This is a genomic window from Magnetospirillum sp., from assembly GCA_027532905.1.
Classification (GTDB): Bacteria; Pseudomonadota; Alphaproteobacteria; order CACIAM-22H2; family CACIAM-22H2; genus Tagaea.
The window spans coordinates 1-112946 of the sequence record JAPZUA010000007.1; the positions used below are offsets into that span (position 1 = coordinate 1).

General features: G+C 65.1%; 116 protein-coding genes (1 of these 116 running past the window's edge). 28 read left to right on the forward strand and 88 right to left on the reverse strand.

The genetic code is table 11. The features are described 5' to 3' along the window. Positions 1-499, forward strand: a 499-nt coding sequence (locus tag O9320_19710) for a methyl-accepting chemotaxis protein (protein MCZ8313077.1), incomplete at its 5' end; no start/stop codon positions are given. Positions 500-513: 14 nt separating this feature from the next. Here the strand turns inward: O9320_19710 and O9320_19715 are convergent. The 15 genes from O9320_19715 to O9320_19785 form a co-directional block, all read right to left on the reverse strand. After that, positions 514-738, reverse strand: coding sequence for a hypothetical protein (locus O9320_19715; GenBank protein MCZ8313078.1), 225 nt, complete (start codon positions 736-738; stop codon positions 514-516). An 85-nt stretch (positions 739-823) separates the two neighbouring features. After that, positions 824-2479 carry a chaperonin GroEL gene (groL, locus tag O9320_19720; protein MCZ8313079.1) on the reverse strand — a complete coding sequence of 552 codons (1656 nt, stop codon included), beginning with the start codon at positions 2477-2479 and terminating at the stop codon, positions 824-826. Positions 2480-2524: 45 nt separating this feature from the next. Then, positions 2525-2812, reverse strand: coding sequence for a co-chaperone GroES (gene groES / locus O9320_19725; GenBank protein ID MCZ8313080.1), 288 nt, complete (start codon positions 2810-2812; stop codon positions 2525-2527). 152 nt (positions 2813-2964) lie between these two features. Continuing rightward, complete coding sequence (locus O9320_19730; GenBank protein ID MCZ8313081.1) at positions 2965-3909, reverse strand: succinylglutamate desuccinylase/aspartoacylase family protein; 945 nt, start codon at positions 3907-3909, stop codon at positions 2965-2967. A 23-nt stretch (positions 3910-3932) separates the two neighbouring features. Then, positions 3933-5195 carry a GTPase HflX gene (gene hflX / locus O9320_19735; protein ID MCZ8313082.1) on the reverse strand — a complete coding sequence of 421 codons (1263 nt, stop codon included), beginning with the start codon at positions 5193-5195 and terminating at the stop codon, positions 3933-3935. A gap of 118 nt (positions 5196-5313) precedes the next feature. Further along, positions 5314-5565, reverse strand: a complete 252-nt coding sequence (gene hfq / locus O9320_19740) for an RNA chaperone Hfq (protein ID MCZ8313083.1) — start codon at positions 5563-5565, stop codon at positions 5314-5316. A gap of 100 nt (positions 5566-5665) precedes the next feature. Next, positions 5666-6370: an HAD family hydrolase gene (locus tag O9320_19745; protein ID MCZ8313084.1), complete on the reverse strand. Its 705-nt coding sequence runs from the start codon at positions 6368-6370 to the stop codon at positions 5666-5668. Beyond that, positions 6367-7230, reverse strand: coding sequence for a D-amino-acid transaminase (locus tag O9320_19750; protein ID MCZ8313085.1), 864 nt, complete (start codon positions 7228-7230; stop codon positions 6367-6369). The genes O9320_19745 and O9320_19750 overlap by 4 nt, the downstream gene beginning before the upstream one ends. A gap of 34 nt (positions 7231-7264) precedes the next feature. After that, on the reverse strand, positions 7265-8686 hold the full coding sequence (locus O9320_19755) for a sigma-54 dependent transcriptional regulator (protein ID MCZ8313086.1): 1422 nt from the start codon (positions 8684-8686) through the stop codon (positions 7265-7267). Between the two features lie 43 nt (positions 8687-8729). After that, on the reverse strand, positions 8730-11009 hold the full coding sequence (locus tag O9320_19760; protein ID MCZ8313087.1) for a PAS domain-containing sensor histidine kinase: 2280 nt from the start codon (positions 11007-11009) through the stop codon (positions 8730-8732). Positions 11010-11097: 88 nt separating this feature from the next. Continuing rightward, positions 11098-12543, reverse strand: a complete 1446-nt coding sequence (gene ntrC, locus O9320_19765) for a nitrogen regulation protein NR(I) (GenBank protein ID MCZ8313088.1) — start codon at positions 12541-12543, stop codon at positions 11098-11100. Positions 12544-12552: 9 nt separating this feature from the next. Then, a complete protein-coding gene (locus O9320_19770; protein MCZ8313089.1) occupies positions 12553-13725 on the reverse strand; it encodes an ATP-binding protein in 1173 nt (390 codons plus the stop codon). Then, the gene (dusB, locus tag O9320_19775; protein MCZ8313090.1) at positions 13726-14757 is read right to left on the reverse strand and encodes a tRNA dihydrouridine synthase DusB; all 1032 of its coding nucleotides are present in this window, start codon (positions 14755-14757) and stop codon (positions 13726-13728) included. A 164-nt stretch (positions 14758-14921) separates the two neighbouring features. Next, positions 14922-15719 carry a cytochrome c biogenesis protein CcsA gene (gene ccsA / locus O9320_19780; protein MCZ8313091.1) on the reverse strand — a complete coding sequence of 266 codons (798 nt, stop codon included), beginning with the start codon at positions 15717-15719 and terminating at the stop codon, positions 14922-14924. Between the two features lie 23 nt (positions 15720-15742). After that, positions 15743-16033 (reverse strand): DUF1330 domain-containing protein, encoded by a 291-nt coding sequence (locus O9320_19785; GenBank protein ID MCZ8313092.1) that lies wholly within the window; start codon positions 16031-16033, stop codon positions 15743-15745. A 68-nt stretch (positions 16034-16101) separates the two neighbouring features. On the opposite strand from O9320_19785, the gene O9320_19790 reads away from it, so the two are divergent. From O9320_19790 to O9320_19800, 3 genes are read left to right on the forward strand one after another with little or no spacing between them, the layout of a single operon-like run. Further along, entirely contained in the window at positions 16102-17277 is a 1176-nt protein-coding gene (locus O9320_19790; protein MCZ8313093.1) for a bifunctional 2-C-methyl-D-erythritol 4-phosphate cytidylyltransferase/2-C-methyl-D-erythritol 2,4-cyclodiphosphate synthase, read from the forward strand. Next, positions 17274-17774 carry a phosphatidylglycerophosphatase A gene (locus O9320_19795; GenBank protein ID MCZ8313094.1) on the forward strand — a complete coding sequence of 167 codons (501 nt, stop codon included), beginning with the start codon at positions 17274-17276 and terminating at the stop codon, positions 17772-17774. Before O9320_19790 ends, O9320_19795 begins: the two co-directional genes overlap by 4 nt. 10 nt (positions 17775-17784) lie before the next feature. After that, entirely contained in the window at positions 17785-18261 is a 477-nt protein-coding gene (locus tag O9320_19800) for a CinA family protein (protein MCZ8313095.1), read from the forward strand. 9 nt (positions 18262-18270) lie between these two features. On the opposite strand, the gene O9320_19805 is transcribed toward O9320_19800, so the two are convergent. The 12 genes from O9320_19805 to O9320_19860 all read right to left on the reverse strand — a co-directional run bounded on the left by O9320_19805 (position 18271) and on the right by O9320_19860 (position 29243). Then, a complete protein-coding gene (locus O9320_19805; protein MCZ8313096.1) occupies positions 18271-19140 on the reverse strand; it encodes a pirin family protein in 870 nt (289 codons plus the stop codon). Further along, on the reverse strand, positions 19137-19604 hold the full coding sequence (locus tag O9320_19810; protein ID MCZ8313097.1) for a type II toxin-antitoxin system RatA family toxin: 468 nt from the start codon (positions 19602-19604) through the stop codon (positions 19137-19139). The genes O9320_19805 and O9320_19810 overlap by 4 nt, the downstream gene beginning before the upstream one ends. A 24-nt stretch (positions 19605-19628) precedes the next feature. Continuing rightward, positions 19629-20582 carry a lipoyl synthase gene (gene lipA, locus O9320_19815; protein ID MCZ8313098.1) on the reverse strand — a complete coding sequence of 318 codons (954 nt, stop codon included), beginning with the start codon at positions 20580-20582 and terminating at the stop codon, positions 19629-19631. A gap of 4 nt (positions 20583-20586) precedes the next feature. After that, positions 20587-22002, reverse strand: coding sequence for a dihydrolipoyl dehydrogenase (gene lpdA, locus O9320_19820; protein ID MCZ8313099.1), 1416 nt, complete (start codon positions 22000-22002; stop codon positions 20587-20589). An 18-nt stretch (positions 22003-22020) separates the two neighbouring features. Further along, on the reverse strand, positions 22021-22389 hold the full coding sequence (locus tag O9320_19825) for a cupin domain-containing protein (GenBank protein ID MCZ8313100.1): 369 nt from the start codon (positions 22387-22389) through the stop codon (positions 22021-22023). Positions 22390-22402: 13 nt separating this feature from the next. Beyond that, positions 22403-23713, reverse strand: coding sequence for a pyruvate dehydrogenase complex dihydrolipoamide acetyltransferase (locus tag O9320_19830; protein ID MCZ8313101.1), 1311 nt, complete (start codon positions 23711-23713; stop codon positions 22403-22405). A 25-nt stretch (positions 23714-23738) separates the two neighbouring features. Further along, a complete protein-coding gene (locus tag O9320_19835) occupies positions 23739-25100 on the reverse strand; it encodes a pyruvate dehydrogenase complex E1 component subunit beta (protein ID MCZ8313102.1) in 1362 nt (453 codons plus the stop codon). 29 nt (positions 25101-25129) lie between these two features. Next, a complete protein-coding gene (pdhA, locus tag O9320_19840; GenBank protein MCZ8313103.1) occupies positions 25130-26140 on the reverse strand; it encodes a pyruvate dehydrogenase (acetyl-transferring) E1 component subunit alpha in 1011 nt (336 codons plus the stop codon). A gap of 258 nt (positions 26141-26398) precedes the next feature. Continuing rightward, entirely contained in the window at positions 26399-27130 is a 732-nt protein-coding gene (locus O9320_19845) for a hypothetical protein (GenBank protein MCZ8313104.1), read from the reverse strand. After that, positions 27127-27702, reverse strand: coding sequence for a hypothetical protein (locus O9320_19850; GenBank protein MCZ8313105.1), 576 nt, complete (start codon positions 27700-27702; stop codon positions 27127-27129). The genes O9320_19845 and O9320_19850 overlap by 4 nt, the downstream gene beginning before the upstream one ends. Positions 27703-27705: 3 nt before the next feature. After that, complete coding sequence (locus O9320_19855; protein ID MCZ8313106.1) at positions 27706-28944, reverse strand: 2Fe-2S iron-sulfur cluster-binding protein; 1239 nt, start codon at positions 28942-28944, stop codon at positions 27706-27708. Positions 28945-28988: 44 nt separating this feature from the next. Beyond that, on the reverse strand, positions 28989-29243 hold the full coding sequence (locus tag O9320_19860; protein MCZ8313107.1) for a hypothetical protein: 255 nt from the start codon (positions 29241-29243) through the stop codon (positions 28989-28991). Between the two features lie 227 nt (positions 29244-29470). On the opposite strand from O9320_19860, the gene O9320_19865 reads away from it, so the two are divergent. Continuing rightward, positions 29471-30103, forward strand: a complete 633-nt coding sequence (locus O9320_19865) for a response regulator (GenBank protein ID MCZ8313108.1) — start codon at positions 29471-29473, stop codon at positions 30101-30103. Here the strand turns inward: O9320_19865 and O9320_19870 are convergent. From O9320_19870 to O9320_19910, 9 genes are all read right to left on the reverse strand, one after another. Continuing rightward, positions 30100-30537, reverse strand: coding sequence for a hypothetical protein (locus O9320_19870; protein MCZ8313109.1), 438 nt, complete (start codon positions 30535-30537; stop codon positions 30100-30102). The two genes, O9320_19865 and O9320_19870, sit on opposite strands and share 4 nt — an antisense overlap. Before the next feature lie 29 nt (positions 30538-30566). Next, positions 30567-30950, reverse strand: a complete 384-nt coding sequence (locus O9320_19875; protein MCZ8313110.1) for a DUF6152 family protein — start codon at positions 30948-30950, stop codon at positions 30567-30569. A 59-nt stretch (positions 30951-31009) separates the two neighbouring features. Beyond that, entirely contained in the window at positions 31010-31792 is a 783-nt protein-coding gene (locus tag O9320_19880; protein ID MCZ8313111.1) for a heme ABC transporter ATP-binding protein, read from the reverse strand. Further along, positions 31789-32799, reverse strand: a complete 1011-nt coding sequence (locus O9320_19885) for an iron ABC transporter permease (protein ID MCZ8313112.1) — start codon at positions 32797-32799, stop codon at positions 31789-31791. The genes O9320_19880 and O9320_19885 overlap by 4 nt, the downstream gene beginning before the upstream one ends. Beyond that, on the reverse strand, positions 32796-33683 hold the full coding sequence (locus O9320_19890) for an ABC transporter substrate-binding protein (GenBank protein MCZ8313113.1): 888 nt from the start codon (positions 33681-33683) through the stop codon (positions 32796-32798). Before O9320_19890 ends, O9320_19885 begins: the two co-directional genes overlap by 4 nt. Before the next feature lie 3 nt (positions 33684-33686). Continuing rightward, positions 33687-34730, reverse strand: a complete 1044-nt coding sequence (locus O9320_19895; GenBank protein ID MCZ8313114.1) for a hemin-degrading factor — start codon at positions 34728-34730, stop codon at positions 33687-33689. A gap of 20 nt (positions 34731-34750) precedes the next feature. Further along, on the reverse strand, positions 34751-35614 hold the full coding sequence (locus O9320_19900; protein ID MCZ8313115.1) for a TonB family protein: 864 nt from the start codon (positions 35612-35614) through the stop codon (positions 34751-34753). Beyond that, the gene (locus tag O9320_19905; GenBank protein MCZ8313116.1) at positions 35615-37639 is read right to left on the reverse strand and encodes a TonB-dependent hemoglobin/transferrin/lactoferrin family receptor; all 2025 of its coding nucleotides are present in this window, start codon (positions 37637-37639) and stop codon (positions 35615-35617) included. 93 nt (positions 37640-37732) lie between these two features. After that, the gene (locus O9320_19910) at positions 37733-37912 is read right to left on the reverse strand and encodes a hemin uptake protein HemP (protein ID MCZ8313117.1); all 180 of its coding nucleotides are present in this window, start codon (positions 37910-37912) and stop codon (positions 37733-37735) included. A 107-nt stretch (positions 37913-38019) separates the two neighbouring features. Between O9320_19910 and O9320_19915 the strand changes: the two genes are divergently transcribed. The 3 genes from O9320_19915 (at position 38020) to O9320_19925 (ending at position 40484) form a co-directional block, all read left to right on the forward strand. Next, complete coding sequence (locus tag O9320_19915; GenBank protein ID MCZ8313118.1) at positions 38020-38976, forward strand: LysR family transcriptional regulator; 957 nt, start codon at positions 38020-38022, stop codon at positions 38974-38976. A gap of 105 nt (positions 38977-39081) precedes the next feature. Beyond that, the gene (locus O9320_19920) at positions 39082-39516 is read left to right on the forward strand and encodes a DoxX family protein (GenBank protein ID MCZ8313119.1); all 435 of its coding nucleotides are present in this window, start codon (positions 39082-39084) and stop codon (positions 39514-39516) included. A gap of 122 nt (positions 39517-39638) precedes the next feature. Then, positions 39639-40484 carry an ureidoglycolate lyase gene (locus tag O9320_19925; protein MCZ8313120.1) on the forward strand — a complete coding sequence of 282 codons (846 nt, stop codon included), beginning with the start codon at positions 39639-39641 and terminating at the stop codon, positions 40482-40484. Between the two features lie 6 nt (positions 40485-40490). Here the strand turns inward: O9320_19925 and O9320_19930 are convergent, their stop codons facing one another. The 5 genes from O9320_19930 to O9320_19950 all read right to left on the reverse strand — a co-directional run bounded on the left by O9320_19930 (position 40491) and on the right by O9320_19950 (position 46236). Further along, positions 40491-40817, reverse strand: a complete 327-nt coding sequence (locus O9320_19930; protein ID MCZ8313121.1) for a septum formation initiator family protein — start codon at positions 40815-40817, stop codon at positions 40491-40493. A gap of 92 nt (positions 40818-40909) precedes the next feature. Continuing rightward, positions 40910-43078 carry a TRAP transporter permease gene (locus tag O9320_19935; protein MCZ8313122.1) on the reverse strand — a complete coding sequence of 723 codons (2169 nt, stop codon included), beginning with the start codon at positions 43076-43078 and terminating at the stop codon, positions 40910-40912. Between the two features lie 79 nt (positions 43079-43157). Then, positions 43158-44132 carry a TAXI family TRAP transporter solute-binding subunit gene (locus tag O9320_19940; GenBank protein ID MCZ8313123.1) on the reverse strand — a complete coding sequence of 325 codons (975 nt, stop codon included), beginning with the start codon at positions 44130-44132 and terminating at the stop codon, positions 43158-43160. 87 nt (positions 44133-44219) lie between these two features. Continuing rightward, entirely contained in the window at positions 44220-45500 is a 1281-nt protein-coding gene (gene eno / locus O9320_19945) for a phosphopyruvate hydratase (protein MCZ8313124.1), read from the reverse strand. A gap of 25 nt (positions 45501-45525) precedes the next feature. Beyond that, a complete protein-coding gene (locus tag O9320_19950) occupies positions 45526-46236 on the reverse strand; it encodes a haloacid dehalogenase type II (GenBank protein MCZ8313125.1) in 711 nt (236 codons plus the stop codon). Between the two features lie 72 nt (positions 46237-46308). On the opposite strand from O9320_19950, the gene cdd reads away from it, so the two are divergent. Together cdd and O9320_19960 are read left to right on the forward strand one after the other, a co-directional pair. Further along, the gene (gene cdd / locus O9320_19955) at positions 46309-47103 is read left to right on the forward strand and encodes a cytidine deaminase (protein MCZ8313126.1); all 795 of its coding nucleotides are present in this window, start codon (positions 46309-46311) and stop codon (positions 47101-47103) included. Next, positions 47100-47387, forward strand: coding sequence for a GIY-YIG nuclease family protein (locus O9320_19960; protein ID MCZ8313127.1), 288 nt, complete (start codon positions 47100-47102; stop codon positions 47385-47387). The genes cdd and O9320_19960 overlap by 4 nt, the downstream gene beginning before the upstream one ends. On the opposite strand, the gene O9320_19965 is transcribed toward O9320_19960, so the two are convergent. The 4 genes from O9320_19965 to secG all read right to left on the reverse strand — a co-directional run bounded on the left by O9320_19965 (position 47332) and on the right by secG (position 50751). Continuing rightward, on the reverse strand, positions 47332-47784 hold the full coding sequence (locus O9320_19965; GenBank protein ID MCZ8313128.1) for a hypothetical protein: 453 nt from the start codon (positions 47782-47784) through the stop codon (positions 47332-47334). The two genes, O9320_19960 and O9320_19965, sit on opposite strands and share 56 nt — an antisense overlap. A 36-nt stretch (positions 47785-47820) precedes the next feature. Then, on the reverse strand, positions 47821-48660 hold the full coding sequence (gene kdsA / locus O9320_19970; GenBank protein MCZ8313129.1) for a 3-deoxy-8-phosphooctulonate synthase: 840 nt from the start codon (positions 48658-48660) through the stop codon (positions 47821-47823). Between the two features lie 14 nt (positions 48661-48674). Next, on the reverse strand, positions 48675-50303 hold the full coding sequence (locus O9320_19975; GenBank protein MCZ8313130.1) for a CTP synthase: 1629 nt from the start codon (positions 50301-50303) through the stop codon (positions 48675-48677). Positions 50304-50430: 127 nt separating this feature from the next. Beyond that, positions 50431-50751 carry a preprotein translocase subunit SecG gene (gene secG, locus O9320_19980; protein MCZ8313131.1) on the reverse strand — a complete coding sequence of 107 codons (321 nt, stop codon included), beginning with the start codon at positions 50749-50751 and terminating at the stop codon, positions 50431-50433. A 228-nt stretch (positions 50752-50979) separates the two neighbouring features. Here secG and O9320_19985 point away from each other — a divergent pair, with 228 nt between their 5' ends. The 3 genes from O9320_19985 (at position 50980) to O9320_19995 (ending at position 52708) form a co-directional block, all read left to right on the forward strand. Continuing rightward, positions 50980-51720: a pirin family protein gene (locus O9320_19985; protein ID MCZ8313132.1), complete on the forward strand. Its 741-nt coding sequence runs from the start codon at positions 50980-50982 to the stop codon at positions 51718-51720. Positions 51721-51797: 77 nt separating this feature from the next. Next, positions 51798-52151 carry a metalloregulator ArsR/SmtB family transcription factor gene (locus O9320_19990; protein ID MCZ8313133.1) on the forward strand — a complete coding sequence of 118 codons (354 nt, stop codon included), beginning with the start codon at positions 51798-51800 and terminating at the stop codon, positions 52149-52151. Next, entirely contained in the window at positions 52148-52708 is a 561-nt protein-coding gene (locus O9320_19995; protein ID MCZ8313134.1) for an SRPBCC family protein, read from the forward strand. The genes O9320_19990 and O9320_19995 overlap by 4 nt, the downstream gene beginning before the upstream one ends. A gap of 3 nt (positions 52709-52711) precedes the next feature. Here O9320_19995 and O9320_20000 read toward each other — a convergent pair whose 3' ends face one another. Beyond that, positions 52712-53095 carry a nuclear transport factor 2 family protein gene (locus O9320_20000; protein ID MCZ8313135.1) on the reverse strand — a complete coding sequence of 128 codons (384 nt, stop codon included), beginning with the start codon at positions 53093-53095 and terminating at the stop codon, positions 52712-52714. 14 nt (positions 53096-53109) lie between these two features. Then, positions 53110-53856 carry a triose-phosphate isomerase gene (gene tpiA, locus O9320_20005; protein MCZ8313136.1) on the reverse strand — a complete coding sequence of 249 codons (747 nt, stop codon included), beginning with the start codon at positions 53854-53856 and terminating at the stop codon, positions 53110-53112. Between the two features lie 153 nt (positions 53857-54009). On the opposite strand from tpiA, the gene O9320_20010 reads away from it, so the two are divergent. Both O9320_20010 and O9320_20015 read left to right on the forward strand, forming a co-directional pair. Beyond that, the gene (locus O9320_20010) at positions 54010-55887 is read left to right on the forward strand and encodes a SurA N-terminal domain-containing protein (protein MCZ8313137.1); all 1878 of its coding nucleotides are present in this window, start codon (positions 54010-54012) and stop codon (positions 55885-55887) included. 126 nt (positions 55888-56013) lie between these two features. Then, positions 56014-57348: a globin-coupled sensor protein gene (locus O9320_20015; GenBank protein MCZ8313138.1), complete on the forward strand. Its 1335-nt coding sequence runs from the start codon at positions 56014-56016 to the stop codon at positions 57346-57348. A 2-nt stretch (positions 57349-57350) separates the two neighbouring features. On the opposite strand, the gene O9320_20020 is transcribed toward O9320_20015, so the two are convergent. Genes O9320_20020 through cueR form a run of 3 tightly spaced genes read right to left on the reverse strand, consistent with a single transcriptional unit; the run spans position 57351 to position 59191 of the window. Then, a complete protein-coding gene (locus tag O9320_20020; protein ID MCZ8313139.1) occupies positions 57351-57557 on the reverse strand; it encodes a heavy-metal-associated domain-containing protein in 207 nt (68 codons plus the stop codon). Then, the gene (locus O9320_20025) at positions 57533-58774 is read right to left on the reverse strand and encodes a divergent polysaccharide deacetylase family protein (GenBank protein MCZ8313140.1); all 1242 of its coding nucleotides are present in this window, start codon (positions 58772-58774) and stop codon (positions 57533-57535) included. Before O9320_20025 ends, O9320_20020 begins: the two co-directional genes overlap by 25 nt. A gap of 30 nt (positions 58775-58804) precedes the next feature. Further along, positions 58805-59191: a Cu(I)-responsive transcriptional regulator gene (gene cueR, locus O9320_20030; GenBank protein ID MCZ8313141.1), complete on the reverse strand. Its 387-nt coding sequence runs from the start codon at positions 59189-59191 to the stop codon at positions 58805-58807. A gap of 144 nt (positions 59192-59335) precedes the next feature. Between cueR and O9320_20035 the strand changes: the two genes are divergently transcribed. The 7 genes from O9320_20035 (at position 59336) to lexA (ending at position 66867) form a co-directional block, all read left to right on the forward strand. Beyond that, positions 59336-59755 (forward strand): hypothetical protein, encoded by a 420-nt coding sequence (locus tag O9320_20035; protein ID MCZ8313142.1) that lies wholly within the window; start codon positions 59336-59338, stop codon positions 59753-59755. Continuing rightward, positions 59745-62321, forward strand: a complete 2577-nt coding sequence (locus tag O9320_20040) for a PAS-domain containing protein (GenBank protein ID MCZ8313143.1) — start codon at positions 59745-59747, stop codon at positions 62319-62321. Before O9320_20035 ends, O9320_20040 begins: the two co-directional genes overlap by 11 nt. Positions 62322-62395: 74 nt before the next feature. Continuing rightward, complete coding sequence (gene trpD / locus O9320_20045; protein ID MCZ8313144.1) at positions 62396-63430, forward strand: anthranilate phosphoribosyltransferase; 1035 nt, start codon at positions 62396-62398, stop codon at positions 63428-63430. Then, complete coding sequence (gene trpC, locus O9320_20050; GenBank protein MCZ8313145.1) at positions 63427-64254, forward strand: indole-3-glycerol phosphate synthase TrpC; 828 nt, start codon at positions 63427-63429, stop codon at positions 64252-64254. The genes trpD and trpC overlap by 4 nt, the downstream gene beginning before the upstream one ends. Continuing rightward, positions 64251-64730 carry a cyclic pyranopterin monophosphate synthase MoaC gene (gene moaC, locus O9320_20055; protein MCZ8313146.1) on the forward strand — a complete coding sequence of 160 codons (480 nt, stop codon included), beginning with the start codon at positions 64251-64253 and terminating at the stop codon, positions 64728-64730. Before trpC ends, moaC begins: the two co-directional genes overlap by 4 nt. Then, a complete protein-coding gene (locus O9320_20060) occupies positions 64730-65938 on the forward strand; it encodes a molybdopterin molybdotransferase MoeA (protein ID MCZ8313147.1) in 1209 nt (402 codons plus the stop codon). The genes moaC and O9320_20060 overlap by 1 nt, the downstream gene beginning before the upstream one ends. A 179-nt stretch (positions 65939-66117) precedes the next feature. Next, positions 66118-66867 carry a transcriptional repressor LexA gene (gene lexA, locus O9320_20065; protein ID MCZ8313148.1) on the forward strand — a complete coding sequence of 250 codons (750 nt, stop codon included), beginning with the start codon at positions 66118-66120 and terminating at the stop codon, positions 66865-66867. A 7-nt stretch (positions 66868-66874) separates the two neighbouring features. Here lexA and O9320_20070 read toward each other — a convergent pair whose 3' ends face one another. Continuing rightward, positions 66875-69055 (reverse strand): ComEC/Rec2 family competence protein, encoded by a 2181-nt coding sequence (locus O9320_20070; protein ID MCZ8313149.1) that lies wholly within the window; start codon positions 69053-69055, stop codon positions 66875-66877. A gap of 77 nt (positions 69056-69132) precedes the next feature. On the opposite strand from O9320_20070, the gene gltX reads away from it, so the two are divergent. The 3 genes from gltX to O9320_20085 all read left to right on the forward strand — a co-directional run bounded on the left by gltX (position 69133) and on the right by O9320_20085 (position 72181). Next, complete coding sequence (gene gltX, locus O9320_20075; protein MCZ8313150.1) at positions 69133-70566, forward strand: glutamate--tRNA ligase; 1434 nt, start codon at positions 69133-69135, stop codon at positions 70564-70566. An 82-nt stretch (positions 70567-70648) separates the two neighbouring features. Beyond that, complete coding sequence (locus tag O9320_20080) at positions 70649-71947, forward strand: citrate synthase (protein MCZ8313151.1); 1299 nt, start codon at positions 70649-70651, stop codon at positions 71945-71947. Positions 71948-71980: 33 nt separating this feature from the next. Next, positions 71981-72181: a hypothetical protein gene (locus O9320_20085; GenBank protein ID MCZ8313152.1), complete on the forward strand. Its 201-nt coding sequence runs from the start codon at positions 71981-71983 to the stop codon at positions 72179-72181. A gap of 4 nt (positions 72182-72185) precedes the next feature. Here the strand turns inward: O9320_20085 and O9320_20090 are convergent, their stop codons facing one another. The 4 genes from O9320_20090 to gloA form a co-directional block, all read right to left on the reverse strand. Next, positions 72186-73139: an ABC transporter transmembrane domain-containing protein gene (locus tag O9320_20090; GenBank protein ID MCZ8313153.1), complete on the reverse strand. Its 954-nt coding sequence runs from the start codon at positions 73137-73139 to the stop codon at positions 72186-72188. Then, a complete protein-coding gene (locus O9320_20095; protein MCZ8313154.1) occupies positions 73139-73699 on the reverse strand; it encodes a DUF1269 domain-containing protein in 561 nt (186 codons plus the stop codon). The genes O9320_20090 and O9320_20095 overlap by 1 nt, the downstream gene beginning before the upstream one ends. Before the next feature lie 120 nt (positions 73700-73819). After that, positions 73820-74488, reverse strand: a complete 669-nt coding sequence (locus O9320_20100; protein ID MCZ8313155.1) for a nitroreductase family protein — start codon at positions 74486-74488, stop codon at positions 73820-73822. A gap of 11 nt (positions 74489-74499) precedes the next feature. After that, complete coding sequence (gene gloA / locus O9320_20105) at positions 74500-74895, reverse strand: lactoylglutathione lyase (protein ID MCZ8313156.1); 396 nt, start codon at positions 74893-74895, stop codon at positions 74500-74502. Positions 74896-74980: 85 nt separating this feature from the next. On the opposite strand from gloA, the gene O9320_20110 reads away from it, so the two are divergent. Then, the gene (locus tag O9320_20110) at positions 74981-75973 is read left to right on the forward strand and encodes a Gfo/Idh/MocA family oxidoreductase (protein ID MCZ8313157.1); all 993 of its coding nucleotides are present in this window, start codon (positions 74981-74983) and stop codon (positions 75971-75973) included. On the opposite strand, the gene lpxB is transcribed toward O9320_20110, so the two are convergent. From lpxB to O9320_20250, 28 genes are all read right to left on the reverse strand, one after another. Further along, positions 75957-77126, reverse strand: a complete 1170-nt coding sequence (lpxB, locus tag O9320_20115; GenBank protein ID MCZ8313158.1) for a lipid-A-disaccharide synthase — start codon at positions 77124-77126, stop codon at positions 75957-75959. The genes O9320_20110 and lpxB overlap by 17 nt on opposite strands. After that, on the reverse strand, positions 77123-77929 hold the full coding sequence (gene lpxI, locus O9320_20120) for a UDP-2,3-diacylglucosamine diphosphatase LpxI (GenBank protein MCZ8313159.1): 807 nt from the start codon (positions 77927-77929) through the stop codon (positions 77123-77125). The genes lpxB and lpxI overlap by 4 nt, the downstream gene beginning before the upstream one ends. Further along, positions 77926-78750, reverse strand: a complete 825-nt coding sequence (gene lpxA / locus O9320_20125) for an acyl-ACP--UDP-N-acetylglucosamine O-acyltransferase (protein MCZ8313160.1) — start codon at positions 78748-78750, stop codon at positions 77926-77928. Before lpxA ends, lpxI begins: the two co-directional genes overlap by 4 nt. Beyond that, entirely contained in the window at positions 78750-79226 is a 477-nt protein-coding gene (gene fabZ / locus O9320_20130; GenBank protein MCZ8313161.1) for a 3-hydroxyacyl-ACP dehydratase FabZ, read from the reverse strand. Before fabZ ends, lpxA begins: the two co-directional genes overlap by 1 nt. After that, entirely contained in the window at positions 79223-80275 is a 1053-nt protein-coding gene (gene lpxD / locus O9320_20135; protein ID MCZ8313162.1) for a UDP-3-O-(3-hydroxymyristoyl)glucosamine N-acyltransferase, read from the reverse strand. The genes fabZ and lpxD overlap by 4 nt, the downstream gene beginning before the upstream one ends. A gap of 13 nt (positions 80276-80288) precedes the next feature. Continuing rightward, entirely contained in the window at positions 80289-80942 is a 654-nt protein-coding gene (locus O9320_20140) for an OmpH family outer membrane protein (GenBank protein ID MCZ8313163.1), read from the reverse strand. A gap of 23 nt (positions 80943-80965) precedes the next feature. Further along, positions 80966-83302 (reverse strand): outer membrane protein assembly factor BamA, encoded by a 2337-nt coding sequence (bamA, locus tag O9320_20145; protein ID MCZ8313164.1) that lies wholly within the window; start codon positions 83300-83302, stop codon positions 80966-80968. 82 nt (positions 83303-83384) lie between these two features. After that, positions 83385-84506 carry an RIP metalloprotease RseP gene (gene rseP / locus O9320_20150; GenBank protein MCZ8313165.1) on the reverse strand — a complete coding sequence of 374 codons (1122 nt, stop codon included), beginning with the start codon at positions 84504-84506 and terminating at the stop codon, positions 83385-83387. A 1-nt stretch (position 84507) separates the two neighbouring features. Next, positions 84508-85704 carry a 1-deoxy-D-xylulose-5-phosphate reductoisomerase gene (gene dxr / locus O9320_20155; protein ID MCZ8313166.1) on the reverse strand — a complete coding sequence of 399 codons (1197 nt, stop codon included), beginning with the start codon at positions 85702-85704 and terminating at the stop codon, positions 84508-84510. Then, on the reverse strand, positions 85695-86543 hold the full coding sequence (locus O9320_20160) for a phosphatidate cytidylyltransferase (protein ID MCZ8313167.1): 849 nt from the start codon (positions 86541-86543) through the stop codon (positions 85695-85697). Before O9320_20160 ends, dxr begins: the two co-directional genes overlap by 10 nt. Then, positions 86540-87262 carry an isoprenyl transferase gene (locus O9320_20165; protein MCZ8313168.1) on the reverse strand — a complete coding sequence of 241 codons (723 nt, stop codon included), beginning with the start codon at positions 87260-87262 and terminating at the stop codon, positions 86540-86542. Before O9320_20165 ends, O9320_20160 begins: the two co-directional genes overlap by 4 nt. 60 nt (positions 87263-87322) lie before the next feature. Continuing rightward, entirely contained in the window at positions 87323-87883 is a 561-nt protein-coding gene (gene frr / locus O9320_20170) for a ribosome recycling factor (protein ID MCZ8313169.1), read from the reverse strand. A 59-nt stretch (positions 87884-87942) separates the two neighbouring features. Next, a complete protein-coding gene (gene pyrH, locus O9320_20175; GenBank protein ID MCZ8313170.1) occupies positions 87943-88668 on the reverse strand; it encodes a UMP kinase in 726 nt (241 codons plus the stop codon). A gap of 65 nt (positions 88669-88733) precedes the next feature. Continuing rightward, complete coding sequence (gene tsf, locus O9320_20180; GenBank protein ID MCZ8313171.1) at positions 88734-89657, reverse strand: translation elongation factor Ts; 924 nt, start codon at positions 89655-89657, stop codon at positions 88734-88736. Between the two features lie 59 nt (positions 89658-89716). Further along, the gene (gene rpsB, locus O9320_20185) at positions 89717-90625 is read right to left on the reverse strand and encodes a 30S ribosomal protein S2 (GenBank protein ID MCZ8313172.1); all 909 of its coding nucleotides are present in this window, start codon (positions 90623-90625) and stop codon (positions 89717-89719) included. 218 nt (positions 90626-90843) lie between these two features. Beyond that, the gene (locus tag O9320_20190) at positions 90844-91344 is read right to left on the reverse strand and encodes a cyclic nucleotide-binding domain-containing protein (protein ID MCZ8313173.1); all 501 of its coding nucleotides are present in this window, start codon (positions 91342-91344) and stop codon (positions 90844-90846) included. Between the two features lie 3 nt (positions 91345-91347). Further along, on the reverse strand, positions 91348-92439 hold the full coding sequence (locus O9320_20195; protein MCZ8313174.1) for a DUF2336 domain-containing protein: 1092 nt from the start codon (positions 92437-92439) through the stop codon (positions 91348-91350). Positions 92440-92526: 87 nt separating this feature from the next. Further along, positions 92527-96009, reverse strand: a complete 3483-nt coding sequence (gene dnaE, locus O9320_20200; GenBank protein ID MCZ8313175.1) for a DNA polymerase III subunit alpha — start codon at positions 96007-96009, stop codon at positions 92527-92529. Between the two features lie 10 nt (positions 96010-96019). Continuing rightward, entirely contained in the window at positions 96020-96625 is a 606-nt protein-coding gene (locus O9320_20205) for a hypothetical protein (GenBank protein MCZ8313176.1), read from the reverse strand. Positions 96626-96780: 155 nt separating this feature from the next. Further along, the gene (locus O9320_20210) at positions 96781-97338 is read right to left on the reverse strand and encodes a hypothetical protein (protein MCZ8313177.1); all 558 of its coding nucleotides are present in this window, start codon (positions 97336-97338) and stop codon (positions 96781-96783) included. Between the two features lie 62 nt (positions 97339-97400). Then, on the reverse strand, positions 97401-98096 hold the full coding sequence (locus O9320_20215; GenBank protein ID MCZ8313178.1) for an ABC transporter ATP-binding protein: 696 nt from the start codon (positions 98094-98096) through the stop codon (positions 97401-97403). Then, the gene (locus tag O9320_20220; GenBank protein MCZ8313179.1) at positions 98089-99339 is read right to left on the reverse strand and encodes a lipoprotein-releasing ABC transporter permease subunit; all 1251 of its coding nucleotides are present in this window, start codon (positions 99337-99339) and stop codon (positions 98089-98091) included. The genes O9320_20215 and O9320_20220 overlap by 8 nt, the downstream gene beginning before the upstream one ends. After that, positions 99340-100656 carry a proline--tRNA ligase gene (locus O9320_20225; GenBank protein ID MCZ8313180.1) on the reverse strand — a complete coding sequence of 439 codons (1317 nt, stop codon included), beginning with the start codon at positions 100654-100656 and terminating at the stop codon, positions 99340-99342. A 62-nt stretch (positions 100657-100718) separates the two neighbouring features. Then, positions 100719-101180: a hypothetical protein gene (locus O9320_20230; protein ID MCZ8313181.1), complete on the reverse strand. Its 462-nt coding sequence runs from the start codon at positions 101178-101180 to the stop codon at positions 100719-100721. Between the two features lie 349 nt (positions 101181-101529). Continuing rightward, positions 101530-101796: a DUF1467 family protein gene (locus O9320_20235; protein ID MCZ8313182.1), complete on the reverse strand. Its 267-nt coding sequence runs from the start codon at positions 101794-101796 to the stop codon at positions 101530-101532. Further along, a complete protein-coding gene (gene mce / locus O9320_20240; protein ID MCZ8313183.1) occupies positions 101793-102197 on the reverse strand; it encodes a methylmalonyl-CoA epimerase in 405 nt (134 codons plus the stop codon). The genes O9320_20235 and mce overlap by 4 nt, the downstream gene beginning before the upstream one ends. A 60-nt stretch (positions 102198-102257) precedes the next feature. Then, a complete protein-coding gene (locus tag O9320_20245) occupies positions 102258-104333 on the reverse strand; it encodes a methyl-accepting chemotaxis protein (protein MCZ8313184.1) in 2076 nt (691 codons plus the stop codon). Positions 104334-104445: 112 nt separating this feature from the next. Next, positions 104446-105783, reverse strand: a complete 1338-nt coding sequence (locus O9320_20250) for a cytosine deaminase (protein ID MCZ8313185.1) — start codon at positions 105781-105783, stop codon at positions 104446-104448. Between the two features lie 136 nt (positions 105784-105919). On the opposite strand from O9320_20250, the gene O9320_20255 reads away from it, so the two are divergent. Together O9320_20255 and O9320_20260 are read left to right on the forward strand one after the other, a co-directional pair. Continuing rightward, positions 105920-106960, forward strand: a complete 1041-nt coding sequence (locus O9320_20255; protein MCZ8313186.1) for an ABC transporter substrate-binding protein — start codon at positions 105920-105922, stop codon at positions 106958-106960. Continuing rightward, entirely contained in the window at positions 106957-107838 is an 882-nt protein-coding gene (locus tag O9320_20260; protein MCZ8313187.1) for an alpha/beta hydrolase, read from the forward strand. The genes O9320_20255 and O9320_20260 overlap by 4 nt, the downstream gene beginning before the upstream one ends. 191 nt (positions 107839-108029) lie before the next feature. Here O9320_20260 and O9320_20265 read toward each other — a convergent pair whose 3' ends face one another. The 5 genes from O9320_20265 to nuoN all read right to left on the reverse strand — a co-directional run. Continuing rightward, positions 108030-108575: a cysteine hydrolase family protein gene (locus O9320_20265; protein ID MCZ8313188.1), complete on the reverse strand. Its 546-nt coding sequence runs from the start codon at positions 108573-108575 to the stop codon at positions 108030-108032. 252 nt (positions 108576-108827) lie between these two features. After that, a complete protein-coding gene (locus tag O9320_20270; protein ID MCZ8313189.1) occupies positions 108828-110477 on the reverse strand; it encodes a ribonuclease J in 1650 nt (549 codons plus the stop codon). Beyond that, a complete protein-coding gene (locus O9320_20275) occupies positions 110474-111247 on the reverse strand; it encodes a type III pantothenate kinase (protein MCZ8313190.1) in 774 nt (257 codons plus the stop codon). The genes O9320_20270 and O9320_20275 overlap by 4 nt, the downstream gene beginning before the upstream one ends. A 4-nt stretch (positions 111248-111251) precedes the next feature. Next, complete coding sequence (locus O9320_20280; GenBank protein MCZ8313191.1) at positions 111252-112019, reverse strand: biotin--[acetyl-CoA-carboxylase] ligase; 768 nt, start codon at positions 112017-112019, stop codon at positions 111252-111254. Further along, positions 112016-112946, reverse strand: partial view of an NADH-quinone oxidoreductase subunit NuoN gene (gene nuoN, locus O9320_20285; GenBank protein MCZ8313192.1) — the 3' portion only. Its footprint extends 518 nt past the window's final position; the window shows 931 of its 1449 coding nt (coding positions 519-1449); its start codon lies off the right edge, out of view — the gene reads right to left on this strand; the stop codon is at positions 112016-112018. Before nuoN ends, O9320_20280 begins: the two co-directional genes overlap by 4 nt.

Consider the following 112946-nt stretch of genomic DNA (forward strand, 5'->3'; position numbering starts at 1 on the left):
CGTGAAGCTCATCAGCAGCATCGCGTCGCAGACCAATCTCTTGGCCCTCAACGCGACGATCGAAGCGGCCCGTGCGGGCGATGCCGGCAAGGGCTTTGCGGTCGTCGCCTCCGAGGTCAAGAATCTCGCGAGCCAGACCGCGCGCGCCACCGACGAAATCGGCAGCCAGATCTCCGAGATCCAATCGGCGACTGGCGAGACGGTGGGCGCCATCCGCACGATCCGTGAAACGATCGAGCGCATCGACACAATTGCGGCCGCGATCGCAGCCGCGGTCGAAGAGCAAGGGGCTTCGACGGCCGAGATCGCGCGCAACGTCCAGCAGGCCGCCCAGGGCACGCAGGAAGTGTCGCAAACGATCAGCAGCGTCACGCTAGCGGCCAAGGACGCCGGCGTCTCGGCCAAGCAGATGAGCGGCGCTTCGGCTGAGCTATCGGAGGAATCCGCGCGCCTGCGCCAAGAGGTGGAGCGGTTCCTGGCGAGCGTGCGCGCCGCGTAAGCGGCGCTGCGCGCCTACAGGAAATAGAGGAGGATGTTGGTCGCGCGGTCGACCGCGGCAGTCACCGTCTCGTTCGACATGCCGGATTCCGCGCAGCGGCGAACCTGACGGCAGGCTTCGATGAATTCGTCGGAGGCGCCGAGCTTGCGCGCGTCCTGTTCCCACTTGTCGTCCTGTGCGTTCGTCGGATCGCCGATCCGACGCACCAGGCTGACCAAATCGCCGATTTTGTTGGCCATCTTGGCTACTTGCCTTTGTCAAAAAACGGGGCGGAAGGTTGCCCTTCCGCCCCGCCTATTGCAGAGAAATATGAGTAGACCGGACTTAGAAGTCCATGCCGCCCATACCGCCCATGCCGCCGCCCATGCCGCCACCGCCGCCGGCGGGGGCCTCGTCCTTCTTCGGACGATCGGCGATCATGGCTTCGGTCGTGATCAGAAGGGCCGCAACCGAGGCTGCGTCCTGCAGAGCCAAGCGCACGACCTTGGTCGGGTCGATGACGCCTTCCTTGATCATATCCACGTATTCGCCGGTCTGGGCGTTGAAGCCCATCTTCTCGTTCTTGCCTTCGAGAAGCTTGCCGACGATCAGCGAACCGTCCGCACCGGCGTTTTCGGCGATCTGGCGGGCCGGAGCCTGCAGCGCCTTGCGCACGATGTCGATGCCGACCTGCTGGTCGTGGTTGCCGGCCTTGACGCCTTCGAGCACGCGGCTGCCGTAGAGCAGAGCCGCACCGCCGCCGAGCACGATGCCTTCTTCGACCGCAGCCTTGGTCGCATGCATCGCGTCGTCGACGCGGTCCTTGCGTTCCTTGACTTCGACTTCCGTTGCACCGCCGACGCGGATGATGGCGACACCGCCCGCGAGCTTGGCAAGACGTTCCTGCAGCTTCTCGCGGTCGTAGTCCGAGGTCGTATCTTCGACCTGGGCCTTGATCTGGGCGCAGCGCGCTTCGATCTCTTTCTTCTTGCCCGAGCCGTCGACGATCGTGGTGTTGTCCTTGTCGATCGTCACGCGCTTGGCGCGGCCCAGCATGTCGAGCGTCACGGTCTCGAGCTTGATGCCGAGATCTTCCGAGATCACCTGGCCGGCCGTGAGGATCGCGATGTCCTCAAGCATCGACTTGCGGCGATCGCCGAAGCCCGGCGCCTTGACGGCCGAAACCTTGAGGCCGCCGCGCAGCTTGTTAACCACGAGGGTGGCCAAGGCTTCGCCTTCGACTTCTTCGGCGATGATGAGCAAGGGCTTGCCCGTCTGGACCACGGCTTCGAGAACCGGCAGCAGCGGCTGCAGGCTCGCGAGCTTCTTTTCGTGGATCAGGATGTACGGGTTTTCGAGCTCGCAGATCATCTTTTCGGCGTTGGTGATGAAGTACGGCGACAGATAGCCGCGATCGAACTGCATCCCTTCGACGACGTCGAGTTCGGTTTCGAGGGTCTTGGCTTCTTCGACCGTGATCACGCCCGAATTGCCGACCTTCTGCATGGCCTTGGCGATCATCTCGCCGATGTCGCGCTCGCCGTTGGCCGAGATCGTGCCGACCTGGGCAACTTCGTCCGACGTCGAGATCTTCTTCGAACGCTTCTTGAGGTCGGCGACGACCTTCTCGACCGCGATGTCGATGCCGCGCTTGAGGTCCATCGGGTTCATGCCCGCGGCCACGGCCTTCGCACCTTCGCGCACGATCGCCTGGGCCAGAACCGTGGCCGTCGTCGTGCCGTCGCCGGCGAGGTCGCCCGTCTTGATGGCGACTTCACGCACCATCTGGGCGCCCATGTTTTCGAACTTGTCGAGCAGTTCGATTTCCTTGGCGACCGTCACACCGTCCTTGGTGATGCGCGGGGCGCCAAACGACTTCTCGATCACAACGTTGCGACCCTTGGGGCCCAACGTCACCTTGACCGCGTCGGCGAGGATATCGACGCCGCGCAGCATGCGCGCGCGGGCATCGCCGCCGAACCGAACTTCTTTAGCTGCCATGATGCTGTTCCTTCCAAAAAATTGCGCTGCGAAAAATCCGCAGCTTTATTCGATCACGCCGAGAATGTCGGATTCCTTCATGATCAGAAGGTCCTTGCCGTCGATCTTGACTTCCGTGCCCGACCACTTGCCGAACAGGATCTTGTCGCCGGACTTCACGCCCATCGGCTGCAGCTTGCCGTCTTCGGTGCGCGCACCGGGACCGGCGGCAATGACCTTGCCCTGCTGCGGCTTTTCCTTGGCGGTATCGGGAATGATGATGCCGCCCTTGGTCTTGGTTTCTTGGTCGAGGGCTTCGACCAGGACTCGGTCGTTCAACGGCCGGAATTTCATCGTGCAATCTCCTCCGGGAGGGTTCTTCGAAAACGCCAGGCGGAGATGCCTGTTAGCAGTCTCCCCGGGCGAGTGCCAAGCGTTCTAGGCCCCGGCTCGGTCGATGTCAAACGAATAGAAAATTAATATTTCCATAAAGTTACGAGACTTTTTCAATCGACCCGCTGTCCAAGCGTAACGAGCTCCTGCCCCTTGGCCGGAATCGCCTTGGGGAACAGCACGGTACAGCGCGGATAGGGGGCACGGATTTCGCGGTCGCCGTCGCGCGCAATCAGGGTCCCCTCCTCGACTTCCTCGAAGCCGATAAAGGGCCGCACGAAGTGCGGCGCGTCGGATTGGGCGACATGCACGACCGACACGTCGTAAATGCCGACCGGAGCCGGCGCCACTGTCGGGCGATGGGCTTTGACGAAAGCCGGATCGAGCATGTCGAGGCTCGCCAGAAAATCGAGAAAAGTCGCTTTGGCGACATCGACGGAGCGGGCTAGGAAATGCGCACCGCATTCGACGACGAGGGCCGCCTTCTCGCCCGCCTTTGCGGCAAAGGGCGCGTACTCGATCAAGGTGCGGCCTTCGAACACGCCGTCTTCGAGCAGGATCGTACGCGGATAGCCGATACGCTCGGCCAAAGCGCGCGCCCGCGCAACGCGGGCTCCGACGAAAAACGGACGCACGTCGAAGGTTGTCGAATGGATGTCGAGCACGAAATCGGCTTCGTCGACGAAGGGGCGCAATTCGCGCGCGCGTGCGGCCTCGACGGTGCGTTCGTTTTCGAGCCAGTCGCTGCGCCACACGCGGTTCATGTCGCGATCGACGAAGCGGCTGTCGAGCGGCTTTGCCGCATCGAAGCTGCGATAGGCCGCGACGTTGGCAAATGCCAGAACGAGCGCGCCCTTGCGCGGCCGCAAGCCCTGCGACAAAGCCCAATGCAGCGTTTCGGCGCCGCAGAATTCGTTGCCGTGCGTTAGACCCACGACCATCGCCGTGGGGCCAGCGACGCCGCTTTCGAAGCGATGCACGAACGGCGTGCCGGTATTGCCTCTCTCCCAAGCCGACAAATCGCGCGGCAGAACTTCGATGGGCGGCAATTCGGGCATTGCGTCGCTATCGAGAACCGGGGTCAGTGGGCAGCTGCGCGGCGATGTTCGAAGCGCTTGCGGTCGGCCGGGTCGAGGGCCACGACCACATGCAAGCGCCCCTCCTCGCTGCGGCTTTCGAGCACGCGACCATGCGAATGCAGCCAAGCGATATCCGCGCCGTCGGCGAAATCGAGATCGTATTCGACCGTCTCGCGGATCGCGGCCAGACGGCGCTCGATGCGTTCGAGCAGATCGGCACACCCGTCGCCGGTGACGGCCGACACCACGGCCGTATCGGGCTCGCGCGCCGCACGCTCGAGCAGGGCGTCGTGCGCTTCCGGGGCGAGCAGATCGGCCTTGTTCAGAACGTCGATAAAGGGGTTGTCGGCGGTCGGGCTGCGCCCCAGTTCTGCAAGCACTGCGCGCACGTCGCTTGCTTGCGCGTCCGTCTCGGGATGGGCGACGTCGTGCACATGCAGCACGAGGTCGGCGGCCAGCACCTCTTCGAGCGTGGCGCGGAAGGCCGCGACCAGATCGTGCGGTAGATCGGCCACGAAGCCGACCGTATCGGAAAGAATGATCTTGCGGCCCGACGGCAGCTCGAGGGCGCGCATCGTGGGATCGAGGGTCGCGAACAGCATGTCGGCCGCAAGCACCCGCGCATGCACGAGGCGATTGAACAAGGTTGACTTGCCCGCGTTCGTGTAGCCCACCAGTGCGACGACCGGATAGGGGACGCGCTCGCGCGAGCGGCGATGCAAAGCGCGCGTACGCTTGACCTCTTCGAGGTCGCGCTTCAGGCGGATGATCTTGTCGCCGATCATACGACGATCGCTTTCGAGCTGGCTTTCGCCGGGACCGGCCAAGAAGCCAAAACCGCCGCGCTGGCGCTCTAAGTGCGTCCAGGTGCGAACGAGGCGGCTTTTCTGGTAGCTCAGCTGCGCCAGTTCGACCTGCAATCGCCCTTCGGCCGTGCGCGCGCGTGCGCCGAAAATCTCGAGGATGAGGCCGGTGCGGTCAAGCACCTTGCACGCCCATTCCTTTTCGAGATTGCGCTGCTGCACGGGCCCCAACGTCGCGTCCATCACGACGACGGCAATGCCCTCTTCGCGGATGAGTTCCTTGAGACGCGCAACCGTGCCCATGCCGAGTAGCGTCGAGGGGCGGAACGCATTGAGGCGCACGACCTCGCGCGCAGCGACCGCAAGGTCGATCGCGCGCGCAAGGCCCACCGCCTCTTCGAGCTTGGCTTCGGGCGAACGCTCGAGCGGCGAGCGGGCTTTGCCTTTGTGCGCCGGATGCACGACGAGGCACTTGCCCTCGGTCTTGCGCGCGGCGAATTCGACAAGCGCCTTCTCTTCGGCTTCCGCTTTCTGCGCCTTCAGATCGACAGCCGGCTCGGTCGGTTTGCGCGACAAGGCGTTAGCCTTCGCCCCCGTCTTTGTCGCCGTCGAACAAGGCGATCGGGCCCGTCGGCATCACGGTCGAAATCGCGTGTTTGTAGACGAGCTGGCTGTGGCCGTCGCGGCGCAGCAGCACCGAGAAATTGTCGAACCACGTCACGATGCCCTGAAGCTTGACGCCGTTGACAAGGAAGATCGTGACGGAGGTCTTGTTCTTGCGGATGTGGTTCAGGAAAACGTCTTGGACGTTTTGCGATTTTTCGGCGGACATAATCGGTGCCCTTCTGTTTTTGCGACCGCTGTCTCTGGCGACAACGGACGGTGCGAAGATGGACCAAAAACCGGCACCAAAATCCCGGTGCAGGCCGCCATCATGGGAGTGATTTAGGGCGATCCCGAGGCAATTGCAGCCCCCGCCAGACTCGTCCCAAATCGTCCAAGGTTTCGACGCAAAACCGCGGCGGATAAGCGGCCAAAGCCGCGTCCTCGCCATGGCCTCCGCCAAAAAGGACTGGGACACAGCCTGCCGCATGCGCGGTCTGCATATCAAGCGCCGTATCGCCGACAAACCAAACATCTTGATTCTGCGGTGTCTTGATACCGCTTGCGGCGAGATCAGCCAGCGCCTGATCGACCGGGGCGCGGTCGGGCTTGTCGCGCGGCGCGTCGGTCGCCCCCACGAGGCTGCGGAAATAGCCCGACCAGCCGAGATGCGCCGCCTCGCGCCGCAGCAAGTTACCGTGTTTGTTGGAGACCACGCCGAGCGGCACTTGGGCGGCAAGCTCGGCGACCAAAGCAGCCGCCCCCGGCAAGGCCGTTACCGTCTTGAGATGCTCGGCCTCGAAGGTTTTGTAGAAGACGTCGCGCGCCTGTTGCCAATCGTCGCCGAAAAGCTCGGGAAACGAATCGCGCAACGAGCGGCGCACGCGCTGGCGCGTTTCGTCAATCGTCCACGGCGCTTGGCCGAACGCGACCAGGGCGGCATTGATGGCGACGCGCAGCGTCTCCCAGCTATCGACGAGCGTATTGTCCCAATCGAACAGAACCGCGCGCGGCCGAGCGAGGCCAGCGCTCATGCAGCGCCAGCCTGCCGGTCCATGTGCGCCACATAGGCCGCGCGCAGCCGCAGCGCCAACGTGCCGGGCTTCCCGTTGGCGATGGGCGCTTCGTCGAGCTGCGTGACAGGCATCGCGAAGGACGAGGCCGAGGTCACGAACGCCTCGCGCGCCCGGCGCATTTCCTCGAGCGTGAAGGCGCGCTCCTCGAAAGCAAGGCCGAGCTCTTTGGCGATCTTGATGATCTCGAGGCGCGTGATGCCGTTCAGAATGTCGTTGGACGGCGGACGCGTGACGAGTTTGCCTTCCGGCGTGACGATCCAGGCATTGGATGAGCTGCCCTCGGTCACCACGCCGTTTTCGTCGACGAGGATCGCCTCGTAAGCGCCCGCAACGCGCGCGGCTTGTTTTGCGATGCAGTTGGGCAGCAGCGAGATCGTTTTGATGTCGCATCGCCCCCAACGAATGTCGGGCTGCACGATCGCCTTGACGCCGTCTTCGATCATTGCGGTCGTATGCGGTTTGGCGTTGCGCGCGGTCACCACGATCTGCGTCTTGGGATGCTTGGGGAACGCGTGGTCGCGCGGGGCAACGCCGCGCGTCATCTGCAGATACACAATACCGTCGCGGACGAGATTGCGCCGGATCGTTTCGCGCATCACGCATTCGAGAGCCGCACGCGACATCGGCATCGCCATCGCCATCTCGCGCAACGAGCGCTCGAGCCGGTCGAGATGCGGCACATTGTCGATCATGTGCCCGCCGCGCACGGCGCAGACTTCGTAGATGCCGTCGCCGAACTGGTAGCCGCGGTCGTCGATATGCACGCGCGCCTGCGCATGCGGCACGTAGCGGCCATTCACATAAGCGATGCGCGACATTGAAATCCCCCGATCTTTTCAGCAATCCGGCTTATCAGGAATCCAGCGACGGCCCGCGGTCGCGGTCGACGCCGTGCACGCCCAGCACTTTGAGCTTGCGATGGAGGGCCGAGCGTTCCATGCCGACGAAATTGGCAGTGCGAGATATATTGCCGCCGAAGCGCGTGACCTGGGCGATCAAATACTGGCGCTCGAACAATTCGCGCGCCTCGCGCAGCGGCAGCCCCATGATCTCGGCCCCGCTCTCGCCGCGCAAAGCGCTCGGCACGGCGGCACCCAGATCGGGCGGCAGGTTTTCCGAGCGGATCGGCTGTCCGGCGTCGCCCGGCGCCATGATCAGCAGCCATTCGACAACATTGCGCAGCTGGCGGATATTGCCGGGCCATTCGTGCGTCTGCAGCGTGGCGATCGCGTCGTCGGCGACGCCGCGCGGGTTCATGCCCGTGGCAGCTGCGGCACGCGCCATGAAATGCAGCACGAGGTCGGGGATGTCTTCGCGCCGCTCTTTGAGGGCCGGAATGCGGATCGGCACGACGTTGAGGCGGTAGAACAGATCCTCGCGGAAGCGGCCTTCCTGGATCTCGCGCATCAGATCGCGGCTCGACGAAGCAATCACGCGCACATCGACCTGCACGCGCGCGCGCCCGCCCACGCGCTCGAAACTCTGCTCCTGCAGCATGCGCACGATCTTGCCTTGGGTTTCGAGCGGCATGTCGGCAACTTCGTCCAAGTAAAGCGTTCCGTTGTGCGCCTTTTCGAACAGGCCGACCTTGGGCAAGGGTGCGTCCGCCGCATCGACAGCCGAGCCCGGCTCGATGCCGAACATCTCGATTTCCATCGCGTTCGGCCGCAGGCTTGCGCAATTGACCGCGACGAACGGGCCGTCCGCACGCTTGGACAGCGCATGGACGAGCCGGGCGGCCGACTCCTTGCCCGCCCCGGCTGGGCCCTGCAGCAGCACGCGGCTGCCCGTGGGTGCAACGCGCTCGAGCTGCGTGCGCACTTGGTTGATTGCGGTCGAGCGGCCGACGATGGCGGCCGGGTCGCCCGCACGCAGCTTGAGCTCTTCATTCTCGCGTCGCAGGCTCGCACTCTCGAGGGCGCGCTGCACGATGAGCAGCAGCCGGTCGGCCTTGAACGGCTTTTCGATGAAGTCGTAGGCACCGCGCCTTATGGCGCCGATCGCCATCTCGATGTTGCCGTGGCCGCTGATGATCACGACCGGCACATCCGGGTGCTCGCGCTTGACGACGTCGAGCACTTCGAGGCCGTCGAGCGCACTGCCCTGCAGCCACACGTCGAGAATCACAAGGCTCGGCCGGCGCGCGCGCATCGCTTCGAGGGCCGCCGTGCTGTTGGCGGCATTGCGCGTCTGGTGGCCATCGTCTTCCAGAATGCCTGCGATCAGCATCCGGATGTCGGCCTCGTCGTCGACGATGAGTATGTCGTGCGCCATTTTCGAGGGGACCCTTGGTCGGGGCCACTGTCCTTCGTGAAATCTAGGAAACCGCCGTCTTCGATACGGGAGGCGACGCGGCGGACGAGTCTACGGGCGCAATACTATCCGTCTGCACCGCAGAGGGGAATACCAGCGTTACGATCGCCCCGCCGCCTGGCCGGTCGCCCAAGATCAACGTCCCGCCATGGTCTTCCATGACCTTTTTGACGATCGCAAGCCCAAGCCCCGTGCCCTTGGCGCGCGTCGTCATGTAAGGCTCGGTCAGGCGATGGCGGTCGGCCGTCGGCAGGCCCTTGCCGTTGTCGGCGACCGACAGGCAGAAGCGCCCTTGCGCGTCGCGCACCACGCGCACCGCCACGTGCGGGGCCGGCAGGTCCGTGCCCTCGCGCCCGGCGATCGCGTCGAGCGCGTTCTGGAGCAGGTTCGTCAAAGCCTGGCCGATCAAGCCCGCATCGAGCTTGAGGGCCAAGCGACCCGGCGGCAGATCGACCTCGAACACGGCTTCGCTGTGCGCGTTCGACTGCAGCAGCACCGTGCGGCGCACGAGATCGCTGAGATCTTCGCTGCGCATGCGCGGGGCCGGCATGCGCGCGAACGACGCGAACTCGTCGACCATGCGGCCGATGTCTTCGACCTGGCGCACGATGGTCTCGATGCACAGCCGGAACGTGTCGGGGTCGCTTTTGATCTCGGCCAGATATTTGCGCTGCAGCCGCTCGGCCGAAAGCTGGATCGGCGTCAGCGGGTTCTTGATCTCATGCGCGATGCGCCGTGCGACGTCGGCCCAGGCCGCCGTGCGCTGGGCGGTCTCGAGTTCGCTCACATCGTCGAAGGTCGCGACAAGCCCGGCCGCCCCGTCGTCAAGCTGGGCGCGCGCCACGCGCACCACGAAAGTGCGCTTGCGGCCGCCGCGCACGAGCTGAACGGTCCCTTGCGCCGGCCGGTCGGGATTGGCGATCGCCGCCTCGAGAAGGGGCGCAAACTCAGGTACGCGGGCCGCAAGCGGGGTGCCGATCGCGGCGTCGAGATCGGCATCGAGCAGTTGCGAGGCCGACCGGTTCGGCAGGTCGATCTGGCCGCGCGCATCGAGTGCCACCACGCCGGCCGACACGCTCGCAAGCACCGCCTCGGTGAAGCGGCGGCGATATTCGATCTGGCGGTTGGCGTCGACGAGTTCGGCGCGCTGGGCGCCCAACTGCGCGGTCATGCGGTTGAAGGCCCGCGACAAGGAGCCGAGATCGTCGTCGCGAGCACCCTCTTCGACGCGCACCGAAAGATCGCCGTCGCGCACGCGCTGGGTCGCACCGATCAAAGCACCGACCGGCCGCGCAACACGGTTGGCAATGGCGATCCCCATCCAGATCGCGGCGAGCAGCAGCAGCAAGGCCACCACGACGAAGATCACGGCAAAGGTAATCTGGAAGCCCGAACGCTTGGCCTCAAGCGACTGGTAGATCTGCACGGCCGCGCGTGTGCTGTCGACATGCGCAACGACGCTGGGATCGACGAAGCGCCCGACGAGCAGAAACGTGTCGTCGAAACCGTCGAGGCGGGCGAGCGCGCGCACGCGGTCGCTGCGGCTTGCATTTTCGGCGTTTTCTTCGGGCGCGAACACCACCACCTCGCCCGCGCGGGCGCGGTCGAGGCCCCAGAAAGGTACGGCGAGCTGCAGCGTGAAACCATTGCGCGCGTAGACGCGACCGCGGCCGTCGAACACGACCGATTCGCTGAGCGAACGCACTTGCGTTTGAGAATCGAGCAACGCCTGGATTTCGTCGGGTTCGGCCAGCACGAGCGAGCCCGCGCGCGACAGATCGTTGCCCATCGCCAGAATGTCGCCGCGGATGTTGTTGCGATGCTCCTCGAGATACGCCTCGACGACGGCAAGCGACTGGCCCAGCGCATCGCGTACCGGATCGGCGAACCACGCCTGGACGCCGAGATTGAAGAACAGCACGGTCGCCACCGCCATGACCGCGGCAGGCGCCCCGGCAAGGGCCGCAAACAGTACGACGAGCTGCACATGCAAACGCGCGCCGGCCTCGCCGCGCCGGCGCTGCAGCCACAGCCGCACGATCTCGCGCGCGATGACCGTGGCAAGTGCGAGCAGCAGCACGAGATTGGCCAGCAGCAGCCATACAAGCGTACGCGGATCGGGCCCTTCGGCGCCCGTGATCACGAGATAGGTGACCACCCCGGCCAAAACCGACAATGCCACGAGCAAAAATGCGAATTTGCGCGTGAGGCCGACGCGCACCGCCCAGCTCAGCAGACGCTGCAGCGGCGGGTCGGCGGATGCCGATGTTTCGTGGGATCTCAATTCAGCCATTTCGACGCCAAAAAAAGGCCACGCAAAAAACCAGGGCCGACGGCCGAGGATGCGGCGCGTTGCCGATGCGCTTCGGGGCTTATTTTAGGCCGCGGACGACTTGGATGTCCAATTCGCGGATTTTCTTGCGCAGCGTATTGCGATTGAGTCCGAGGAGCTGGGCGGCCTTGATCTGGTTGCCGCGCGTGGCGATCAAGGTCAGCGACAGAAGCGGGCGTTCGACCTCACGCACGATGCGGTCGTAGACGCCGATCGGCGGCAGCCCGTCTCTGTGCGCGGCAAAATAGGCTTTGAGATGGCGATCCACGGCCGTTCCCAACGACTCGTCGCTGGCCGCCGTCTCGGCGACCGGTGCCGGCCCCGCTTCCGCGAGCTCGCTCTCGACGATGTCGATGCCGATCACTTCCTGCGAATAGAGGGCTGTGAGGCGGCGAATGAGGTTTTCGAGCTCGCGCACGTTGCCGGGCCAGCGATGCTGCTTCAAGCGCTCCATCGCGGTCGCGTCGATCGTCTTGACCGGCAAGCCTTCGGTCGCCGTGGTTTGCAGGAAATGGCGCACGAGCAGCGGCACGTCGTCCGCGCGCTCGCGCAACGGCGGCAGGCGGATCGGCACGACGTTGAGCCGATAATAGAGGTCTTCGCGGAACAGCCCCTGGCGCACGAGCAGGCGCAGATCTCGGTGCGTGGCCGCGACGATGCGCACGTCGGCGCGAATGCGCGTGCGCCCACCCACGGTCGTGTATTCGCCCTCCTGCAGCACGCGCAGCAGCCGCGTCTGCGCTTCGAGCGGCATATCGCCGATCTCGTCGAGGAACAGCGTGCCGCCCTGGCTCTGCTCGAAGCGGCCGGCATAGCGCGACGTGGCGCCGGTGAATGCGCCTTTCTCGTGGCCGAACAATTCGCTCTCGATGAGCTCGCGCGGGATCGCAGCCATGTTGAGGGCCACGAATGGCCCGTTGCGCCGCTTGCCGTAATCGTGCAGCGCCCGGGCGACGAGCTCTTTGCCCGTCCCGGACTCGCCGTTGATCATCACGGTCAAGTCCGTCGCCATCAGGCGTGCGAGCACGCGGTAGATTTCCTGCATCGCCGCCGAGCGGCCGATCAGCGGCAGTTTTTCGTCGGGCTCGTCGGGATCGCCGTCGTAGACGACCGGCGCTTTGGGGGCCGTGAGCGCGCGTTCGACGACCGAAACGAGCTCCTTGAGGTCGAAGGGCTTGGGCAGATACTCGAAAGCGCCGCGCTCGGTCGCTTTGATCGCGGTTAGAAGCGTGTTCTGGGCGCTCATCACGATCACGCGCAGATCGGGGCGCACCTTGCGGATGCGCGGCACCAGATCGAGGCCGTTCTCGTCGGGCATCACGACGTCGGTGATCACGAGATCGCCGTCGCCGTCCGCGACCCACTTCCAGAGCTGCGCTGCATGGCCGGTCAAGCGCACATCGTAGCCCAGACGCCCAAGCGCCTGGTTCAGCACAGTCCGAATCGCCTTGTCGTCGTCGGCGACCAGAATGGTGGCTTGAGCCATAGGGACCTTTTACCTCTCCGCACCCGCGTCGTGGAACCGATCGCCGAACGCCTGCTCGCCGCTCGCGACCGACAGCCGGACGCGAAACGAGGTTCGTCGCGGCTGGCTGTCGAATTCGATGACTCCCCCATGGTCGCCAACGATTTTGGCAACCAAAGCAAGTCCCAGGCCAGTTCCATTCTTTTTGGTCGTTATGAACGGTTCGAACAGATGCGGGCGGATTTCGTCCGGGATGCCGTCGCCATTGTCCTGGACGGTCACGACAAGCGGCAGCGGCACGCGTTGGCCCACGCCGGGCACTGCAAAACGCACACCCTGCTGGAACGCCGTCGACAAGGTGACCTCGCCGCCCTGGCGCGGACAGGCTTCGACCGCATTTTTGACGAGGTTCAGGAAAATCTGGATCAACTGGCCGTGATCGCCCAGCACCGGCGGCAGCGACGGATCGTAGGTCTCGACGAAGCGCACATGCCGGCCGAAACCGTTTTGCGCCAACATGCGCACATGGCCCAGCACGCGGTGGATATTGACCGGCATCAGATCAAGCGGGAGGCCGTCGCTGAAAATCTCCATGCGATCGACAAGGGCGCGAATGCGGTCGGCCTCGTCGCAGATGAGGCGCGTGAGTTCGCGGTCCTGGGGCTGCGCCGTCTGCTCAAGCAGCTGGGCCGCCCCGCGTATGCCGGAGAGCGGGTTCTTGACCTCGTGCGCCAGCATCGAAGCCATCGCCCCCACCGAGCGCGCGGCGTTGCGATGCACGAGCTGGCGGCCGATCTTGCGCGCGATGGTGCGCAACTGGATCGTCAGCACCACAAGCCCTTCGACGTCGCCATCCGACATCGAAGCCGCGCGTACCGACACCAGATGCTTGCCGATGCGCGGCGTGTCGATCAGCACTTCTTCGTCCGAGACGCTGGCGCCGTATTGGCGAGCCTGGTCGATCGTGCCGAAGATCGGGCTGTCGTCGGGCAGAAAATCCGAGAGACGGCGGCCCAACATCATGCCGGCCCCGAGTTCGAAGAAATTCTCGGCCGCCGGATTCACGTAGCGCAGCACGCGGTCGGCATCGAGCACGGCGATCACGTCTGTGATGGCGCCGAGAACGGCCCCCAGATCGCCGATGCCGACCTGCAATGCCCCGCGCGCCGCGAGGCGTTCGCTTTTGGAAAACGGACGCGCCATTTATGCCGCCTCCTTGAGATCGCTTGCCGCCCCGCCGTCGAGCGGCGGCACGTAGCCTGCTTCGATGGCACGGCCCCACACGGCGCGGATCAAGTCTTTGACGGCGTCGGGCGAGCCGAGCGTCATGACTTTGCCGCGGAATTCGGCCGCCCCCGGAAAGCCGCGCGCGTACCAGCCCAAATGCTTGCGCGCCATGCGCATGCCGGTCTCGGCGCCGTAATGCACGAGCATGTCTTCGTAGTGCGCCAGCACGATCGCCATCTGCGTTTCGGCCGAGGGATCGGGCAGGCGCTCGCCCGTGGCAAGAAAATGGATCACGTTGGCCGGGAACCAGGGCCGCCCGCACGCCCCGCGCCCGATCATGACGCCGTCGGCACCCGATTGGGCGAATGCGGCCGCCGCATCGTCGTAGCGCACGATGTCGCCGTTCGCGAAGACCGGGATCGACACCGCCTGCTTCACGTTGCGGATCCATGCCCAGTCGGCCTTGCCTTCGTAGAATTGCTGGCGCGTGCGGCCATGGATGGCGAGCGACTTGATGCCGCATTCTTGTGCGATTTTCGCGAGCTGCGGCGCGTTTTTCGAATTGGCGTCCCAGCCCAGTCGCATCTTAAGCGTGACCGGCACTTTGACGGCCTTAACCGTCGCTTCGAGAATGCGCGCGGCCTGGATTTCGTCGCGCATCAACGCCGAGCCGGCATGGCCGTTCACGACCTTTTTGACCGGGCAGCCGAAATTGATGTCAATGAGGGCCGCCCCACGATCTTCGTTGAGCTTGGCGGCCTCGGCCATCACGGCGGGCTCGCAGCCCGCCAGCTGCACTGCCATCGGAAATTCTTCGGGCACCGAGCGCGTCATCAGCAGCGATTGGCGGTTTTCGCGGATCATCGCTTGGCTTGCGATCATCTCCGAAACCACCAGCCCCGCCCCGTGGCGCTTGACCAAACGCCGAAACGGCAAATCCGAGATGCCGCTGAGCGGGGCCAAAACCACCGGCGCCTCGAGGAGAATGGGCCCAATCGAAATGCTCATAAAATAGGCTGCTCGCGGCTGTGGCTAAGGAATGGTCGTTTTACCGCACGTACCCGTCCCTGGCAAGAGCCGATCTGCAAACGCGATTCGCTGCGGCGCAACAGCACTTACGCACCGGTATCCAGGGGTGCATGCTGGGAATCTATTGCAGTGCAATAAAAGATTTAACCGATCAAGACATCAGTCACGAATTTCACACCCGGGTATGCAAGTGTGAGCAACAAATAGGCAAAAAGCACGTACCGCGCGGCCCGGCGACCCGACAAACCGCCGCGGTAGTGCACCACGACGAGCACAGCGATCGCCAGGAAGGTCGCCAGCGACAACAATGTTTTGTGGTCGGGCACGATCATCTGGCCTTGTGTGAGCCACGAAACCGTGAAGCCCGAGACGAGGGCAAAGGCCAGCACCATGCCGCTTGCGATCAAAAGCCGCACGAGCAGCCCCTCGCCGGCTGCAACCGACGGCAAGCTGCGCGTGAATTCGGTCGGGCGTTTGAGGCGCAACGCGCGCTCCTGCAGAAAGACGCCGAGCCCTGCGACGGCCGCCAATGTCAGCAAGCCATAGGCGGCAACCGCCATCAGAATATGCGAGATGAGCCACGCCTCGGGCTCGTTGCCGAGCAAGGGGCGCGCCGGTGCATGCTGCCAAATCGTCGCGAGTGCCGCGAGCGAGAGCAGATAGGGAATCAATAGCGCCGTCAGGCGCATTGCCGTGCGCTCGAGCCGCACGAGGCCTGCAAACAGCAGCATGCTGGCGAACACCGCGACCCACAAGGTGGCGGCAAGCCCGGTGCGCCAGCCGTCGCCGATATTGTCGGCAATCCACACGCCTGGCCCCGCAATGCCCACAGCCAGCGCAAGCCAAAACGGCAAAGCGGGGGCATCGTCGTCGTGGCGCACGAACCCGACCGGCAACAAGGCCGCCATCGCCGCCAGCGAGAGGAGGAACTGCATGTCCATCGTGCGCACGAGTCTAGCGCCGACTAGACGCCTTCGACCACAATCATATTGAAACGGTTTGTGGCACCCGCGCGCGCCGCGCGTGCGGCCCGGTACTCGGGCGAATCGTAGAATTTTTGCGCCTGTCCGGCGGTCGAAAATTCGACGACCACCACACGCGACGGCGCCCAATTGCCTTCGAGCACCTGCATATTGCCGCCGCGCGACAGGAAGCGCCCGCCATAGGCCGCAATGGCGCCGGGCGACAGCGCGCGGTAGCCTTCGTACTTGGCGGGATCGGAAACCTCAATGTCGGCGATCACATAGGCGGGCATGGGACGTGCCTCTTGGCGTGCGGGCTGCTAGATTGCGCGACAGCATACGGACTTCGACAAAGCGCACAATGGCCAATCCGACCTCCGAACCTGCCTGCATCGCCCTCATCGTTGCCGCCGGACGCGGCACGCGCATCGGCGGGCCCGTGCCCAAACAATATCGCGATCTGGAGGGCGCACCCGTACTTCGCCGAACGCTCGAAATCTTCGCTTCCCATCCGCGCATCGATGCGATCCGCGTGGTGACCGGTGCGGACGACGAAGCACACTACAACGCAGCAACTGTCGGGCTCGCCCTGCTGCCGCCGGTCCTGGGCGGGGCGACGCGCCAAGCCTCGGTGCTGAACGGGCTCGAGAGCCTCGCCGCACAGCCGCCTGCCAAGGTGCTGATCCACGATGCCGCGCGCCCCTTCGCCACCGCCGATCTCATCGATCGCCTGATCGCCGCCCTCGACGCGGCACCCGGTGCGATCGCGGCCGTCCCCGTGGTCGATACGCTGTGGCGTGCGACCGACGGTGCGCTCGACACGCTCGTGCCGCGCGAGCACCTATGGCGCGCGCAAACGCCGCAAGCCTTCCGCTATGCCGATATTCTTGCGGCCCATCGCAGCGCCGTTGGCCAAGCGCTAACCGACGATGCCGCCGTCCTGCGCGCGGCCGGCGGGATGGTTGCCGTGGTCGAAGCGGCGGAAGCCAATTTCAAGATCACGACGGAGGCCGATCTGGCGCGTGCCCAAACCCAGCGCCAGTCGGCACTTGCCGATCTGCGTGTGGGCACCGGCTTCGACGTGCACCGCCTCGGGCCCGGCGACGGCGTGTGGCTGTGCGGCGTGAAGCTGCCGTTCGACCAAGCGCTCGTCGGCCATTCGGATGCCGACGTGGCGATCCACGCGCTTGTCGATGCGATCCTGGGCGCCCTCGGCGACGGCGACATCGGATCGCATTTCCCGCCAAGCGACATGCGCTGGAAGGGGGCGGCTTCGAGCCAGTTCCTGCGCCATGCCGCCAGCCTCGTCGCAGCGCGCGGCGGTGCGATCCGCCATGTCGACGTAACGATCGTGTGCGAGCGCCCGAAGGTCGGCCCGCATCGCGCTGCCTTGCGCGCAAGCCTGGCGCAGCTGCTGGGCGTGCCCGCGACGCGCGTGTCGGTCAAAGCCACGACGACCGAAGGGCTCGGCTTCACCGGGCGCGGCGAAGGCATTGCCGCCCAAGCCGCCGCCACGATCGCCCTGCCGCTCACATGAAACTCCAATTTACCTACGGACGCTTGCCGCCAGGCCTCACCTTGCGCGATCCCGCGACCTTGGCCGCGACTTGGTTCGGCTCGGGGCTGATCCCGTTTGCGTCGGGCACGTGGGGTAGCCTCGCCGCCCTGCCCTTCGCGTACGGGCTTTGGCTCGTGGGCGGCTGGATCGCACTCGCGGCGGGCACGGTTGCCGTATCGGCATTGGGCGTGTGGGCAAGCGAGCGCGTGGTTGCGAACACGAATGTGCAGGACCCTGGCTTCATCGTGATCGACGAGGTGGCGGGCATGTGGCTCACGCTGCTGGCCGCCCCTTTCACGCCGCTGGGCTGGGCTGCGGCGTTCGTGCTATTTCGGATTGCCGACATCGTGAAGCCCTATCCCGCCAATTGGGCCGACCGCAATGTCGGCGGCGGCCTGGGCGTGATGCTCGACGATCTGTTTGCCGCCTTGTGGTCGGCCGCTGCGGTTTGGGTGCTGGGAGTCTTGCTTGGATAAACAAGCCGTCATCGGTGCAGCATTCGACGTGTTGGCGGCGTGCAGGCGCGCGAAGCTCAAGATCACGACGGCCGAATCCTGCACGGGCGGCCTCGTCGCCGCCGCCTTGACCGAAGTGCCGGGCTCGTCCGAAATCGTCGAACGCGGCTTCGTGACCTACTCGAACGAAGCCAAAGAAGAGATGCTCGCCGTGTCGCCCGCCTTGCTGCGCGCGTTCGGTGCGGTGAGCGAGCCCGTCGCGCGCGCGATGGCCGAGGGTGCATTGGCGCGCAGCCATGCCGATATGGCGGTGTCGATCACAGGCATTGCCGGCCCCGGCGGCGGCTCGCTCGAAAAGCCCGTCGGCCTCGTGCATTTCGGCCTCGCCCGCAAGGCGCGCGCCACGCAAACGACGCACCGCATCTTCGGCGGCGACCGCGCCATGGTGCGCAAGCTCGCCGTCGAGTTCGCATTGGAACTGCTGCTCGACGGTGCAACAAAGCCGTAAGCTCTGCGCCTACTCCGGCAGCGGGATGAATTCAGTTTCGCCGGGAACCTTCGGAAAATTTCCGGCTTTCCAGTCGGCCTTGGCTTTGGCCATGCGTACTTTGTCGGACGACACGAAATTCCACCAGATCGTGCGCTCGCCCGGCAAGGTCGTACCGCCCAGCAGCATCGCGCGCGTGGCCGTGTTTGCGCGCAAGGTCACGTCCACGCCCTCTTTGAATACGGCGAGCGTGCCGGGCTCGATCGTGGTCCCGTCCACTTCCAGTGCACCCGATACGACATAGGCGCCGCGCTCGGCATAGTTCGCGGGCAGCGCCAAAGCCGAGCCTGCCGGGAATTCGGCATGCAGATAGAAAATTGGCCACGGGTCGGCGACGGGTGCTTTGAGGCCGTATGCCTCTCCCAGAATGCATTTGAGCCATACGCCGTCATGCGTCGTCGTCGGCAGGGTCGCGGCCGGATGGTGCGCGAAGCTCGGCTCGCATTCTTCCAAAGCGGGCGGCAACGCAACCCATGTCTGGATGCCGTGCATTGTGAGGCTGCCGTCGCGCTTGTCGGCGGCCGTGCGCTCGGAATGCACAATGCCGCGCCCCGCCACCATCCAGTTCAGCGCGCCCGGCTGGATCGCTTGCACATAGCCCAGCGAATCTCGGTGCATGATTTCGCCGTCGAACAGATACGTCACCGTCGCAAGCCCGATATGCGGATGCGGGCGCACATCCATGCCGTTTCCGGGCGCGAGCTTCGCCGGCCCCAGATGGTCGAAGAACACGAACGGACCGATATGCCGCCGCTCGCGCTTGGGCAAAGCACGACGCACCTCGAACGCGCCGATATCGTGCGGGCTGGTGGTCAGCAGAAGTTCGATCGCTCCGCTCATTTCGCCTCCGTTGCGTCTGAGGCGTAAAGCGCGCGCGCGCGCGTCTCGAAAGCCGCGACCATGCGCTTGACTGCCTCGTTGAACAGCACGCCCATGATGGACTGCAACAGCTTCGAGCGGAACTCGAAATCGACGAAAAAGTCGATCACGGTCGTGCCGTCCGCTTGGCGCTCGAAAATCCAGTGGTTGTTGAGATAGCGGAACGGCCCGTCGGCGTAGGAAACGTCGATGCGCGAATGCAGATCGGGCGCCGGCGGCTGCAAGGTGACGCGGCTCGTGAAGCGCTCGCGGATCATCTTAAAGCCGATCACGAGATCCCAGATCGCGACGTTGCTCTCCTGGCCCTTCAAGCGTGCCGCGATGCACCAGGGGAGAAACTCCGGATAGCGATCGACGCGCTGCACGAGCTCGAACAATTGTTCGGGCGTGTAGGGCATCGCGCGTTTTTCGGCGTGGGTCGGCATGGCAAGCGGCGGCGAAGCGTTGCGTCAGCGCTGTGCTGCGAGCTTGGCTTCGCGGGCCGCGCGCAGGGCCGCAAAATCGCGGTCGGCATGGTAGGACGAGCGCGTGAGCGGGCTCGACGCCACGAGCAAGAAACCCTTGGCCTTGGCAGTCGCGGCGTATTCGTCGAATTCGGCGGGTTTGACGAACCGGTCGAGAGCGGCGTGCTTCGGTGTGGGCTGCAGATACTGGCCGATGGTGAGAAAATCGATGTCGGCCGAGCGCATATCGTCCATCACCTGCATGATCTCAAGCCGGTTTTCGCCCAAACCCACCATGAGGCCGGACTTCGTGAACAAGGTCGGATCGAGTTCCTTTACGCGCTGCAGCAGCCGCAGCGAATGGAAATAGCGCGCTCCCGGCCGGATCGTCGGATAGAGGCGCGGCACGGTTTCGAGATTGTGGTTGAATACGTCGGGCTTCGCCGCCACGACGATTTCAAGCGCACCCTCTTTGCGCAGAAAGTCGGGCGTGAGCACCTCAATCGTCGTGCCGGGGCAGCGTTCGCGCAAAGCGCGGATCACGCGCGCAAAATGTTCGGCCCCGCCGTCATCGAGATCGTCGCGATCGACCGACGTGATCACGACATGCTGGAGACCCATGGCGGCGGCGGCGTCCGCCACCTTCTCGGGCTCGTGCGGATCGAGCTTGTCGGGCATGCCGGTCGCGACGTTGCAGAAGCTGCAAGCGCGCGTGCATACGGCACCCAAGATCATCATCGTCGCGTGCTTTTTCTTCCAGCACTCGCCGATATTCGGGCACGCGGCCTCTTCGCACACGGTCACGAGGCCGCGCTCGCGCACGATGCGCTTGGTCTCGGCATATTCGGGCGAGGTCGGCGCTTTGACGCGGATCCATTCGGGCTTGCCCACGCGCACCGGATTGTCCGGGCGATGGGCCTTCTCGGGATGGCGCGGCTTGACGGTCGTGGTGCTGTCCATACCCCTAGAAATGGACCGCGCGCCCATAGGCGTCAAGGACGCTCTCATGCATCATTTCCGACAGGGTCGGATGCGGGAAGACCGTGTGCATCAGGTCCGCCTCGGTCGTCTCGAGCGTCTTGGCAATGCCGTAGCCCTGGATGAGTTCGGTCACCTCGGCGCCGATCATGTGCGCACCCAGCAACTCGCCGGTCTTCGCGTCGAACACGGTTTTGACCATGCCCTCGGGCTCGCCCAACGCGATCGCCTTGCCGTTGCCAATGAACGGAAAGCGCCCGACCTTGACGGTATGGCCGAGTTCCTTGGCCTTCTTCTCGGTCAAGCCGACCGAGGCCACCTGCGGCGTGCAGTAGGTGCAGCCCGGAATATTGGTGACGTCGAGCGGATGCACGCCCTTGATGCCGGCGATCTTCTCGACGCACAAAACGCCCTCGTGGCTCGCCTTATGCGCAAGCCACGGTGCGCCCGCAAGATCGCCGATCGCGTAAACGCCCGGCTCGCCCGTGGCGCAATAAGGATCGATCACCACATGGGTGCGATCGACCTTGACCTTCGTGCCTTCGAGCCCGAGATTTTCGACGTTGCCGACAATGCCGACCGCCGAGATTACGCGTTCAACCGTTATTTCCTGCGTCTTGCCGGCAACCTCGACCGTGACTGTCGCGTTGTCGGAACCCTTCTTCACGCCCTTGACGGTTGCCGAGGTCAGAATCTTCATGCCCTGCTTCTCGAAGGATTTGCGCGCGAACGCGCTGATCTCTTCGTCTTCCACAGGCAGCACGCGGTCCATCATTTCGACGACCGTTACTTCCGCCCCTATCGCCCGGTAGAACGACGCGAATTCGATGCCGATCGCACCCGAGCCGACGACAACCAAGGATTTCGGCATCGCGGGCGGCACCATCGCTTCTTTGTAGGTCCACACGATCTTACCGTCGGGCTCAAGGCCCGGCACCACGCGCGCGCGCGCACCGGTCGCAAGAATCACGTTTTTGGCGACGAGGTCGGCCACCGGTTTTCCGTCTTTAGCGACCGCGATCTTGCGCAAACCGCCGGCGGCGACGCCGTTGAGTTTGCCGAACCCGTCAAAGACGGTGACTTTGTTTTTCTTGAGCAGATGCTTGACCCCGCCCGAGAGCTGGCTCGCCACCTTGCGCGAGCGTGCGACGACCTTGGCGACGTCGAAGCGCACATTGTCGGCGGACAGGCCGAACGCATCGAGATGGTGCAGCAGCGAATAGATCTCCGACGAGCGCAGCAGCGCTTTGGTCGGGATGCAGCCCCAATTGAGGCAGATGCCACCCAGATGCTGCGCTTCGACGAGGGCGACGTTCATCTTGAGCTGGGCCGCCCGGATGGCCGCAACATAGCCCCCCGGCCCGCCGCCGACGACGATCAGATCGAAATTTTGGTCGGGCATGTCCGTGTACCTTTCGGATCAGATTCGTTCGATGGGATTGGTCAGTCTGTTTGGGGCGGCATCGCCGGTATTCACCACACCGGCACGCTCGAACAGCATGATCTCGCATTCTTCCGCGGCCGTCGGGCAATGTTCGACGCCCTTGGGCACGACGATCATTTGGCCTGCCGCAAGATCGACATCGCGGTCGCGGAACTTCATGCGGAAGCTGCCCTTGATCACGAGGAACATCTCGTCGAGATCGTCGTGCTTGTGCCACACGAAATCGCCCTTGATCTTGACGAGCTTGATTTCGTAGCCGTCCAGCGTTTCGGCGAGCTTCGGCGACCAATGTTTGTCGAAGCTCGCGAATTTCTCGGCCAGATCGACGCGAACCGCATCCGCCATTGCCGGGCCTTCCTCAGAGCAGCATCGCCAGCGGGTCTTCGACGATCTTTTTGAAGGCGGCGAGGAACTCGGCACCGACTGAGCCGTCCACCACGCGATGGTCGACCGAGAGGGTCACGCTCATCATCGTGGCGATGGCGAGAGCCCCGTTCTTCACGACCGGGCGCTGTTCGCCAGCCCCCACCGCGAGGATACAGCCCTGCGGCGGGTTGATCACGGCGGCGAAATCCTTGATGCCGAACATGCCGAGATTGGAAATCGAGAACGTGCCGCCCTGGAATTCCTCGGGCTTGAGTTTGCCCGATTTGGCGCGTGCGGCGAGATCCTTCATCGTGTTCGAGATCTCGACGAGGCCCTTCTTGTCGGCGTCGCGGATGATCGGCGTGATGAGACCGCCGTCGATCGCGACCGCGACTGAAATATCCACGTTCTCCCACAGCAGCATGCCGTCGTCCGAGAACGAGGCATTCGCGTTGGGCACTTGGCGCAGCGCGGCTGCGACCGACTTGATGATGAAATCGTTGACCGACAGTTTGAAGGCACCCGGACCCTTCTCGGGGCTCTTGGCGTTCAAGGCCGCGCGGCCGGCCAGCAGCTTGTCGATGTCGCAATCGACCGTCAGATAGAAATGCGGGACCTGCTGCTTGCTCTCGGTCAGGCGGCGCGCGATGACTTTGCGCATCGTCGAGAGCGGCACGAGTTTGTGCGGGCCGATGGCCGCCAATGCCGTCGACGACACCGCGACCGGTGCCGGTGCGGCCGAGGCGGCAGCCGCAGCCGGTGCACCGGCAGCAGCAGACTTCTTGGCACCGCCGCCAGCAAGAGCCGCTTCAACATCGTGTTTGACGATGCGCCCGCCGGGACCCGAGCCCGCAATCTTGGCCAGATCGAGACTGCTCTGTTCGGCAATGCGACGCGCGAGCGGCGAGGCGAATACGCGTGCACCCTGCGACGCAGAAGCGGGTGCTGCGACCGGTGCCGGCGCGGCAGCCGGCGCCGATGCGGCGGCCACGGGTGCGGTGGCAGCGGCGGGTGCGACAGCCGGGGCCGCCCCTTTGGCGGCGACGGCTTTGGCGTCTTCGCCTTCGCCCGCCATCACGGCGATCACGTCGTTGACCTTCACGCCGTCTGTGCCGCCAGGGACCACGATCTTCGCGAGCACGCCCTCGTCGACCGCTTCGACTTCCATCGTCGCTTTGTCGGTTTCGATTTCGCACAGCACTTGACCGGACTTGACCGTGTCGCCTTCGGCTTTGAGCCAGCGCGCGATCTTGCCCTCGGTCATGGTCGGCGACAAAGCGGGCATCAGCACATTGGTGGGCATGTTCGGATCTCCCTCGCGCGCGGCGTCAGTTCTTGTAGAGGACGGACTTGGCGGCTTCGACGATGTGGTCGGCCTGCGGCAGCGCCAGCTTTTCAAGATTGGCGGCGTAGGGCAGCGGAATGTCGAGACCGTGCACGCGCTTCACCGGCGCATCGAGCCAATCGAAGCATTGCTCCATCATCTGCATACCGATTTCCGAGCCAATACCCGCAAACGGCCAGCCCTCTTCGCAAGAGACGAGCCGGTTCGTCTTCTGCACCGAGCGCACGATCGTTTCGGTATCGAGCGGACGGATCGAGCGCAGATCGATGACTTCGGCGTCGATGCCGATCTTGGCGAGCGCTTCGGCCGCCGCCAGCGCCTTGCCGACCATGATCGAGAAGGCAGTGATCGTCACGTCCTTGCCCGCTCGCACGACCTTCGCCTTGCCGATCGGCACGACATAGTCGGACGACACGGGCACGGGACCCGAAGTGCCGTAGAGAATTTCGTTCTCGAGGATCAGCACGGGATTGGGATCGCGGATCGCGGCCTTCATCAGGCCCTTGGCATCGGCGGCCGAAGCGGGCGCCACCACCTTGAGACCTGGGCAATGCGCGTACCACGACGCGTAGCATTGCGAATGCTGGGCGCCGACACGGCTCGCGGCACCGTTGGGGCCGCGGAACACGATCGGGCAGCCCATCTGGCCGCCGGACATGTAGAGCGTCTTGGCGGCCGAGTTGATGATCTGGTCGATCGCCTGCATCGAGAAGTTCCAGGTCATGAACTCGACGATGGGCTTGAGGCCCATGAAGCCTGCGCCCACCGCGAGCCCGGCAAAGCCCTGCTCGGTGATCGGCGTGTCGACGACGCGGCGCGGCCCGAATTCCTGCAAGAGGCCTTGGCTGATTTTGTAAGCACCTTGGTATTCGGCAACTTCCTCGCCCATCAGGAACACGTTTTCGTCGCGGCGCATTTCCTCGGCCATGCCGTCGCGCAAAGCTTCGCGCACCGTGATGATTTTGGTTTCGCCCAAATCGGGTTCGTTTGCGGCCGGCGCTGCGGCAACGGCAGCGGCGGCTTGCGGTGCTGCAGCCGCAACGATCGCGGGTGCCGCCAGCGGGGTTGCGGCCGAGGCGGATGCGGCGGCCGAAACGCTCTCGCCTTCGGCTGCGATGATTGCGATCACGTCGTTGACTTTGACGTTCTCGGTACCGCCCGGCACCACGATCTTGGCAAGCGTGCCTTCGTCGACCGCTTCGACTTCCATCGTCGCTTTGTCGGTTTCGATTTCGCACAGCACCTGGCCGGACTTGACCGTATCGCCCTCGGCTTTGAGCCAGCGCGCGATTTTGCCTTCGGTCATGGTCGGCGACAGAGCGGGCATCAGAACATTGGTCGGCATGGGTCGTTTCCTTCTTCGAAAGCCAGCGCTCAGTTCGTTTCGATCAGCACGTCGGTATAGAGCTCGCTCACCGGCGGCTCGGGGCTGTTCTGGGCGAACTCGGCCGCTTTGCTCGAAATGTCCTTCACTTCGCGGTCGATGGCTTTGAGGGCCGCTTCGTCGGCAAAGCCGCCTTCGAGCAGGAATTTGGCGTGGCTTTCGATGGGGTCGTGCTGGCTGCGCATCTTGTCGACCTCCTCCTTCTGCCGATACTTGGCGGGGTCGGACATCGAGTGGCCGCGATAGCGATAGGTCTGCATCTCGAGAATGTACGGCCCCTTGGTGCGCGCATGTTCGACCGCGCGCAGGCCCGCCGCACGCACCGACAAAACGTTCATGCCGTCGACCGCTTCGCCGGGAATGCCGTGGGCGGCCCCGCGATGGTAGAAATCCGTCGTCGACGAGGCGCGTTCGATCGACGTGCCCATGCCGTATTTGTTGTTCTCGATGATGAAGATCACGGGCAGCTTCCAAAGCTGCGCCATGTTGAAGCTTTCGTAAACCTGACCCTGGTTCACGGCCCCGTCGCCCATGTAGGTCAGAGACACGTTGGTCTTGCCGCGATATTTGGACGCGAAGGCGATGCCGGTGCCGAGCGGCACCTGGGCGCCCACAATGCCGTGGCCGCCGTAGAAGTTCTTCTCTTTCGAGAACATGTGCATCGAGCCGCCCTTGCCTTTGGAGTAGCCACCGATGCGCCCGGTGAGTTCGGCCATCACCCCGCCCGGCTCCATGCCGCAGGCGAGCATGTGGCCGTGGTCGCGATAGCTCGTGATGACGGCGTCGTCGGGCGTGATCGTCGATTGCATGCCGACGACGACGGCTTCCTGCCCGATATAGAGATGGCAGAAGCCGCCGATGAGCCCCATGCCGTACATTTGGCCCGCCTTCTCCTCGAAGCGGCGGATCAGCAGCATGTCGCGATAGTATTTAATCAGCGCTTCGGCCGACGGCACGTTCTCTTCGGACTTGGCTTTCTTTTTCGGCGGCAAAGGGGCCATGGCAATTTCCTCGATTGGGCAGTGCATTCGGATTAGCGCGAAGGAAAGCACCAGAACCCGGAGTTTGCAACCCTATCGGATGATCAAATACATGATATAAAACGATAAAATATGTTTTAACTCGATACAAGTTAATTTACTGCAGCGCAACATTCTTTCGGGTTTTGGCGGTGCCCACCGACCGCGCGAGCGCGGTTTTTCGCGACTTTCTGTTGGCAGCGCCGTTTTTGCAGCCGCAGCAAAGAAGCTTCGGCTGATTCAATCGCGCTCGCGCTCGCCGCGCCTCTCGCGCCCCTCTTCGCGCGTCTGATGGCCGCCGCGATGGCAGGCAACGCAATTGTCGATAGTGGCGATGCGTTCGCGGCGATGTTTGGCGAGGATCGCGGCGGGTTGATGTTCGTGGCAGCCATAGCAAGTGTAGGACGAAGTCACGTTGCCGACGTGGCACGTCGCACACGGCGCATTGTGGTCGCCCTTGAGCGGAAAGAAGCGCGCATGGTCGAACGTCGCGGGCTTCCAATGGGTCTGCACATGGCATTGCGCGCACGCAGTCCCGGCGCTGCGATGGAAATCGCCCGCCGGTGCGGTGTGGCAACTCGCACAATTGGCGGACGTGCCCTGGTTCAACAGCGCATGCACGAACGTGAACTGCGCGACCGGGGCGAGGCGCGGCACGGCATGTTCGCTGTGGCAGCCCATGCAATCGGGGGAAGCGAGCGCTTGATGGAAGGGCGGCGTGCGCTGCGTCTGGGCAATCGGCAAGCCTTTGACGGTGCGCAAGCCGATCGTCGCCACCGCATGGCAGCCGATGCATTTGTCGGCGGCACTGCCGTGCCACGGCACGTGGCACGCAAAACAATCCTCCGCGAGCGCCACATGGCCTTGGCCGAGTGCCCCTGGACTCAGCATCTGGCGCGGCAAGGCGACCGCCAGCACCGCAAGAGCGGCGACGTTCACGACGATCAAGGCCAGCACCCAGTGTCGCTTCATCGCCAGCCCCAGAAAACGAAGACGGCACCGATATGCCCGGCCGCGAGCAGCGCGAAGGCAAGCGTGATCGGGTAGTGCACGGCGCGCCATTGGCGCACCATGTCGAACGTGAACGCATCCCAATGGAGCTGCGCTTCGCGCTCGGCCGCAGACAAGCCCAGCGCATCGAGGCGCCCGATCGTGGCCTCGAGACGCGCGCGCGCGCGGCGCAGCAGATACTTGCCGGTAAGGCCGCTCGCGATATTCACCAGCATCGCCGCCACCGCAAGCCAGGCGAGGATCGCATCGAAATGGATGCCGGCATGGACGAGGATCAGCCACGATCCTGCCCATGCCATCCATTCGTGCATGCGCAGCAGCCGCACGGGCGCGCCCGCGACGAGGCCGCGCTTGACCAGCGAATAGCCGAACGAGCCCAAAATAAGCAGCGTGCCCAAGATCCCGAGATAGCGCCCGACCCAGACGGCATCGGCCAGATGCAACGCCGCATCGGCCAGCAACGCCGCCGCGACGAGGGCCGCAAACGCGCCGAAAAACGGCACGACCTCGTGGCGCAAAAGATCGAAACGCATCGCCTAGCCCTCGAGCCGCAGGTCGGACAGCGGCACTGCGACGCACGGCAAGCACATGCCCACCGCCACGGCATGGTCGGGTGTGCGCGCATAGGCGACGGTCCCCGACACGAGCCGCGTCGCACACGCCCCGCAAGCACCCGTCCGGCAGCCGGACCCGAGGGCAACACCGTGCCGGTCGGCAAAATCGAGCAGATTGGCGTCGCGCCCGTCCCACGCGATCGTGCGCGCGGCGATGCTGAACCGCACCTCGAACGAAACGGACGCGCGAGCGGCAACCGGCACGGCAACGCCGCGTGCGGACGGCCCGAACGATTCGGTGCGGATGTCGTCTTTGTCGACACCCCAGTCGCGCAAGGCCGGCACGAGGCTCGCCATCATGCCGGGCGGCCCGCAAACATAAAAACGATGGCGGCCGGCCGGCAATGTCGCGCGCAGCAGCGTTATGTCGATGAAACCAGCATGGTCGAAATCAACGCCGATCTTATCGGCCGCGCGCGGTGCGGCATAGGCAACGGTCTGGCGGAACGATTTATGTGCGGCCGCCAATGCGCCGAGCCGGTCTTTGAACGCATGGTCGGCAGCGTTCGCTACACCGTAATAGAGATGCAGCGCACGCGGCGGCGACGGCACTGCTAGTGCGGCTTCGATCATGCTCATCATCGGCGCAATGCCGATGCCGCCCGCAACGAACACGCTGCGCAATGCTGCATCAGGATCGAGCGTGAACAGCCCGGCTGGCGCTTTGACGTCGAGCGTGTCGCCGATGCCGATCCGGTCGAGAAGCAGCGCCGAGGCGAGCCCGGGCGGCAGGTTGGGATTGCCCGGCGGCCGAGCGGCGCGTTTGACCGTTATGCGAAAACCGGCGGCCGAAGGGGCTGCCGAGATCGAATAGCAACGCAGCAGCGTGCGCACGGAATCGTTGGCGGCTGCACCTGCAAGCTTTAAGGCAAGAGTCAGATACTGGCCCGGTGCGAACGGCGCCAACACCGCACCATCGACCGGCTTGAGATTGAACGAACATTGCGATCGCGCTGGGTCTTCGAAAACGCGATCGGCCACACGAAATTCGCGCAAGCCCGCCCAGGCGCCGTGTGATTCGAAGCGGGCGGCAACGCCATCAGCTAGCGGTTCTGTCGCGAGAGATTTCGAACCTGGCCGCCGCAGGCCGACGCCGATGCCAATGCCGAGCTGCAGCAGCAAGGCCGCAAGAATGCAGGCAAGCAGCAAGCTCGTGCTCATCGCCCGTACGGCATCGACGGCGCCTGCGGTCGCATCAAAACGGGTTAGCGGCGCAACGACAAGGATTCTAGCGACGCGGCATCCGCCTCGTATTCGCGCGCGAGCAGATCGAACTCATTGGCAAGCCCAGGCGACGTCGCCTGTGCTGCAAGGTCGGCGCAGCGTGCCGCACGCGCGCGCAACCGCGTGACGGTCGCGTTGCGACCGGACGCCGCCTCGCGCGCATCGCTGCCGCTCGACAAGGCTTGGCGTTCGAACTGGGCGGGGCCGAGTTGTGCGCTGCGATCGGGGTCAGTCATGGCGTTCCTCCGGTTCGGGACATCGGGCGCAGCGGCAACATCGCGCAGGTTTCCGCGCAGACGAAAGGGCCGGAATCTACCCATGCGCCGAATCGTGACTGAAAAAAGCCAATCGCCGGAGAGGGTTGTGGGCGGTTGCCCCCCCTTGCGCCATATCAAGGCGGGCTTGCGGGGTCGGCGGTATCCTGTTCCCGCATATCTGGAACAACCTGCAGATCGGAGCGCCCATGGCTGCCAATGCCGTCTACATCGTCGAGGACGATCGGGACGTCTGCACGATGCTGCACGCCGTGTTGGCCGACGAAGGCTTGACGGTCGAGGAATTCGACAGCGGCGAGGCCTTTGTCGCAGCCCATCCGTCCGGCGCGTTCGGGTGCCTCGTGGTCGATGCGGGGCTGCCCGGCATGAGCGGGCTTGAGCTTGTGCAGCGCCTGCGCGCCGGCGACTACCATCTCGCGGCGATCATGCTCACGGGCCAAGCCAATGTGCCGATGGCGGTCGAAGCGATGAAGGCCGGGGCCGTCGACTTCATGCAGAAGCCGGTTTCATGCAAGCATTTCGTCGCGACCGTACGCGCCGCCCTCGATGGGTTGCCGGCGCGCGAAGAGGCGCGCGGCCATTGCATCGACGCGGTGCGCAAGCTCAAAGGCCTTACGGCGCGCCAGAAGCAGGTGCTCGACATGATCGTGGCCGGTGTCGCGAACAAAAACATCGCAGCCGATCTCGGCATCAGCCAGCGCACGGTCGAAAACCACCGCGCCGCGATCATGCGCAAATCGGCGTCGAAATCGCTGCCGGCCCTCGTCCGCCTCGTCGAATGGGCGAACCGCAGCTTTGAAGCGCAAGCACCCAAGCGCTAATAATACGCCGTAAAGATGCCGCCCGCGACGACGCCGAGCCAGGCGACCAGCGAGGCTACGGCGTTGAGACGCCCCGATGCCGCCGCAAGCCGGTGGAATGCGACCGCGTTCCATAGCGCAAAAACCAATGCGCCCATTTTGAAAAGAAAGGCGGGGTTGCGCGCATAGTGCGCAGCCCCGGTCGAAAACATCGCCAAGCCCGCGACGAGCGCAAGTGCGGCCCCCGTCAGCGCCACCGGCAATGCAAAGCGCAGCACGGCTGCGCGATCGAGGGCCGATCCAAACCCGAGCAGGCGCAGATCCATCAGCACGACCGCCCCCACGGCGAGCGATGCGCCCACCGCGTGCAAGGTCGCGACGATCGGATAGGCCCATGTCGAGGCGCGCAAAGTTTGCGCAAACCCCGAGCCCTGCAGGGCGAGCAGCCAATCCACGCCGACGCCGCCGCGCGCGCGTTCGCCGCTTAGCGCAGCTCGGTCGTCTTGCCCGCCACCACGATGCGCTCGGCGCGCATCAGCCGCGCCGTCTGGCGGTGCGGATAGCCCTCGACCGTCGCGTCGGTGCCAAGGGCCAGCATCTCGCGCGACAGGCCGCGCGCCACCATGCGCGAGGGCGGTGCAAGCTCGATCGACCATTCGCCGCCGGCCTTGGTGAGGCGCAACTCGCCGTGCGGATTGTCGAAGGTCATGGCCGCAATGCGTCCGTTGAGGCGCAGAACCTGGCCGCTGTCGAAGCCCGACCAGCCATGATGCGCTTGGGCCGCTTTTGCCCCGACGAGGCTTGCGGCTGCCAAGGCAAGGGCCGAACGGCGCGACAGGGAACGGGCAATAGTTTTACGTTCTGACATGCGCATTTTCACTTTCGCTGATGGGGCTCGTCAGAATGTTGGCCTGCCGCCCCCGCCCGTCAAGGGCCGCCATCGCTTTTGAATGCAAGAAGTGCCTGGCGCTTGCCTGCCGCAACCCACATGGAATCCATTTCAAAGACGGACTTTACGGTCGCCTCGTCCAGCGCTGCAGCCGGTGCGCCGTCGGCAACGATGCGCCCCTTTGAGATCACGGCAATGCGATCGCAATAAAGAGATGCCGTGAACAGATCATGCAGAACCGCAACGACCACAGCCCCGGCCTCGGCAAGGCGGCGTGCCACCTGCAAGACGCGATGTTGGTGCGAAAGATCGAGGCTGGCGGTCGGTTCGTCAAGCAGCAAGGCTGCCGATCGCACACCGTCGATCTGTGCGAGGACCCGCGCCAGTTGAACGCGCTGTTGCTCGCCGCCCGAGAGGGTCGCGTAGTTGCGCGCGTCCAAGTGCGCAACGTCGGCGACATGCAAGGCGCGCGCGATAGCCGCCGAATTCTGAGCGCGCGAAACGACGTTCTCGTGCGGCAATCGCCCGAGTTCGACGACGTCGCGTACCGCGATCTCGAACGCCATGGCGCTCTGCTGCGGCAAAACTGCGCGGCATCGCGCCAGTTCGGCGCCGGACCATTGTGCTACCTGCCGCCCCGAAATCGATACCGCCCCCGTTGTGGCCCGCTGTTCGCCCGCCAACAGGCGCAGCAGCGTCGACTTGCCTGCACCGTTAGGTCCCACGAGACCCAAGAACGTGCCGGCCGCGATCTCGAGATTGACGTAGTCGAGCAAGTTCTTGCCGCCGACCCGCAAACCGACCTCTACCGCCGAAATCATATGGCAAGACGCCTTTTGCTGCGGGCAACCATCGCCGCGAAAAACGGTGCGCCGATCGCGGCCGTCACAAGACCGACGGGCAGTTCCGCAGGTGCGACCACGAGCCGCGCAAACGTATCGGCCGCGACAAGCAATGCGGCACCCGCGAGCGTCGATACGGGCAGCAAAAGACGATGGCCCGGCCCCAGAAACATCCGCGCAATGTGCGGCACGACCAGCCCGACGAAGCCGATCGGCCCGACGCAGGAGACCACCGCCCCGACCGCCAGGGCAACGCAGCCGATCACGCCTGCCTTGAGCGTCTCGATGCCGACGCCAAGATGAACGGCCTCGCGTTCGCCGAGCATCAGCGCATCGAGCCCGCGCGCGAAAAAGGGCAGCCCAACGAGCAGCAACGCGGCAAACGGCACCAGGATCCATATCCGGATTGCGGTCGCACCGCCGACGCTGCCCATCAGCCACAGCGAGATGTCGCGCAGTTGGCGGTCGTCGCTCGCGTAAACGACGATGCCGGTCAGCGACATCGCCAATGCGTTGACCGCAATGCCCGCAAGCAGCAACGTCGCGACCGGCGTTCGACCGTCGCTGCGCGCAATGCGGCTCACGAGCAAGGCCGCCGCCAGGCCGCCGATGAAACCCGTGGCCGGCAGCGCCCAGACCGACAAGGCGGCGAACCCGAAGAATATTGCCGACACGGCCCCCAAAGAAGCACCGCCGGCGATTCCCAGCACGCCCGGATCGGCCAACGGATTGCGAAACAGTCCCTGGGTCAAAGCGCCCGCAAGTCCAAGAACGGCACCCGCCAAGGCCGCAAGGATGGCGCGCGGCATACGCAGCGCACCCACGACCGCCACGGCCTGCGGCTCGGCCGCGACCGGCAAACCCGCCAATTGGCCAAGCGCGCCGATCACATCGCCGACCGGCAACCGCACAGGCCCCAAGGCAAGTGCGCCGACCAGTGCGAGGGCCAGCAAGGCTGCGGCGACGAGCGGCGCAAACCGCCTCAAAAACCAGCCTCCAGCCATGGCCGATGCGGCAACGTAGGGATCGGGCTGGCGGGATGGATTGCGGCGGCGAGGTCGCGCAACGCATGGGCCGTGCGCGGCCCGAAGCCCAGCAGATAGACGGAATCGTAGGATAGAACCTGCACCCTGCCCGACCGCGCAAGAACCGCAAAGGCCGGCAACGCAAGCAGGGCCTCGCGCCCCCCCAAGGCGGCAAGACTTTGCTCGGTCGTCAGCACGAAATCCGGTGCCGCAGTTGCAAAGGCTTCGGGCGTCAGCGGCTTGTAGCCGCGATAGGCATCGACAGCATTGATCCCACCGGCCGCCACGATCATGGCCGAGGCCCCCGTGTCGCGGCCCGAAACCATCGGCACCGCCGATCCTGCCGCCAGCAAAAACAGCACGCGCGGCTTGGGTCCAGCCGCTGGAATTGCATGCTGCACGCGGGCGATGTCGGACAGAAACGTCACCTGCAAAGCTGCCGCTTCGCTCTCTTTGCCGGTTGCGCTGCCCACCATTGCGATGCGTGCCGCAACCGCCTCGGGCTCGAAGCCTTCGCGCGCGCGCAGCACCGCCAGTCCGGCACTGCGCAACTGCTCCAGAACCGCCGGCGGCCCGGCATCCTCGGTCGCGAGCATCAGATTGGGCCGCAGCGACAGGATCCCTTCGGCCGACAGCGCGCGCAAATAGCCGATCTGCGGCAAAACGCTTGCGCGCGTCGGAAACAGGCTCGTCGAATCAACCCCGACGAGCCTGTCGCCGGCGCCAAGCGCGTGCACGATTTCAGTGAGGCCGCTGCCGGCGGCGACGATGCGTTGCGGCGTTTCGCCCGCCACACAGATCGTCGCCGCCGACAGGCAGAACAAGCCGGCAAGAACTGCGCGCATCGATCAGGACTCCGCCAGAGCGGCGGTCAATGTGCGCCAATCGGCGCGCTCGCTCTCGCCGGGTTTGCGTTTGCCAAAAAGCATCGCGATCGTCTCGCCCGCATCGTCGAATGCCTCGACAGACGTGACGACGCCGTCGGCCGTCGGCTTGCGCACGAGCCAAGTCGAAGCGATGCCGGTTTCGCGCAGATGGAGATTGAAGGCCGGGTCCAACACATTGAACCAGTCGCCGGTGGCCTTCAGGCGTTCGACAGGGCCGGTATGGATCTGGATGCAGCCGGCATTTCCGACGAAGACCATAATCGGCACGCCCCACGTTGCGGCCGCCTCGAGCACGCGCCGCACCGCACCGACAGCCAAAGGACGGGCCAAGTCTTCGCCCACGAGCCGCATCGCCTGCACGCGCTCCGCACCGAACCGCTTGAGGAGGCCGAAAAAATCGTGGGTATCTTTGAGGGATTCCCAACCGGCGCGCAGAGCCGCCGCGTCGATCTGCGAGTCAGGTCGCGCAGGCTTGCGCACGGGCGGGGGCGCAAAGTCGACATCCGCATCCGCGTCGCTGTCCGCAAACGCATCGACGAGTGCGTGCCACGCCGGCATGTTCGTTTCGGGCGTGGCATGGATCTTGTGAACGGCGCGCCCCATCGCATCGAAGAACTGGAGGCTCGGGCGACGCGGCTGCGACGCCTTCGGAAACACCGCATAGGCATGGCGCCATTGCGACAGAAAAAGGCGCAGATCGATCTGCTCGCCGACGAACAATCCCATCGCACCGGAGACGCTGAGATTGCGATAGACGCCGTGCCGTTCGTGCACGGCGTGGCGATTGCGCGTCAACGCCATCACGTCGCCGAGCGCTTCGGTGCAGGCGAGCAGATTGGCCCAGTCGGGACGCAAGCGCACTGTCCGGACTTCGGGGTCGATCAGCAGCAATCTTGCCTCCGCAACGTCGAGCTGCTCGGCGGCATCGTAGATGCGCAGTCCGGGCCTGACCTTCGCAAGCGCTGCCCACCGGTCTGAAAGCGCGTTCGATACGGCTTGTGTCATCTGTCTTTCCTCTTCTCGAGTCATCTAAGTTCGAAACGAACGGGCACCTCGACCCATGCCGCAACTGCGACCGCACCCTCGCGTGCAGGCTCGAATTTCCAGCCGCGCGCCGCGGCAATGGCGGCATCGTCCAAAAGACGCAGGCCCGAGGACGCCCAGACGACGATCTCGGCCGCAGCGCCGTCGGCATCGACCAATGCCCGCAGAATCGTCGTGCCGCGCAGATCGAGTTCGATCGCCCGGCGCGGGTAGATAGGCGGCGCTGGCGGCGCGCGGAATCGCGCAGCACGCATGACCGGTGCTTGCGCAACCGACACCTCGCCCGCCGCTGGGCCCGCCATTTGACCTGCCGTTGAATCGGTGCGCATTGGCTCCGCCGCGCGGGCCGATGTCGATGCCTGCGCCGCCGCAGCGGGCGCATCGGACGAAATGTCGGCGATCGCCGCATTCGTCCCGCTTGTCGCCGTCTGGCTCTCGGCCCGAAGGTCGGGCGAGGGTTGCGTTTTTGCGTGCAGAGCCTCCGACAGCGCCGAAGGGGCCTTTAGGCTGGGCGCCTTCGGGGTTGGGGCCTTGGGCGTCGCGCTTTTTGCGATCGCACTTTGAGTGACGGGTTCGCGCGGCTGTGGAATTTCAACCTGTGCGGGCGGCAAAGGCGGCGGCGGCTCCGCCTCCGCCAAATCAGGCAGCGCCACATCTTTCTCGGGCAACGCAACCAGCGGCACTTCGACCACCATGTAAGTCGCGCGCGCGGGCTCGACGGTCGGCGGTGCCGGGCCGAGCCCGGCAGTCGCGACCGCGATGGCCCCGACCGCAAATCCGTGCGCCGCCAGCGAGACGAATGCCGCACGCGCGTCGAAATGGGAAGATGCGGAACGCATGGCCATCTAGAAGCGATAGCTCATCGACATTTTCACATTGCGGCCGACCTCGTAAAAAAGCGGGCTCGGCGTCGAATTCCAGTTCGAGCGGCGGTAGAGCTTGTCGAATACGTTGTCGACGCCGACATCGAAGCGGAAATCCGCGAGTGCACCCTCTTCCGGGGCATAGGTGGCGAATACGTCGTGGACGGCGTATCCGCCGGTTGCCGCCGTGCCTGTCGGCACGCGCGTTTGCGGGCGCGCAAGGACCGTGCGCGCACCCACCAGCCAGCCGCTTTCAAGCCAACGTCGGCCCACTGTCGCCGTGAATTTGTCGGCCGGCGTGTCGGCCAGCGGTTGGCTTGTGCTGACATTTTGTCCGCGCAGGACGGTGGCGCCGAGCGCGCTGAAATAGTTGCCCGAATCGTATCGCAATTCGGCTTCGGCACCCTGGATGCGGGCACTCGGCACGTTCGACGTGGTGGTCGTCGTCGAATTGACGGTCTCCTGAATGTAGTCGCTGATGTCGTTGACGAAATACGCCGCGCGCGCGCGCAGGCGGTCGTTCGCGGCGAACACGTCGCTGAATTTCAGATTCGCGCCCGCCTCCTTGTTCGCCGCCGTCTCCGGCTTGAGGTTTGGATTGGGCACGAACACGTTGCCCGGAAAATGCGTGCCGCTCACGAAGCGCTCCGAGAGCGAAGGTACGCGGAACGCTTCGGCGTAGCTCAGATAGGGGGCGAACCACGGTGTGGCTTGGAAGGCGATGCTGGCCTTCGGCGAGAATCGACTTTCGTCCTTCGTCGTCGAATTGTTGTCGGCCTCCTGCTTGAACGAGTCGAAGCGCAGGCCCGGCGTGAAGGTGACGCGCTTGAAGAGTTCGATTTCGTTCTGCACGAAGGCGCCGAGGATGGATTGCGTTGCGCCGGGATACTCGGTGCGCGGCGCGCCATTTCGCGTCGAACGCTGGGTATCGCGGTAGCCGTCGAGCCCGAATGTCAGCGCCTGGGCGTCGAACGCGCCGAGGGCGAAACGCGCCGTGTTCTGCAGATCGAAGCCGTTCGTCGCCAAACCCGTCTCGTCGAAGCGCGCGGCTGCACCCGGCACGCGCTTCTCGGAGATGTCGACTTCGTTGCGGTACACGGCAAGCTTCGCGTCGACCAACGGCGAACTTGCCGACGCATAGCCCCAATTGACCACATAGGATCGCTGGAGGGTGTCGCGGTCGGCGATGACGAGGTTCGACGTGCCGCCGGCATTCGCTTCGGTCGGCAGAGTATGGTCGTTGCGGAACTGGACTGTCGAAATGCCGAGCGTATGGCCGTTGCGCTCGAGCTTGCCCTTCAGAAGACCGCTCCAGATCTCGTCGCCCGACCAGGGTATCTCGGTCGAGTTCGCGTCTTCCAAATTGCCGTTGCTGCGCCGCGAGATATTGCCGACGATCTGGGCGCCGTCGTTGCGGACCGCCCCGGTCAGGCTTGCCAAGCGCTGCGAATTGTTGGTCTGGTAGCCGATCTTCGCGCGGCCGCCGATGGTCGCACCTTGCTTGAGAACGTCTTCGGCGTCGATCGTGCGCAGATTGACGGCCCCGCCGAGCGCGCCGCTGCCGTACAGCACCGAGCTCGGTCCGCGCACAACGTCGACCTGCTTCAAGAGATCGCTGTCGACGAACATGCGACCGCGATGGCCGGAAGAAAAATTGTTCCGCACGCCGTCGAGCCGTAGCACGACGCGCTCGTCGCCGAGACCGCGTACCGACACCTGCTTCGCCGAGTTACGCGGCACGCCGCTCACATCGACCCCGGTCATGTCCTTGAGCAGATCGTCGATGCTTTGCCCTTGGCGCTGCTCGATCTCCTCGCGCTCGACGACCGAAACCGCCGCGGGCGTGTCGCCGGCAACACGCGGCGTACGCGTGGCCGAACTTGTGACCGCATCGAGCGGCGTTGCAGGAAGGGTGGTCTGGGCGGGAAGCGCGGTTTGGGCATGGGCGGCGCCGGCGAAAACGGCAGCGCCGACGACGATCGCGGGAATGCAGGAAAGATGGGCCAACGCAGGACTCCTCGGATTTTGAGAGGACCTTGGCTGGCTGACGGCTTCCGATTTGGAAGGGCTTGCTTGCTAGGTTTGGAATTTCGTTCGGTGCTATTTTGTCAGCAGCAATTTTCCGTTGCCGGTGATGCGCAGTCGGTAGTCGACGTCGAAATGACGAATCACGAGCTCCTTGGCATCGCCAAACAGATCGCCGCTGGCAACGCGCTTTGCCTCGGTCGTTGCGTGCGCAGCAAGTTGGAGACGCGTCCGGTTTTCGTTCGTTTGCACCATCACAACGGACAAATAGCGCAGCTCGATCTTAATTGCAAGTGATTCGCATTCTCATAATTCCGTCCCTTTTCCAACTTTCGCGCGGCACCTGTTAGACTGCGGCCGCCATGGATCGTTTTGTTTCGCTCAAAGCCTTTGTCGCCGTCGTCAATACAGGTTCGTTTGCGGCGGCGGCGGCCAAGCTCGGCCTGTCGCGCGCGATGACCACGAAACACATCCAAACACTCGAAGAAACGCTCGGCGCCCGCCTGCTGAACCGCACCACGCGGCGCCTTGCATTGACCGAAGCTGGGCGCGCCTTCCATGCCCGCAGCGAGCGCATCCTGGCCGACCTCGAAGAGGCCGAAGCTGCCGTCGGCGACGCGACCGCAATACCCAAGGGACTGCTGCGCGTGGCCGCCCCAATGTCGTTCGGCGTGCTGCATCTGGGGACCGCCATCGCCGACTTCATGTGCGCATGTCCGGAAATGGCCGTCGAATTGCTGCTCAACGACCGCACGGTCGATCTGATCGAAGAAGGCGTGGACGTGGCCGTGCGCATCGGCCGGCTTGCGGACTCCTCGCTGATCGCCAAGCGCATCGCGCCCGCGCGCATCGCCCTTTGTGCCGCACCCGAATATCTTGTACGCCACGGCACGCCCGCAACGCCCGAAGATCTCGTCAAACACGCGTGCCTCGAATACACACTCGCCGCCCGCGGTCAGGAATGGGCCTTTGTCGATGCAGAAGGGCGCAGCAAAACGGTGCGCGTCGCGGGGCCACTAAAAGCCAACAACGGCGAAGTGCTGATGGCGGCCGCGCTTGCTGGGCGCGGCATTGCGTATCTCCCGACATTCATGACAGGGGCGCATCTGGCGGCCGGACGACTGGTACGCGTCCTCGCACCGGCATGGCAGCCTGAGGACATCGCGATCTTCGCGGTCTATCCGCCGACGCGCCATCTCTCGGCCAAGGTGCGGCGCTTCGTCGATTTTCTCGGCGATCGCTTTGCCGCACCGGCTTGGGACGCCGAAGCCGAGATCGCCGCGCGGCCGACCAAGCGCGCCGCTGGCGGCCGCAAATAATTTCTGATCAAGAAACAATTAATTGAAATCAATCTGTATTATCAATTCGGCAGCCACAGCGCATTGTCCGTTCATCGCAACACCCACTTCCAACGGAGATTTCCGATGAACGACACAGCCAATGCCGCCAACGCCGCCTATGCCGCCCTCCTGCTGCGCGTCAGCATGGGCGTCCTGTTTCTCGCCCATGCGGGCCTCAAGCTTTTCGTCTTCACGATGCCCGGTACGGTCGGCTTTTTCGAATCGATCGGCTATCCCGCCATCGTCGCCTATCTCGTCGTCGGCGGCGAATTGCTCGGCGGTGCCGCTTTGATCGCGGGCATCCAAGTGCGCCTCGTCTCAGCCGCCTTGATCCCGATCATGCTCGGCGCCCTGCTCGTGCATCTGCCCAATGGCTGGGTGTTCTCGGCAGCCAATGGCGGCTGGGAGTTCCCGGCGCTTTGGACGGTGCTGCTGGTCGTGCAGGCCTTGCTGGGTGCGGGTGCGTACGCCGTGCGCCTGCCCTTCCTGCCCGAGATCGGTGCGCCCAAGGCCGCCTGAAGCAAATCCGAACGCCACGAACGGCCGATGCGCGGAAACCCGCGCATCGGCTGTTTTCGTTTGTACACATCCGGTGCTAACGTCTCGCCCGTCACGACAAAAAAAGCGGGAGAGACTCCACCATGAAATTGCTGCGATACGGCAACCCGGGCCACGAAAAGCCCGGCATGCTCGATGCCAAAGGCCAGCTGCGCGATCTGTCGCAAGTCTGCCACGACATTGCTGGCGAAACCCTGTCGCCGGCCGGCCTTGCCCGGCTTGCCAAAATCGATCCCGCCAGCCTGCCGCTCGTGGCGGGCAATCCGCGCTTGGGCGCATGTGTGTCGGGGATCGGCAAATTCATCTGCATCGGCCTCAACTATGCCGACCATGCGGCAGAATCGGGCCTGACCGTACCGCCGGAGCCGGTGCTGTTCCTCAAAGCCACGAGTGCGGTATGCGGCCCCAACGACGCCGTGATCATTCCGCGTGGTTCGATCAAGACCGATTGGGAAGTCGAGCTCGGCGTGGTGATCGGTACGGCCGGCAAATACATCGACGAAGCCAAAGCGCTCGACCATGTCGCGGGCTATTGCGTGATCAACGACGTGTCGGAGCGCGAGTTCCAGATCGAGCGCGCGGGCCAATGGGACAAGGGCAAAGGCTGCGACACGTTCGGCCCCACGGGCCCGTGGCTCGTGACCAAGGATGAAATCCCCGACCCGCAAGCGCTCGGCATGTGGCTCGACGTGGACGGCAAGCGCTACCAGAACGGCAGCACCAAGACGATGGTCTACGGCGTTGCGTTCCTGGTCGCGTATCTGTCGAAATTCTTCACGCTCCATCCGGGCGACGTGATCTCGACAGGCACGCCGCCGGGCGTGGGCATGGGCCAGAAGCCGCAAGTCTATCTGAAGGCGGGCCAGACGATGAAACTCGGCATCGACGGGCTCGGCACGCAGACCCAGCTGACGATCGCCGACATTTAAACGCGATCAGCGGCGATTGGCGGGCGCTTCCAAGATCACGAGTTCGTCGGGGCGCGTGAAATTGAGAAGTGCCCGCGTCTGCTCGTCGAGCATGTCGGGGTCGAGCGAGTCCGAACGCATCAGCGCCACGCGTTTTTCGAGGGCGACGCGCTCGGCGCGCACGTCGTCGAGATGCGCGCGCGCGATCTCGACCTGCTCGGCCAAACGCACATAGGCGTAGATGCCCCGCTCGCCTTCGAAGCTGTGATAGGCGAAATACCCGACCACGCAGAACCCCAAAACGGGGCCCACGGCGGCTTGCAGGCTTCGCATGAGGGCGGGCACAAATCGCATCGCGACTCGCAGCGAATCATGCAGCGACTCGACGCGTCAACCGTTTATTAAGGAGCGCTCGCCAAGCGATTCAGAAGATTCGGGTTTTTCGTTTAGCCCGGAAGTGCCGTGCCCGTGCGGCGCGCCAAAAATTGGCGAAATAGCACAGGCGCCGCAAGCACCGCTCCCAGTGCGGCACCCGACGCCGAGCCCGCGATGATGGGCAAGGCAGCGAGGCCGAGCAGCACCCGCTCCCATTTGGCGAGCGGTGCGAGCATCCAGCCCGCGAACGACGCCGACAGCAACGTGACGCTCGCCAGGCATGTCGACGACGCCATCAGGAACTTGAGCCACGTGAAATCCGGCACCATGACCAGGATCGAAGGCGAGAACACGAACACGAACGGCACCATGATTTTGCCGAGTGCGAGCCGGAAGGCCGTGTTGCCGGTGCGGAACGGATCGGCCCCCGCCATGCTCGCGCCTGCATAGGCGGCGATCGCCACCGGCGGCGTGATGTCGGCCAGAACGCCGTAGTAGAAAACGAAGAAGTGGGCGACGAGCGGTGTCACACCCAGCATGCCCAGGGCCGGAGTGGCGACCGTGACCATGATGATGTAGGTCGCCGTCGTCGGCACGCCGCAGCCCAGCATGATGCACACGACCGCCGTCAGCAGCAGCGTGAAGAACAGCGTGGCGGCCTTCACCTCGACGAGGGCAATGGGCAAGATGTCGACGAGTGCGCGCGCCCATTGCTCGGCCAACGACGTGACGATCCACGAGATTTTGAAGCCCACGCCCGTCAGCGTGACCACACCAACGATGATGCCGACGGTTGCCGCCGCCGCCCCCACGCCGATCGCGTATTTGGCGCCGAGCACGAAGGCATCGACAATCCCGGCGGCAAGGCGTCGCCCCTCGGTGCCGCGGCTCAAAATGCCGTGCGCGATCGCGGCGGCGCACAGCAACGCGGCTGCGAAATTGACGCCGGGCACGCGGAGCAACTCGCTGGGCGCCGCCACGATCATGAACAGCCCGAACACCAGGGCCGTTGGTCTGCGCCACCGTGCTAGGCCGACGATGAGGCAACCCGTGATGCCCCAGAACGCCGCGAGATATGGCGTGTAGCCGTTGAACAGCACGAGCACCAGCGCCACCAAAGGCGCCAAAGCGGGCCAATCCTCCGCAAACACGTCGCGCAGTTTCGGGATTTCGGCATCGGTGAGGCCGCGCATGCCCGAGCGTTTGGCCTCGAAATGCACCTGCATCAGCACGCCAAAAAAATGCACGAAGGCCGGGAAGATCGCGGCGATGACGATGGTCGAATAAGGCAGATTCAGAAACTCGACCATCAGGAAGGCGGCAGCACCCATGATCGGCGGCGTGATCTGCCCGCCGGTCGCGGCGGTCGATTCGACGGCGGCGGCAAAATGCCGCTGGTAGCCAAGCCGGATCATCATCGGGATGGTGAGCGAACCGACCGTCACCGTGTTGGCCACCGACGAGCCCGACAGCATGCCGAACATTGCCGAGCCAAAAATCGAAATCTTCGCAGGACCGCCGGCAAAGCGCCCGGCCCCCGCCGCCGCCACGCCCAGGAACAGCCGGCCAAGGCCGATGCGCGTCGCGAGCACGCCGAACAGCACGAAATGGAACACGTATGTGGCAACCACGCCCAAGGCCACGCCGTACACGCCCTGGCTCGTGAGATAAAGATGGTTGATAAGCGTGCTCCAGGTCGCACCCGGATGCAGGAAGATGCCCGGGAACCACGTACCGAAAATTGCATAGACCATCGCGAACATGGCGATCAGCGGCAAACCCCAGCCGATCGCACGCCGCGTGGCCTCGATCATCAGCAGAACGGTGAGCGAGCCCATCGCAACGTCGAGCGGCGACGGGTTGCCGACGCGGAACACGAGGTCTTCGAAAATATACGGCACGTAGAGGCTTGAGATTGCCGCAGCGGCGGCCATTAGCCAGTCGTAGATCGGAATGCCGCCGGGGCGCAGCAAGCTGCCGTCGTGCAATGTGCGCCCATCGCTGTGACGTGCCGAAAACACCAGGAAGATGAGGCCCAGCACGAACGCAAGATGGATGCCGCGATGCGTGACCTCGCGCAGCAGCCCGAACCCGGCCGTGTAGTAGTGGAAGAACGACAGGATTAGCAGCAACGCGCCGACAAACAGCCCGGTTCCGCCGGGCAGTTTGCGGAACTGCATCTCGGGATCGAGTTCTTCTTCGAGGCGCGCGAGTTCGTCGACGGTCGGCTGTTTGTGCATGTTCGGGGCAACGCCTTGATCCCCTCCCCCGGCTGTCCAACGAAAGGGCCGAGGGAGGGGCAACGAGAAACAACAGCCGTTACGTCATCAAGCCCGCTTCTTTGTAGAAGCGCGCAGCCCCTTCATGCAGCGGTACGCCCAAAAGGCCGCTCAAGGCGGTGGCTTTCTGGATCGACTTGCCCTTGGCGTGGCCGGCATCGAGGGCCGCACGCGTCTTGTCGCTCCACAGCGCCTTGGTCACGAGATAGACAAGTGCTGCCGGGATCTTCGACGACGTGACCCAGTGCGCACCCACTGCCACGGTCTTCACGGCACCGACGTCTTTGTACGTCCCCGCCGGGATTTCGTCGGCGGCAAAAAACGGGAAATCCTTGGTGAGCTTCTCGGCGCCCGCACCCACGATCGGCAGAATGTCGATGCCCGAGCCCGTCGAAGCGAGTTCCGAGATCGCAGCCGCCGGATAGCCGCCGGTGAAGAAGAACGCATCGACCGAGCCGTCCTTCATTTTTTCGGCCGCTTGGTTGGGCTTCAGATATTCGGCCGACACGTCGCGCTCGCCGATGCCGTAGGCACCCAGGATGGCCTTCGCGTTCACGAGCGTGCCCGAGCCCGGCTCGTCGAGCGAAACCTTTTTGCCGCGCAGATCGGCGAAGCTCTTCACGTTCGAGGCCTTGCGCACCACGAGATGAACGGACTCAGGATAGAGATTGGCGATCGAGCGCAGCTCTTGGATGCGCGGCTTGCCTTCGAAAATCCCGGTGCCGCTATAGGCCCAGAAGGCGACATCGGCCTGGGTGAAGCCGGACTCAGCCGCACCGCTAACGATCGCGTTCACGTTGGCGACCGACCCGTTGCTCGCCACGGCCGTCGAAATCACCTGCGGCGGTGTCGAGATCGCGTTGGCGATCAGGCCGCCGATCGGATAGTAGGTGCCGGCCGTGCCGCCCGTGCCGATGCGGAAAAAGGCCGGGGCTTGGGCAAAAGCACTCGACCCGGCGAATGCAAACGAACCCGTGAGGGCAAGAGCAGCGCGACGCGTAAGCTGGACGGACATTGGCGATCTCCTTCGAAGTCGTATTGTACGACTGTTTTGTGTCGAAGGATCGTGACCAATCGAGCGCCGCAGCGCAAGCAGAACCTCTCAGCCGACCTTCAGTGCGGCCCGGCCTGCGTAGCGCGCCTCAAAGCCGAGATTTTCCTCGATGCGGATCAGCTGGTTGTATTTGGCAAGCCGGTCCGAGCGCGACAGCGAGCCGGTTTTGATGAGGCCGCAATTGGTCGCAACGGCAAGATCGGCAATCGTCGCGTCCTCGGTCTCGCCGGAGCGGTGCGACATCACGGCCGTGTAGCCGGCACGCTGCGCCATCTCGACCGCTTCGAGCGTTTCGGACAGCGTGCCGATCTGGTTGACCTTGACGAGGATCGAATTGGCGAGACCTTTGCCAATACCCATCGCGAGGCGCTTGGGGTTCGTCACGAACAGATCGTCGCCGACGAGCTGCACCTTGCGGCCGAGCGCATCGGTCAGCGCTTTCCAACCATCGAAATCGTCTTCGGCCATGCCGTCTTCGATCGACACGATCGGATAGCGTTTGCAGAGGTCCGCGTAGAACGCGACCATACCGGCGGCGTCGAGCGTCTTGCCCTCGCCTTCCATCGCGTATTTGCCGTCCTTGAAGAATTCGGTCGAGGCACTGTCCAGCGCCAGCACCACGTCGGACCCGAGCTTGTAGCCTGCCGCTTCGACGGACTTCGCGATGAAACCGAGCGCTTCGTCGGCACTGCGCAGATTGGGCGCAAAGCCGCCCTCGTCGCCGACATTCGTCGCGAGCCCCGCATCGGACAGACGCTTTTTGAGCGCGTGGAAAACTTCCGCGCCGATGCGGATCGCTTCGGCGCACGTCGCACCGCCGACCGGCATGATCATGAATTCCTGGATGTCGATCGGATTGTCGGCATGCGCCCCGCCATTGATGATGTTCATCATCGGAACCGGCAGCACGTGCGCACGCGCACCGCCGACATAGCGGTAGAGCGGCAGATGGGCCGCCTGGGCGGCGGCCTTCGCGACCGCGAGGCTCACGCCTAGAATGGCATTGGCACCCAAGCGCGCTTTGTTGGGCGTGCCGTCGAGTTCGATCATTGTGCGGTCGATCTTGAGCTGCTCTTCGACCTCGAGGCCCGAGAGTGCATCGAACAACTCGCCATTCACGGCCGCGATGGCCTTCGACACACCCTTACCGAGATAGCGCTTCTTGTCGCCGTCGCGCAGTTCGACCGCCTCATGCGCCCCCGTCGATGCGCCCGAAGGAACTGCCGCGCGCCCGAGCGTGCCGTCCGCCAGCGTCACGTCCACTTCGACGGTCGGGTTGCCGCGCGAGTCCAGAATTTCGCGGGCACGGATATTGGCGATGGCGGTCATGGCGAAAAGTCTCTCCGGTTGGTCGTCAAACGCCGAGCTGGTCGGCCAAATCTTCGAGATCGCGCGCGATGTAGGTCCAGTCGCCTTCGGGCCCCAGATCGGCCTTCTGGGCCGGCCCGTATTCGGTCGGGCGATGAATGAAGGCGGTCAGCAGCCCGAGTGCTTGACCTGCGCGCAAATCGGCATTGTGTGCGGCCGTCAGCATCACCTCGCCCGGCTTGCAGCCGAGCATTTCGACCGCTCCCAGATAGGTCTGCGGCATCGGCTTGTAGGCCTTGAACACTTCGGTCGACAGCACCGTGTCCCACGGCAGCGAGGCGCGCTTGGCCATGTCGACCAGCAAGCGCACATTGCCGTTCGACAGCGGCGACAGGATGAATTTGGTCGCGAGGCGGTCGAGGCCTACCACCGTATCGGCCCACGGATCGAGCCGGTGCCAGGCGAAATTGAGATTGTCGGTCTCGGCCTCGCTCAGCGGCAGACCGAACTGCGCGCACAGCGTGACCAGCGTTTCGCGATGCAGCACGTCGAGCGGCACGTAAGGCCGCTTGCCGCTGCGCACCACTTCCATCGACGGCGAATAATTTGCGCGCCACGCGTCGGTGAAGGCGAGCGCATCGAGGGTCACCCCCTTGGCGGCCGCCATGGCCGCAACTTCGCGCGCCACGCAGGTGCGCCAATCGACGCAGGTGCCGAAAACATCGAACAGAATCGCGGTCGGGACGGGTTTTGCCATGGCGTTGCGGCAACGGCGTAGCAGACCGCCCGCGACGGGACAAGCCCGCCGTTGTTGCATTAGGATTGCATCATGACCGAAGCGCAGATTCGCACCGTTTTGCCGCCCGAAAAGAACTTGGCCGCCCTGCGCCGCTTGGCCCAGAGCGCACGCACGCTGGCCGATCCGCCGATCTCGAACTTTACCGTGGGTGCGGCCCTCGTGGGCGCGAAGACCGGGCGGGTCTATCTCGGCGGCAATATCGAGTTTCCGGGGGCGGCCATCGGCCAGTCGATCCATGCCGAGCAGGCGGCGTTTGCCAATGCTTGGCATGCCGGCGAGACCGGCATTGCCGCCCTCGTCGTCACCGCCATGCCGTGCGGCCATTGCCGCCAGTTTCTGTGGGAAACGCTCGCCCCCAAAGCCAAGCGCTTCAGCGTGACGGTGGGGCCGCGCACGCAGCGCATCGACAAGCTGCTCCCCCATGCGTTCGGCCCGGCCGATCTTGGCGGCAAACACGGGGCGATGTCGGCACCGCCCGCACGGCTTGCCGCGTCGGGCGATGCGCTCGTTGCCGCTGCGTGCGACGCCGCGCGCCGCAGCTACGCGCCGCACACGCGCGGCCATGCAGGGCTTGCTTTGCAATTGGCCGACGACAGCGTGTTTGCCGGCCGCTACGCCGAAAACGCCGCCTACAATCCGAGCCTGCCGCCGCTGCAAGCAGCGCTTATTCTGCGCCATCTTGCCGGCAGAAAGCACGTGCCGATCGCGCGTGCCGTGCTCGTCGCGGCCCCCGCCGCGATCGACCATGCGGTGCAGGCCGAAGCGCTGCTGGCGCTTGTTGCGCCCGGCATTGCGCTCGAGGTCGTGCGCGCGGCGCGCAAATGACGGGCGGCCATTTCGTCTACATGCTGATGAATTCGGCGCGCACGATCTACACGGGCTACGCAACCGACGTGGCGCGCAGGCTCGCCCAGCACAACGGCGAAAAGCCCGGCGGGGCCAAATTCACGCGCGGGCGCGGGCCCTGGCGGCTCGTGCATGCGGAAGAACATGCGAGCAAGAGCGCCGCCCAAAAGCGCGAGGCGGCCCTCAAGCGCGATCGCAAATTCAAAGCTACTCTGAAGAGCGCGGCAAAACCCGCGCGTCCGCCTCGGCGGGCGACGCCGTAGAGTCGCGAGAGGCAGCACGCAACCAGTCTTCCGCCGCTTCGACGCTGAGGAAATGCTGAAGCTCGAAATCGGCCGGCGCGTCGCCGATGCGATCGGCGATCAGCGTGGCAGCAAGCTTGGTCTGAAGATGGCCCGCTGCAGAGGTGTTCACGGTCGCGTAGCGGCGCGGCCTGAAATCGCGCAGCAGCGGACCGTCCAGGCCGGTGCGCACCGCCTGCAATTGCTGGCCGGAGGCTGGCGTCGTGAGGCCGCGCGCATCGACGATGATCGGCATCCCACAAACATAGTCGGGCATGCGCAGAAGCTCGGCGACAGCGCGCAAATACGCTCCGACGTCGTAGTCGCCACTTTGCGTCATGTAGACGACGTCGTTTCGGATGGTGACCGCGACGTCCATGGTTGCCCCAACCGGCAAGAAATTTCGGCAATGACCTTAACGCGCAGCGCGCCGCTTGGCGATAGCGTCGTATTCCTTGAGCTCGGCGAGGATCACTTCCATCTCCTTGAGCGGCACCATATTGGGGCCGTCGGAGGGCGCCTTGTCGGGGTCTTGGTGGGTTTCCATGAACACCGCCGCAACGCCGACGGCGATCGCGGCGCGCGCCAGCACGGGAACGAATTCGCGCTGCCCACCCGACGTCGTCCCCTGCCCGCCCGGCTGCTGCACCGAGTGCGTGGCGTCGAACACCACGGGATAACCGCTCTCAGCGAGGATCGGCAAGCCGCGCATGTCCGAGACCAGCGTGTTGTAGCCGAAGGACGTTCCCCGCTCGCACTGCAGGACTTTGTCGTTGCCCGTACTCGCGATCTTGGCGACGACGTTTTTCATGTCCCACGGGGCCAGGAACTGGCCCTTCTTGACGTTGACAACGCGGCCCGTTTCGCCCGCCGCCAGCAGAAGATCGGTCTGGCGGCACAGAAAGGCCGGGATCTGCAGCACGTCTACGGCCTCGGCCACCGGCGCGCATTGCTCGGCCGTGTGCACGTCGGTCAGAACCGGGCAGCCGTATTTTTCGCGCACCTCGACGAGGATCGGCAGGCTCTTCTCCATGCCGATGCCACGCGCCGAATTGACCGACGTACGGTTCGCCTTGTCGAAGCTGGTTTTGTAGATAAGCGGAATGCCGAGCCGGCCCGTGAGTTCGACGAGAGCATGGCTCATCTCAAGCGCATGCGCGCGGCTCTCGAGCGCGCAAGGGCCAGCGATCAGCGCGAAGGGCCGGTTGTTGGCGATCTGGAAATTGCCGAGCGGAACGGTTTTGGGGGCGGTCATGCGCGAGCGTGGTCCTACACCAACCGGCTCTGCGTCACGGCGGCTTTGACGAAGCTCGTGAACAGCGGATGCGGGTCGAAGGGTTTGGATTTGAGTTCGGGGTGGAACTGCACGCCCACGAACCACGGATGGTCGGGGATCTCGACGATCTCGGGCAATTGGCCGTCGGGCGACATTCCCGAGAAGCGCAAGCCCGCTTTTTCGAGCCGGTCTTTGTAGTTGATGTTCACTTCGTAGCGATGGCGATGGCGTTCTTGGATGCGGCGCCGACCGTAAATCTCGGCCACGTGGCTGCCCACCGCAAGGTCGCACTCGTAAGCGCCGAGGCGCATGGTGCCGCCCTTGTTGTCGTTTTCCGAGCGCTGCTCGAGCGCGTTGCCGCGCACCCATTCGGTGAGCAGACCCACGACCGGGTCCGACGTGGCGCCGAATTCGGTCGTGTTGGCGTTTTCGATGCCGCACAGATCGCGCGCCGCCTCGATGCAGGCCATCTGCATGCCGAAGCAGATGCCGAAATAGGGCACGCGCTTTTCGCGCGCATAGCGCACGGCGCGGATCTTGCCCTCGGCACCGCGCTCGCCGAAGCCGCCGGGAACGAGGATCGCGTGCGCTTGCGCAAGCGGTTCGTAATTCGGATTCGGCCCCTCGAACTGTTCGCTTTCGAGCCAGTTCAGCTTCACGCGCACGCTGTTGGCAATGCCGCCATGCGTGAGCGCTTCGGCGAGCGATTTGTACGCGTCGAGCAGATCGGTGTATTTGCCGACGATCGCGATTTCGACTTCGCCCTCGGGCTGCTGCAGGCGGCGCACGATTTCGGTCCAGCGGCCGAGATCAGGCTCGGGCTGCGGCAGGCCGAAATGGCGCAGCACTTCGCGATCGAAGCCTTCGCGATGGTAGGCGATCGGTACTTCGTAGATCGAACTCGCGTTGAGAGCCGGGATCACAGCCTGTTCGCGCAGATTGCAGAATAGCGCGATCTTCTTGCGCGCCGAAGCCGGCAGATCGTGCTCCGAGCGGCACAAAAGAATGTCGCAGCGTATGCCGACCGACTGCAGCTGCTGCACCGAATGCTGGGTGGGCTTGGTCTTGAGCTCGCCCGCCGACGCGATGTAGGGCACGAGCGTGAGATGCACGAAGCAGGCGCGCTCGCGACCCAACTCGTTGCCGAGCTGGCGGATCGCTTCGAGGAACGGCAGGCTTTCGATGTCGCCCACCGTGCCGCCCACTTCGCAGAGCAGGAAATCGACGTCGTCGAGATCGGCCGTCACGAACTCCTTGATCGCGTCGGTCACGTGCGGGATCACCTGCACGGTGGCGCCCAGGAAATCGCCGCGGCGTTCCTTCGCGAGGATGTTGGAATAAATGCGGCCCGTCGTGATGTTGTCGGACTGGCGCGAGGCCACGCCCGTGAAACGCTCGTAATGGCCGAGATCGAGATCGGTCTCGGCCCCGTCGTCAGTCACGTAGCACTCGCCGTGCTGGTACGGGCTCATCGTGCCCGGATCGACGTTGAGGTAGGGATCGAGCTTGCGCAGCCGCACTTTGTAGCCGCGCGCTTGAAGAACCGCTCCGAGGGCCGCAGAAGCCAGCCCCTTGCCGAGCGAAGACACCACGCCGCCGGTGATGAAGATGAACCGCGTCATGGACGTCCCCTATAGCCCCAACCGTGCCCAAGCCCAAGCAGAACCGTCCGCAAATCGGGCTTCGGCACAAAATTTCGCGATTGACGGGCTTTGTGGCCCGCCCTAGCGGAGTCGCAAGTCCGAAGCTTCAGCGCGCGACGGGCGGTGCCGGAATGGCGGGAGCTGCCGGAATCGTCGGGATCGGCCCTTCGAGCGGATCGACCGTGCGCGAGGAATGCGTGCCCGCGAAAAAGGCCAGCCCAATGCTGGTCAGCATGAAAGCGCCGGCCAGGATCGCGGTCGTGCGAGTCAGCAGATTGGCCGTACCGCGCGCCGACATGAAGCCGCCCATGCCCCCGCCCGACGAGCCGCCCATGCCAAGGCCGCCGCCTTCGCTGCGCTGGACCAGCACAACGCCGACCAGCGCGATCGCGATCAGCAGATGGATGACCGTCAGAACCAATTCCATGGGGCATTGCCTCGAATAAAGATACGGGACCAAAAGCGGCGTAGGTCTAACGCGATCTTGGCCGGAAATCCAGCCTTGGCAGCGGATAATTGTTAACTGAAACGAAACAAAAAATCAAAAAATGGCATAATTGTTATTCGAATGCCGCCCCCCTATCTTAACTGCAACAGAGGCGGCCAATTTCGGCCCCTCCAACCACACAGCCCCCACCCTAAAGGAGCGCTTGCCATGACTGCGACCCTCAAAACCGCCCCGCTTGCGACACCCAAAATCGTCGTGCGGCCGTCCGCCCAGCGCGGGCCCGTCGATTTCGGCTGGCTGCAGAGCCGCCACAGCTTCTCGTTCGGCGGCTACTACGATCCGAACCATATGGGCTTCCGGGGCTTGCGCGTCATCAACGAAGACCGCGTGGCGCCGGGGACGGGCTTCGACACGCACGGCCATCGCGACATGGAAATCGTCTCCTACGTGCTCGAGGGAGCACTGGCGCACAAAGATTCGATGGGCAATGTCGAAACGCTTAAAGCGGGCGAAGTGCAGGCGATGAGTGCGGGTACCGGCATTATGCATTCGGAGTTCAACGCCGACAAAGCCGCACCAGTGCATTTCCTGCAGATCTGGCTGCTGCCCGACCACAACGGCCACACGCCGCGCTATGGTCAGAAACTGTTTGCGCCCGCCGACAAGCGCAACAAGCTTGCCCTCGTCGTGTCGCCGGACGGGATCGACGGTTCGCTGCCCACGCATTCGGGTGCAAGCATGTACGCAAGCCTGCTTGATGCCGGCAAAAGCGTGGCACTCGATCTCGCCGCAGGCCGTGCGGCCTGGGTGCAGGTCGCGCGCGGCTCGATCGATCTCGACGGCACCACGCTTGCCGAAGGCGACGGTGCGGCCGTCACCGACGCGATGCGCGTGACGCTGACGGGCGTGGCGGGCGAAAGCGAGCTGTTGGTGTTCGATCTCAAATAGAGTGCGCCTAAGGGTGGCCCTGCAGACATTCAACAAAATGGTTGAAGATCTGCGGGGCCGTCTTTATATTCAACAATATGGTTGAACATAAAGACGCCCTCGACACGGTTTTCCACGCCCTCGCCGACCCAACGCGGCGCGCGATCCTGCAACGTCTTTCGGCGGGTGCGTGCAGCGTGGGCGAACTCGCCGAACCCTTTGAAATTTCGCTCGCCGCCGCCTCCAAGCACATCAAAGTGCTCGAAAACGCCGGCCTGCTGCGGCGCGCGGTGCAAGGCCGCACGCATCTTTGCAGCCTCGATGTCGGCCCCATGCATGCGGGCCTCGAATGGCTGCGCCACTACGAACAGTTCTGGAACCGCAGTCTCGACGCGCTCGAAGCCGCTTTGCGCGCCGAGAGCCCGCCGCCCAAGCGCAGGAGAAAAAAATGACGAAGTCCAACCTAGCCGACGGCCACGACGCGCGCGTCACGCACGACGAGCCGGAAATGCTGCGCCTCACGCGCTTGCTGCCGGGCACGGTCGAACGCGTTTGGGCATACCTAACGCAGTCCGATCTGCGCGCAACCTGGCTCGGCGCTGGCGCCATGGAGCTGCGGCCCGGCGCTACGGTCGAACTTGCGATCGATAACACGAAACTGACGCCCACACCCGACAACGTGCCGCCCAACCCGGCAACGCAGGGCGGCCCGACAACGCTCGTCTGGCGCGTGGTCGCAAGCGAAGCGCCCCATCTGCTGGTCGTCGATTGGGGAACCGCCGCCGATGCCTCGCGCATACGCTTAGAACTTGCAGCCGAGGGTGCGGGCACGCGCCTTACGATCGAACATCGGCGCGTTACGAGCCGCGGCATGCTGCTCGGCGTATCGGCCGGCTGGCACACGCATACCGACATTCTGCGCGACCGGCTTGCCGGGTACGAACCCGCCGCCTTCTGGCCGCGCTACGCGAAACTCGAAACGCTTTATGCGGGTCGCCTGCCGGGCTAGCCGTCAGGTGCGCCACTCGGTCTCGAAGACCTTCTGCGCCACCTGCCAGCGCCCGTCGATTTTGAGGAATGCCAGCAGGTCGGTGAAAAACCGCGGCGGGATGGCGCAGTTGAGTTTCACGAGCGCCATCGTCGGCCCGATACGGTCGAGCAGCAGAATGCGGTCGTAGCGGCCAAGCCCTTGGTCTTTGGACGAGCGGCGCGTGCGCACGGCCGCGAGCCACGTGTCGCGCGGGATCGTCTGCAGGCCCTCGGGCGTGACATGCGTAAGCACGCAGGTCGGATGAAACACGCTTTCGAGTTTGTCGGCATCGGCCTCGTAGAGCCCGTCGAGATAGGTCTGTACGGCGGCGGAAATCGCGTCGAGATCGGCGTCGATCGGGTCCATGTTCCGTCCTCCTGTCAGCCTGCTGCCGCGACGATCGCGGCAAACGCGTCGGGTTTGAGCGATGCGCCGCCCACGAGCGCGCCGTCGACATTGGCGACCGCCATCAGCTCGGCGGCGTTTTTGTCGTTGACCGAGCCGCCGTAGAGAATGCGCATCGCGGCCCCGTCGGCAAAGCGCGAAACCAACGCCGCACGGATTGCGGCGTGGACTTCGGCCACCTGTGCCGTGGTCGGCGTGCGGCCCGTGCCGATCGCCCAAACGGGCTCGTAGGCAACCACGAGGTTGGCGGCGGTCGCCTGATCCGGCAGCGATCCCGCCAGCTGGCGCCCAACGATTTCAAGCGTGGTACCGGCATCGCGCTCGGCCAAGGTCTCGCCCACGCATGCGATCGCGCACAGGCCCGCGCGCCACGCGGCGGCGATCTTGGCGTTCACGTCGGCATCGCTCTCGCGGTGATTGGCACGCCGCTCGGAATGCCCGACGATCGCATAGCGGCAGCCGAGTTCCACCAACATCTCGGCGGCAACGTCGCCGGTATGGGCACCGGCCGCTGCTGCGTGGCAATCCTGCGCGCCCAGTTGCACGGCACTGCCGGACAAAGCGTCCGCAACCGAAACCAGATGGACAAAGGGCGGGCAGACGAGAATCTCGGCACGCTCGGCCGTCGGCAACGCCGCGATCGCCGCCGCAAGGGCGACCGCATCGGCCTTGCGGCCGTTCATCTTCCAATTTCCGGCAACGAGTTTTCGGGGGGCTCGCATCGGCGGGGCTCTCGCAACAGGGACGAACGGCGTGTCGGGCGACGGGTTGGGTAAGGGTTTTGCGTGGTTTTCGCAAGGGTTGCGGGGGGGATCGTGCGGCCCTATTCTCCCCCGCTTTCCCGCTGCCCCTCATATTGGACCTGTTGCCCGCCCATGCTGCAATTCATCCGCGAAAAAGCCTCCGGCACGATTTTCAAACTGCTGTTCGGCATGTTGATCGTCAGCTTCGCCGCCTGGGGTATTGGCGACTACGCGTTCCTGCGCTCGGGCGACGACACGGCCATCACGGTCGGATCGCGCAAGATCCCGATCCAGCAGGTCGATGCCGAATACCGCCAGGCGCGCGAGCGCCTGCGCCGCGCCTTCGGGGTGGAGATCGACGAGGCGATGCTGCGCCAGTTCGGTTTGCTCGACCAGACGGTCGACCGGCTCGCGGCCGAAGCCGCCCTCGATGCGGAGGCGGCACGCTTGGGCCTCGTGGCCAGCGACGCGATCGTGCGCCAGCGCATCGCGAGCGACCCCAATTTCCGCGGCCCCGGCGGCCAGTTCGACCGTTTCCTGTTCCAGCGCCTGCTGTTCGACAACGGCTTCACCGAACAGCGCTATATCGAGCTCGTGCGCGCCGACATTGTGCGCAGCCAGCTGCGCGAGGCGGTCGAAGCGGGCGTGCAGGCCCCGCTTGTGCTGGCCGAAACGCTCTATCGCCACCGCAACGAAAAGCGCGGCGGCGACCGCGTGTTCGTGGCCAACGCCGCGTTCGAGGATGTCGGCACGCCGTCCGACGCCGACCTGGCGCAAACCTACGAAGCCAACGGCGCGCGCTTCACGGCGCCTGAATATCGCGCCCTTTCCGTGGTGCGCGTGGCGGCCGACGACGTCGCCGCGCAAGTGACGGTCGACGAAAAGGCGCTGGCCGCCGAGTTCGAGCAGCGCCGCGGCGAATTCGAACAGCCCGAACAACGCGAGCTCAAGCAGATGCTGTTCGACAACCAAGAAGCAGCCCAGGCGGCAGCCGCCGCGATCGCGGGCGGCAAGAGCTTCGATGCTGTCGCCGCCGAAACGCCCGGCCAGTCGCCCGACCGCATCGGGCTCGGCCTTGTGGCGCGCAACGAAACGCTGCCCGCGATCGGTGCGGCCGTGTTCGAGGCGGCATCCGGTGCCGTCGTGGGGCCCGTGCGCACGCCGTTCGGCTGGCATGTGCTGCAGATCGTGCGCATCGAGCCCGGCACGCAAGCCACGCTTGAAAGCGTGCGCGCACGCATCGAGCCCGCCCTGCGCCAACGCTTGGCGGCCGAAAAAGCCTTCGAGATCGCCAATCGCCTCGAAGACCAGGTCACGCGCGGCCGCGCACTCGACGAGGCCGCCGCCAATGCCGGTGCCACCGTCGTGAAGATCGCGGCCGTCGATGCGCGCGGCCTCGACGACAAGGGTGCACCCGTGGCGCTGTTCGCGGGCGCGCCCGAAGCGGTACGTGCGACCTTCGACACGCTGGTCGGCCGCGAAAGCCAATTGATCGAAACGCGCGGCGGCGGCTTCTATCTTCTGCATGTGGACGGCGCCACGCCGGCCCAGCGCCGCCCCTTCGACAGCGTCAAAGAAGAGGTCGCCGCGGTGTGGAAGGCCGAGCGCCAGGCCGAACGTGCGCTTGCGCGCGCGCGCGAAATCGTCGCTGCAACAGCAGCGGGCGAAACGCTCGAGGCGGCGTCGTTGCGCTTCAATCTGCGCGTCGAAGCCGTGCCGGCCGTGCTGCGCACCGGCAACAACGCGTCCGTTCCCAGTGCGGTCGCGGCACGCTTGTTCGCGCTCAAGCCCGGCCAGACCGGCCTTGCCGCCGGCATCGACGGCCAGTTCGTCGTGCGCACCGGCGACGTCGTCGCGGCCGATCCGGCGGCCGACCCGGCCGGCCTTGCGGCGCTGCGCGCGCAGCTCGCCCGCGAAATGGCCGCCGATCTTTCGACAGAGTACAACCAAGCCTTGCGCCAGAAATTCGGCGTCACGATCAACCGCAGCGTCGTCGAACGCCTCAATTAACTGGAAAAACCGACTGCGACGTTTTTACGCGGGGACCCTAGCGGGACCTTAAAGGTCTCTTAATTGATTCGGCGCATGCTCCGTTTTGTACATCAATAAATATGTACAAAATATGGAGGATCGCCCATGTCGATGCAAAACGAAAACCTGAACGAACGGCTGCGTTTCATCGATTTCCGCGAGGCGGACTCAGCTGCGCTGCGCGCCATCCGCCCGACGATCGAGGCCAATATCCAGAAGGTCCTGACCAAGTTCTACGGCCATATCGAGAACTATCCGAACTTGATGTCGATGTTCCACGGCCAGATGGGCGTGGACCATGCGCGCACCGAGCAGGCAAAACACTGGCTTACGATGTTCCACGGCAGTTTCGACGACGCCTATGTCGGGCGCGTTCAGCGAATCGGGCGCACGCACGAGCGCATCGGACTCGAGCCGCGCTGGTACATTGCGGGCTACGCGCTCGCGATGGGCGAACTGATGGGCCTGCTTTTCGAGATGTACCGCAAGAAGCCGGCGGAAGGCACCGTTGCCGCCAAGGCGCTCATCAAAGCGATCATGCTCGACATGGACTACGCGATCTCGATCTATATCGAAGAGGGCAAAGCGAACTTCACGACCAAGCTGAACGGCCTTGCCGACAATTTCGAAGGTAGCGTGCTGAAGGTCGTGGACGGTGTCGGCGGCTCGGCCGAGGAGATGAAAGGCGCCGCCCAGACGATGGCGGCGGCGGCCGAAGAAACGCAGCGCCAGACGACCGTCGTTGCCGCCGCAGCCGAAGAAGCCTCGACGAACGTGCAGACGGTCGCAAGCGCGGCCGAAGAGCTTTCGGCTTCGATTCAGGAGATCAGCCGCCAAGTCAGCCACGCTTCGACGATCTCGCGCCAGGCCGTGGCGCAGGCGCAGGAAACCAACGCACTTGTGAAGCAACTCGCCGACGCCGGACAGAAGATCGGCTCGGTCGTCAACCTCATCCAGGCGATCGCGGGCCAGACGAATCTTCTGGCCCTCAACGCAACGATCGAGGCGGCACGCGCGGGCGAAGCGGGCAAGGGTTTTGCGGTCGTGGCCTCCGAGGTCAAGAATCTCGCGAACCAAACCGCCAAAGCGACCGGCGACATCGCCGCCCAAGTGGGGGCGATCCAAGAGGCGACCAAACATTCGGTCGACTCGCTGGCGCGCATCGCCAAGACGATCGAAGAGATCAGCGGCATTTCCGCCGGCATCGCCTCGGCGGTCGAAGAGCAAGGGGCCGCCACGCAGGAAATCGCGCGCAACGTTCAGCAGGCGGCAGCCGGCACGTCCGAAGTGTCGTCGAACATTGCGGGCGTCACGAAAGCCGCAACCCAGACCGGCGACAACGCGCTCAAAGTGCTGCAGACCGCAGACCGCCTCACGGCACAGTCGAACGATCTGCGCGGCAATGTCGGCGAGTTCCTCGGCCGCGTGCGCAACGGCTAGGTCTAGGCCGTCCGTCCGACATAGACGAAGCCAGCCGCCTCGGCGGCCGCCTGCACCTGGCGGTCGTCGAGGCCGGCGACCGTCACGCGACTTTGCGCCAGATCGATCTCGGCGGGCGCTGTCGCACCTTGAGCAGTGAGTGCACGCGTCATCGCGCGTGCGCAGCCGCCGCAGGTCATGCCGGTCACTCGGTAGGATATCGTTTCCACGGCGGTTCTCCGGTTGCGGCTGCGGGTTCGGGGATGGCGCGCGTGACGGTCGCAGCCCGTGTCTGCGACGGCGACGGCATTGTGGATGCCGTCTCGCGCGCGGCAACGGGTGCCAGGGCGACAGGGGCAAGATTGGGGCTCGCGGGCGCTTGGCGCTGCTGGCGCACGACGGCCGACACCGGAACCAGCTGCAGGCCGCGCGAATTCATGGTCGGGATCCAGGCGGCGAGCGCTTCGAGCGTCGCGTCGTGCGGATGGCCGATCGCGACCGCAGTGCCGCGCCGATTGGCGACGCGCTCGAGTTCGGCCAGCTGCTTGCGCACGGCCCCCGCTTCGATCTCGTTGTCGAGAAACACGTCGCGCACCGCATGCGCCACGCCGAACGACTGTGCGACCGCACTGCCCGCCGAATTGCCGGTCGTGCGGCTGTCCAAGAACAAAAGTCCACGCGCGGCGATCTCCTGCAGCACCGGTGCGAGCGCTGCGGGATCGCGCGTGAAGCGGCTGCCCATATGGTTGTTGAGGCCGACCGCGGTGGGCAACCGGTCGAGCGCATTTGCGGTGCGGGCGCGGATGTCGTCGGCCGACATGCGCACGAACAAAGCGCCCGGCCCCGGATTGTCGCGCCCCTCCGGCTCCATCGGCAGATGCAGCAGAATCTCGTGCCCCGCCGCACGGCCCTGGCGCCCTTGCTCGGCAAGGTCGGGCGCGTAGCTCAGAAACGACAGCGTCAGCGGGCCCGGCAACGCCATCGTACGTGCGGCGCGCGCCGCATCCACACCGAGATCGTCGATCACGATCGCAATCCAAGCACCAGCGCGGATCTGCGGCGGACGCACGGCGCGCGCTTCCCAACCGGCGTCGCTGGCGCGCGGCGCGGCGGCAGGTGCTGGCGCAGGTGCAGCCACAACCGGGCTCAGAGCGGCCGGTGCGCCCACGCGCACGATCTCGAAAAACGGCACGACGGTTTCGGCTGCTGGCGCCGGTGCCGGCGCGCGAACCTGGGTGCGCGGTGCCGCCGCAGGCTCGGCGTCGCCCGTTTCGCTCACGCCCGCCAATGCGACCGTGACGGGCTCGGGCGCGTCCGGCGCAAGCGTGGCCGCCTGCCAATAGATATAGGCGCCAGCACTCGCCGCGATCAGCGGAATCGCAACGAGAGCCGCGATTCCAAAATCGCGGGCGAATCCCCTTGCTGCAGGCGAAGGACGGCGGGCCATCGGGAAATTATAGCGCGATTCGGCGCCCGACTAGCGCGCCAGATCGTCGAGGATCGGGCAGTCCGGCCGGTCGTCGTTGTGGCAGCGCCGCAGCAGCGTCTGCAACGTCGCTTTCATGGTCTCGAGACTGGCGATCTTTTGCTCGATTGCCGCCATATGAGAAACCGCCATCGCATGGACTTGCTGGCTTGCGCGGCTGCGGTCGCGCCACAGCGCCAGAAGATCGGCCACGTCCTTAACGGAGAAGCCGAGCGAGCGCGCCCGGTGCACAAAGCGCAATTCGGCCATTTCGCGCGCCCCATAGGCGCGGTAGTTGTTTTGGCCGCGCGCCGCCGGGGCCACGAGCCCGACCGATTCGTAGTAGCGGATCGACTTGGCAGTCATCCCGGTTGCCGCCGCAACTTCGCCGATATTCATCGTATTTTTCCTTCAAAAGACGCTGGCCGAACGACACCGAAGCGGAGCATAAACTATCCCCTTACGGGAAGGTAAAGCTTCGATGCAGTTGCGCCAAACGGCGCAACAGGCGAGACTCCGGCGTTCAACAAGGGAACAAGCAAAATGAAGCGCTTGCGCGAACCGACATGGCGCTGGTTTGGCATCGTCGGCATGGCTTTGGCGCTCGCCGCGTGCAGCGTGCGCGGCGGCGGCGGGGCGATTTCGGCGGCCGACGGCGTGTTCGTGGGCGAAGGCCTCCGTAGCACAGGGCCTGAATCGCGCTGCGAGCGGCGTTATGCCCTACGCGCCACGCTGAAGCTCGGCGAACTCGCGATGGAGTTTACGGACTCCGAAAATCCGACGCGCACGCCGGTCCGCGCCTCGAGCTACGTCGAAGCAAACGGCAGGTTCGTCGCGAACGTGTTTTTCCAGGGCGAGAGCCACGTGCTCGAAGGCGTGCTGTCGGCCGACAGCCTGCGTGCCACGATCGACGCGCGAAGCTGCCGCATGTCGATCTCCGCGCGGCGCAACAATGCTGTCTAGCGACAGCGACGGCCGTTCGCTTAGGCGCGGCCCGCTGTCTCTCGGCTATTCGCGCTTTCGTTGGGGACTGATCGGCCTTGCCGTCGGCATCAGCGTCGCGTTCATGGCCTATTTCGTCTACAACGCGCGCGCCAACGCCGAGCAAGCCGCGCGCGCGGCCGAGCGCGAAATTCGCAACATCACCAACGTCCTGGGCGAGCAGGTCGCGCGCACGCTGGCGGCAGTCGATTTGGGCGTGCTGGCGGCGGCCGTCGATCTTGCGGAAATCGAATATTGGCAGCAAGGCGCCGACTTGACACGCATCTCGGAAATGCTGATGCGCTTTGCGGCCGCCGAACCCGCGATCGGCCGGCTCATGGCGATCGACAAAAACGGTCTGGTTCGCGCGTCGAGCGACGCGACCCTGCCGGGCACTTCGTTTGCGCATCGCGCGTTCATGGCCACGGTCGGCGACGGCGTGCTGCTGAGCGTGGTCGATCCGCCCGTGGACGACGGGCCGAGCTGCCAGGGCTGCATCGCGATCTCGGCCCCCGTGATCGGGCGCGACAATGGCCAGTACGGCCTCATCGTTGCGGAGATCCCGCGCATGGCCTTCGAACGCATTTTCAAACGCCTGGACAGCGGCCGGCGCAGCATCTTCGCGATCGTCGACGTGCGCAGCCATCTGGTGGTTCGCGTGCCCGCTGCCGACCGCGGATCGGTTGTGTCGGCGGCCACGTTCCCGATCGCCTTGCGCGCCTTCAGCCAGAACGAAACGCTGACCGAGCGTTCGGCCAGCATCGACGGCATCGACCGGCTCTTCGCCTTCACCCCCGTGCCGGGGCGCGGCTGGGTCGTATATGGCGGCGTGGCGCCCGAAGATTTCCTAGCGGAATGGCGCCAGTCGCTGCAGGTGTCGGTGCCGTTTTCGGTGCTGGTGCTGGCCTCGGTCGTCTTCCTGATCCTCGCTTTGTCGCGGCATTTGGGCCGCGTCGAGGAAAGCGAGCGCAGCTTGCGCCAGTCGGACCAGCGCTACCAGTCGCTCGTCGCCAATATCCCGGGCGTGGTGTTCCAGCGCCGCCGCTTGCCCAACGGGCGCACGAACATCGTGTGGATCGGCGCGGCCCTCGAGGAGCTGTTCGGCTTTTCGGCCGAACGCGTGATGCGCCTCAGCGGCGGCTCGCTGCGCGCGATCCTGCTTGCCGAAGATCTGCAGCGCTTCAAGGACGCGTTCGAGAGCTCGGCGCACGACATGTCGGCGGTGAGCTGGATCGGTCGCGCGCGCCATGCCGACGGCCGGATACTCTCGATCGAGGTCACCGCCCGCCCGCGCTTGGAGGCCGCCGGCTCGATCCTGTGGGACGGCATCCTGCTCGACGTCACCGACCGCATCGCGGCCGATGCGGCACTCACGACGCTGCGAGCGCAACTCGAACTCGCACTTGCAAACATGGCGCAGGGCATGTGCGTGTGCGACGCCGAGCAGCGTATCGTCGTCTACAACCGCCGCTATCTCGAGATCGGCAACATCGAGGAAGGCGACGTCGTCCCCGGCACCGCGGTCGAAACGGTGATGCGCGCGACGATCGCACGCGGCGCGTTCCGCACCGACAAGCCCGAGCAGCTGGTCGAAAGAACGCTCGCCGCCCTGCGCGCGAAAACGCCGAGCAAATTCACGATCGACATGGCCGACGGGCGCACGGTCGAGATCGACGTGCAGCCGCTCTCGGACGGCGGCTCGGTCTCGAGCTTCACCGACATCAGCGACCGCGAAGCGGCCCAAGAAGCGTTGCGTCTGGCCAAAGAACAGGCCGAACTTGCCGACCGCTCGAAGTCGCAATTCCTCGCCAATATGAGCCACGAGCTGCGCACGCCGCTTAACGCCATCATCGGCTTCTCCGAGATCATGACCGACCGGCTCTTCGGCCCCTTGGGCGACGCGCGCTACGAGGAATACGCGCGCGACATCCGCGAGTCCGGCCGCCATCTGCTGACGCTCATCAACGACATTCTCGACCTCTCCAAGATCGAAGCGCGCCAGGCGACCTTGCGCGAAGAGCAAGTGTCGCTGGCGGAAGTCGTCGACGCGTGCGTGCGCCTCGTCGACGACCGCGCGCAACGCGGAAATCTCTCCCTTGCGATCGCCGATTTCGACGAGTTCCCGCCGATCTGGGCCGACCGGGTGAAGCTCAAGCAGATCCTGCTCAATCTTCTGTCCAACGCGATCAAGTTCACGCCGGCGGGCGGCAGCGTGGGCCTGTCGGGTGCCCGCGTGTCCGACGGCAGCCTCGTCGTGCGCGTGACCGACACCGGCATCGGCATGCGCCCGCAAGACATCCCCACCGCCCTGCAGCCGTTCCGCCAGGTCGAAAGCAGCTTGAGCCGCAAACATGAAGGAACCGGTCTTGGCCTGCCGCTGACCAAAGCCATCGTCGAGATGCATGGCGGCACGCTCGCGATCGCCTCCATTCCGGGCAAGGGCACGACCGTGTCCTTCACGATCCCGACCGAGCGCGTGATCGATCCGCAGGGGCTCACGGATTCGATGCTGACCGAGGCCATCCACGCGGCGCGCGGCCCTTTGTAGGGGCATGAAGTTGCTGCTATAAGCGCCGGATCGATTTTCCAAGGGCGCACCAAGAACGGGCGGGAGACAGCCGAATGCCGGGCGACATGACGCAACTCAAAGCGCTGATCGCGCGTGTGGCCGACGGCCATGCGCTGACCGAAAGCGAAGCCGGCGACGCGTTCGAAATCGTCATGTCGGGCAATGCGACACCCGCCCAGATGGGCGCTTTTCTGATGGCGCTGCGCTTGCGCGGCGAAACCGTCGACGAGATCGCGGCGGCCGCGCGCACGATGCGCGCCAAAGCCCTCAAGGTCGTCGCCCCCGAAGGTGCGGTCGAAGCGGTGGGCACGGGCGGCGACGCCTCGGGCTCGTTCAACATTTCGACGGCCGCCTCGTTCGTGCTCGCGGGCTGCGGCCAGAAGGTCGCCAAACACGGCAACCGCGCGTTCACGTCCAAATCGGGTGCGGCCGATGTGCTGACAGCCCTCGGCGTCAATATCGAGTGCGATCTGAAGCTCGTCGAATACGCGATCTCGAAAGCGGGTGTGGGCTTCATGATGGCGCCGCGCCACCATTCGGCCACGCGCCACGTCGCGGGCGTGCGCGTCGAAATGGGCACGCGCACGATCTTCAATCTGCTGGGGCCGTTGTCGAATCCGGCCGGGGTCAAGCGCCAGCTCGTCGGCGTGTTCGCGCGCAAATGGGTCGCCCCGCTTGCGCATACACTCGGCCGCCTCGGCTCGGAGCGCGCCTGGGTCGTGCACGGCTCGGACGGGCTCGATGAAATCACCACGACCGGCCCCACCCATGTGGCCGAATTCAAAGACGGTGCGGTGCGCGAATTCGAAGTTAGCCCCGAACAAGCGGGCCTGCCGCTTGCCAAGGCCGCCGACCTCAAAGGCGGCACGCCGGCCGAAAACGCCGCGACAATGCGCGCCCTTTTGGGCGGGGCCAAAGGCCCGATACGCGACGTCGTGCTGCTGAACGCGGCCGCCGTACTCGTGATTGCCGATGCCGCCGCCGATCTGCGCGAAGGTGTGGCCCAAGCAGCCTCCGCGATCGACAGCGGCAAAGCGCTCGCCGCCCTCGACGCACTCGTCGACATCACCAATCGGTCCGGCGCATGAGCGACGTTCTTTCCCGCATCCTTGCCGACAAGCGCGTCGAAGTCGCAGCACGCCGGGCGGCCGTGCCCGAAGAAGCGCTTGCCGCAAAACTTCCGCACGCACCCAGAGTGCGCGGCTTTGCCAAGAGCTTGCGCAAGCGTGCACAAGCGGGCGACGTGGCGCTGATCGCCGAGATCAAAAAAGCCTCGCCCTCCAAGGGTCTCATCCGCGCCGATTTCGATCCGGCACGCTTGGCCGAGGCCTATCGCAATGGCGGGGCCACGTGCCTCTCCGTGCTGACCGACGAAGCCTATTTCCAGGGCAGAGATGCGTATCTCCAACAGGCACACGCGGCCGTCGCCTTGCCGACCTTACGCAAAGATTTTGTCGTCGATGGCTACCAGCTGCGCGAAACGCGTGCGCTCGGGGCCGATTGCGCGCTGCTGATTCTCGCTGCCCTCGACGATTGCCAGGCGCAGGATCTGTGCGAGACGGCGCTCGATCTCGGGCTCGACGTGCTTGCCGAAGTGCACGATGCGGCCGAAATGGCGCGCGCCCTCACGTTGCCCAAGGGGGCGGCAAACGGGGCCGAGACGCTGATCGGCGTCAACAACCGCAATCTCAAGACGCTTGCCGTCGATCTTGCGACGTTCGAGGCCCTCGCCCCGCTCGTCCCGCGCGACCGGCTGCTCGTCGCCGAGAGCGGTATTCGCAATCCGGGCGATATCGCGCGGCTTGAAGCGGCAGGTGCTGCCGCCTTCCTCGTCGGCGAAAGCCTGATGCTGCAGACGGACGTGGAAGCCGCCACGCGCAGCCTGCTCGCCCGCGCCCAGGTCTCGGCATGAGCCGCGATCTCACCCATTTCGACGCCGCCGGCAATGCCGTGATGGTCGATGTCGGCACAAAGGAACACACACAGCGCCGTGCCACCGCGCGCGGGCGTGTCTGCGTGTCGCCGGACACGCTGCGCTTGATCCAGGGCCGCGGCTTCAAGAAGGGCGACGTGCTGGCGGTCGCCCAGCTTGCCGGCATTATGGCTGCCAAGAAGACTCACGAGCTTATTCCGCTGTGTCACCCGCTCGCTTTGTCCAGCGTTTCAGTCGAGCTTTCGATCGACGAAGCGGCAAGTGCCGTCGAAATCGAAGCGACGGTCGGGCTCACCGGCCAGACCGGCGTCGAGATGGAAGCGCTGACGGCCGTGTCGGTCGCGGCCCTCACGGTCTACGACATGTGCAAATCGGTCGACCGCGGCATGCGCATCGAGGCGATCCGCCTCGTGCGCAAAGAAGGCGGCAAGTCCGGCCTGTTCGAGCAAGCCTGATGCTGGCGGTCGCGGAAGCCCAAGCGCGCATTCTGGCGGCCCTCGGCCCCGTGGGTGCCGAGACCGTATCGCTGGCGCAAAGTGCGGGCCGCACATTGGCGGTCGATCTCGTCGCCAAACTCACGCAGCCGCCCGCCGCCGTTTCGGCCATGGACGGCTATGCCGTGCGCGCAGCCGACATCACGAATGCACCCGCAAGCTTGCGCCAGATCGGCACCGCACCGGCCGGGCATCCATTTCCAGGCCGCATTGGCCAAGGCGAATGCGTGCGCATCTTCACGGGTGCGATCGTGCCTGAGGGGGCGGATACGATCCTCATCCAGGAAAACGCCGAAGCCGACGGCGACCGGATCCGCGCCAAACAGAGCGAGCCCGTCGGGCGCTTCGTGCGGCCGGCCGGGCTCGATTTCAAGCGCGGCCAGAATCTGCTTCCCGCCGGCACCGTGTTGGGACCGCGCCAGATCGGCCTTGCGGCCGCCACGAACCATGCCTGGCTTGAAGTGCGGCGACGGCCGCGCGTTGCAATCCTCGCCACCGGCGACGAAATCGTGCTGCCCGGCACGGAGCCCCTGCCCGGCCAGATCGTCTCGTCGAACAGTGCGGCCCTTGCCGCCTTCGTCGAACAGGCGGGCGGGATTGCAAGCGTGCTGCCGATCGCACCCGACACAACCGAAGCCTTGCAAGCGTTGGCCGCAGGTGCGCGCGGGGCCGATCTGTTGGTCACGACCGGCGGGGCTTCCGTCGGCGACCACGATCTCGTGCGTGCGGCCTTGGGCCAAAGCGGGCTTGCCCTCGATTTCTGGCAAATCGCGATGCGCCCCGGCAAACCGCTGATGTTCGGGCGCTATGGCGACGTGCCGATGCTGGGCTTGCCCGGCAATCCGGTGTCGTCGCTCGTGTGCGCCGTTTTGTTCCTGGGACCGATCCTCGCGACGATGCTGGGCCGGGCCAATCCGCTACCCAAACGGCGGCGCGCCATCCTCGGCTGCGATCTTGCGGCCAACGACATGCGCGAAGACTATCTGCGCGCCAAGATTGCCGCAGACGAAAACGGCAACCTCGTTGCAACCCCGTTCGCGCGCCAGGACAGTTCGATGCTGGCCCTGCTCGCGACCGCCGACGGGCTCGTTGTGCGGCCCCCTCATGCGCCTGCGGCCAAGCAAGGCGACAGCGTGCAATTCGTGGAACTCGCCCCCGTCTGTGGATAAAGCTTGACGATAGGCTCGAACCAAACTAGAACAGTTCGTGACTGTTGCGGCTTCGTTTACGGGATGTTGTGGATACCGCCCCTAAGAGCGCCTAGCGCTTGCGGTTCTGCCCAAAAACCAGCCGCAGCTGCAATCCGGTGCCGCACGCACGTGCGCGCCAAAAAAACAGGTGTTGCCCCATGTTGACCCGCAAACAATACGAGCTGCTGCTGCTCATCAACCAGCGCTTGGCCGATGTCGGCGTGCCGCCGTCGTTCGACGAGATGAAAGACGCGCTCGGCCTCAAATCCAAATCAGGCATCCACCGCCTGATTACGGGCCTCGAGGAGCGCGGTTTCATCCGTCGCCTGCCGCATCGCGCGCGCGCGCTTGAAGTCGTACGTCTGCCGGACAATCTGCAAGCCCAGGGCCTAAAGCCCGCCTCGGGCCCGGCTTTGGTCGCCAATCCGGGCGGTCCGGGCGGCGAAACCGCGCGCGGCTTCCGCCCGCAAGTCGTCAAGAACGAGTTCCGCACGGCGCACACACTTGCTCCGGTCGGCGTCGAAGTCGTCAAGCTGCCGCTCTACGGCCGCATTGCCGCAGGTCTGCCGATCGAGGCGATGCGCGACAATTCCAACACGGTCGACGTGCCGCCGCAGATGCTGAGCCGCGGCGAGCATTTCGCCCTCGAAGTCGCCGGCGATTCGATGGTCGAGGCCGGCATTCTCGACGGCGACACGGTGCTGATCCAGAAGGTCGATACGGCCGACAACGGCCAGATCGTCGTGGCGCTGATCGACGAGCAGGAAGTCACGCTGAAGCGCTTCCGCCGCCGCGGCGCGTCCATCGCGCTCGAGCCCGCCAACAAAGCCTACGAGACGCGCATCTTTGGCCCCGACCGCGTGCGCGTGCAGGGCAAGCTCGTCGGCCTAATGCGCCGCTTCCACTGACCTCGAACTAGAATCCCGCCGCGTCCGGGCTTGCACCAGGCACGGCGGGAACGAGCCTCGGCTGCGTGGTGTCTCGGGCGGGCGGGACCCACGGCCGATCGCCGCGTGCGGCCCGCACGGTTTCAATGCGGATTCCGTTCGCCTCGATCCAAATCGCGTGGGCCCCGTCGCGCAGCAGATCGGCCCGGTCGATCGTCTGCCCCGCCGCCGCCCGACACACCGCAAACAGATTGACGGTCGCGATCACCAAATCGCGATCCCGGCACGCCACCGGCAGCACCCGCGCCTGGCGCACGATCGCCACACTCGTCCCATTGACGCGATAGACGCAGTCGCTGGGCCGGCATTCGAGCCGGCCGTCGGCGTTGGTGCCGTTGCGCGGCCAGCTTTCGGCTTCTTCGAGCCCGTCGCGCCGCAGCCAGGTGTCGCGCGCAAAACGGTCGCCGCGCGGCACCGAAAGCGTGAGCCGCCCGTCGGCGTCGCGCACGGCCATCAACCGCCCGTCGCCCGACACGAGAATGTCGGGCGGCACCATCGTCGCGAGCCCAGCCAAACCGACCGCGATCGGTACCGCACCGCCAAGGCGCCACACACTGCGCCACAGGCACAACCACACGAGCCCCACCGACACGGCAACAAGACCCCAAACCGGCATGGCCGGAAGCAAGGCGACCGCCCCATCGAGCCCCGCGACCCATTTGGCGATAGCGAGCAACCCGTCCACCCCCCGACCGAGCGGCACCAGCGCCAACGCCTCGAGGCCGAACGGCAGCAAGAGGCCGGCCGCCAGCGCCCACGGCATTACCCAAAGGCCGGTGAGCGGCACCGCCAGCAAATTGGCGAGCAGCCCGAACACGGTGAAGCGATTGAAATGGTAGAGTGCGAACGGGGCACTCGCCATGCCTGCCACCAGCGACGTCATCACGGTGCCCGCGAGCCATACCAGCGCTTTCGCACCCCAGCCCCCATTGGCACGTGCGCGCGCAAAAGGCGCGCGCGCTGCCTCCCATGCCGCGACCAACGCCGTCACGGCCGCAAACGACATCTGGAAACTCGCCGAGACGAGCGCTTCGGGCATGACCAGCAGAATGAGCCCGGCCGCCCACGCGACGAGCCGCAGCGTGATCGCCTGGCGGTCGATCAAAATCGCCGCCAACACCACGCTCGTCATCAGCCACGAGCGCTGCGTAGGTACGCTCTGCACGGCAAACGCCGCGTAGAAGCTGATCGCGAGGAAGGCCGCAACGGCGGCGATCTTTTTAGTGTTCCAATAGAGGGCGGCGCGCGGCACCAGTGCCAACCCAAGCCGCACGGCAAAGAAAACAATGCCCGCGACCATGCCGATATGCAGCCCCGAGATCGACAGAATGTGCTGGAGCCCTGAATCGCGGAACGCCGCGAGCGCATCGGCCGACACGGCCCCCTGCTCGCCCGCGATCAGGGCGATCGCGATCGCCCCCGCTGGATCGGGCAGCACCGCGCGGATGCGCGCGACGACATTTGCGCGCAGCGCATTCATCGCCAAGCGCCAGTCGGAGATCTCGCCGCGCGCGATGAGCTCGGCCGCCCCTCGCGCACTGCCCACACCGCCAAGCTGGTCGAACCAAGCTTGGCGTGCGAAATCAAAAGCGCCCGGTGCACTCGGGCCCGGCGGGGGCAGCAACGACACGCGCGCGAGGCGGATTTCGTCGCCCGGCCGCAGGTCGCCGACATTGTCGAGGCGCACGCGGATGCGTTCGGGCGTTTGCGACGGCGGGAGCCCCGCGATCGCAAGCCGGTCGAGCAGGATGCGCTCGCCCTCGGCACGCGCTTCGATCGCCACGATGCGGCCCGTAACCGATACGGAAGCCAACCGTCGCTCGAGCACTGGGGCTGCCACATCGTGGCTGCGCCAATGCGCGACAGTAAAGCCAAGCGAAATCGCCGCCAACGCAACCGCTGCCACAAACACGCTGCCGATACTGCGGCCCAGGGCGGCAAACACGATCGCCACCGCCAGGAAAGTCGGCGCGATCCAAGCCTCGGGCTCGCGATCAAGTGCGAAATAAAGGGCAATGCCGGTGCCCAGCAGCACCGGCAGCCACAAAGCCAACTGCGGCCGCTCGCTCTCGAGCGTACGAAGCCAGAACTCTTGCCCGGTCGGCCATCGGCGTACGTCATCTGCCGATGCTGCCTGCGGCCTGTGCATCCTGGCGGCCCCATGATAGGAGAAGCACGCGGTTGAGCCGCAGCACCTCTCACCTATAGATGTAGCCTGATTTTGCCATGACAAACAACGCCGCCGCGCCAATCGTCTGCCGCTTCGCCCCCTCGCCGACCGGCTATCTGCATATCGGCGGGGCCCGCACGGCCCTGTTCAACTGGCTCTACGCCAAACATGTCGGCGGCAAATTCCTGCTGCGCATCGAGGACACCGACCGCGCGCGCTCCACGCCCGAGGCGACCGAAGCGATTCTGAACGGCCTCAAATGGCTCGGCCTCGACTGGGACGGAGACGTTGTGTTCCAGTTCGCGCGCATGGACCGGCACGCGGCCGTGGCGCACGAGCTGATGGCCAAAGGCGGGGCCTATTTCTGCTATGCGAGCCCGCAAGAGCTCGACGAGATGCGCAGTGCCCAGAAAGCAGCCGGCAAGCCGATCCGCTACGACGGGCGCTGGCGCGACCGCGATCCCAAAGACGCCCCCGCCGGCGTGAAGCCGGTTGTGCGCCTCAAAGCACGCCAGGACGGCGAATCCGTGATCCGCGACCGCGTGCAAGGCGACGTCGTGGTGCGCAACGAACAGCTCGACGACATGATCCTGCTGCGCGCCGACGGCACGCCCACCTACATGCTGTCGGTCGTCGTCGACGATTACGACATGGGGGTCACGCACATCGTGCGCGGCGACGACCATCTCAACAATGCGGCGCGCCAGATGCAACTCATCGAGCGGCTCGGGTGGCCGACGCCGGTCTACGCGCATATCCCCCTGATCCACGGCCCCGACGGCGCCAAGCTCTCCAAGCGCCATGGCGCCTTGGCGGTCGAAGCCTATCGCGACATGGGCTATCTGCCCGAGGCAATGCGCAACTATCTGCTGCGCCTCGGCTGGGGCCATGGCGATGCCGAGATCGTCGATACCGCCCAGGCGATCGAATGGTTCGATCTCGACGGCATTGGCCGCAGCCCCGCGCGTTTCGATTTCAAGAAGCTCGACAGCGTGAACGGCCATTACATGCGCGAGGCGAGCGACGCGCATTTGCTGGCGTCCGCAACGCTGCTCATCGAAGCGGCGGCGGCAACCAAGATCGACGAACTGGCGCAAACGCGTCTGCTCGCCGGCATGGCCGGACTCAAGGCACGCGCCAAGACCCTGCTCGAACTTGCCAAGGCTGCGACCTTCTATGTCCAGGCCCGGCCATTGGCGCTCGATACGGCTGCGCAGAAACTGTTGGCGGGCGAAGGCCTCGCGCATCTGCGCGCAGGCCGCGCGGTGCTCGCGGCAGCCGAAGACTGGACCGCCACCGCCCTCGAAGCGGCCTTCCGGACGGCAAGCGAAACCAGCGGCGTCAAACTCGGCACGCTGGCCCAGCCCTTGCGCGCGGCCCTGTCGGGCCAGGGTACATCGCCACCGATTTTCGAGGTTATGACGATTTTGGGTCGGGCGGAGACGCTTGGCCGCATCGACGATGCGCTCCAGGCCGCACCGCCCGCCTGAATTCACCAGTCACGACTTGCCAAAAGCCGAGCACTAGGCTCCAATACTGCACCTGCGAACAAATCAAAAAGAGAGCCGCCGCATGACCCAGGACAAAGCCACTGTCACCGTCATCGACAACCAGACCAAAAAACAATTCGAGCTGCCCGTGCTGTCTGGTTCGGTCGGGCCGCAAGTTGTCGACGTGCGCAAGTTCTACGGCGATACCGGCTATTTCACCTACGACCCCGGCTACACCTCGACGGGGGCCTGCAAATCCAAGATCACGTATATCGACGGCGATGCGGGCATCCTCCTGCACCGCGGCTATGCGATCGAGGACCTCGCCGAACATTGCGACTTCATGGAAGTCGCCTATCTGATCCTCAAAGGCGAACTGCCGAACCCAACGGACAAGAAGAAGTTCGAGCGCGACATCACGCTGCACACGATGCTGCACGAGCAGATCAACCGCTTCTTCTCCGGCTTCCGGCGCGACGCGCATCCGATGGCCGTCATGTGCGGCGTGGTCGGCGGCTTGGCAGCCTTCTACCACGACAGCCTCGACATTTCCGATCCGCACCAGCGCATGGTTGCCTCCTACCGCCTCATCGCGAAGATGCCGACGATCGCGGCACAGGCCTTCAAATATTCGGTCGGCCAGCCCTTCATGCATCCGCGCAACGATCACGCCTATGCCGCCAACTTCCTGCAGATGACGTTCGGCGTGCCGTGCGAGCCTTACGAGGTCAATCCCGTTCTCGCCAAGGCGATGGACAAGATCTTCATCTTGCACGCCGACCACGAGCAGAACGCCTCGACCTCGACCGTGCGCCTCGCAGGTTCGTCGGGCGCCAATCCGTTTGCGTGCATCGCAGCCGGCATTGCCACGCTATGGGGCCCGGCGCACGGCGGCGCCAACGAGGCCGTCTTGAAGATGCTCGCCGAAATCGGCACCAAAGACAAAATCCCCGAGTTCATCAAGCGCGTCAAAGACAAGAATGAAGGCGTGCGTCTGATGGGCTTCGGCCACCGCGTCTACAAGAACTACGATCCACGCGCCAAGGTGATGGCCGCGACCTGCAAAGAGGTGCTGGGCGAACTCGGCGTGACCGATCCGCTGCTCGACATTGCGATGGAACTCGAGCGCATCGCGCTGTCGGACGAATATTTCATCTCGAAGAAGCTCTATCCCAACGTCGATTTCTATTCGGGCATCATCCTGAAGGCGATGGGCTTCCCGGTTGCGATGTTCACGGCCCTGTTCGCACTCGCGCGCACCACGGGCTGGATCGCGCAGTGGAACGAGATGATCGAAGATCCCGAGCAGAAGATCGGCCGCCCGCGCCAGCTCTACACGGGTGCCGCCCATCGGCCGTTCGTGCCGATGGACAAGCGCTGACGGCGGCCGAAGAAGCGGGCGAGGAAGCGGGTCATGGCCAAACGCGGCACGGGGCAGATGCGCACGACGACGCAATATCCAAGCGTTGCGCGTGCCGTCCCGCCTGCCCTGCTCGGCCGCCGCCGCCTGCCGCCCGCCGTCAACGACAACCGCCCGTCTTTCTGGCGCTTGATGCGCTTAGCCGTCGGCCCCGTCGCGATCGTCGCCCTTATCGCCGCGATCTGGTGGGGTTGAAGCGCTAGCCGCCTGCCGCATCAAGCGTGCGTGCGGCGGCGACGGCGAGGCGGTATTTGGTCGCGGTTGCGGTGAGTTCGCGATACCAGTCGACCAAATCGCCCCACGGGTCGTTGACCTTCGCAAGGCCGGAGATGAAGGCCACGACCGTGCCGATCTGCGCCTCGCCTGCAACGACGAACCAGCCGCCGACCGCAAGCACGCAAGCCGTGCCGGCATGGTGCAAAAGGTTCATCAGGAAGTTCATCGAGAATTTAAGCTGGTAGATGCCCATGTTCAGCGCAAAGGCGTGTGCTATGCGCGCATCCTGCGCGGCCGTGGCGGCGTCGGCATCCGTCGGCCCGTCGGCGATGGTGCTGCCGACCGCGCGCAGCGTTTCGATGCGCGCCGCGATGCGCGCATTGATGGCACGCTGCAGCATCGGCACGAACACCACCTGCGGCGACAGGGCCGCAAACGCGACCAGCGCCATGGACGGCTGCAGATACAGCATGTAGCCGAACACGCTGGCAAGCAAGCCGCCTTGCAGCACGGGCTCCGAGACCGCACCGCCGACAAAACCGCCGATGGGTTCGGCCTCCATGAGGATCGCCGAAGCACCAACCCCGCGCGAGGCAGCGCCGGTGGCACCCGCCGGCAATTGATCGATCAGTCGGCGGAACCGCACGCGCAGGTCGCGCACGGCCGTCTCGCTGATCCAGGCGCGGTAGACGTTGAGCCCGAGCTTCAGCAAACCCTCGGCAAGCGCCAGCCCGGCATAGGCAACAGCAAGCCACACGATCGCCGCAACCGGACTGCCGGCCACCGCATCGTCGATCAGGCGCCGCTGGATTTCGAGCGGTGCCGTCGAGGCCGCAAACACCGCGACCGACAGCAGCGACAGCGCCGTCTGGTGCCAAACCCCAGTCGACCGCACGAAACCCAGCAGCGTCTCGGGCAGTCGATCCGGATCGCGCACTAAAGGGCGGGGGCTAGCCCCTGCGTCGATCCAGCAGCAGCGTCCGCGACGCGATGTTCGTCGAGATTGAGCGGATGCTTGAATGCCAGCACAGCCTTCGCGCGCGTCATCTCGGCCGCCGTACCGTGCGCCATAACCAGAAACTTGTCGGCCTTGATCGACATTTCATACTGCACGATCGTGTCTTTCGGCACGCCGAGACCGTAGAGGGCTGCACCGACGGCACTCAAGCCGCCGACCAGCACGGCGTTTTCGATCGCGGCCAACGCAAGCGCGCCGAGATAGCCGAGGGCAACCACCGGGCCTGCGATCGGCGTCACCACGAAGAGTCCGCCGAAAAACACGCCCCACAACGCGCCCCAGAAGGCACCGCGCGGACCCCAGAAGCGCACGCGCTCGCCGGTATTGTAGAAACCGACGACTTTTTCTTCCGTATGGTAGCCGCGACCGAGCACGCTCAGCTGCTTCATCGCAAAGCCGCTCTCGGCAAGCGCCTTGACGGCCCCTTCGGCGGCAAGATGGTCCGGGAATTCGGCGACGACGGAATTTTCGAGATGCATGGCAAAGCCTTCCGGCGGCCCAGCGGCGCGCCAACGGCAAATCGCCGGACAAAGCGCCCGACGGCCCTGCAACGCTGACGCGCCAAGGCGCTATCGACTAGCAGCGGAAACTACCCAGGCTCAGCGCCAATCCATGATCTGCGCCAGCGGTTTTTTCGCGATATCCGGCACTTTGACGCCGTCGGCTGGATAGCCAACGACCAGCAGAACAAACGGCTTTTCGTTGGGCGGGCGGCCGAAGATTTCGTTCAAGAAACCCATCGGCGACGGCGTGTGCGTGAGCGTGGCAAGCCCCGCATGGTGCAAGGCCGCGATCAGAAATCCGGTCGCAATGCCCACGGAGTCCGGCGCGTAGTAGTGTTTGATCTTCTCGCCGTTGGGGCCGATCCCCCAGCTTTGCTGGAAGATCGCAATCAGCACCGGGGCTGTTTCAAGAAACGGCTTGCGGTCGTCGGTCCCCAGCGGGGCCAACGCCTCGAGCCATTCTTCGCTGGCACGGCGCGCATAGAATTCGCGCTCTTCCTCTTCGGCAAGCGCACGGATGCGCGCTTTGACCGCCGGGTCGGTCGCAACCGCGAAGAACCAGGGCTGCTGATTGGCGCCCGAAGGTGAGGTACCGGCCGCCCGGATCGCGTCTTCGATCACAGCACGCGGGACAGGCTCGGGCGAGAACTCGCGCACCGTGCGCCGCCGTTTGATGTCGGCGTAGAACTCGGCCGCACGCGCCGCCATCTCGGATGCGGGATAGCGGCGATAGCTTGCAAGCGGCACATGCGCAAACGCCGACATCGCCGCCTCCGTTACTTCTGCACGAGTTCGATCTTGTAGCCGTCGGGATCTTCGACGAACGCGATCACGCTCGTGCCGTGTTTCATCGGCCCAGGCGGGCGCGGAATTTTCGCACCGGCGGCGGCGAGCTTTTCGCAGGCGCCGTAGATGTCCTTCACGCCCAACGCCACATGGCCGAAGCCCGTACCGATCTGGTAGGGCTCGGTCTGCCCCCAATTATGCGTGAGTTCGATCACGGCATTGGTCTCCTCGGGGCCGTAGCCCACGAAGGCGAGCGTGAATTTGCCGTCCGGAAAATCCTTGCGGCGCAGGAGCAGCATGCCGAGCTTGTTGCAGTAGAAATCGATCGATTTGTCGAGATCGAACACACGAATCATCGTGTGCAGCATGCGGTATTCGCTGGCCATGGCAGGTCCCTCCCCGTTCTTTCGGGATCCAGCATGGCAAGCTTGGGGGCTTTGCGCCAGCCCGCAAAACGCGCTACCAAACGGCATGAAAACGCTTCGCACCGCCGTCGTCGGCGCCGGCCATTTCGGCCGCTTCCATGCCGACAAATACGCGAACCTGCCGGGCTCGCAATTCGTGGGCATCGTCGATCCCAATCCGGCCGCGCGCAACGCCGCCGCTGCCAAACACGGCGTCGCCGCCTTTGCCGACGCAGGCGAACTCGTCGGCAAGGTCGATGCCGTGTCGGTCGTGGTTCCCACGTCGCTGCATTACGACGTGGCCCTGGCGCTGATCGAAGCTGGTATCCATGTGCTGATCGAAAAGCCGATCGCCGACACGCGCGACCAGGCCGACAAGCTGATCGCTGCAGCCGCCAAGCGCGGCACCGTGCTGCAGGTCGGCCATCTGCAGCGCTTCCTGCTCGAACGGCTGGGGGCCCGCGACTATGTCGGCACGCCGCTCTACATCGAATGCGATCGCATCCACCCGTTCAACCCGCGTGCGACCGACGTTTCGGTCGTTCTCGATCTGATGATCCACGACATTGATCTGATCTTGGCTCTCGTGGGCGCTCCCGTCGAAAGCGTGATGGCGGTGGGAGCCCCCGTCGTGACCAAGGGCGAAGACATCGCCAATGTGCGGCTTGGCTTCGCCAACGGGTGTGTCGCCAACATCACCACGAGCCGCATAAGCCTCAAGACCGAGCGCAAGATGCGCATCTTCGGCCACGAGAGCTACGTGTCGCTCGATCTTGCCAAGCGCAAGCTCGTGGCCATGCGGCGCGGCAAAGGCGGGCTGCTGCTCGGCACGCTGCTGCCCGCGATGATGCCGGGCATGCCGCCCATCGAGCGCATCGAGCGCGACTATCCGGACGGCGACGATCTGAAGACCGAGATCGAAAGCTTCCTGGGTGCCTGCCGCGGCGACCACAAGCCGCACGTGACTGGCGAAGACGGCCGTGCCGCCCTCGACGTCGCCTTGCAGATCGAGGACGCGATCCGCGCCCACCGCAAGCGCTTTTCTAACCTCGGCTTCTGAGCAGTTCCAGAATCGCCGTCGCCGCGCGGTCGGAGGGCAATCGTCCGCGCGCGATTTCGCCTTGGCCAAGTGCTTCGCACACGGAAGCGAGATCGGCGCGCATTTTTGACGCCGCCGCCGGATCGTCGAGCAGATGCGCAAGTGCGGCAGCAAGGGCTGCGGGTGTGCAATCGGCCTGGAGCAATTCGGGGATCACCACGCGGCCCGCGATCACGTTCGGCATCGCGACGTACGGCACCTGGATGAGCTTGCGCGCAAGCCAACCCGACAGCGCGTTGACGCGATGCCCGACGACGGTCGGCAAACCGGCGACGGCCAATTCGAGAGTCGAGGTGCCCGATACGCTAAGGGCTGCGTCTGCCGCACGAAAGGCCGCGCGCTTTTCCGCCGGGTCGGCCACGCGCACGACCTTGCCCGGCAACGTCGCTGCAAATGCGGCCGAAGCCACCTCCGTGTTCGCGACATAAGGAACCACGAACGCGGTTTGCGGATGCGTCGCGGCAAGCGCGTTTGCCGCGGCCGCGAAGGTCGGCGCCATGCGGCCAAACAGGCCCGCACGGCTGCCGGGTAGCAGGGCGACAAGCGGCGCTTCTGCCGCAATCTCGTGGCGTGTTCGAAAGCCCGCCGCATCGGCCGGTGCCAGCGCATCTTCGAGCACGGGATGGCCGACATGCGTGCACGCAAGCCCGAGTTTGGCGAAAAAGTCCGGCTCGAACGGCAGCAAGGCAAGCATCGCATCGATGCGGCCTTTGAGTTTTTTGGCGCGGCCCGGCCGCCACGCCCACAATTGCGGGGCGACATACTGCACGACCGGAATGCCGCTCCCACGAATGCGGTCGGCCACGCGCAAGCCGAAGCTGGGTGCATCGATCAGCACGACGATGTCGGGCCGCGTTGTCTTGATTGCTTCGGCCGTCTGGCGTAGGCGCGCGAAGATCGTCGGCAGGCGCGGGACGACTTCGGCCAAGCCCATCACCGACAGGTCGGACAAGGGGAAGAGGCTCTTGAGCCCCTCGCCCGCCATGCGCTCGCCGCCGACGCCGGAGAATTCCACGGCGCCGCCGGTGGCGCGCTTCAAGGCAAGCATCAGCTTGGCGCCGAGATTGTCGCCCGACGGTTCGCCTGCCACGAGAAAGATGCGCGTTGCCGTCATGCGCCCACCATGAAAAGCCCGTGGTGGTCGGCAGCCGCCACGGCCGCGTCGCGGTCGAGCAGCAAGGCGTTGCAGGCCTCGAGTGCAATGCCGACGAGGCCTGCCGCGGCGGCGGCCTCGACCGTCGCAATGCCCGCCGTCGGCAGATCGACGCGACGATCCTGGCCCGGCATGGCGGCTTTGACCAGCACGGCACCTGCGATGCCTTGCTGCCGCAGCAAGGCCGACGTGCCGCCGCGCGTCTCTTCGCCGATCACGGTGCCTCTGCGCACCAATACCGCTTGGCCGCGCTGGCGCTGGCCCAGGGTACGCGCGGCTGCAAGGCCCGCCTCGATATCGGCGCGTGCGGCCGCGTCGGGGCTGTGCCTGCCGTAGGTTCTGGCGGCTACGAGCAGATCGGGTAGAATTTCGTGGGCCCCCACGGCGCGAAAACCCTGTGCTTCGAGCAAAGCCAGCACACGCGACAGCAGCGACGCATCCCCACCCCAAACGCTCAGCAAACGCAGCAGCGTCGAAACACCGGTCCAGTCGGGGCGTATCTGGGCAAGGCCTGGGCGCCGCACGGGGCCCGCGAGCACGATCTCGACGCACGCGGCCGCGCGCAACGCGGCAAACAGACGACCCACCTTGGCCAGGCCGATCCAATCGTGCGCATAGCCTGCGACCGTGGCGGGTTCGCAGAAACCTTCGAAGGCGAGGATATGGACTTTCCGGCCGGACGCGGCGGCGGCATCGGCGACGGCGCGCGGCAAAGTTCCGCCGCCCGCCAGGATGCCGAGCTTGCCGCTCGCCCTGCCTGTCACAGGGTTGCGTCGGCCTTGGGCAGGCAGATCTGGCGGTTGTTGGCGCCGCGGATGAATTCGAGAATATCCATGACCGCACCGACCTTGCCGTAGAGTTCGGCCACGTCGTCGAGCCGCTCGGCCATGGTGCCTTCCTGCGCGAACAGCAGCCGATAGGCCGTGCGCAGATCGTGGATCTCCTCGCGGCTGAAGCCGCGCCGCTTGAGGCCGACGATGTTGAGCCCTTGCAGCCGCGCGCGGTCGCCCATCACGATGCCGTAGGGGATCACGTCGCCCTCCACGCCCGTCATGCCGCCGATCATGGCGTGCTTGCCGATGCGCACGAACTGGTGCACGGCCGAAATGCCGCCCAGGATCGCATAGTCGCCGACCTGCACATGTCCGCCCAAGGTCGCCTGGTTCACCATCACCACATGGTCGCCCACACGGCAATCGTGCGCCACATGCGCACCCGCCATCATCAGGCAGCGCGACCCGACCTTGGTGAGGCCGCCGCCGCCCGAAGTGCCCGGGTTCATCGTCACATGCTCGCGGATGATCGTGTCGTCGCCCACGACGAGGCGCGTGCGCTCGCCCTTGAATTTGAGGTCCTGCGGCGGGTGGCCGAGCGACGCGAACGGAAACACGCGCACGCGCGCGCCCAGTTCGGTGTCGCCCGCGATCACCACGTGGCTCACGAGTTCCACACCGTCGTTTAGCGTTGCGTCCTTGCCGACCGTGCAGAACGGCCCGATGCGCACGCCCAGCCCGAGCTTCGCGCCCGCCTCGACGATCGCGGTCGGATGGATCTGCGTTTCGGGTTTGGCGGCGCCGGTATCCATCAGTTGTCCACGATCATGGCGGAGAAGGTGGCTTCCGCGACGAGAGCACCCTCGACGCGCGCCTCGCCCTTGAACTTCCACACATTGCCGCGCGAGCGCTGCTTCACCACATGGATGTGCAGCGTGTCGCCGGGCGTTACAGGCTTGCGGAAGCGCGCATCGTCGATGGTCATGAAATAGACGAGCTTGCCCTCGGACTCAGGTCCCAGCGTGTGCACCACGAGCACGCCCGCAGTCTGCGCCATCGCCTCGACGATCAGCACGCCCGGCATGATCGGGCGGCTCGGGAAGTGGCCTTGGAAATGCGGCTCGTTGACCGTGACGTTTTTGATGCCGACGGCGGACGCGTCGCGCACGACGTCGATCACGCGGTCGATCATCAAAAACGGATAGCGATGCGGGATCATTTCCATGATCCGCAGCAGATCGATGGTCGAAACGGAAGGGGGGGTCGATGCGGAAACGTCGTCCATCATGCGCTCTCGTTGGGTTCCTTGGTCGACTCAGAAGCGGTGCGGCGCACCAAGCGGCGCAGGGCCGCAGATTGGCGGCGCCATTCCTCGGCCGGTACGGCAGGCGTGCCGCCGACGGTTTGGCCCGCCGGAATATCGCGATGCACGCCAGATTGTGCGATGATTTTCGCCCCCGCCGCCACCTTCAAATGGCCCGCAAGCCCGGCTTGGCCGCCCGCCATCACGCCGTCGCCGAGTTCGGTCGAGCCCGAAATGCCGACTTGGGCGACGATTATGCAGCTGCGCCCGGTTTTCACGTTGTGGCCGATCTGCACGAGATTGTCGATCCAGGTGCCGTCGCCGATAATCGTGTCGCCGGCACTGCCGCGATCGATGCAGCTGTTGGCGCCAACCTCGCAATCGGCGCCGATGCGCACGAGGCCAAGCTGTGGCACCTTGACGAAACCGGTGGGGCTCAGCGCAAAACCAAAACCGTCCTGGCCGATGCGCACACCCGGATAGAGCCGCGTGCGCGGCCCCACCAGCGCATGGCTGACGCTCGCATTCGCGCCGACGACCACAAAATCGCCGAGCTCGACATTGGCGCCGATCGTGGCCCCCGGCCCGATTTCTACACCGGCGCCGAGCTTGGCGCCGGCCATTACGACCGCATAGGGGCCGATCGACACGCCCTCGCCCAAGCGCGCCGAGACGTCCACGACGGCCGTCGGATGCACGCCGGCCGGCGTGCGTTGCGGCGGATGGAAGGCGGCGGCAAGGCTTGCATAGGCAAGATAGGGATTGGCAACGGCGAGCGGATGGCAGCCTGCCGGTACCCGTGCCGCAAGGCTCGGATGCACGAGGCAAGCCCCCGCCTTCGTGTTCGCGAGTGCGCCCAGATATTTGCGGTTTTCGAGGAAAGAGACTTGGGCCGGTCCGGCGGCCGCGAGCGACGCCACGTCGTCGAAGAGCAGGTTGCCGTCGGCGCCCGCAGGCAAAGCAGCGCCGACGAGTTCGGCTATGCGCGTGAGCGCGAGGGCGCCGGCGTAAGCATGGAATCGCCGGTCGGCCATCGCGCGCGGCAGCTCAGTTCGCCATTGCCGCAGTCGGCAACTTGCGGTTCAGCCGGCGAGCGACTTCGCCCGAAATGTCGAGAGCCGAGCGCGCCACGAAGATGAACGAGTTGGGCAGCACGATCTGGTATTCCTGCTCGTTCATGACCTCGATCACGGACTCGGTCAGAGACTGCTGGATCTTCTGGGCGGCGTCGCCGTAGTTCTGCTCGAGATTGCGCCGGCGCGTCTGCAGCTGCACCTGCACGGTCTGGACGCGATTTTCGAAATCGCGGCGGCGCTGGTTGAACGCGTCCTGCGACAAGGTGGCGCGCTGGTTGGCGAGTTCTTCCTCCTGGCGGCGCAGTTCGGTCTCCTGGCGCGTCGCATCGGCCTGGAGCGAATTGCGCGCGCGCTCGGCCTGCGAATTCACGTTCTGCATCGCAGTCGAAACGCGCATGACCGCTTCGACATCGAAGAACACGACCGCCGTGCCCTTGGCTGGCAATTCAGTCGACAGGGCCGGTGCGGGCGCTGCCGGGGTGGTCGCGCGCGGTTGGGCAGGCGCTTGGCGCGGCTGGGCGGGCGCCGGCTGCTGGGCTTGGACCGGCCAAGCGGCGGCCAGCAGGCCGACGAACGCGGCACCAACGGCCGCAACACGCAGGGCGGAAAGATTCGGCTTTTTCATCGCAACTTGTCCTGTCGGAAAAATCAAAAACGCGTGCCGACGCCGAACCGGAAGGCTTCCGTTCGGTCGTATTCTTCCTTCACGACGGCTTTTGCGTAAGATACGCGCACGGGGCCGAACGGCGAGCGCCAGAGGGCGCCAATGCCGACCGACGCGCGGATGGACCCGGAATCGTCGACCGCAGCCGTGTTGCCAGGGCGGCCCGGCGGCGGACGATCGAAGCTTGTGAGCGTGCCCACGTCGGAGAAGAGCAACCCGCGCAGGCCGAATTCCTTGGGCAGCCCCGTGGGGAAACTCAATTCGGCTGCACCGGTATAGAAGAGGTTGCCGCCCAGTGCGCCGCCCGAGGCCTGGTCGCGCGGACCCAAGCCTTGCGCGCGGAAGCCGCGGAAATTGTCGCCGCCGAGCGAGAAACGATTCTGCAGGCGCACGCGGTCGCCCGACAGGGCGGTGATGTGCCCGCCTTCGAGCACCAGCGAGGCGACATATTCGGTCGCGATCGGATAGAAGAAGCCGGTCGTGGCGGTCGAGCGCAGGAACTTCGCGTCGCCACCCAGGCCCGCGACATCGTTGCCGATCCGCAGGAAATAGCCGTCGGTCGGATCGACGCGGTCGTCGCGCCAGTCGAACAGGGTCGTGTGGCCGACGGAGCTCTGGATGACCGAGCCCGCCGCATCCTGCACGAGCGTCGAAACGCCCGAGGCGAGCCGCGTAATGTCGTCGTTGCGCAGCGTGTAGCGCAGCGACTGATCCACATATTCGCCGAGCCGGTAGCCGTTGCGCAGCACAAAACCCGTCGAGATGAAGTCGTACCCCGCCTCGGCCTGCAGATCGCGCTTCTGGCGGAAGATGTCGAAACCGGCCGCCATGTCCATGTCGAGGAAATAGGGATCGGTGAAGGACAGGTCGATCTGGTTGCGACGGCGCGAAACCGTGCCGCCGAGCTTCAGATCCTTGCCTTGCCCCAGCAGATTGCGCTCGCGGATCGAGGCGTCGAGCAGGACGTTGTCGGCCGTCGAAAACCCGATGCCGAAGCTGAGATCGCCCGTCGATTTTTCCTGCACTTCGACGTTCAGCACCGTGCGGTCGGGCGCTTCGCCCGGCACGTTCGTGACCTCGACGCGCTCGAAAAACTGCAGGCCGCGGATGCGGTCGCGCGAACGGCGCAGTTTGGCGGTGCTGAACGCGTCGCCTTCGCTGAGCTGCATCTCGCGCCGGATGACCTTGTCGGTCGTGCGCGAATTGCCGACGATGTTGATGCGCTCGACGAACACACGCGGCCCGTCCTGCACTTCGTAGACGATCGAGACCGTGCGCGCGTCGCGGTCGCGCGTCACGCGCGGGCGCACTTCGGCAAACGCGTAGCCGGCCGTGCCGGCGAAATCGCTGAGAGCGGAGACCGAAGCTTCGACGCGGTTGGCGTCGTACCAGCTGCCTTCTTTGGTCGTCACGAGATCGACCATCTGCTCTTTCTTGAGATCGCGCAGCTGCGAGACAACGTCGATCTTGCCGAAGCGGTAGCGCTCGCCCTCTTCGATCGTGAAGGTCACGTAGAAGCCTTGGCGGTCGGGGCTCAATTCGGCGATTGCCGAAACAATGCGGAAATCCGCGTAGCCGGCCGAGAGGTAGTATTTGCGCAGCAATTCGCGGTCGAACGAGAGCCGGTCGGGATCGTACACGTCGTCGTTCGACAGGAAGCGGAACCAACGCGATTCGCGCGTCTGGATCTGCTCGCGCAGCGTGCCGTCGGCGAAGCTGCGGTTGCCCACGAAATTGATGCGCTGCACGCCGGTGACCTGGCCCTCGTCGATCTCGAACACGACGTCGACGCGGTTCTGCGGCAGCTGGATGATCTTGGGTTCGATCGTGGCGGCAAAGCGGCCCGAGGCGCGGTAAATGTCCTGCAGGCGCTTGACGTCGGCTTGCACGCGCGCGCGCGTGAACACGGTGCGCGGCTTGATCGTGAGCTCGTTGATGAGGCTCTCGTCCTTGAGGCGGCGATTGCCCTCGAACGCGATGCGGTTAACGATCGGGCTTTCGACGACCCGCACGATCAGCGCCCCGCCCTCTTGGCGGATCAGCACGTCGGCGAACAGGCCGGTGCCGAACAGGGCCTTGAGCGAGCGGTCGATCTCCTCGGCATCAACTTGGGAGCCGGGTTGGACGGTCACGTAGGCGCGCACGGTCTCAGGCGCGATGCGCTGCGTGCCCTCGACGCGAATTTCGGAAACGGGCCCGGCAACCACGCCTGTGCGCGTCGCGAACTGGGCTGCGGCCGGGCCGGCTAAGAACAGGCCAACCGCCATGGCAAGCGCCATCACGCATGTCGCTATTGCCACTCGGCCTGTCGCAAAAAACATCGCAAGTCGTTCCATATTCGCCGGTTATCCGCTCTCGAGTCGCACCGCAGTCCAGCACATTACCCCAAAACCCCGGCGATAATCACGAGACGAGTCCCACCAGGAACCGCACCACGCCCGTATGGACGAGGTCGTTCCAGGTCGCAAAGACCATAAGACTTATAACCAAGCCAAAGCCAATCCGGAAACCGTATTCGACAGCCCGCGGCGGCAAAGGTCGCCCGCGCACGGCTTCAAGCGCGTAAAGCACCAAATGTCCGCCATCGAGCATCGGAACTGGGAAAAGATTGATCAAGCCTAGGTTAATAGACAAGATCGCCATGAAAACGATCAGGTTTGCGATTCCCCCTTGCGCCACCTCGCCCGACATTTGGGCAATGCGGATGGGGCCGCCGAGATCCTCGGTGCCGCGCGTGCCGACAACCATCTGGCCGAGCGCTTTGAGGGTGCCGGCGGCTTGCGTCCAGGTTTCGCCCGCTGCCCGCCAAACGGCACTCAAAGGATCGTGGGTTTTGAACGACATGCCCTGGCCTCGAATGCCGAGCCGCGCCACACGCGTGACCTGGCCCAAGCGGTTGGTTTCCTCGATCACGGCAGGTGTGATCGGCAGATCGAGCGAGCGCCCGTCGCGGTCGATCGTCAATACCGTCGGCCGCTCGAGATTGAGCTGCACAAAGCGCTGGATTTCCTCGAAGCGCTCGATGCGCTTGCCGTCAATCGCCGTCACGCGGTCGCCGGCCTGGATGCCGGCGCGCTCGGCAGCCGAGCCCGGCAACACGCCGCCCACCAGAGCGGGCGTGAAAGGCTGGCCCACGGTCGCAAAAGCGCCCGCCAGCAGCACGATCGCGAGCAGGAAATTCGCGACAGGGCCCGCAGCCACGATCGCCGAGCGCTGAAGGAGGGTTTTGTGGTGGAACGAAACCGAGCGTTCGGCCGCATCCATATGCGAAATCTCGGCCCCCGGTGTCGAGGCCGGATCGGCATCGCCATACATTTTCACGTAGCCGCCGAGCGGCAGCCACGAGATCTTCCAGCGCGTGCCGTGGCGGTCGTTCCAGCCCACAATCTCGCGCCCGAAGCCGATCGAAAACACCTCGACCTTCACCCCGCAGCGCCGTGCGACCCAGAAATGCCCGAGCTCGTGGAAAAAGATCAGCACGCTCAAAACGAGCAAGAACGGCAGCAAATACTCGAAGATATTCATGTCAGCCCCGACTTTCCGCAGCCGCAAACACCGCACGCGGGTGCTTTGCATCGATCCATTCGCGCGCACGCACGCGGGCTAAAGCGTCGATCGCAACCACATCCGCGATCGAAGCCGGGGCCGGCGGCGCATAGCCGTCCAACACGCCGGACACGCAGTCTGCGATGCCCAAAAACCCGAGCCCGCCGCCCAAGAACGCCGCCACAGCCACTTCGTTGGCCGCGTTCAGGATAGTTGGTGCAGCGCCGCCCGCTTGCAAGGCCAGCCGCGCCAATTTGAACGCCGGGAAGCGCGCGTAATCCAAAGTTTCGAACGTGAGATCTGCCATTTTGGCAAGATCGAGGCGCGGGGCGGTCGTTGCCATGCGGCCGGGCCAAGCGAGGGCCACGGCAATGGGCGTGCGCATGTCGGGCGTGCCGAGCTGCGCCAGCACCGAGCCATCGGCATAAGCGACCATCGAATGCACGACCGATTGCGGATGCACGATCGCCTCGATGCGCGCCTCGCCGACCGGGAACAGATGGAACGCCTCGATCACTTCGAGGCCCTTGTTCATCATCGTCGCGGAATCGACGGAGATCTTGGCCCCCATCGACCAGTTGGGATGGGCAACGGCTTGCGACGGCGTCACGCTTGCCATGCGCTCGAGCGGCCAGGTGCGGAACGGCCCGCCCGAGGCGGTCAGCACGATCTTCTCGACGCGGTCCAACGCGTCGAGATCGAGCACCTGGAAAATGGCACTGTGCTCGCTGTCGACGGGCACGAGCGTCGCACCATGCTCGCGCACTTCGGCCATCGCAAGGGCACCGGCGCAGACAAGCGTTTCCTTGTTGGCAAGGCCGATCGTTGCCCCACGCCTTATCGCGGCAAGCGTGGCGGGCAGGCCTGCCGCACCCACAATGGCCGAACACACGAACTCGGCCGGCATCATGGCGGCTTCAACGACGGCTTCGGAACCGGCGGCGGCATCGATGCCGCTGCCCGCAAGGGCGTCGCGCAGTTCGCCGTAGCAGCTTTCGTCGGCCACGACCGCGCGCTTGGCGCCAAGTGCGCGCGCCTGCTGGGCGAGCTTGGCGACATTGCGGTTGGCGACCAGCGCTTCGACCGCAAAACTTTGCGGATCGGCGGCGAGCAATTCGACCGTGTTGCAGCCGACCGAACCGGTCGAGCCCAAAATCGTCACGCGTTTCATGGCCATGCCAGCATAAGCCCGCTCGTGGACCATTGGAACGCCGCAAGTGCGCAGGCGGCCGTCAACAGCCCGTCCACGCGGTCGAACAGGCCGCCATGCCCGGGGATGAGTCCGCTCGAATCCTTGGCCCCGAAATGGCGTTTGATCCAGGATTCGAGAAGGTCGCCTGCTTGCGCCACGACGGCCAAACCGGCCCCCGCCCCCGCCAGCACCGTCGCGGATGGCCCCTGCGGCACCATCAGCGCCGCCGCCCAGCCGACGCAGGCCGCCGCAACCATGGCGCCGACCAGACCGGCCCAGGTTTTGTTGGGCGACAGGCGCGGTGCGAGCTTTGCACCGCCGATCAGCCGGCCCGCGAAGTAAGCGCCCGTATCAGTCGCCCACACGCTCGCCATCAGCCACAAAATCGCGACCAAGCCGCCTTGCGCATCGCCGCGCAGCCAGATCAACGCGACGACCGGAATGCCGATGTAAAGCGGCCCCACCGCCAGCCAGCGGCAATGGTCGCGCCCGCTCACGCGAGCAAAGGCCAGCACCAGCAACGCCGCAACGAGGGCAAGGCCAAGCCCAATATCGGCGCGCGTGAGGGCGGCAGCTGCCCCGCTCGCCAGCACGCCCGCCGCCACAAGCAGGCCCGTGGCACCGAAACGCCCGTCGCCGACCAGCCGCGTCCATTCCCAGGCAAGTACGGCACCGCACACGGCAACCATCAACTCGAACGCTTCGCGGCCCGAGAACAGCCCGGCGACGGCAAGGGCCAGAAGCACGGCTGCCGACAGCGCGCGCTGGCGCAGATCGCGCATGCGCAGGCCCGCAGCTGGGGTCGGCGGTGGTGCGAGGCTCAACCCACGACGGCGCCGTAGCGCCGCTCCCGCCGTCCGAATTCGGCGATCGCCGCCTCGAATGCTTCGCGCCCGAAATCGGGCCACAGCACGTCGAGAAACACGAACTCGGTATAGGCGCACTGCCACAGCAGGAAATTCGAAACGCGCTTTTCCCCGCTCGTGCGCACCAAAAGATCGGGGTCGGGAATGTCGGCCGTCGCAAGGTGTTGCGCGAACAGCGTCTCGTCGATCGCCGAAGGGTCGAGCGTGCCGGCCTTGACGGCCTCTGCCAACTGGCGCGCGGCCGAAACGATCTCGGCGCGTGCACCGTACGAAAGCGCCACGACGAGATCGAGGAACGTATTGTCGCGCGTCGTCGTCTCGGCCTGTTCGACCAGCGAGCATACGTCGGGAGGCAGGCGCTTGCGCTCGCCGATGATGCGGATGCGCACCCCCTGGCGATGCAGCTCAGCGAGTTCAGCCCGCAGAAAATGGCGCAAGAGCCCCATGAGGTCGGCGACCTCGTCGCTGGGCCGGCGCCAATTTTCCGACGAGAAGCCGAACAATGTGAGGTAGCGCACGCCGAGTTCGCCCGCCGCGCGCACTGCGTTGCGCACCGCATCCGCCCCGCGCCGATGGCCCGCGATGCGCGGCAGGCCGCGCGCTTTGGCCCAGCGACCATTGCCGTCCATGATGATGGCGACATGACGGGGAATTTGGCGATCGTGCGACATTTGGATGGACGGGGCGAGCTCGCTTGGTTCCAAGGACCGGCGGAGAAGGAAACGACGGTACGGCCGCTAGACGGCCATGATGTCTTTTTCTTTGACCGCCATCGCCTCGTCGACCTTCTTGATGAAATCGTCGGTTAGCGTCTGGATGTCGGTCTGGCGCTTGCGGTTTTCGTCTTCCGTGACCTTGCCGTTCTTGAGCAGCGCCTTGAGCGCGTCCATGCCTTCGCGGCGCACGTTGCGCACCGACACGCGTGCGGCCTCGGCGTAGTTCTTGGCGATCTTCAGCAGTTCCTTGCGCCGTTCTTCGGTCATCGGCGGCATCGGGATGCGCACGAGTTGGCCGTCGGCCATCGGGTTGAGACCGAGGCCCGCATCGCGGATGGCTTTTTCGACCGCTTTCACGAGGCCCTTGTCCCACACCTGCACTGTCAGCATGCGCGGCTCGGGCGTGCCCACCGTGCCGCATTGGGCGAGCGGCATCTGGCTGCCGTAGGCGTCAACCGTCACCGGATCGAGCAGACTTGCCGAAGCGCGGCCCGTACGCAGACCCGAAAACTCTTTCTTGAGCACGTCGAGCGAACCCGTCATGCGGCGGCGCAGATCGTCGATTTCGGCGGTGGCGGACATTGGCGTGTTCCCTTGGAAACAGTTTGGCGAACGGACGGCAGGCGTAGGCTTCACCCCACTCAGTCGCACACGGTCGTGTAGCGGCCGGTCCCCTTCATCACTTCGGCGAATCCGCCGGGCTTCTGTATCGAGAAGACTAGAATAGGAATGTGGTTTTCCCGTGCAAGCGCGATCGCAGCGGCGTCCATCACGCCGAGATCGCGCTCCATCACGTCGCGATAGGTCAGCGTTTCGAAGCGCGACGCGGTCGCGTCCTTCTTGGGATCGGCCGAATAAACGCCATCGACTTTGGTGCCCTTGAGCAGCGCGTCGCAGCCCATTTCCGATGCGCGCAACGCAGCCGCCGTATCGGTCGTGAAAAACGGATTGCCGGTCCCTGCCCCGAAAATCACGACGCGACCCTTTTCCATGTGCCGCATCGCGCGGCGCCGGATATAGGGCTCGCAAATGCTCGCCATCGGAATGGCCGACTGCACGCGCGTGGGCACGCCCACGCCTTCGAGCGCGTTCTGCAACGCAAGCGCGTTGATGACGGTGGCGAGCATGCCCATATAATCGCCGTTGGCGCGCTCGATGCCGCGCTTGGCGCCCGAAAGGCCGCGGAAGATGTTGCCGCCGCCGATCACGAGGCACACTTGCACGCCGAGATCGACGACCTCTTTGACGTCGGCGGCGATGCGGTCGATCGTGGCGGGATCGAGGCCGCGCTCGTCGCTGCCGGCCATCACCTCGCCGGACACTTTGAGCAGAACGCGGCGGTATTTGGTTTGAGGCGCCTGCGGCATCGCGGGGTCAACCCTCGCCAGAAAATTCGGCCGGTCTTTCGGGAGAAAGACCGGCCATCGTCGGATCAGGCTTTCAACTGTGCGGCGACTTCGGCCGCAAAGTCGGACTCTTTTTTCTCGATGCCCTCGCCCAAGCCAAAGCGGCGGAAGGCGACGAGCTTGACCGGCGCGCCCACATCGGCGGCGGCCTTGGCCACCACGTCCTTGATGCGGGTTTCGCCGTCCACGACATAGACCTGCTCGAGCAGCACGGACTCTTCGTAGAATTTGCGAATGCGCCCTTCGACCATCTTCTCGACGACGGCGGCGGGTTTGCCCGAGGCTGCCGCCTGTTCGCTCAAGATCGCCTTCTCGCGTGCCAACGCCGCCGGATCGACCGACGCGATGTCGAGCGAGATCGGGTTCGTGGCGGCGATGTGCATGGCGATCTGGCGGCCGAGCGCGTTGAGCTTCTCGACGTCGCCCGTGCTCTCGAGCGCCACGAGCACGCCGATCTTGCCGAGGCCCGGTGCAACCGAGCTGTGCACGTAGGTTGCAACCGCACCTGCCGATACTTTCAGCACGACCGCACGACGCAGCGTCATGTTCTCGCCGATCTTGGCGACCAGGGCGGTCAGCGCTTCGGTCGCCGTGCCGCCCGTCGGATACGCGGCAGCGCCGAGCGCTGCCACATCGTCGCCTGTCGCGATTGCCGACTTGGTCACGTTGCGCACGAAATCCTGGAACGCGTCGTTGCGCGCCACGAAGTCGGTTTCCGAATTGACCTCGACCATGGCGCCGACGGCACCGCCGGCGGCAACGCCGATCAGGCCTTCGGCGGCCACGCGGCCCGCCTTCTTGGCGGCGGCCGCGAGGCCCTTCTTGCGCAGCCAATCGACCGCCGCTTCGACATCGCCGCCGTTTTCGGTCAAAGCGCGCTTGCAATCCATCATGCCAGCACCGCTTTTTTCGCGCAGGTCCTTGACCAGGGCTGCCGTAATTTCGGCCATATCTATTCCATCCGTGTTGGAGTTCGTCGCAGTGACAAGGCGATCGCCCGCATAGCCGATCAGGCTGCGGGCGAAGCCGCCTTTTCCTTCTTCTTGCGGGCTGCCGGCTTCTTCGGCGCGGCTGCGTCCTTGTCGGCTTCCGGTGCCGCTTCGGCGGCGGCCGGGGCCGCTTCACCTTCAGCCGCAACCGCAGCCGCAGCCGCCGGGATCTCGAGTGCGGGCGGTGCCACGGCCGCACCCACATCGACGCCGGCGGCCTTCATTTCGGCCTGCAGACCGTCGAGCACTGCGTTCGCCATCAGCTCGCAATAGGTCGAGATCGCGCGCAGCGCATCGTCGTTGCCCGGGATCGGGTACGTGACACCCTTGGGGTCGCTGTTCGAGTCGAGCACGGCGATGACCGGAATGTTGAGGCGACGCGCTTCTTCGACCGCGATCGCTTCCTTGTTCGTGTCGATCACGAACAGCATGTCCGGCAGGCCGCCCATTTCCTTGATGCCCCCAAGCGAACGCTCGAGCTTGTCGCGCTCGCGCGTCATGAACAGCAGTTCCTTCTTGGTGAGGCCGCCCGAGGCCGAGCCGCCGGGCAGATCGCCCGACAGGCGCTCGTCGATTTCCTTGAGGCGCTTGATCGAATTCGAGATCGTCTTCCAGTTGGTCAGCATGCCGCCGAGCCAGCGATGGTTGACGAAATACTGGCCGCAGCGCTTGGCGGCTTCGGCGATCGGCTCCTGCGCCTGGCGCTTGGTGCCCACGAACAGCACGCGCCCGCCGCCTGCGCACACGTCGCGCGCGGCCTGGAGGGCGCGGTCGAGCAGCGGCACGGTCTGCTGCAGATCGATGATGTGCACGCCGTTGCGCACGCCGAACAGGAACGGCGCCATTTTGGGGTTCCAACGGCGCGTCTGGTGGCCGAAGTGAATGCCGGCTTCGAGAAGCTGGCGCATCGAATAGACGGGCATCGCCATGAGCGATTTTTCCTTTTTCCGGTTGATCCGCCGCGGGACGAGCACCTGCCCCCAAGAAGGGAGACCGGCACCGGAACGAGCCTTGGCCTATGGCGCCAAGGACCGCATATGCCCCGCGTGAGGGTTTGTCGTCAGGACACAATGTCCGAACGCGGCGCGGGAGATACCCCAACTGGCTGGGTTTTGCAAGCCCGCCCGGCCTGCGGGACCCTATTCCGTCAATGCGGAACCCGCCGCCCGGCGTAATAAAGCACCAAATCCGTGATCGTGCGGGTAAACGGGCTTTTGACGGCGTCGAGGCTGCGGCCGAAGGCAACGCCGCGCAAAAACGCCGCCATTTCGTCGCGTGACGCGTCGCCCGGCGCACCGGGCGCGAGCGGCTCTGCCGTGCGCACGAAGCCGATCAGCTCGACCAGTGCGGTGTGGATGGCGGGATCGAGTGCCAGGAGTTCGTTCAAAAAAGACGCACGCGGAATCATCTCGATTTCGGCGTTTGTGGCCGCACGGGCACTGGCCATTCGCGCGGCCCCGTCGACGAGTTCGAGCTCGCCGAACATCTGCCCTGCCTTGGTGCGCGCAATCTCGACTTTTTCGTCGCCGCGCGTCTGGAAGATCTCGATCTCGCCCGAACGCACGAGGCACGCAAAATCGCCGCGCGCGCCCTCTTCGTAGACGAGCGTGCCGGCCGCATAGCGGACCACGGTGGGGATCAGCGCCATCGCCTAGTACCCCGGCACGATGGCGCGGGCGCCGCGCGCCTGGGCAAGGGTCAGCGAGTCGAAGGCGCGCAGCGCCTCGGTCACGGGGCGGCCCACGTTGCCGTGCAGGCGCGCCAAGGTCACCACGATCGTCTCGAAATTCAACTGGTTCATGCCGCTCGCCCGGCACATCGTGGCAAGGTCGCCGAAATCGGCGGTGCGGCACGCCCGGCGCACGAGCCGCAACGGCTCGGCGAGATGCTCGGCCAAGGCCACTTCGAAGAGATCGAGCCTGCCGGACTCGGCCAGCCGCACGAAGCCGCCGACTTGGTCTTCGCCCCACTGGCCCCATTGGCCCAGCATGGCGCCGAGCACGCCCGTGACAACGCCGTCTTTGGTGCCGATGTCGCGCGCCACCTGGTCGGCGGCGTTGGCCACGATGTCGCGCAACGCGTCCGGCGCCATGGCGATGCGCTTGTAGAGATAGCCGTGCAGCGCGTCGGTGATCCAGCTCAGCATTTCGTAGGCGAAGGCGGCGGGCAGATCGGCGCGCTGGGAAAGCGGATCTTCAAGCTCGGGCCATTGGCGCGCAAGCTCGCACACCACGCCGAATGTGGCGTTCGATATCTGCGCGCGCTCGTTGGCAAGCAGCGTGCCGACGACGTCTTTCTCGCGGAACGCGACCAGCGCCTCGCTGAGTGCGGAGCCCACATCCGTGCGTCCGGCGATCGCCACGCGATGCTGGATCGTGGCTTGGTTCGCGACCTCGATGAGGTCGCCTTCCTGCAGCACGGGCGAACCTGCGAGTACGGGCCACGACACTTCGATCTCGTCGGCCGCCAGCAGCTTCACGATCGAGGGGGCGATGTTGGGCTCTTGGCTCAAGCGCTCGGCCACAAGGCGGCGCAACGGCGCTTCGATCTCGCGGATGATCGCGCGCACAAGCTCGACCGCCATCGCGCGAATGCGCTGGTTGCCGGCATCCATGCCGATCGCGGCGACGAATTCTGACAGATGTTCGACCGCCACGCGCCGATCGTCCGGATGGTCGGCAGCCAGACGGTCGGCGATCGACTGCAAACGCTGGATCAGCGTATTGGGGTCAGCGGGATTCAACGTGGCTCGCGCGTTCGAGTCAGGAACCGCCGAGGATAAGCGTTTTTTCCGCATGCGGCAAATACAAGTGGCGCTGCCGCGCTGGCGTCAAATCTCCGCCACTTCCAGAATACCGGGGATGTCCCCCAGCGCGCGACGCAGATCGGGCGTGATGGCGCGCCCGTCTTTCAAGCGGATATCGACTTCTTCGTCCGAGCCTGTGCGGATCTGGATGCGGATCGCCCCCTTGCCCTTCGGCGCCTTGCCGAGTGCGGCTTTGAGGCCGGCGATCGCCCCCATATCGGCCAAGGCCACGCGCAAGCCCGCCGAGGTGCTAGCGACCGCGTCGTCGAGGGCGCGCACTTCGCTCGCCAGGAGCTTGATCGTTTCGCCCTCCACGCGCGCATCGGCCGTCACAAGCAGCGGCTTGTTCGACGCGAAAAGTTCGCGCGATTTGGCGAGGAGTTCGGAGAACACCATGACCTCGAACGTGCCGCCCGCGTCCGACAATTGCACGAATGCGAATTTGTTGCCCTTGGCGGAAGTGCGCTCCTTCGAGCTCAGCACCGTGCCCGCAAGCTTGACGCGGCTCGACGCCCCGCCCGACAAGCTGCGCGCCAGATCGGCCGAGCGCACCGCCCCCAGGCGCTTCAAGCCGACCGCGTAGGAATCGAGCGGATGGGCCGTCAGATAGAAGCCCACGCTTTCGAACTCGGCCTGCAGGCGTTCGTGCAGTTTGAGATCGGCCACTTGCGGCAATGGCGGGTCGGCGGTTTTGCCGCCGGCCGGGCCGCCGAAAATGCTCATCTGGTTCGAGGTCTTCTCTTCGGCCGCCGATTGCGACAAGCGCAGCATGGTTTCGATCGCGGCCAGCACGCGGGCACGGTTGGGCTCGAGCGTGTCAAACGCCCCCGCCTTGGCGAGATTTTCGAGCTGGCGCTTGTTGATCTGGCGATGGTCAAGCCGCCGCGCCAAATCATAGAGCGACGCGAACGGCCCGTTGGCAGTGCGCTCGGCCACCAACGCTTCCATTGCGGCGAGGCCGACATTGCGCACGGCGGCGAGCGCATAGCGCACGCAGCCTTTGGCGTCCGTGCCGTCGGGATATTCGACCGAGAATACGGCCTCCGACTTGTTGATGTCGGGCGGCAAGGTACGATAGCCGAGACGTGCGACTTCCTGGCGGAACAGGTTGAGCTTGTCCGTGTTCGACATGTCGAGCGTCATCGACGCTGCGAAAAACTCGACCGGATGGTTGGCTTTGAGCCACGCGGTTTGGTAGGCGACGATAGCGTAGGCGGCGGCGTGGCTCTTGTTGAAGCCGTAGCCTGCGAATTTGTCGACGAGATCGAAAATCTGCGAGGCCTTGGCTTCGTCCACGCCGTTGGCGACCGCCCCGTCGACGAAGACTTTGCGCTGCGCGTCCATCTCGGCCTGGACCTTCTTGCCCATCGCGCGGCGCAGGAGGTCGGCACCGCCCAGCGAATAGCCGGAAAGCACCTGGGCGATCTGCATCACCTGTTCCTGGTAGATGATGACGCCGTAGGTTTCCTTGAGGGTCGCTTCGAGCTTCGGGTGCAGATAGTCGGGCTTTTCGGCCCCCTGCTTGACCGCGATGTATTTCGGGATGTTGTCCATCGGGCCCGGCCGATAGAGGGCCACAAGCGCGATGATGTCTTCGATGCGATCCGGGCGCAGGCGGCGCACGGCATCGCGCATGCCCGTACTTTCAAGCTGGAACACCCCGCCGGTGTCGCCGCGCGAAAGCATGTCGTAGGTGCGCTTGTCGTCGAGCGCCAAACGGTCGATATCGACGACGACGTTCTTGCGCTTGAGCAGGGCCGCCGCCCGGCTCAGCACGGTCAGCGTCTTAAGCCCCAGAAAGTCGAATTTGACGAGGCCCGCCTTCTCGACGTCCTTCATGTTGAACTGCGTGACCGGTGTGGCCGAGCGCGGATCGCGATAGAGCGGCACCAGATCTTCGAGCGGCCGGTCGCCGATGACCACACCCGCCGCGTGCGTCGAGGCATGGCGATAGAGGCCTTCGAGATGCAAGGCGATTTCTGCGAGCTTGGCGACGGCCGGATCGGCGTCGATCATCAAGCGCAGTTGGTCTTCGCCGTCGATCGCTTCTTTGAGCGTGACAGGTTTGGCCGGATTGTTGGGTACCAGTTTGCAGATACGGTCCACCTGGCCGTAGGGCATGCCGAGCACGCGGCCGACGTCGCGCAAGACCGCGCGTGCCTGCAATTTTCCGAAGGTGATGATCTGCGCCACGCGGTCTTCGCCGTAGGTGCGCTGCACGTAGCGAATCACCTCGTCGCGCCGGTCCTGGCAGAAATCGATGTCGAAGTCCGGCATCGATACGCGCTCGGGATTGAGGAAACGCTCGAACAGCAGGCCGAAGCGCAAGGGGTCGAGATCGGTAATCGTCAACGCCCACGCCACGACCGAGCCTGCGCCCGAACCGCGCCCCGGACCCACCGGGATGCCGTGGTCTTTTGCCCATTGGATGAAGTCGGCGACGATCAGGAAATAGCCGGGGAAACCCATCTTCACGATCACGTCGGCTTCGTACTCGAGCCGTGCACGATAGGGGGTTGCCGCCGCTTCGCGCGCCGCCTCGTCCATGCCTTCGGTATAGACGTGGGCTGCCAAACGCTTTTCGAGGCCCGCTTTGGCAAGCACACGCAAAGCATCGGCCTCGGAACTGTCTTTGGCGCGCGTCGAGGCCGGCAGAATCGGTTTGCGCCCGCCGACCCAATGGGAACAACGCTTGGCGATCGCAAGCGTGTTGGCGATCGCCTCGGGCAGATCGGCGAACAGCGCTTGCATCTCGTCGGCCGATTTGAAACGCCATTCGGCCGTGGAATGGCGGCGCTCCTGGTCCGCCAAAAAGCGGCCCTCGGCGATGCACAGCAGCGCATCGTGCGCCGCCGACATCGTCGCGTCGGCGAAATAGACGTCGTTGGTCGCAACGAGCGGCAGATCGCGCGCGTAGGCGAGATCGAGCAAAGCGCCCTCGATACGTTTTTCGGCGCCAAGCCCATGGCGCATGATCTCGATATAGAGACGGCCCGTGAATGCGGCCTGGAGCCGGTCGAGCATGGCGGCCGCCGCATCGGCCTGCCCGTCCGCCAGCAAACGACCCACCGGCCCGTTCGGCCCGCCGGTCAGGCACAGCAAGCCGTCCGAAAGCCCCGTGAGCTGGTCCATCGTGACCTGCGGCGTTTCCCCGCCCGGCGTTTCGAGAAACGCGCGGCTCGAAAGTTTGGCGAGATTGGCCCAGCCGGTTTCGTTCTGCACAAGCAGCAGCAGCCGGTCGGGCTCCGGCGCTTTGCCCTGGCGCCCCATACCGCCATCGTCCTCGCGCCTGATGCCGAGATTGCAGCCAATGATCGGCTGCACGCCCGCATCGGCGGCGGCGGCCGAAAACTCGAGTGCGCCAAATAGATTGCCCGTATCCGCGATCGCGACCGCCGGCATTTTGTTTTTGGCCGCAAGCTCGACGAGCTTTTTGACCTTGATCGCCCCTTCGGACAGCGAATAGGCGGAATGGACGCGCAGATGGACGAAAGGGGCATGCGACATGGGAGCAAGACTACGCCGCTGAGGACGAGTCGAGCCAGCGCCATTCGGGGCTGTGGATAGCAAGGTCGTCGGTCGTGCGCAGCATGGCCAAGCGCGCTTGCGGCAGAACGGCGATCTCGGCCGTCCAGTGACGATCGAGCCAGGCGCCAAGTTCGGCCGCCGCCGGCGGATCGAGGTCGCGCTCGAGGTGCCAGAGTCCGACAGCGTAGAAACCTGAGACGCGCGCACCGACCGCGCGCTGCAGATCGGCATAGGCGTCCGTGCCGTTGCGGAACTCGGGATAGACGCGCAGATAGATGCGGCCGTGGTTGCGGTCGCCGACGAACGGACCGCCCAAACGGACTGAAGGTATGCCGTCGCCAAGCCAAGCTTGTGCCGCATGCGCGCACGCATCCCCGGCAGCCGGATCGAACGGCCCTGCGATGGTTGCGTGCAGCACGCCGCGGCGGCGGCGGCCGATGTCCCACGCAATCGCCTCCCTCAAGGCACTGGCCTTAAGCTCGGCTTCGATCGTCTGGAAGACCGGGCTTTCGTCGAGCGTTGCGGCTGGCACATGGACGACAAGCGCATCGCGCGCGTTCGCATAGCGGCCGTTGCGATAATCCTTGCCCGGCACCGAGGCGATCGCCTGCGGATGGTCCGGTGCGATCAGCGGCAGATGGGCGAGCCGATAGTCGGGCCCGAGTTCGAAGGATGCTAGGGGCTCGAAAACATGACGCGTTGCGGCAAAGCGCAGCTGCGCGTCCGGCGTGAATTGCGGCGCGCGGATACTCAGCGCAGCGGCGCAGAATCGACCGTTGCGCGCGGGGCGGCGACGCCGCGCGCCGGTGCCGGCGGCGGTTCGACGACCTGGCTCGTGCGCGGCGGAGTAATGTTGCCGCCCGTACCGCCGCGCGGCGCCATCGTGAGATCGACGGTCGATCCGCCCGTGATGCCGCGCGAGGGCGTGATCTGGATCGTGATCACACGCTGATTCTGCTGGAACACGAGCACGCTGTTGGCCGCGCGCACAGTCGTCACCTCGCTCCAGCCGAAATTCGGCATCTCGCGCCGGTAGAACTCGTACATGTCGGCGACGTTGCTGCCCGAATTGATCACGAGCCGGCCGGTCCATTGCTGATCGGTCCCCAGGATCAGCGAACGCTCGAGATCGATCGAATTGTTGGCCGGCATCGGAATATCGGTGAAGCGCGTGAAGCCTGGCCCCGGTGTGGCGTTGCCGCTGCCGTTCGAGCTTTGCGAACCCGTCGAGGCGGTCTGCCCGGTAAGGCCGCAGGCCGCCAGCGTGACAGCGGCGACGGCAGCGAAAAGGACATTGCGAAATTTCATGGCGGGTTCCGACCTTCGAGTCGCAGGATTGTCGCCAAGTGTTTCGCCGCAACGCCACCGCGTCAAGTCCTGCCCGGAATTTCCTCGCTTAAAACGCCGTCGGCCATTCGCAAAATGCGATCCATTCTGCCTGCAAGTTCCGGATTGTGCGTGGCGATGAGAGCCGCCAAACCGCTGTTGCGCACGAGGCCCAACAGCGTTTCGAACACGTCGGCGGCGATGCGCGGATCGAGATTGCCGGTGGGCTCGTCGGCCAAAAGCACGCGTGGATTGTTGGCAACCGCACGCGCGATCGCCACGCGCTGCTGCTCGCCGCCCGACAGCCGCCCGGGCCGATGCGTGGCGCGCGCACCCAGCCCCATCTGGGCCAGCAGCGCATCGGCGCGCGCACCGGCCGTGGCCTTGTCTTGGCCTGCGATCAACAACGGCATCATCGCGTTTTCGCGCGCCGAAAACTCGGGCAGCAGATGGTGGAATTGGTAGACGAAACCGAGCGTCTTGAGGCGCATGCGCGTGCGGCCCGCATCGTCGAGGGCGGCACAATCTTCGCCCGCAATGCGGATCGTGCCCGCATCCGGCCGCTCGAGCAGGCCCGCACAATGCAGCAAGGTCGATTTGCCCGCACCCGACGGCCCCACCAGCGCCACGCATTCGCCCGCGCGCAAGGTGAGATCGAGGCCGCGCAGCACGTGCAATTCGCCGCCACCCTGGCGGAAGCGGCGATGCAGCCCCGAGATTTCGAGAACGGCCTCACTCATAGCGAAGCGCTTCCACGGGATCGAGACGGGCGGCCCGCCACGCGGGATAGATCGTGGCGAGGAACGACAGGCCGAGCGCCATCGCCACGACCTCGACCACTTCGCGCGGATCGGATTTCGACGGCAATTGCGCGAGGAAATAGACTTCCGGCGAGAAGAGCTGCGTGCCCGTCATCGCCTGCAGCAATTGGCGGATCGATTCGATGTTGGCGTTGAACAGCAGCCCCAAAACGAGCCCGCCTAGCGTGCCAAGCACGCCGATCGCGGTCCCCGCCATCAGGAAGATGCGCAACACCGATCCGCTCGAAGCCCCCATCGTGCGCAGGATCGCGATATCGCGCGTCTTGTCCTTCACGAGCATGATCAGCGACGAGACGATGTTGAACGCCGCCACGAGGATGATCAGCGTGAGGATCAGGAACATCACGTTGCGCTCGACCTGCACCGCGTTGAAGAAGCTCGAATTGGCCTGCTGCCAATCGTAGGCGCGCACGGGCTGGCCTGCGGCCTGCAGGATCGCACTGCGCGCCAGCCACACGCGCTGCGGATCCTTGACGAACACCTCGATGCCGGTCGCTTGGCCCTCCTGGCGGAAGAAAAGCTGGGCCGCTTCGAGCGGCAGGAACACGAAGGAATTGTCGTATTCGAACATACCGACTTCGAAGATCGCGGCCACGCGGAAGGCGCGCAAGCGCGGCATTGTGCCGAAGGCGGTCACGTTGCCCTGCGGCGAGATCAGCGTGATGCGGTCGCCCAGCGCCAAGCCCATGCGCTGGGCCATGCGGGCACCGATCATCGCCGCATCGTCGCCCGCAAAATCGGCAAGGCTGCCGCTTTTGATGTTCGAGACGATCAGCGTGCGCCGCGCCATGTCGGCGGGGGCGATGCCGCGCACGAGGGCGCCACTCGCCACATTGTTGGCCGTCGCCATGACCTGGCCTTCGACGAGGGCTGCCGCATCGACGATGTCCGGCAAGGCGCGGATGCGCGCGGCCGCCCCTTCCCAATCCGCGAGCGGCACGCCCTGGCCGTAGACCGTGAGATGGCCGTTGAGGCCCAAGATGCGGCCCAGCAATTCGGCGCGGAAACCGTTCATGACGGCCATCACGATGATGAGCGTGGCCACGCCGAGCGCAATGCCGCCCAGCGAGAACCACGCGATCACCGAGATGAAGCCTTCCTGCCGGCGCGAACGCAGATAGCGCAGCGCCACGGTCCGCTCGAACGAGTCGAACCAGGCCATTCAGGACGCCGTCAAGCGATTGAGCGCTTCGTCGGCCGACATCTCGACGCGCTCGCCGGTTTTGCGGCGCTTGAGCTCGACCTTGCCCGCCGCAACGCCGCGCGGCCCCACGACGAGCTGCCACGGCAGCCCGATCAGATCCATCGTCGCGAATTTAGCGCCCGCACTTTCGGCCGTGTCGGCGTAGAGCACGTCCTTGCCGGCCGCTTGCAGGCGCGCATAAAGCGCTTCGCACGCTTCGTCGCACTTGGCGTCGCCGCTGCGCAGATTGACGAGGCCCACGTCGAACGGGGCCACCGCATCGGGCCACACGATGCCGGCATCGTCGTGGCTCGCCTCGATGATGGCGCCCAAGAGGCGCGACACGCCAATGCCGTAGGAGCCCATCTCGACCAGCACTTGCGCACCGTCGGGGCCGACGACGCTGGCACCCATCGGCTTCGAATATTTGGTGCCGAAATAGAAGATGTGCCCGACCTCGATGCCGCGCGCCTTGTGGAGGCGCTCAGGGGGGACCGGGCACTTCGCGGCGTCGTGCATTTCGGACGTCGCGGCGTAGTTTGCGAGGATCGCCTCGACGGCGGGCTGCAGATCGGCCGAAAAATCGATGTCGGCTTTGAGCATGTCGGTCTCGAGCCACGCCGTGTCGCAATAGACTTCCGACTCGCCCGTCTCGGCGAGGATGATGAATTCGTGGCTTAAATCGCCGCCGATTGGGCCGGTGTCGGCGCGCATCGGAATGGCTTTGAGGCCCATGCGCGCGAAGGTGCGCAGATAGGCCATGAACATGCGGTTGTAGGCGGCGCGCGCGCCCTTGGCGTCGATGTCGAACGAATACGCGTCCTTCATCAGGAATTCGCGGCCGCGCATCACGCCGAAGCGCGGGCGCACCTCGTCGCGGAACTTCCACTGGATGTGGTAGAGATTGAGCGGCAGGTCCTTGTAGCTCTTGACCGCGTTGCGGAAAATCTCGGTCACGAGTTCTTCGTTGGTGGGGCCGTAGAGCATCTCGCGCTCGTGCCGGTCGACGATGCGCAGCATCTCCTTGCCGTAGTCTTCGTAGCGCCCGCTCGTGCGCCACAGATCGGCCGACTGGATCGTCGGCATCAGCATTTCGATCGCCCCTGCGCGGTCCTGCTCCTCGCGCACGATCTGCTCGACCTTGCGCAGCACGCGGTGGCCGAGCGGCAGCCACGAATAGATCCCGGCCGAGGCTTGGCGGACCATGCCCGCGCGCAGCATCAGACGGTGCGAGACGATCTGCGCTTCGGACGGGTTTTCTTTGATCAACGGCAGGAAAAAGCGCGACAGGCGCATGGGGCCACCAAACCTCGGAGCTGGAGAAAATCGACGATCGACCGCCGGACCCTAAGCGAAGCTCAAGGCTTTGCCAAACCCTGCGCGCGGCAGGCCTCGCGCAGCGCTTCGAGCTCGGGATTGCCGAGCGGTTGGCCGTTATAGAGCACGCGACCCGAGGCCACGTCCATGCGCACCTCGCCCAATTTGAAATTCGGCTGGAACAAGGGCGACGTCGCGGCAATGCCGTATTTCTTGAGATCGACCGCAATGTCGAAGGCGACCGTATCGGGCACTTGGAATTGCGGCGCGGGATTGAGATCGGCCCCCACCACGGCCCGGCCGCGCACATCCACGCCGGGCTGGTAGGCGACGTCAGGGGCCGGGCGATGCTCGGTCAACACGCGCCGACAATCGGCCGGTGTGGCGCGAATCGGGGCCGGGGTCGGGGTCGGCGTCGGCGGCTGGGCCGGTGTCTGGGCGAGGGCAGCGACCGAAACGGCCAGCCCGAGTCCCAAGACCGAAATCGCGATCCGTTTGCACATGAAAATATCACCCTCTACGACTGTAAAAGAAAACCACCTCATTCTGGCTTTTTTAAGGGCAGTTGCGCAAAGATCGCGGCAAATGCTGCGGCGCACGCAAGAAGATTTCGTTCGTACACGGTCAAACGCTCAAAAATATCGTGACTCCCGAAAATCTCCCGATATACTCGCCGAACTTAGATCCTCGGGTTAAGGGGACGAGGAGTTGTCCGGCGCGCCCAGCCCGTTTGTTGGGCAAGCGACACGGCCCAAGTTTGGGGAGCGAATTGCAGCCAAGCCCGGTCGCCCATTGAATGGGCACCGGGCTTCGGTGTTTCTAGGGCCTGCGACGGTTACGAACGTGCGGGCTTTAGCGTGCAGGCGGGGGCGGCAGTACCAGCGCGTCGCGCACCGGCAGCAAGTCCGACTGAACAACCGCAAAAATCAGCCCCCAGACGATCGCCGCTGCGAGCGTCGTCCATAGGGCTTTCTTCAGCATCATCGGCTTTTCGGGCGCACCGGTCATTTGGCCGCGCCCGCCGGGTTCGGTCGTGGGGCGCACGCCGAAGGGCAGGATCGCAAACAGCACGATCCACCAGATCACGAGATACATGGCGATGCCGGTGACGGCGGTCATGCCTGCTCGAGCTCGACCAGCGTGCCGCAAAAATCCTTGGGATGCAGGAACAGCACGGGCTTGTCGTGCGCACCGATCTTCGGATTGCCGTCGCCGAGCACGCGTGCACCCTCGGCCTTCAACCGGTCGCGTGCTGCGAAGATGTCATCGACTTCGTAGCACACATGGTGCATGCCGCCCGACGGATGGTCGGCCAGAAACTTCGCGATGGGCGAGCCCTCGCCCAGCGGATGCAAAAGCTCGATCTTGGTGTTGGCAAGCTCGACGAACACGGTGGTGACCCCATGTGCGGGCATGTCGACGGGCGCCGACACGCGGGCCCCCAGCGTGCCCGCATAGGTCTTGGTCGCGGCCGCAAGGTCCGGCACCACGATGGCGACATGGTTCAAACGTCCGATCATGTCGCAACAGATAGCACCGGCCCGGCCCCCGATCAATTCCAGGCGATCAAACCCCCGGCCTTACGCGGCCTTGATCTTGTCGAGGAAGCCTTCGACCACGCCGCGCAGCTTGCCCGAATCCGCCGTGAGGCCCGACACAGCATCGATCACCTCGTCGGCCGCCGTTTCGGTCTGCTGGCTCGATTTGGCGACCTCCCCGACATTGTCGGTGACTTGCTGCGTGCCGATGGCCGCGTGCTGGACGCTGCGTGCGATTTCCTGCGTGGCCCCGCCCTGCTCTTCGATGGCGGCCGCGATCGCGGTCGAACTGCCGTCGATGTTGCGGATCGCGGCCGTGATCTCGGCGATCGCGTCGACCGTCTTGCGTGTCGATGCCTGGATGTCGGCCACTTTGCGCGTGATCTCTTCGGTCGCACGCCCGGTCTGCGAGGCGAGGTTTTTGACCTCGGAGGCCACCACGGCAAAACCCTTGCCCGCATCGCCCGCACGGGCCGCCTCGATCGTGGCATTGAGAGCCAGGAGATTGGTCTGGCCTGCAATGTCGGAGATCAGCTTCACGACGTCGCCGATCTGCTGGGCCCCCGTCGAAAGATCGTCGACAATGCGCGCGGTTTCCTGCGCCTGATCGACGGCCGAGCGCGCGTCTTTCGCACTCGACTGCACGCGCGCGGAAATTTCGCGGATCGACGCGGTCAGCTGCTCGGTCGCGGCCGCAACCGACTGCACGTTGTTGGTGGCGTCGGAGGCTGCGGCGGCAACCACGCCGGCGTTTTTGCTCGATGCCGCTGCGATCATGCGCATCGTGTCGGCGGTGTCTTTGAGGCCGTCGGCCGAGCCGCCGAGCTTCTTTAGGATTTCGGCCGCTTCGGCGCTGAGGCCGGCGCACAGCGCATCGAGCGCTTGCGCGCGCGCAAGCTGCGATTGGCGCGCGGCTTCCTGCGCGTCGGCAAGCTCTTCGGCCTTTGCCGCACTTTGGCGCAGCGTTTCGAGTGCCGCCGTCATGCGTCCGAATTCGTCGGCATGGCGCCAGGCTGGAACGGCCGTGCGATAGTCGCGCTCCGACAGGCGTCCGATTGCGGGCATCAGCATGGCGATGGGCCGCACGAGGCGGCTGCGGATCGTCCAGAACGCGATGCCCGCTAGCGCGAGGGCTGCCAGCAACACGCCCGACTGCGCGATGAGATCGTTGCGCGCCGCCGTCTCGGCGTCCTGCGCGCGCAAGGTGGCAAGTTCGAGCGCTTTGAAACCGATCGCGACGATCTCTTCGAACGGGTCGTTGCACATCGCCGTCCAATCCTGCGCCGGCACCACCGCCTGCCCGCCGCCGGTGAGCTTGGCCACCACGGGGTCCATCAGCGAAAAGGCGCGCGCAACTTCGTCCTTGGCGATTTTGGTGAGTGCGACGACCGCCTGCGGAATGTCCTTGCGCGCGTAGATTTCGTCGAGCATTTCGAAACCGTTGTTCGAAATGCCGCGCAATTCGCCCAGGCGCTGCTTCTGCGCGTCGTTCAAAGCCCCGCCCGCCGCCACGATCGGGCGCAGGAACGAGCATTGCAGGCCGAAATTGGAGCGGATGTTCCAGGCGACCTTGCGAATCTGGACGGCCTCGGCAAAGAACCCGTCGGTGAGCCGCACATCGACCGAAACCGCGTTCGACGCAGCGTCGATCGCCTCGGTCAGTTTCAGCACCTCGTCGTCCCATACCTTGAGATTGGCGAGCACGCGCTGATTGCGCGGCTTGGCCATTTCGCGGTCGAGGGCGCCCACTTCGCGCGCGGCAGCGGCCGAAGCGGCGGCCAGCGCATCGCTATGGCGCTTTTGGTCTTGGACGTTCAGGGCGGAAAACAGCGCCAGCGAATTGGCGATCAGCCTGTCGTTCTGCGCGCGGATATCGGCGATCGCGGTTTGCGGCTGATCTTGCGTCTGCAGCAGAGTCTGGATGCGCCCGCGGCTGTTGCGCACAAAGGTCAAGGTCTCGAACAGCGCCTGGTCGGTCTGCGTCAGCTGCTGGGCGGCGACGCTCGCCTTGTAGCGCGCGGCGGCCCCCCAGATCTGCACGACGCTGAACGCGACGATACCGCAAGCAGCAGCTGCAAAGAGCAACATGATGCGACTGGCGACGGACTTGGCACCCATTTTTCAACCCTCCTTGAAGGCCCAAAAATAAGCCCATTGCCGGTTAATAATTCGTGTACAAACGAAAAAATTCGATGGCGTTTGCGTTACATTTTTTACGGCACCGCCACCCTCACATGATCGCGTCGAGCTCCGAATACTCGGGTACCCCGTCGGTCACGCGGCGACCGTTGTTCAGCACGATGCGGTCGGCTTGCGCACGGCACATAAGCTCGTTGAGCGTGCGCGCCTTGAACAGGATCAGACGCGCGGCGGCCCCCACCTCGATCCAGCCGACACGCGGCTCGTCCACGATCGCCGACGGGATGGGCCCCGCCATCGCCACGGCCTGGGCCACGGGCGCGTCGAGCTGGAACACGCGCACCGACTGCTGGACCGTGTCGACCATATCGTGGTCGCCGAACGGGAACCATGCATCGCGGCAATTGTCGCCGCCGATTGCAACCGGAATTCCGGCCGCCAGCAGCTCTTGCGCTGCCGTAACGCCGCGCCAGCGCGGCGTACGGCCGGGTTTGCGGTCCTGCAGATACATCATCGGCGTGGGCAACGTGACGAACATAATCTTGGCCTTGGCGCACAGTTCGATCGTGCGCGCGATCACGTCGTCGGGCTGGAGTGCGAGATTGACGCAGTGGCTTGCCACCACGCGGCCCTTGTAGCCGGTGCGCAATACCGATTCCGCGATCAGCGGCAGCGAATAGGCGGCCGGATTGTCCGACTGGTCGGCATGCAGATCGACGTCGAGATTGCGCGTGCCCGCGATCTCGAAAAACAGATCGAGCAGATCGGCGAGCTCGTGGTTGGCAGCACCGTCGAAATGGCCGATCGCGTCGGTGGTGCCGCCGAGTATGCCTTTGAGGGAAGCAACGCGGTCGGCCTGTTCGCGGCCCCAGTCTTTGCGGAAAAACGTCAGCGGCGACAAGCCGACGGCCTGCAATTCGACGCGCCCCGCCCACGCCGCACGAAGTTCGGAAAACACTTCGTAGCTAAGGCCGACTTTGTCGTCGACCGAATCGAGATGCGTGCGAATCGCCGACACGCCGTGCGCGTAAGCGCACCGCAGGCCGAATTCCATGCGCGTGCGCATGTCGGCATGCGTCCAGCGCTTGCGGTCTTCGAAGGTGCCGGTCATGCCGCCGTCGAGCGTGCCGTCAGGCATCGCACGCGGAATGACCTGGCCCTTGTCGAGATGCGTGTGCATGTCGATGAGGGTCGCCCACACTTGGCGCCCCTCGACATCGACCGACGCCACCCCCCCGAAATCGACTGTGCCCGTCGGGACGATCGCCGCAAACTTTCCGCCCGCGATTTTGAGATCGACCATAAAGCTGCCCTCGCCGTCGGCAACCAGCCCCGGTACGGGCTCGCGGAAAAAACAGCTCGGCACGCGCGCACGGCGCAAAACATAGTCGCCGCTGGTCGGAATCGCGATATCGCCGTGTTTTGCCATGGTTCTCTCCCTGTCGAACGCCGCAATCGGCAGGCAATGCGCGTGCCAGAAGCGCCGACCTTCCGAGGAGTGCGTGGCACATTAAATGCTTAATTCGGCGGGCCAAGTTCCGAACAAACCATCCCCTGGAGGAACCATGCCGACCGCAGCACCCAACCGCCGCTTTTTCGCCGCAGCCTTGATGGGCCTTGCCGTCGGGCTTGGGCTTGCGACTGCCGCAAGCGCGCAAGCGCCGACCAATATCCGCCTCACGCTCGATTGGGCGCCGCAGCCGCACCAAACGCCGTGGTTCATCGCGGCCGACAAGGGCTATTTCCAGCGCGAGGGCCTCAACGTCACGATCGACCGCGGCTTCGGCTCGGGCGACGCGATGAGCAAAGTCGCGGCCGGTGCCTACGACATGGGCCTCGGCGACCCCAACCTGCTCGCCCAATGGAACACGGCCAATCCGAACCTCAAACTCACGACCGTGTTCCTCTACATGGATCGCGGCATGCACGCGATGGTCACGCTGCGCAGCACCGGCATCAAGTCGCTTTCGGATCTCTCCGGCAGGAAGATCGCAACCCTGAACGGCGACATCATCCGACCGATGTGGAACGTGCTCGCGCGCGTCAACAACATCGACAGCAGCAAGATCGAGTGGCTGACCGTGCAGCCGGCCTTGCGCGATGCGCTGCTTGCACGCGGCGGCGCGGAAGCCGTGACGGCGTTTGCCTCCACGACCTATTTCAATCTGCTGGCGCTGGGTCAGAAACCCGAAGACATCGTGCTGTTCCCAATTAGCGAGCACGGGTTCGAACTGCTCGGCAACGGCATCATCGTCACGGCCGACTACGCCCAGCGCAATCCCGACACGATCCGCCGCTTCCTGCGCGCGACGATGGCGGGCATGCGCGACGCGCTCGCCGACGTGCCGGCGGCCGTCCAAGCCGTCGCCCGCCGCGATCCCACGATCAATCCGCAGGTCGAGGCCGACCGCTTCCGCTTCATGATCGAGCGCGCGATCGTGACCCCGCATGTGAAGGCCGAAGGGGTCAGCGTCGTCAATGCAGATCGCCTTGCCAAGCTCAACGCGTTGCTGACCGAAGCGTTCGAACTGCCCGCACCGCGGCCCGCGTCGGAACTCTACACCGACGCGTTCCTGCCGCCGTTGGCCGAGCGCAAACTGCCGTGACCGACATCGACGCCGCACGGCCCATGCCTGTCGATCGTGGCGCCCTCTATCGCGACATGGACCGTGCGACGCTCGACCGCGCCTACCAGAACGGAGCGGCCGTGCCCGACACGGCCGCCATTCTCGAAAGCTGGCGCGTGCGCAGTGCAGCCTATCGCCGCCTGCACCCGGCCCTCATCGACCAGGCGTGGGGTGCCCATCCGCGCCAAGCGACCGACTTTTTCGATTGCGGCGTTGCGGGTGCGCCGACCTTGCTGTTCGTGCATGGCGGCTATTGGCACTATCCGCAGCATTCCCGCGAAGCTTTTTCGGCACTTGCGCTCGGCCTCGTCGAATGCGGCGTGCACGTGGCGTTCACGGGCTATCGCCTTGCCCCCGAAGCCAAGCTTGCCGAAATTGTCGGCGACGTCGCGACCGCGATTGCCCACCTCACCGGCTTGCGCCGCACTGTCGGTGCGGATCCGCTGCGCCTCTGCGTTGCAGGCTGGTCGGCGGGCGGGCAACTGGCAGCCCTTGCCCAGCACCTGCCCGGCGTATCGGCTTGCCTTGCAATCAGCGGCATTTTCGATCTCGAGCCGATGCGGCTTTGCTTCGTAAACGACAAGCTCGGCCTCACGCCCGACGACGTTTCCGCGCTTGGCCCGATCCATCGCCTGCCGCCGCCGCACGCACGGCTTGCCGTGAGCGTGGGCGCCAACGAATTGCCCGAACTGCGCCGCCAATCGGCGGACTACGCCGCCGCGTGCCGTGCCTCGGGCATCGATTGCCGCTTGCGGGAACTGCCAGGCCACAACCATTTTACGATCCTCGACGAACTCGGATCGGCCGACGGCGTCTTGGCGGTGGAAGTGCGCCGCCTGCTCGGCTTCGATTTGTAGGCAGGCGCCGCCCCCATCGTCTCGCACCGCTCACGTCCGCGCGTGCGTCGCCGGTGCGGCTTCGAGACCCAGCTAGGCGATCAAGCTATGCTACGGCACCCGATCGCAAAATCGTGCCCTATCCGTCCCACACGCCGGTCGGGGTCACAGTGCTCTGCGACTAGAAACGCGCGGCGCCCGCAAACGCGGCGCTAGGCCAAAATCTCGCCGGTCGATCGTATCGTTGCGTATTCGCCCTGCAGGTTCGACAGCGCCATGAGGTGCCACTCGGCGGCCGGGCGAACTGCCCCTCGATAGTCCGTCTTGTCGTAGGTGTAGCAGGCGTCGTCAGGCAACGTCACGCCGAAGCCGAGGCAACTCGCGGCCCGCACAGTTGCCTCCACGGAATTGTTGGTGCTGACGCCGACGACGACCAGATCGCTTATGTCGCGCAGGCGCAGCCAGCGCTCCAGCCCACTATTGGCAAAGGCGTCGGCGACATTCTTCTCCATCCGGTGTTCGGACGCGAGGGGCGCAAAACGCGGCTGGAAATCGCAGTTCGGCGCACCAGGCCAAAAAGGACTGCCGGACGTGCGCGACATATGCCGCACATGCACGACGGGCCGGTGCTGGCTGCGCCAATGCGCCAGCAGCCGTTCCATATTGTCTTCGGCCTGCGGGTTGTTTCGCGGCCCCGTGTTTTCGGGCAGCATGCCGCGCTGCATGTCGATCAGGATCAAAGCGGCGTTGCTATGCATTCGAATTCTCGCGGCACGCAAATTTCGAGGCCGATTCAAGCCTGCCATAAAGCGACTTTTGCGCAAGTCAAAAATATGCCAATATAGGAACTAAGGCCGAATAATGCGGCTGCGCTGTTTGAAATCGTGAAGAGGTTGTTCCTGGCGATTTCTTGGGCAACGCAACCCGAAAAACGCGCTTGAGGAGACAATTGCTTTGTTTCAATGGGATAAATAGGTTTCCGTCGCGCTTGGTAACCTATTGTCGCGGGTTCAGAGCCGAACCACGTGAATCTCGGCAAGCGGCTTTTTGCCGCGGCGATTGTGGATCAATTTCCTGATCGCCCGCCGAGCGGCCTCGGCCAGCACGTCGTCGCCGGCTTTGTCGGGGCAGCGTGCCACGGCCCCGCGCACGGTCTCGATCAAATCGTCGGCGAGATCGTCGGGTTCGCTCGGGTCGATCAAGCCGGGGGCCGAAATGCGCGGCTCGGACATGAGGCGACCGCGGCGATCGACGACGACGGTCGCAACGACCGCACCGTTCCACAGAAGCTTGGCGCGGCCGCGCACGATCGCCCCGTCCATCGGCAGCAGGCGGTCGCCGTCCACGCCCCAGCGCCCGGCCTGCACATGCTCGGCCACGACCGGGCCGCCGGGCGCGTCGAGCCTTATGATCTGGCCGTTCTCGGGCACCAGCGCATAAGGCACCTGGCAGTCCCGCGCCAAGGCCGCATGGGCGCGCATGTGCAGAGCCTCACCGTGCACGGGGATCGCGATGCGCGGACGAATCCACTGGTACATCGCGGCAAGCTCGTCGCGGCACGGATGGCCCGACACGTGGATCGGCGCATCCTGGTCGGTGATGACTTTGACGCCGAGGCGCATCAGTTGGTTCTGCAGATGGCCGATCGGCTTCTCGTTGCCCGGAATCGTACGCGAGGAAAACAGCGCCCAGTCGCCGTCTTCGAGCACTACGTGCGGGTGCTGGTCTTCGGCGATACGCGAAAGTGCAGCGCGCGGTTCGCCCTGCGAGCCCGTGCACAGCATCACAATGCGCTCGCGCGGCACGTAGCCTGCGTCGCTCTCGGTCAAGAACGGCGGCAGGTCGCGCATATAGCCGTTCTCGCGCGCAGCCTCGTAGATGCGCCACAGCGAGCGGCCCACGAGCGCGCATTCACGGCCCGCCTTTTTGGCTGCCCGCGCCACGCTTTCCACACGCGCGACGTTGGACGCAAAACACGCCACCGCCACACGGTTCGGCGCTTGGGCGATAAGCTTTTCGAGTTCGACGGCAACGCTGCCTTCTGAGCCGGACGTGCCGTCCTTGATCGCGTTGGTCGAATCGCCGACGAGAGCCAAAACGCCTTCGTTGCCCACGCGGCGGAAGGCGGCTTCGTCGGTCACGGGCCCGAGCATCGGCATGTCGTCGAGCTTCCAGTCGCCGGTATGCAGAATGGTGCCGGCCGGCGTGCGGATCGCGAGCGCGTTGGGCTCCGGGATCGAGTGCGTGATGTGGATGTATTCGATTTCGAAATCGCCGAGGCGAAACTTGGCCCCCTGTTCGAGCACGTGGATCGGCACGTCGCGCGCGAAATCGGTTTCGAGCAGCTTGCGCTTGAGGAAAGAAGCCGTAAATCCCGTCGCGTAGATCGGGCAGCGCAGCAGCGGCCACAGATACTGCACGGCCCCCAAATGGTCCTCGTGCGCATGCGTGAGCACGAGGCCCAGCAGATCTTCGCGCCGTTCGGCGATGAAGCTCGGGTCCGGCATGATCACGTCGACGCCGCTGCCGCTGCCTTCGCCGAAGGTCACGCCGAGATCGACCATCAGCCACTTGCCGCGGTAGCGGTAGAGATTGAGATTCATCCCGATCTCGCCCGAACCGCCGAGCGGCAGAAAATAGAGGCCCGGATCGCCGCTCATTGATTGCGGTTCATGGCGTAGATATCGACGAGGCCTTTGAGCGTGAGGTCCGGATCGACATGCTGGATGAGATTGGTGTGTTCGGCCACGATCGAGATGAGGCCGCCGGTGCCGATGAAGGTCGGCTTCAAGCCGAGCTCGTCTTCGATGCGCCGCCCGAGCCCTTCGATGAGGCCGACATAGCCCCAGAAAATGCCGGACTGCATGGCGCCCACGGTCGAGGTGCCGATCGTCTTGGCGGGGCGGCGGATCTCGATGCGGGGCAGTTTGGCCGCCCCCATGTAAAGCGCTTCGAAGGCGAGATTGATGCCCGGACTGATTGTGCCGCCACAATAATTCCCGTCTTGGTCGAGCACGTCGAACGTGGTGGCCGTGCCGAGATCGATCACGACGCCCGGCATGCGGTAGCGGCCGCGGGCCCCCACCGCATTGGCGATGCGGTCGGCCCCCGCTTCTTCCGGGCGGTCGATCTTGATCTCGATGCCGTAGCGGGTACCCGGCTCGCCGACCACGACCGGATCGGCCTTGGCGTAGCGGCGGCAGAAATCGCGCAGATTAAACATAGCCTGCGGCACGACGTTCGACACGACCACGCCCGCGATCTGCGAAAGCGCCATGCCCTCAAGCGCCATCAGATGGGTGAGCCACACCGCGTATTCGTCGGCCGTGCGTTTGGGGTCGGTCGAAATACGCCACGAGGCGCGCTTGGTCTGGCCCTCGAAAGCGCCGAACACGGTGTTGGTATTGTTGGAATTCACGACCAGCAGCATGACCCTACGCTCCCGCCATATGCACGTCGCCCGCCGTCACGCTGCGAATTCCTTGCGGCGTTTCGAGCAAGAGCACGCCGCTCGCGTCGAGATCGACAAAGCGGCCGGTCAAGGTTTCGTTCGGCAAGCGCACCTCGATCGTCTCGCCTTTGAAGGCGGCGCGCGCGAGCCACGCTTCGCGGATGGGCGCAAAGCCGTCTTCGAGCCAGCGATTGGTCCAGGTGAGGAAATGGCGCGAAAAACCGATGAGCGCTTCTTCGGCCGAGACCTTCGTATCGGTCTCGGCACGGATGTCAGTCGCCGGAAATCGCGTTTGGTCGGGGTGCGAAGCGAGATTCACGCCCACGCCAAGCACCATCCAGTCGAGCCGGTCGCCCTGCCCTTCGGCTTCGATCAAGATGCCGCCGATCTTGCCCTTGCCGAGCAGCACGTCGTTCGGCCACTTGAAGCGCAAGGGTACCAGCGGGGGCACATGGCTGCCGACCATGCCAGCCACGCCCAAGGCCGCAACGAACGCAAGCTGGGCTGCTTCGCGCGTCGGGCAATCGGGGCGCAGCACGAGCGAGCAATAAAGATTGCCAGGGGGCGAGGTCCAGTCGCGGCCCTGGCGGCCACGGCCCGAGGTCTGTTCGCGCGCCCAGACGAGCGTGCCGTCCTCGGCACCTTCGGCCGCCAAAGCGCGCGCGGCATCGTTGGTCGAACCGACGCTTTCGAGCGCGATCAGGCGATAGGCCGGCGGCAGCAGCGGCAGGGCCGCTTGCACTACGCTCATCCGCCGAACAAGGCGGCGGCCGCAACCGACGCCGCCCCCACAAGCGGTGCAGGCCATGCGAAGAACAGCAGCGTGAAGGCCGCCCCCACGCCGAGCACGGCCGCCGGCCCTGCATCGAGGCCACGGTCGAAACCCACACCGACGGGCGCGTCGAAATACATAATCTTCACGATGCGCAAATAATAGTAGGCGCTGACGACCGAGGCGAGCACGCCGATCACCGCCAACGCATAGAGCCCGGCCGAAACAGCGGCCAGGAAGACATAGAGCTTGCCGAAAAACCCGGCCAGAGGCGGAATGCCGGCCATCGAGAACATGGCGATGGCAAGGGCAGCGGCGACCAAAGGCTGGGTGCGCGCAAGGCCCGCAAGGTTGGAAATGGTCTCGACCATCTTGCCCTCGCGCTTCATGCACAGGATGGCCGCAAACGCGGTGAGGTTCATGGCCAGATAAATCGCCATGTACACGAGCACGCCGCGCACGCCCGTCTCGTCGCCCGCCGACAGGCCAACGAGCGCATAGCCAATATGGCCGATCGAGCTGTAGGCCATCAGGCGTTTGATGTTGGTCTGCGCGATCGCCGCAAAAGCACCGATCAACATCGAGGCGATTGCGATGAAAACGATGATTTGCTGCCAGTCTTTCGCAAGCGGGCCGAACGGCTCGACCAGCACGCGCGCGAACAAGGCGATCGCAGCGACCTTCGGGGCGGCCGCGAAAAACGCGGTAACGGGCGTGGGTGCGCCCTCGTACACGTCCGGCGTCCACATATGGAACGGGGCCGCCGAGATCTTGAAGGCCAAGGCGGCCGACACGAACACGATGCCGAACATCGCACCGAGCGGCACGGCGCCGGCCTGGTCGATCATGGAAGCTGCCAGCGTTTCGAAGTTCGTGGTGCCCGAGAAGCCGTAGATCAGCGATGCG

Coding starts and splice junctions, on each gene's coding strand:
- O9320_20275 (MCZ8313190.1), bottom strand. CDS start 111,247: ATGCTGCTGGTCGTGAATTCCAACAATACCAACACCGTGTTCGGCGCT.
- dxr (MCZ8313166.1), bottom strand. CDS start 85,704: ATGGCCATGAAACGCGTGACGATTTTGGGCTCGACCGGTTCGGTCGGC.
- O9320_20080 (MCZ8313151.1), top strand. CDS start 70,649: ATGACCCAGGACAAAGCCACTGTCACCGTCATCGACAACCAGACCAAA.
- ntrC (MCZ8313088.1), bottom strand. CDS start 12,543: ATGGCTCAAGCCACCATTCTGGTCGCCGACGACGACAAGGCGATTCGG.
- O9320_19810 (MCZ8313097.1), bottom strand. CDS start 19,604: ATGCCGACCCACGCCGAAAAACGCGCGATGCCCTACACGCCCGAACAA.
- O9320_20250 (MCZ8313185.1), bottom strand. CDS start 105,783: ATGGCAAAACACGGCGATATCGCGATTCCGACCAGCGGCGACTATGTT.
- O9320_19730 (MCZ8313081.1), bottom strand. CDS start 3,909: ATGCCCGAATTGCCGCCCATCGAAGTTCTGCCGCGCGATTTGTCGGCT.
- O9320_20070 (MCZ8313149.1), bottom strand. CDS start 69,055: ATGCACAGGCCGCAGGCAGCATCGGCAGATGACGTACGCCGATGGCCG.
- O9320_20220 (MCZ8313179.1), bottom strand. CDS start 99,339: ATGGCCTGGTTCGACTCGTTCGAGCGGACCGTGGCGCTGCGCTATCTG.
- O9320_20190 (MCZ8313173.1), bottom strand. CDS start 91,344: ATGGCGCTGATCCCCACCGTGGTCCGCTATGCGGCCGGCACGCTCGTC.
- pyrH (MCZ8313170.1), bottom strand. CDS start 88,668: ATGCCGCAGGCGCCTCAAACCAAATACCGCCGCGTTCTGCTCAAAGTG.
- O9320_19830 (MCZ8313101.1), bottom strand. CDS start 23,713: ATGCCCACCAATGTGCTGATGCCCGCTTTGTCGCCGACCATGACCGAG.
- O9320_20230 (MCZ8313181.1), bottom strand. CDS start 101,180: ATGTGCAAACGGATCGCGATTTCGGTCTTGGGACTCGGGCTGGCCGTT.
- tpiA (MCZ8313136.1), bottom strand. CDS start 53,856: ATGCGAGCCCCCCGAAAACTCGTTGCCGGAAATTGGAAGATGAACGGC.
- trpC (MCZ8313145.1), top strand. CDS start 63,427: ATGAGCGACGTTCTTTCCCGCATCCTTGCCGACAAGCGCGTCGAAGTC.
- O9320_19785 (MCZ8313092.1), bottom strand. CDS start 16,033: ATGCCCGCCTATGTGATCGCCGACATTGAGGTTTCCGATCCCGCCAAG.
- tsf (MCZ8313171.1), bottom strand. CDS start 89,657: ATGGCCGAAATTACGGCAGCCCTGGTCAAGGACCTGCGCGAAAAAAGC.
- O9320_19880 (MCZ8313111.1), bottom strand. CDS start 31,792: ATGATTTCGGCGGTAGAGGTCGGTTTGCGGGTCGGCGGCAAGAACTTG.
- dusB (MCZ8313090.1), bottom strand. CDS start 14,757: ATGAGCATTTCGATTGGGCCCATTCTCCTCGAGGCGCCGGTGGTTTTG.
- gloA (MCZ8313156.1), bottom strand. CDS start 74,895: ATGGCCAGCGAATACCGCATGCTGCACACGATGATTCGTGTGTTCGAT.
- O9320_20245 (MCZ8313184.1), bottom strand. CDS start 104,333: ATGGGTGCCAAGTCCGTCGCCAGTCGCATCATGTTGCTCTTTGCAGCT.
- O9320_20270 (MCZ8313189.1), bottom strand. CDS start 110,477: ATGAGCGGCGATCCGGGCCTCTATTTTCTGCCGCTCGGCGGTTCGGGC.
- O9320_20215 (MCZ8313178.1), bottom strand. CDS start 98,096: ATGAGTGAGGCCGTTCTCGAAATCTCGGGGCTGCATCGCCGCTTCCGC.
- frr (MCZ8313169.1), bottom strand. CDS start 87,883: ATGTCCGCCACCGCCGAAATCGACGATCTGCGCCGCCGCATGACGGGT.
- O9320_19935 (MCZ8313122.1), bottom strand. CDS start 43,078: ATGCACAAACAGCCGACCGTCGACGAACTCGCGCGCCTCGAAGAAGAA.
- groES (MCZ8313080.1), bottom strand. CDS start 2,812: ATGAAATTCCGGCCGTTGAACGACCGAGTCCTGGTCGAAGCCCTCGAC.
- O9320_20265 (MCZ8313188.1), bottom strand. CDS start 108,575: ATGCATAGCAACGCCGCTTTGATCCTGATCGACATGCAGCGCGGCATG.
- rseP (MCZ8313165.1), bottom strand. CDS start 84,506: ATGAATATCTTCGAGTATTTGCTGCCGTTCTTGCTCGTTTTGAGCGTG.
- O9320_20095 (MCZ8313154.1), bottom strand. CDS start 73,699: ATGCATCTCGAAAATTCCGTCGTCGCCGAATTCCCGGACCATCTTGCC.
- O9320_19790 (MCZ8313093.1), top strand. CDS start 16,102: ATGGCCAATCCGACCTCCGAACCTGCCTGCATCGCCCTCATCGTTGCC.
- O9320_20255 (MCZ8313186.1), top strand. CDS start 105,920: ATGCCGACCGCAGCACCCAACCGCCGCTTTTTCGCCGCAGCCTTGATG.
- O9320_20225 (MCZ8313180.1), bottom strand. CDS start 100,656: ATGCGCCTGTCGCGCTTTTTCCTGCCGTTGATCAAAGAAAACCCGTCC.
- mce (MCZ8313183.1), bottom strand. CDS start 102,197: ATGATCGGACGTTTGAACCATGTCGCCATCGTGGTGCCGGACCTTGCG.
- O9320_19960 (MCZ8313127.1), top strand. CDS start 47,100: ATGACGGGCGGCCATTTCGTCTACATGCTGATGAATTCGGCGCGCACG.
- cueR (MCZ8313141.1), bottom strand. CDS start 59,191: ATGAATATCGGCGAAGTTGCGGCGGCAACCGGGATGACTGCCAAGTCG.
- O9320_20015 (MCZ8313138.1), top strand. CDS start 56,014: ATGTCGATGCAAAACGAAAACCTGAACGAACGGCTGCGTTTCATCGAT.
- O9320_20000 (MCZ8313135.1), bottom strand. CDS start 53,095: ATGGACCCGATCGACGCCGATCTCGACGCGATTTCCGCCGCCGTACAG.
- hfq (MCZ8313083.1), bottom strand. CDS start 5,565: ATGTCCGCCGAAAAATCGCAAAACGTCCAAGACGTTTTCCTGAACCAC.
- O9320_19845 (MCZ8313104.1), bottom strand. CDS start 27,130: ATGAAGCGACACTGGGTGCTGGCCTTGATCGTCGTGAACGTCGCCGCT.
- gltX (MCZ8313150.1), top strand. CDS start 69,133: ATGACAAACAACGCCGCCGCGCCAATCGTCTGCCGCTTCGCCCCCTCG.
- groL (MCZ8313079.1), bottom strand. CDS start 2,479: ATGGCAGCTAAAGAAGTTCGGTTCGGCGGCGATGCCCGCGCGCGCATG.
- O9320_19915 (MCZ8313118.1), top strand. CDS start 38,020: ATGGATCGTTTTGTTTCGCTCAAAGCCTTTGTCGCCGTCGTCAATACA.
- rpsB (MCZ8313172.1), bottom strand. CDS start 90,625: ATGGCGATGCCCGTCTATTCGATGCGCCAGCTTCTCGAAGCCGGCATT.
- O9320_19855 (MCZ8313106.1), bottom strand. CDS start 28,944: ATGAGCACGAGCTTGCTGCTTGCCTGCATTCTTGCGGCCTTGCTGCTG.
- moaC (MCZ8313146.1), top strand. CDS start 64,251: ATGAGCCGCGATCTCACCCATTTCGACGCCGCCGGCAATGCCGTGATG.
- trpD (MCZ8313144.1), top strand. CDS start 62,396: ATGCCGGGCGACATGACGCAACTCAAAGCGCTGATCGCGCGTGTGGCC.
- secG (MCZ8313131.1), bottom strand. CDS start 50,751: ATGGAATTGGTTCTGACGGTCATCCATCTGCTGATCGCGATCGCGCTG.
- O9320_19965 (MCZ8313128.1), bottom strand. CDS start 47,784: ATGGACGTCGCGGTCACCATCCGAAACGACGTCGTCTACATGACGCAA.
- O9320_19925 (MCZ8313120.1), top strand. CDS start 39,639: ATGAAATTGCTGCGATACGGCAACCCGGGCCACGAAAAGCCCGGCATG.
- O9320_19975 (MCZ8313130.1), bottom strand. CDS start 50,303: ATGACGCGGTTCATCTTCATCACCGGCGGCGTGGTGTCTTCGCTCGGC.
- lpdA (MCZ8313099.1), bottom strand. CDS start 22,002: ATGCCCGACCAAAATTTCGATCTGATCGTCGTCGGCGGCGGGCCGGGG.
- fabZ (MCZ8313161.1), bottom strand. CDS start 79,226: ATGATGGACGACGTTTCCGCATCGACCCCCCCTTCCGTTTCGACCATC.
- O9320_20100 (MCZ8313155.1), bottom strand. CDS start 74,488: ATGTCGGCGTTTGCGCATGTGCCGCTTGCAAGCTATCGCCGCTATCCC.
- O9320_20235 (MCZ8313182.1), bottom strand. CDS start 101,796: ATGACCGCCGTCACCGGCATCGCCATGTATCTCGTGATCTGGTGGATC.
- O9320_19835 (MCZ8313102.1), bottom strand. CDS start 25,100: ATGCCGACCAATGTTCTGATGCCCGCTCTGTCGCCGACCATGACCGAA.
- O9320_20110 (MCZ8313157.1), top strand. CDS start 74,981: ATGAAAACGCTTCGCACCGCCGTCGTCGGCGCCGGCCATTTCGGCCGC.
- O9320_19750 (MCZ8313085.1), bottom strand. CDS start 7,230: ATGTCGCGCATCGCTTATGTGAATGGCCGCTACGTGCCGCATGCGCAG.
- O9320_19715 (MCZ8313078.1), bottom strand. CDS start 738: ATGGCCAACAAAATCGGCGATTTGGTCAGCCTGGTGCGTCGGATCGGC.
- O9320_20085 (MCZ8313152.1), top strand. CDS start 71,981: ATGGCCAAACGCGGCACGGGGCAGATGCGCACGACGACGCAATATCCA.
- lexA (MCZ8313148.1), top strand. CDS start 66,118: ATGTTGACCCGCAAACAATACGAGCTGCTGCTGCTCATCAACCAGCGC.
- O9320_20010 (MCZ8313137.1), top strand. CDS start 54,010: ATGCTGCAATTCATCCGCGAAAAAGCCTCCGGCACGATTTTCAAACTG.
- O9320_19995 (MCZ8313134.1), top strand. CDS start 52,148: ATGACGAAGTCCAACCTAGCCGACGGCCACGACGCGCGCGTCACGCAC.
- O9320_19900 (MCZ8313115.1), bottom strand. CDS start 35,614: ATGGCCATGCGTTCCGCATCTTCCCATTTCGACGCGCGTGCGGCATTC.
- O9320_19950 (MCZ8313125.1), bottom strand. CDS start 46,236: ATGGCAAAACCCGTCCCGACCGCGATTCTGTTCGATGTTTTCGGCACC.
- O9320_20210 (MCZ8313177.1), bottom strand. CDS start 97,338: ATGAAATTTCGCAATGTCCTTTTCGCTGCCGTCGCCGCTGTCACGCTG.
- O9320_20140 (MCZ8313163.1), bottom strand. CDS start 80,942: ATGAAAAAGCCGAATCTTTCCGCCCTGCGTGTTGCGGCCGTTGGTGCC.
- O9320_19990 (MCZ8313133.1), top strand. CDS start 51,798: ATGGTTGAACATAAAGACGCCCTCGACACGGTTTTCCACGCCCTCGCC.
- O9320_19910 (MCZ8313117.1), bottom strand. CDS start 37,912: ATGGTGCAAACGAACGAAAACCGGACGCGTCTCCAACTTGCTGCGCAC.
- bamA (MCZ8313164.1), bottom strand. CDS start 83,302: ATGTTTTTTGCGACAGGCCGAGTGGCAATAGCGACATGCGTGATGGCG.
- dnaE (MCZ8313175.1), bottom strand. CDS start 96,009: ATGTCGCATGCCCCTTTCGTCCATCTGCGCGTCCATTCCGCCTATTCG.
- O9320_19875 (MCZ8313110.1), bottom strand. CDS start 30,950: ATGTCAGAACGTAAAACTATTGCCCGTTCCCTGTCGCGCCGTTCGGCC.
- O9320_19895 (MCZ8313114.1), bottom strand. CDS start 34,730: ATGACACAAGCCGTATCGAACGCGCTTTCAGACCGGTGGGCAGCGCTT.
- O9320_19920 (MCZ8313119.1), top strand. CDS start 39,082: ATGAACGACACAGCCAATGCCGCCAACGCCGCCTATGCCGCCCTCCTG.
- lpxB (MCZ8313158.1), bottom strand. CDS start 77,126: ATGACGGCAACGCGCATCTTTCTCGTGGCAGGCGAACCGTCGGGCGAC.
- O9320_19825 (MCZ8313100.1), bottom strand. CDS start 22,389: ATGGCGGATGCGGTTCGCGTCGATCTGGCCGAGAAATTCGCGAGCTTC.
- eno (MCZ8313124.1), bottom strand. CDS start 45,500: ATGACCGCCATCGCCAATATCCGTGCCCGCGAAATTCTGGACTCGCGC.
- O9320_19755 (MCZ8313086.1), bottom strand. CDS start 8,686: ATGGCGCACGACATACTCATCGTCGACGACGAGGCCGACATCCGGATG.
- O9320_19890 (MCZ8313113.1), bottom strand. CDS start 33,683: ATGCGCGCAGTTCTTGCCGGCTTGTTCTGCCTGTCGGCGGCGACGATC.
- O9320_20280 (MCZ8313191.1), bottom strand. CDS start 112,019: ATGAGCGTAGTGCAAGCGGCCCTGCCGCTGCTGCCGCCGGCCTATCGC.
- lpxD (MCZ8313162.1), bottom strand. CDS start 80,275: ATGGCCGACCGGCGATTCCATGCTTACGCCGGCGCCCTCGCGCTCACG.
- O9320_19770 (MCZ8313089.1), bottom strand. CDS start 13,725: ATGGCGCGTCCGTTTTCCAAAAGCGAACGCCTCGCGGCGCGCGGGGCA.
- O9320_20025 (MCZ8313140.1), bottom strand. CDS start 58,774: ATGGCCCGCCGTCCTTCGCCTGCAGCAAGGGGATTCGCCCGCGATTTT.
- O9320_20035 (MCZ8313142.1), top strand. CDS start 59,336: ATGAAGCGCTTGCGCGAACCGACATGGCGCTGGTTTGGCATCGTCGGC.
- O9320_19930 (MCZ8313121.1), bottom strand. CDS start 40,817: ATGCGATTTGTGCCCGCCCTCATGCGAAGCCTGCAAGCCGCCGTGGGC.
- lipA (MCZ8313098.1), bottom strand. CDS start 20,582: ATGGACAGCACCACGACCGTCAAGCCGCGCCATCCCGAGAAGGCCCAT.
- O9320_20060 (MCZ8313147.1), top strand. CDS start 64,730: ATGCTGGCGGTCGCGGAAGCCCAAGCGCGCATTCTGGCGGCCCTCGGC.
- cdd (MCZ8313126.1), top strand. CDS start 46,309: ATGACCGAAGCGCAGATTCGCACCGTTTTGCCGCCCGAAAAGAACTTG.
- O9320_19805 (MCZ8313096.1), bottom strand. CDS start 19,140: ATGAGCGGAGCGATCGAACTTCTGCTGACCACCAGCCCGCACGATATC.
- O9320_19865 (MCZ8313108.1), top strand. CDS start 29,471: ATGGCTGCCAATGCCGTCTACATCGTCGAGGACGATCGGGACGTCTGC.
- O9320_19795 (MCZ8313094.1), top strand. CDS start 17,274: ATGAAACTCCAATTTACCTACGGACGCTTGCCGCCAGGCCTCACCTTG.
- O9320_19745 (MCZ8313084.1), bottom strand. CDS start 6,370: ATGAGCGCTGGCCTCGCTCGGCCGCGCGCGGTTCTGTTCGATTGGGAC.
- O9320_20040 (MCZ8313143.1), top strand. CDS start 59,745: ATGCTGTCTAGCGACAGCGACGGCCGTTCGCTTAGGCGCGGCCCGCTG.
- lpxA (MCZ8313160.1), bottom strand. CDS start 78,750: ATGGATACCGGCGCCGCCAAACCCGAAACGCAGATCCATCCGACCGCG.
- O9320_19940 (MCZ8313123.1), bottom strand. CDS start 44,132: ATGTCCGTCCAGCTTACGCGTCGCGCTGCTCTTGCCCTCACGGGTTCG.
- O9320_19850 (MCZ8313105.1), bottom strand. CDS start 27,702: ATGCGTTTCGATCTTTTGCGCCACGAGGTCGTGCCGTTTTTCGGCGCG.
- pdhA (MCZ8313103.1), bottom strand. CDS start 26,140: ATGGCCCCTTTGCCGCCGAAAAAGAAAGCCAAGTCCGAAGAGAACGTG.
- O9320_19860 (MCZ8313107.1), bottom strand. CDS start 29,243: ATGACTGACCCCGATCGCAGCGCACAACTCGGCCCCGCCCAGTTCGAA.
- ccsA (MCZ8313091.1), bottom strand. CDS start 15,719: ATGGACATGCAGTTCCTCCTCTCGCTGGCGGCGATGGCGGCCTTGTTG.
- kdsA (MCZ8313129.1), bottom strand. CDS start 48,660: ATGACCGCCCCCAAAACCGTTCCGCTCGGCAATTTCCAGATCGCCAAC.
- O9320_19985 (MCZ8313132.1), top strand. CDS start 50,980: ATGACTGCGACCCTCAAAACCGCCCCGCTTGCGACACCCAAAATCGTC.